The sequence below is a fragment of the Nocardioides perillae genome, from assembly GCF_013409425.1.
Taxonomy (GTDB): domain Bacteria; phylum Actinomycetota; class Actinomycetes; order Propionibacteriales; family Nocardioidaceae; genus Nocardioides; species Nocardioides perillae.
The window spans coordinates 226,447-340,783 of sequence record NZ_JACCAC010000001.1; the positions used below are offsets into that span (position 1 = coordinate 226,447).

Genomic DNA, 114,337 nt, shown 5'->3' on the forward strand with positions numbered 1-114,337 from the left:
TCGACCTCTGCGAGGTCGAGCACTCCCCCCGCTGAGGTCGACCCCTCAGCCCTCGGAGACGCGGCGCAGCAGCTCCTCGAACGGCGTGGGCTCGGCGAGCTCGTCCGAGACGGAGCGGCGGGTCGAGGCCGCGCCGCCGGGCGCGCCTGCTGCGTCGCGCGACGACACCTTGCCGACCAGCGCGGCGAGCTCGCCGGCCGCGCGGTGGATGCGGCCGTCGAGCGCGCCAGCGGCGCCACCGGTGTCGCCGAAGTCGTCGGTGGCGGCGAAGACGCCGGTCGGCACGACGACGGCGCGCAGGTAGGAGAAGAGCGGGCGCAGCGCGTGGTCGAGCACGAGCGAGTGCCGTGCGGTGCCGGCGGTCGCGGCGACGAGCACCGGCACGCCGTCGAGCGTGCCCGGCTCGAGCACGTCGAAGAAGGTCTTGAACAACCCGGAGTAGGACGCGCTGAAGACCGGCGTGACGACGACGAGGCCGTCGGCGCGGCGCACGTCCTCGATCGCCTCCTCGAGCTCGGGCCCCGCGAAGCCGGTGAGCAGCCGGTCGGTCAGCTGGTGGGCGAGCGCCCGCAGCTCGACGTGCGTGACCTCGGCGTCCTCGAGCGCCTCCACCGTGGCCGCGGCGAGGCGGTCGGCGAGCAGCCGCGTCGAGGACGGCACCGACAGGCCCGCGGAGACGACGACCAGGCGCGTCACGCCGACACCCCCACAGCGTCCTCGGCGCGGCGGCCGGTGGCGGTGTCGGCGACCAGGGGTGCGGTCGTGGCTGCCGGCCCGCCGGCCGCGGCGACGCGCGCCGCGTGCGTCGGGGCGTCCGGCACGTGGGCCGGGCGGCCCTCGGCGAAGCCCCGTCGCATCTCCGGCAGGATCTCGCCGAGCAGGTCGAGCTGCTCCAGCACGGTCTTCAGCGGCAGCCCCGCGTGGTCGACGAGGAAGAGCTGTCGCTGGTAGTGCCCGGCGTACTCGATCGAGGCCAGGGTGCGCTCGAGCAGCTGCTGCGGTGAGCCGACGACCAGCGGCGTCTGCGCGGTGAAGTCCTCCAGGGACGGCCCGTGGCCGTAGACCGGCGCCTCGTCGAAGTAGGGGCGGAACTCGCGCACGGCGTCCTGGCTGTTCTTGCGCACGAAGAACTGTCCGCCGAGACCGACGATCGCGGTGTCGGCCGGCCCGTGGCCGTAGTGCTCCCACCGGCGGCGGTAGAGCTCGACCATCTGCTGCGTGTGCGACGGCGGCCAGAAGATGTGGTTGTGGAAGAAGCCGTCGCCGTAGTAGGCCGCCTGCTCGGCGATCTCGGGGCTGCGGATCGAGCCGTGCCACACGAAGGGCGGCACGCCGTCGAGCGGGCGCGGCGTCGCGGTGTAGCCCTGCAGCGGGGTGCGGAAGCGACCCTGCCAGTCGACGACGTCCTCGCGCCACAGGCGGTGGAGCAGCGCGTAGTTCTCGACCGCCAGCTCCAGGCCCCGGCGGATGTCCTTGCCGAACCAGGGGTAGACCGGGCCGGTGTTGCCGCGACCGAGGGTGAGGTCGACCCGGCCGTCGGTGAGGTGCTGGACCTTCGCGTAGTCCTCCGCGATCAGCACCGGGTCGGTCGTGGTGATGAGGGTCGTGGCGGTGGAGAGCAGCAGCCGCTCGGTGCGCGCGCCGACGTAGGCGAGCGTCGCGGTGGGGTTGGAGGAGATGAAGGGCGGGTTGTGGTGCTCACCGGTCGCGAAGACGTCGAGGCCCACCTCCTCGGCCTTCTCGGCGATCGCGACAGTGGCCTTGATCCGCTCGTGCTCGCTCGGCGCACGACCCGTCGTCGGGTCGGGGGTGACGTCGCCGACGGTGAAGATGCCGATCTGCACGGGGTGGGTCTGCACGGGGGTCTGCACGGGGGTCTGCACGGGGGTCTGCACGGTGTCCACGATGACCTCGCTGTCCGGGCGGCCGCTGCCGCGGGAGCCCTGCTGGGGCGCTTCTGCTGTCACCTGGCCCAACCTGGTTGATGCGTCAACTATTCCGCGCGGCGGTGACCACCAGCCGTACGGTGGCCGCGTGCGCCTGCGCCCCCACCTCGTCGCCGCCGAGCGGCTCCTCGACTCGGTGCGGCTGCGGGCCTACCGCACCCGGCCGCCGGCGCACTTCCGCATCGAGTCCTACGGCGGCCACGGCGGCCCGCACGGCGTCGTCGTGCGCGGCCGGGTGCTCGACGACCCGCCCGCCACCGAGGCGGAGGAGGGCGAGGGGGTCGGCGCCGCGGTGCGCCGCACCCTGGCCGGCTTCGTCACCCACGAGCTGCCCGGCGTGCCGCTCCTGGTCGCGGTCGGCGACGCGACCGTCGAGGTCGAGAGCGACGGGGAGGGCTACTTCACCGCCCGGCTGCAGCCGGACGAGGCGTCGCTGGTGGCCCCGGTGACCGTCGGCCGGGTGAGCCTGGCCCGCCCCTGGCGCGGGTTGACCGGCGAGCACGCGACGCCGGTCGACGTGCACGTGACGAGCCCCGCGGGGCGCTTCGGCGTGCTCTCCGACGTCGACGACACCATCCTGGAGACCGGCGTGCAGCGCCTGGGCCTGATGCTGCGCCAGACCTTCACCGGCTCGGCGCTGACCCGCACCCCCTTCGCCGGTGCGCCCGAGCTCTACCGCGACCTCGCCGCGGGGGTGAACCCCTGCTTCTACGTCTCGTCCAGCCCGTGGAACCTCCACGGCTTCCTCGCGGCGTTCCTGCGCCACCGCGCCTTCCCGCTCGGCCCGCTGCTGCTGCGCGACCTGCTCGGCACCGCGGCCGGGCGCGAGCAGAAGCACGGCCGGATCCGCGAGGTGCTCGCGCTGCACCCCCACCTCCCCTTCGTCCTCCTTGGCGACTCCGGCGAGCACGACCCGCAGGTCTACGCCGACGTGGTGCGCGAGCACCCCGGCCGCGTGCTCGCCGTCTACATCCGCGAGGTGCGCCTCGACCCCGGCGACGGCCGTGTCGAGGCCGTCACCGAGGGCTGGGACGCGTGGGCCGCGTCGGTCCCGTTCGTGCTCGCCGCCGACAGCGACGCCGTACGCCGGCACGCGGCCTCGCTGGGCCTGCTCTAGGTCCGCGGGTGGTCGGCGGAGCCCGCCAGCACGGACGGCGGCAGCTCGATGCCCGGCACCAGCTCGACCAGCAGGTCGCGCACGCGGGCGTCGAGGTCGGCGACGACCGCGCGGACGGTCTCGTCGTCCTGGCCGCCGGGGTCGGCGACCGGCCAGTCGACGTAGCGCACGCCGGGCACGTAGGGGCACTCCTCGCCGCAGCCGAGGGTGATCGCCAGGTCGCTGGCCGCGACGGTGTCGCGGGTCAGCAGCGTGGGCTGCTCACGCGAGGTGTCGAGCCCGAGGCCCTCGAGGGCGCGGGCGACCTCGGGGTGGATGTGCTCCCCCGGCTGGGTGCCGGCCGAGAGCGCGCGCACCCGGCCGCCCGCGTAGTGCTCGGTGAGCACCCGGCTGATGACGGAGCGGCCGCCGTTGCGGACGCAGGCGAAGACGACCTGGGGGACGCTGGCGGGCTCGCTCATCGGGTGGCCTCCTCGGTGGTGGGGGTCTGGTCACGGGTCTGGTCGGGGAAGAAGCGGCGGGCCCAGAGGCTGACGTAGACCAGCCCCACGAGCACCGGCACCTCGATGAGGGGGCCGACGACGCCGGCGAGCGCCTGACCCGAGGCCACGCCGAAGACACCGATCGCGACCGCGATGGCCAGCTCGAAGTTGTTGCCGGCCGCGGTGAAGGAGACTGCCGTCGCCAGGCGGTAGTCCAGGCCGATCGCACGGGTGAGGAGCATCGAGCCACCCCACATCAGCACGAAGTAGGCCAGCAGGGGCAGCGCGATCCGGGCCACGTCGAGCGGCTGGTCGGCGATCGCGTCGCCCTGCAGCGCGAAGAGCAGCACGATGGTGAAGAGCAGGCCGTAGAGCGCGAGGGGCCCGATGCGGGGCAGCAGCCGGGTCTCGTACCACTCCCGACCCTTCGCCCGCTCGCCCAGCGTGCGGGTGAGGAAGCCGGCGGCGAGGGGGATGCCGAGGAAGACCAGCACGGAGACCGCGATGTCCCACACGGAGACCTCGAGCCCGCTCTGCTCCAGGCCGAGCCAGCCGGGCAGCAGCTCGAGGTAGAAGAACCCGAGGAAGGCGAAGGCGAGGATCTGGAAGACTGCGTTGATGGCCACCAGCACCGCCGCGGCCTCCCGGTCGCCGCAGGCGAGGTCGTTCCAGATCAGCACCATGGCGATGCAGCGGGCGAGCCCGACGATGATGAGGCCGGTGCGGTACTCCGGCAGGTCCGGCAGCAGCAGCCAGGCCAGCGCGAACATCAGCGCGGGCCCGACGAGCCAGTTCAGGACGATCGAGGAGACCAGCAGCCGACGGTCGGCGGTGACGTGGCCGAGCTCGTCGTAGCGCACCTTGGCCAGCACCGGGTACATCATGACCAGCAGGCCGACCGCGATCGGCAGCGAGACCGACCCGACCTCGACCGCCGCCAGCGCCTCGTCCAGGCCGTCGACGACGCGGCCGAGCACGAGCCCGACCGCCATCGCCAGGCCGATCCACAGCGGGAGGAACCGGTCGAGCGTCGAGAGCCGTTGCAGCACCGCGTCGTCGGCGCCACCGCGCACGGTCTCCTGCACCGTGTCGCTCATCAGCAGCCACCTCCTGCGGAGGCGGTCGCGGGACCGGCGGCCGGCGTGAAGAGGCTGCCGAGCGCGGTCATCGCCGCCGGGCGGGCGATGTAGTAGACCCAGGTGCCGCGCTTCTCCCGGTCGAGCAACCCGGCCTCGTGCAGCACCTTGAGGTGGTGGCTGATCGTCGGCTGCGAGAGGTCGAAGGACGGCAGCAGGTCGCACACGCACGCCTCACCGCCCGGGTGGGACAGCACGAGGGAGAGCAACCGCAGCCGGGCGGGATCGGCGATGGCCTTGAGCATCGGCACGACGCCGGCGGCCTGCTCAGCGCTCAGCGGCTCGCCGGCCAGCGGCGCGCAGCAGGCGAGACCTGCGTCGGCCTCGCGGACGAGGGTGGGGTTCGACATGGGTCGATGTTGACACATGTCGATGTCTTGACGCCACCCGGCACGGTAGTCCGCCACACCTCGGCCCTCCTGACCCGCTTCCAGGGCCGAGGTGTGTCGGACTACCCGGACGAGGGGGCGGCGCCAGGACGCGCCAGAGCCCGGCCGGCCGCGAGGGCCGACCGGGCTCCGGTCACGTGCTGCGTCGGGCGTCGGCCCCTCAGCGGTGCAGGTCGAAGCGGTCGTTGTCCATGACCTTGACCCACGCGGCGACGAAGTCGTGCACCAGCTTCTCGCGCGCGTCGTCGGAGGCGTAGACCTCGGCCAGGGCACGCAGCTGGCTGTTCGACCCGAAGATCAGGTCGACCGGCGTGGCGGTGAACTTCACCTCGTCGGTGGCGACGTCGCGGATCTCGTAGACGTTCTCCTCGGTCTCCGAGGCCTTCCACCGGGTGCCCGGGGAGAGCAGGTTGACGAAGAAGTCGTTGCTGAGCACGCCCGGGCGGTCGGTGAGGACGCCGTGGGCGGTGCCGCCGACGTTGTTCCCGAGGGAGCGGAGGCCGCCGACGAGCACGGTCATCTCCGGGGCGGTGAGGCCGAGCATGTAGGCACGGTCGACCAGCAGCACCTCGGGCTGGGTCTTCTCGCCCGCCCGCAGGTAGTTGCGGAAGCCGTCGGCGCGGGGCTCGAGCACCCGGAAGGAGTCGACGTCGGTGTCCTCCTGCGCCGCGTCGGTGCGACCCGGGTGGAAGGGCACCGTGACCTCGACGCCGGCGTCGCGGGCGGCCTTCTCGACCGCCGCGGTGCCGGCGAGGACGATGAGGTCGGCCAGCGACACCTTGGTCTCGCCCTGCGCGTCGAAGTCGGCCTTGACGCCCTCGAGGACCTCCAGCACCCGGGCGAGCTGCTCGGGCTGGTTGACCTCCCAGCTGCGCTGCGGCTCCAGGCGGATGCGGGCGCCGTTGGCGCCGCCCCGCTTGTCGGTCGAGCGGAAGCTGGCCGCCGAGGCCCACGCGGTCTGCACGAGCTCGGCGGTGCTCAGGCCCGACTCGAGGACCTTCGCCTTGAGCGCCTCGACGTCGGCGTCGCTGACCAGCGGGTGGTCGACGTCCGGCACCGGGTCCTGCCACAGCTGCGGCGGGGCGACGTCGGGGCCGAGGTAGCGCGAGATCGGGCCCATGTCGCGGTGCAGCAGCTTGTACCAGGCCTTCGCGAAGGCCTCGGCGAACTCCTCGGGGTTGTCCCGGAAGCGGCGCGAGATCTTGTCGTACTCGGGGTCGAAGCGCAGCGCGAGGTCACTGGTGAGCATGGTCGGCTTGCGCTTCGGGGAGTCCGGCGTCGGGCCGGGGATGACCGCCTCGGCGTCCTTGGCGACCCACTGCCACGCGCCGGCGGGGCTCTTCTCCAGCTCCCACTCGTACTGGTAGAGGAAGGTGAAGTAGTCGTTGCTCCACTGCACCGGGGTGCGGGTCCAGGTCACCTCGAGGCCGGAGGTGATGGCGTCCTCGCCCTTGCCGGACCCGAAGGACGAGCGCCAGCCGAGGCCCTGCTCCTCCAGCGGGGCACCCTCGGGCTCCGGGCCGACCAGGTCGGCGTCGCCGGCACCGTGGGTCTTGCCGATGGTGTGGCCACCGGCGATGAGGGCGACGGTCTCCTCGTCGTTCATCGCCATGCGCGCGAAGGTCTCGCGGATGTCGCGCGCCGAGGCGACCGGGTCGGGGTTGCCGTTGGGGCCCTCGGGGTTGACGTAGATGAGGCCCATCTGGACCGCGCCGAGCGACTCGTGCAGCTCGCGCTCGCCGGAGTAGCGCTCGTCGCCGAGCCAGGTGTCCTCCGGACCCCAGAAGATCTCCTCGGGCTCCCACACGTCCTCGCGACCGAAGGCGAAGCCGAAGGGCTCCAGGCCCGACTGCTCGTAGGCCACGGTGCCCGCCAGGACCAGCAGGTCGGCCCAGGAGACCTTCTGGCCGTACTTCTGCTTGACCGGCCACAGCAGTCGCCGGGCCTTGTCGAGGTTGGCGTTGTCGGGCCAGGAGTTCAGCGGGGCGAAGCGCTGCCCGCCGTCGCCGGCACCGCCGCGGCCGTCGTAGATGCGGTAGGTGCCGGCGGCGTGCCAGGAGAGCCGGATCATCAGGCCGGCGTAGTTGCCGAAGTCGGCGGGCCACCAGTCCTGCGAGGTGGCGAGGGTCTCGGCGACGTCGCGCTTGAGCGCCTCGACGTCGAGCTTCGCGAACTCCTGCTTGTAGTCGAAGTCCGGCGCGAGCGGGTTGACCTTGGGCGAGTGGACGGCCAGGACCGAGAGGTCCAGCGAGTTCGGCCACCAGTCCTTGAGGGTGTGGGGGCGGCCGCCGGTCACCGGGGTCGGCGAGTCGATCGCCGGGTTCTCGCTCTCGCTGCCGCCGGCGGCTGCGGAGTCGTGCATGACCGGGCAGCCGGCCTCGGCCTTCCGGTCGACGCCCTGCGGGCTGGTGGGGTGGTCCTGGCTCATCTGCGACCTCTCGGTGTGGGTGGGCTGGGCTGTGTCGGGCAGTACGTCGGGGGGTGCGGGCCGCGGACCCGCACCGGGCTCAGCGGGTGTCGGCCGTCGCCGCACAGGCGGGGCACGTGCCCCAGTAGACGACCTCCGCCTCGTCGAGGGTGAAGCCGTGGTCGTCGGCCGGGGTCAGGCACGGGGCGTGCCCGACGGCGCAGTCGACGTCGGTGATCGCGCCGCAGCCGCGGCACACCACGTGGTGGTGGTTGTCGCCGACGCGCGCCTCGTAGCGCGCGGTCGCGCCCGCGGGCTGGATGCGCCGCACCAGGCCGGCGTCGGTGAGCGCGCGCAGCACGTCGTAGACCGCCTGGTGGGAGACGGTCCCGAGCTCGGCGCGCGCCTCGCGCAGCACCGTGTCGGTGTCGGCGTGGGGGTGCGCGTGCACCGCCGCGAGCACGGCCAGCCGCGGACGCGTCACCCGCAGCGACGCGCCGCGCAGCTCCTCGCGGAGCTCCTCGGCGTCGGTGCGGTGGCTGCGGGTCGTCACGGGCGACAGCATGGCGGCTTTTCTGGAACAGTTCAAGTCTGGCCTCCGGCCGGTACGCCGGGCCGTCCGGTCGCGGGTACCTTGCTGGCCATGGCCGAGCACTCCCCCGACCTCGCCGCCGACCCGGCAGCCCACCCCGCAGCCGACGCCGACCCCGCCGCCGCGGCGCCGGCCAAGCGCTCGACGCGGCAGCGGCGCGCCCTGGTGGCGGCGCTGGAGGGCTCGCAGGAGTTCCGCAGCGCGCAGGACCTCCACCGCGAGCTGCGCGACCAGGGCGACGCGGTCGGGCTGGCGACGGTCTACCGCGGCCTGCAGGCGCTGGTCGAGGCGGGCGAGGTCGACGTGGTGAAGCCCGACGGCACGGAGGCGGCCTACCGCCTCTGCGGCCGGGCGCAGCACCACCACCACCTCGTGTGCCGCCGCTGCAACCGCACCGTCGAGGTCTCCGGCCCGGCCGTCGAGCAGTGGGCCGACGAGGTCGCGCGGCAGCACGGCTACGTCGCGGTCGACCACACCCTCGAGCTCTTCGGCACCTGCCCGGTCTGCGCGCGCGAGCTGGCCGAGCGGGCCGACCAGGACCCCGCACCCGCCGGCCGGACCCCCGGCCGCACGGACTAGCCGGTCGGCTCCAGCCGCACGTGGTGGTCGGTGAGCGCGTCGGCCAGCGCCGCGTCGTGCGTCACCAGGAGCAGGGCGCACCCGGTCTCGAGCAGCTCGGTGGCGAGGACCTCGGCCGTCGTCTCCTGGGTCACGTGGTCCAGGCGCGACGTCGCCTCGTCGGCGCAGACCAGCGTCGGTCGCGCCAGCATCGCCCGCACGACCGCGACGCGCTGCAGCTCACCGCCGGAGACCTGGTCGGGCCGGCGCGCGAGGAGGTCGGGTGAGAGGCCGACCTGCTCGAGCAGGCCCGGGAGCCGTGCGGGGTCGACGCCGTGGCGACGGACCACGTCGCGCAGGCCTCGCGCGAGCGGGACGCGGCGGGGGAACGACAGCGACGGGTCCTGGTAGAGCTTCTGCAGCCGGCCGCCGCGCGCGGCCGGCGCGTGCTCGACAACGCCACGGTCGACGCGGGTCAGGCCCAGCAAGGCGTTGCCGAGCGTGGTCTTGCCGACACCGCTCGGTCCGGTGACCGACCACCGCTCGCCCTCCCGCACCTGCAGGTCGAGGTCCACGAAGAGCGGGGACGCGGCGTACGCCTTGGTGAGGCCGCGCGCCGTGACGAGCAGGCCGCCGTCGACGCGTGACGCCGCACCCCCGGCGGTCGTCCACGGGTGGCGCCACCGGCCGGGCTCGGCCGCGACGAGACGTCGGGTGTAGGCGTGCGCCGGCTCGTCGAGCACCCGGTCGACCGGGCCCGCCTCCACCACACCGGCCTCGCGCACCACCAGCACGTCGCCGCCCAGACGGCGGGCCAGGCGGAGGTCGTGGGTGATGGTGAGCAGCAGCCCGCCGCCCGCGAGGTGGGCGGTGAGCAGGTCGGCGAGCCGGTCCAGGGAGGCGGGGTCGAGACCCTTCGACGGCTCGTCCACGACGAGCACGCGCGCACCGCCGACGGTAGCCGCGGCGTAGGCCACGCGCTGGGCCATGCCGCCGGACAGCGTGTGCGGGTAGGCCCCACCCACGCCGGGCAGCCCCACCTGGTCCAGGCGCTCGTCGGCGGCGCGGAGCGGGCCGGGGTCGCGGGGGCGCCACCCGCGCGCCCCCTCGGCCACCTGGGCGCGCACCCGCATCGTGGGGTCGAGGGCCAGGGCGGGCTCCTGCGGCAGCAGGGCGACCTCACGCCCCCACAGCCGGCGACGGCCGCGGCGGTCGGCGAGGTCGAAGCTCGCCTCGCCGAGGCTCATGCTGCCCTCCGCCACGAGCTCGGCGGGCAGCGTGCCGACCAGCGCGTGGGCCAGCACGGACTTGCCGGAGCCGCTCTCGCCGACGACGGTCAGGGCTCGCCCGGGCTCGAGCCGGAGGTCCTCGACGTCGACGAGCACGGTCGCGCCGTGGCGCACCAGGGCGCGGTGCACGACCAGGTCGCCGGTGCTCGTCGCGGGTCGGGCGGCGGAGGGGGACACGGTGCTCATGCGGGGTCCTCGTCGCTGCGCAGGCCCAGGAAGCACAGGGTGAGCAGGAAGAGCACTGCCACCGGCGCCACCGGCATCCAGGGTGCGACGTCGTAGAAGGGGAAGGACTCGGTGACCATGAGGCCGAGCTCGGCGCGCGGTGGCTGCAGGCCGACCTTGACGAAGCCCAGGGTCGACATGGCGAGCACCGAGGTGACCATGCCGAGCGAGGCCAGCGTCGTGAGCAGCGGGCGCAGGTCGGGCCACAGGTGGCGGCGCACCACGTGCACCGGGCCCAGGCGCAGCAGCCCGGCCGCCTCGACCGCGGGTGAGCCGAGCACCAGCCCGGCGCGGGCCCGCACGACGCGGAAGTACTCCACCCACTGCGCCAGCGCGAGCCCGAGGTAGAGCGCCCACAGGCTGCCGCCCGTGGCCAGCGCGGAGACCAGGAGCACGACGAGCAGGGCGGGCAGCGCGACGAAGGCCTCCGAGACCGAGCGCAGCGCGGTGTCGACCCAGCCGCCGCGCCACGCCGCGAGCACGCCGGCGACCGTGCCGAGCAGCAGCGCGGTGGCGACGCAGCCGGCGGCGAGGAGCAGCGAGAGCCGGGTGGCGTGCGCGAGCCGGGAGACGACGCTGCGGCCGTAGTCGTCGCGGCCGAGCGGCTCGGCGAGCGACGGCGGCTCCAGGAAGCGGCCGAGGTCCTGGGCCGCCGGGTCGGGCAGCACGAGCGGCCCGAGCAGGGCGAAGCCGGCGAGGGCGAGCAGGCCGCCGGCGGCGACCCCGCGCACGACGCGGCCGTGCCGACGGGTGGTGCGGACCGGCCGGGCGCGGCCGGCCGGGGGGACGGGCGACGGCGCGACCGCCGCCTCGAGGACGGGGCTGGTCACGTGAGGACCTCCGAGCGACGGGGACGGGGGTCGAGCCACAGGACGGCGAGGTCGACCAGGGTGTTGACGGCGACGACGAGCAGCGCGAGCACGAGCGCGGTCGCCTGGAGCACGGGCACGTCGCGCCAGAAGACGGCGTGCACGAGCGCGTGGCCGAGGCCCTGCCAGGAGAAGAGGCTCTCGACGACGACCACGCCCTCGACCAGGACCACCGCCTGCACACCGAGGTAGGGCACGAGGACGACGGCGGCGTTGCGCACGACGTGGCGCAGCAGCACCCACCGCTCGGGCAGGCCCTTCGTGCGGGCGAACTGCACGTGCTCGGAGCGCTGCACCTCCACGACCGCGTCGCGGGTCACCCGCGCCACGAGACCGGAGAGGCCGAGGCCCAGGGTCAGCGCCGGGAGGACGATGCTGCGGGCGTCGCCGTGGCCCACCGCCGGGAGCAGGCCCAGCTGCGCGGAGAGCACGAGCACCAGCAGCAGCCCGAGCAGGAAGGGCGGCACGGCGCGCACGCTCGCGACGTACGTCGTGGTCACGCGGTCGACGAGCCCCCCGGGCCGCCGCGCCGCGAGCACGCCTGCGGCGGCGCCCAGGACGACGGCGAGGACGAGCGCGACGGCCGCGAGCTGCAGCGTGCCGAGGAGGTAGTAGCCCACCTCCTCGAGCACCGGCCGTGAGGTCACCAGCGAGCGGCCGAGGTCGAGCTGCACGAGGTCGAGGAGCCAGGAGCCGAGCTGCTGCCACGCGGGCCGGTCGAGCCCGAGCTCGGTGCTGACGGCCTCGGCGGCCTCGGCGTCGACGAGGTCGTAGCCGTAGCGACCGGCCGCGATGCGGTACGCCGCGTCGCCGGGCAGGCGGCGCACGACCAGGAAGCAGAGCACCGAGACGAGCACCGCGACGCCGGCCGCCTGCAGGGCCCGGCGCGCGAGGACCGCGCGGACGGCGGCGCCGCTCACGCCCCCCACCGCAGGTCGGTGAGGCGCCAGGTGGTCTCGAGCGGGTCCATGGTGAAGCCCTCGACGCGGTCGTTGACGGCGGCGTTCATGCGGTACCACGCGACGGGGATGAGCGGGAGCTCCTGCTGCGCGGTGCGGGCGACCGTCTCCCGGGCCTGCTGGGCCGCCGCGCCGGTGGCCCCGGCGAGCAGGTCGTCGACGGCGGCGGTGACGGCCGGGTCGCTCCACCCCATGACGCCCCAGTCGGAGCCGGCGGGGTCGAAGACGGTCGCCACGTCGACGAGGGGGTCGGACACGAGCGCGAAGTGCTTCGCGATCAGCGCCATCTCGAGGCTGCCGTCGGCCTGGCCGGCCGGCACCTCGCTGGAGTTGGTCACCTCGACCTCGAGGTCGACGCCGACCTCGGCGAGGGCGGCCTGGATCGCCGTGGCGAGCGCGGGCAGCTCGGCGCGGTCGGGGTAGGTGAGGAGGGTGAGCGAGAGCGGCTCGCCGTCGCGCACGCGGGTGCCGTCGGGCCCCGTGACCCACCCGGCCTCGTCGAGCAGCGCGGCCGCGGCCTGCTGGTCGTGCACCAGGGGCTCGACGTCGGCCTGCCACGCCTCGAGCGAGGGCGGCAGCAGCTGGGTGGCGGCGAGGTCGCCCTCGCGCAGCACGGCCTCGGCCATCGCCTCGCGGTCGAGCGCCAGGCTCAGCGCGCGACGCACGCGCACGTCGCCGAGGACGGGGTGCTCGGCGTCGACCTTGAGCCGGATGGTGCGCGGCTGCAGGCTCGAGGCCAGGTCGGCCACGTCGGAGGACTCGACGCGCTGCTGGCCCGCGGGCTCGAGGCCGAAGACCACGTCGGCCTGGCCGCTGCTGGCCAGCAGCGCGCGCTGCTCGGCCCGACCGACCGCCTGGAAGGTCACGCGCTCCACCTCCGGGGCCTCGCCGCGGTAGCCGGCGAAGCGCTCGGTCTCCACCGAAGCCGGCAGCTCCACGTCGGCGACCCGGTAGGGCCCGGTGCCGATCACCTCGGCGACCTGGCCGGACTCGTCGTAGGACGCCGGCGCCAGCACCGCGGCGCTGTAGTGCGTGAGCAGCGCCGGGAGGACCGGGTGGGGCTCGTCGAGCTCGACCACCACGGTGGAACCCTCCGCTCGCAGCGCACGGATCGGGGCACCCGAGAGGGGGCTCGCCTCGACGGCCGCGACCCGCTCGAGCGCGCCGACCGCCGCCTCCGCGTCGAGCGGTGTGCCGTCGTGGAAGGTGGCGCCCTCGACCAGCTCGAAGCGCCACGTGCGCCCGTCCTCCGATGTCGACCAGGAGGTGGCGAGGCCCGGGACGAGCTCGCCCTGGAGGTCGGCGGTGACGAGCGTCTCGGACACCTGGAGTCGCGTGAAGACCTCGCCGTCGGCGGTCGGGTCGAGGCTGTGGACCTCGAAGGGTCCGGCGATGCGGAGGGTGTCGGCCGGGGCGGAGGAGCCCGCGCCGGAGCCGCCGCAGGCGGCGAGGGTCAGCAGCGCCGCGGCGGCGGACGCGGCGAGGAGGGGTCGGGACGAGCGCAGCACGAGGTGGGCCTTTCGACGAGGTCGGACGGCCGCACGCTACTGACAACGATTCTCATTGTCGAGTCAGATGGACCTCGTCTCCCCCGCCCGGTCGACGTAGGCGCCGCGCACGTCGCCCGCGAGCGCGAGCCCGACGCGCTGGCGCAGGTCGTGCACCGGCGCCGCGTCGTGGTCGGCGACAGCACCGTCGAGGGCGGCGACCACGGCGTCGGCGTGCGCCTCGACGACCGCCCGCTGGTGGTCGTCGCGCGCGGCCGCCGCGGCGTCGCGCAGCAGCCGCAGCAGCGCCGCCAGCACGGTCGGCTCCCGGGAGCCGTAGCGGCGGACCTGGCCGCACGCCAGGTCGAGGAAGTAGGTGAGGTCGCGGTCGGGCATCAGCACCCGCGGCTCGCCGGCGTCGTCGGCGTGCACGACCGGGCCGAGCCGGCGCCCGAGCAGGTGCACCACGAGCTCGGCCATGTGGCCGATCGCGTGCGCGGCGGTGACGGGGTCGTTGATGCCCGGGGAGAGCGCCTTGACGGCGATGTCCTCGAGCTGGCGGAAGCCGAAGGCGACGTCCTGCTCCAAGGTGCGCTCGTAGCCGAGCGACACGGCGGCGCGCACGGCGTCGCCGACGTCGTGGGCGTCTTCGTCCTGCGGCGGCGCGCTGCCGTCGGCCGTCCGCCACACCTGTGCGACGGGCGCGCCGGTGACCACGTGGTCGCCCGGGCGCACGAGCAGCTCGGTGCAGGCTCGCCGCTCGCGCATCGCGCCGACGAGGCGGGCCACGTCCACGGCGCTCACGAAGCCGCCGCCCGCGGCCCGCACCAGGGCGCCCTGCCCCTCGGGTCGCGCGGCCTCGACGGGCGGGGCGTCGCGGGGTGCGTCGTACGCCGGGTAGGAGGCGGCCATCGCCCGGCGGGTCTCGCCGTTGACCGAGAGCATCATCGTGTCGATGCGCAGGATCGTGACGATGTGGGCGATCAGCCCGATGAGGGCGCTGAGGGAGACCAGGGCGAGGACGCCGGCCACGAAGGCGGCCGCGGCCGGGGCCTCGTCGACCGCGCGGAGCTCGCGGAGCACGGTGATGCTGTAGGCGAAGGTGCCCAGCAGCACCGCGAGCACCAGCTTGGTGACGCGGTCGCGGGTGAACTCGCGCAGCAGCCGGGGCGAGAACTGCTGCGAGGCCAGCTGCAGCGCCACCACGGTGATCGAGAAGGTGAGCGTCGTCGCGGTGATGGTGGTCGTGGCCAGCACCTGCAGCAGGGCGGAGAGCGACTCGACGTCACCGGGCCACAGGATGGTCCGCGGCCAGCCGAAGGGCACCGGCACCTCGACCAGCGACCGGGCGGCGGCCACACCGAGCAGCACGGCCACCGCCGGCCAGGTCCACAGGCCTCCTGTCGACCACCGGCCGCGCTCGCGGCCGCGGCGCACGTCACCTGGCATCGGGTGGGTCTCCTCGCTGTCGTGGACGTCGTGCTGGCGGTGGCCGAGCCGACGGGCCGGGGCGCGCGTCGGGGCGGGGATCAGGCGGCGTCGGTCGGGAGGCGCAACGTCGCGACGAAGACGCGGTGCTCGTCGTCGAGGCGGCGCGGGACCACCCGCAGCTCGACGTGCACCTCGGTGCCGTCGGCGCGCACGACGGGCACGGTGAGGGGCACGTCGAGCAGCTGGTCACGGCCGTTGGTCGCGTGGAGCGTCGTGCCGGCGATGTGGGCCTGGTGGTAGCGCTCGGGCACGACCACGATGACGCGTCGGCCCACCAGCTCGTCGGGCGAGCGGTAGCCCAGGAAGGTCGCCGCGGTCGCGCTCACCGCGACGATCACGCTCGCCTCGTCGGTGGCGATGAGCGCCTCGTCGGTCTCGACGAGCCGGCGGTAGGCGTCGCGCCGCAGGCCGTCGGCGGCCGACGCGGCGTCGGCCTCGACCCCGGCCTCGACCCCGGCCTCGACCCCGGCCTCGACCCCGGCCTCGACCCCGGCCTCGACCCCGGCCTCGACCCCGGCCTCGACCCGGGGTGCCCACGGCAGCGGCTCGCCGCCGGTCCCGGCCTGCCGGGCCACCTCGGCGCACAGCCAGGCCCGCATCTCGGCGATCTCGGGCTGGGTGGGCGGGCCGAGGAAGAGCCCGGCCTGGGCTGCCGCACCGGCCGCGCGCAGGACCGCGTCGAGCGTCGCGAAGTGCGGGACGGACGCCGCCGGCACGACGACCTCCACCTCCGGGAGGCTCACGCCCGGCTCGAGCGCGTCGGCGAGCAGCTCGTCGGGGTCGTTCGGCAGGTCCGGCACGGGGAGCTGGTCGCGGAGGACCGTCAGCGCCTCGCCCGCGTCGACGTGGTGGTCGAGCGCACCGGGGTCGGTGTCGAGGGTGTGGAGCAGGTGCTCGCGCAGCAACGCCTGCGCGTGCTCCTGCCAGGCCCAGTGCATGAGCAGCGGCACGTTGCGCAGCCGCACGACGACCTCGCCGGGGCGGGCAGGGTCGTGGGGGCCGCCCGGGTCGTCACCGGGCACCTGGGTCGCGGCGTCCACCCAGCCGTCGCGCACCGCGCCGGGCACCTCCACCGGCTTGCCGAGCTCGAACCACACGACCTTCCCGCCCGCGACGGCGGTGGACCCCCAGCGGTCGACGCTGCTGTCGAGGAGCAGGAGGCCGCGGCCGGTGCCGGCGTCACGGCGTACTGCCGGGGGGCGGGCAGGTGCGGGCTCGCGTCGCCCACCTCGACCCGCACACCGTCGGCGTCGGCCCAGGCGGCGAGGGTGAGGCCGGCGCCCGCGTGCACGACGGCGTTGGTGACGACCTCGGAGACGGCGAGCGCGGTGGCGTCGAGCCACTCGTCGGCGCCGGCGGAGCTGACGAGGGAGCACACGGCTCGGCGCGCGAGCGAGACGCTGCGCGCCTCGGGCGCCAGCTCGTGGCGGGCGAGCTCCACCGCACCTCCCGACCCGCGTCGCTCGGGGGTGCGCCGACGGGCGCCCCATCGTAGGACCGGACCGCGTCCGCCGTCAGCAGGGACGCGCGACCCCCGGCGACCGGGTCGACCGGCCCCGCAGGAGGTCAGTAGGTGTAGAAGCCGCGTCCGGTCTTGCGGCCGAGCAGGCCCGCGTCCACCATGCGCGCGAGCAGCGGCGGCGCGGCGTAGAGCGGCTCCTTGAACTCCTCGTAGAGCGAGACCGCCACGGCCTGCACGGTGTCGAGGCCGATGAGGTCGGCGAGCGCGAGCGGGCCCTGCGGGTGGGCGGCACCCAGCACCAGGCCGCGGTCGATGTCGTCGGCCGTGGCGAAGCCCGACTCCATCATCCGGATCGCCGAGAGCACGAAGGGGATGAGCAGCGCGTTGACCACGAAGCCCGCGCGGTCCTGGCAGTCGATCGCCTGCTTGCCCAACGAGCCCTCGACCCACGTGCGCGCCCGCTCGGTCGTCTCGGGGCCGGTGAGCAGCGACGGCACCAGCTCGACGAGCTGGAGCACCGGGACGGGGTTGAAGAAGTGGACGCCCATGACCTGCTGCGGGCGGGAGGTGACGACGCCGAGCTTCATGATCGGGATCGAGGAGGTGTTGGAGGCGAGGATCGCGTCGGGGGCGCGGACGACCTCGTCGAGCCGGCGGAAGAGGGCGACCTTCGCGTCCTCGTCCTCGACGATCGCCTCGACCACGACCTCGCGGTCGGCCAGCGCCTCGAGGTCGGTCTCGACCGCGATCCGGGCGAGCACGTCGGCGGCGGAGTCGACCTTGCCCTTCGCCTCGGCACGGCCCAGCGACGCCTCGAGCCGGGCCAGGCCCGCCTTCGCCGCCTCCTCGCTGGACTCCACGACCACCACGTGGCCGCCGCTGCGCGCCGCGACCTCCGCGATGCCCGCGCCCATGAGGCCGCACCCGACGACTCCGACCTTGTCCACTGCCCGGCTCCTCGCCCTCGCGTGCGTCTGCGCCCGTGCGCCTTGGGGGTCGGGCGCGCGGCTCGCCGGGTGGCACCCGGTCCGCTGCGGACGGTACGGCGTACCGGTCGGTAGCGGAAGCCGCGCCGCCCCCGGGGTCGACGCGGCGCCCGGGCGTCGAGGGGTCGCGCGCTGCGCATGCGTCGAGGGGTCACGCGCTGGGCTCGCGTCGAGGGGTCGCGCGCTGGGCTCGCGTCGAGGGGTCGCGCGTTGGGCTGCGGCCGAGGGGTCGCGCGCTGGGCTGGCGTCGAGGGGTCACTCGCTGCGCTCGCGCCGAGGGGTCACGCGCTGCGCTGGTGCCGAGGGGTCACGCGCTGGGCTGCGGCCGAGGGGTCACGCGCTGCGCTCGCGTCGAGGGGTCACGCGCTGGGCTGCGGCCGAGGGGTCACGCGCTGGGCTCGCGTCGAAGGGTCACGCGCTGGGTCACTCGGGTCTCGGGGTGGCCCGCCGAGGCCGTCCCGAGCCGGCTGACAGAGCCTGGACTGCGCCACTTCCCGTCCACCGGCGACCGTCGTGGATCCGTTCTCCACAGCGCAATCCGGGCCCCCGCGGAGTCGGGCGGGACTGTCGGTGGCAGGTGGTTGATTAGGCGGTATGGCAGACCACCGCGACCCCGCCCCGCAGCACCCGCTGCTGGTCGCGCTGGCCTGCCTCGACACCGACCTCGACCACGCCGCGGGTACGCCGACCTGGTCACTGTCGCCGGGTGAGGCCGAGGTCGCGTTGGTGGAGCTCGCCAAGTGTCGTGCCCGCCTCGCCGCGCTGGAGCTCACCACGGTCGCCGCCGCGGACCGTGCGGGTGTCGGTGACGCCACGGGTGCGACCTCTACCGGGGCGCACTGGGCCAAGCTGACCCATCAGACCCGCGCCAAGTCAGTGACGTTGGTGCGCCACGCTGCTGCGCTGGAGGCACGGCACGGCACCGTGCTCGCGGCGATGAGCACAGGTGGGGTGTTGCCCGAGCAGGCCGAGGTCATCGCCCGCGCGGTCGACGCGCTGCCGGTGGATCGGGTCGGGGTCGCAGTGGTCGACGCTGCCCGCGCCCACCTCCTCGAGCTGGCCGCCTTGTTCGACGCGGTCGAGCTGAAACGACTCGGTGACCGGATCCTCGACGTCGTCGCCCCCGAGATCGCCGACGACGTTGAACGCGACCGCCTCGAACGCGAAGAAGCAGCAGCCGCCGCGGCAGCCTCGTTCACGATGACCCGCGACGGCCAGGGCAAGGCGCGTGGGCGGTTCACCATCCCCGCCGCGGAAGCCGACATGCTCGCGGCCGCTCTCGATGCGTTGACCGCGCCCCGTCACCACCACGCCGCCCACGGCACCGACCCGGTGCCGGTCGATCAGCATGGCGACCGGGTCCCGCGGCCGCTGCGGCGCGGGCAGGCGTTCTGCGAGTACGTCCGCACCCGCCACCGCTCCGCCGCCGGGGCAACCGCCACCACGACAACCCAGGCGGGTGGGGTCGACGCGACCGTCACCGTCACCCTCGACCTGGCGCAGCTCACCGGCCACGGCCCCGGGGCCGACGCACCGGCCACCCTGTCGACCGGGACCCGGATCACCGCCGCGAAAGCCCGCCTGTGGGCGTGCGGCGCTGCGATCGTGCCGGTCGTGCTCGGTGGGGCATCGCAGCCCCTCGACGTCGGACGCACCCGGCGCTACTTCACCAAGACCCAACGCCTCACCCTCGCACGCCTCCAAGGCGGCTGCACCGCCGACGGCTGCGACTGGCCGCCCTCGATGTGCCACGCCCACCACCGCACCCCCTGGCATGCCGGCGGCAAGACAGACCTGGCCGAGGGCTACCTGCTCTGCCCCAGACACCACGCCCGCGCCCACGACCCCGCCTACGAGACCACCTACCACCGCCACCGGATCACCTTCGCCCGCACCCGACCCATGCGGACCTGAGCCAACCGACGCAACCAGACCCACCCACACCGCCCGGCACGGCGTACACACCTGCCCGACCAACCCCCGCCGCCGACCCCGCCGCCGACCCCCGTCGCCGACCCCTGCGGCCGGCAGCCGCGGCGGCCTCGAGACCAGGCCCGACGGTCTCCGTCGACCACCGGGGACCGCAGGCCAGCGGGCGACCCCTCGACGCGTGCCCAGCGCGCGACCCCTCGACGCATGCCCAACGCGCGACCCCTCGACGCCAGCCCAGCGCGCGACCCCTCGACGCGTGCCCAGCGCGCGACCCCTCGACGCGTGCCCAGCCCGCGACCCCTCGGCGCGTGCCCAGCGCGCGACCCCTCGACACGAGCCCAGCGCGCGACCCCTCGGCGGTCTCGAGGCCGACCCGCGGCCCTCCTCGACACCCAGAGCCGGGGCCAGCGGGGCGCCTCTCTGGGGCTCGCTGCTAGGCCAACAGGACGGCCGAGGTCGGAGTCCGGCGACGCGTGCCTGGCAGGCTGGGCGGGTGAGCCTGCCCCCGCCGCCCGCGCCGTCCTACCGGTGGGCCGTCGTGGCCGACCCGGACCGTCTCGTCGTGCAGTTCACCCCGGTCGCGTCACGCGCCGGGGAGGGCTTCGACGCCGTGCGTCGGCTCTTCGCGGTGCGCGGCTTCCGACCGGTGAGTCCCGAGGTGGTGCTGCGACCGCCCGCGGCTCAGGGGTGCGTGCTCCAACCGCTGGGCGAGGACCGTGCGGAGCTGGTGGTCGAGATCGGTCCGCGCGTCGGAGCCAGTCGCGTGCCGGTGCCGCATGGCGACCCGGCGTGGTCGCGTCGCGTCGGCGAGGCGCAGCAGGTCCTGGTGCTGCTCGCCGAGGCCGCGCTCGACGCCGACGGCGAGCTCGACGAGGAGCGCCTCGCCGCCGACACCGCGGCGGGCGGCGTCACCTGCGCGCTCGTGCCCGTCGGCGGGCTGCGCGACGACGGCTGACGACCGCGTCCCGTCCCCCGCCACCCCGGTCACCGCCACGCCGCCACGCCGCCACCCCGGACCCCCGCCACCCCGGTCACGCCCCGCTCCGGCGGCGCCCGTCAGTCGGTCCAGGTCGGACGGCGCTTCTCCAGGAACGCGGTGACGTTCTCGACCGCGCTCGGCGCCTGGCTCGCGGCTGCCATGGCCTCGACCGCCAGGGCGTACGCCTCTCGCTCGGGCCGGTCGAGTTGGGCGTAGAGCGTGCTCTTGCCCCAGGCCTTGCTGGCCCGCGACCCCCGCGTGGCTCGGCCCAGCAGCTCGGCGACCGCGGCGTCGAGCTCGGTGTCGGGCACGACCCGGTTGACCAAGCCCCACTCCAGCGCGGTCGCCGCGTCGACGACGTCGCCCGTGAGCGCGAGCTCCATCGCCCGCTTGCGCCCGACGTTGCGCGCGATCGCCACCATCGGGGTGTGGCAGAACCACCCGCCCTTGCCGCCCGGCGCGGCGAACCCGGCGGACTCGGCCGCCACCGCCAGGTCGCACGTCGCGACCAGCTGGCAACCTGCGGCGGTCGCCAGTCCGTGGACCCGCGCGAGCACGACCTGCGGCACCGACTGGATCGTCGCCATGAGCTCGGTGCACACCTCGAGCAGCGCCCGCACCTCGCCGACCGACCGGCCCGCCACGTCGGCGAAGTCGTGGCCGGCGCTGAAGACCGGGCCGTCACCGGCGAGCACGATCCCCGCGGCGTCGGTGCGGGCGACGTCGCGGAAGGCCGCGAGCAGCTGCTCGAGGTGCTCGCGCGAGAGTGCGTTGCGCCGTTCTGGCCGCGCCATCGTGATCGTGGTGACGTCACCCTCCCGCGTCACCCGCGGCGCGCCGGGGGTGGGTGCGGGCGAGGCGTCGGGGGTCGGGCGGCAGTCGTCGACGGCGGTCACGGGTCCTCCTGGCGGTCGGCGGGGCCCTCCGCAGTCTGGCCCGGTCAGCCCCCGGGGGCCAGCACCACGTCGAAGCGGGTGCGCGCCCAGGTGCGCTCGCCGAGGTCGCGACCGTCGGGGGTCGGGGTGCCCGCAGGCTGCTCCTCGAAGTCCTTGACCAGTGAGTCCCTCACCCCGAAGACGCTGTCGCTGGCGAGCAGCTCGTCGCCGCGCACGAAGATGTGCGTGACGAGGGTGCGCAGCCCCGGCGCGGTGACCATGAAGTGCAGGTGCGACGCGCGCATCGGCGAGCGGCCGGTGGCCGCGAGCATGCGGCCGACGGGCCCGTCGTGCGGGATGGGGTACGGCGTGGGGGTGACCGCCCAGAACCGGAACCCGCCGTCGTCGTCGCTGAAGAGGTGGGCCCGCCCGGCCGTGCGGTCGTCGTCGTACTGCACGTCGTAGAAGCCGTCCTCGTCGGCCTCCCACACCTCGATCCGGGCGCCGGCGACCGGCGCCCCGGTGGTGTCGCGGACGGCGCCCTCCACCCAGCAGGGCTGTCCGCTCGCCCCGCCGGCGATGTCGCCGCCGAGCTCGACGTGCGGTGCGTCCTCGACGAAGAACGGCCCGAAGACGGTGGCCTCCGTGGCGTCGCCGTGCGCCTCGTTGTTGACGGTGATGGTCTGCATCGAGACGCCGAGGGTGTCGGACAGCAGGATGAACTCCTGGCGCCGCTCGTCGGTCAGGTGGCCGACCGCGGTGAGGAAGTCGATGCCGGCCGCCCACTCCGCCTCGGTCAGCCGCACCTCGCGCACGAAGGCGTGCAGGTGCCGCACCGCCGACTGCAGCAGTATCCGCAGCCGCTCGTCCTCGGCCCCGTCGAAGGAGGCCACGACCCGGGCGACGAGCTCCTCCTCGCGGGCGCGCTGCTCTGCGGAGACGGGGGCGGCGTAGGCCGCAGCGGCCGCAGTGGCCGGCGTGGTCGTGTCGTCGAGCGTCATCGGGTGGCTCCTGTCGTGGTCGGAGGTGCGGTGTGCACGGCCTCGCGCGGGTCCGTGCCCGCCCAGGCGTCGCGCAGCATTCGCTCGAGGTCGTCGACGGTGACGTCGACGGGGTTGCCGGGCGGCACCACGGCAGCGACCGCCTCGGCCGCGCCGCGCAGGTCGTCCTCGGCGAGGCCGAGGTCGCGCAGGGCCCGCGGGGCGCCGAGCCGCTCCCCCAGCGCGAACAACCCGTCGAGGGCCTCCGCGGCCCCGCCCCGCCCGAGGGCGCGCGCGACGCGGGCGGCCGCACCCGGAGCCGCCGGCAGGTTCAGCCCGGCGACGTGCGGCAGCACGACCGCGTGGGTCTCGGCGTGCGGCAGGTCGTGGCGCCCGCCGAGCACGTGGCACACCTTGTGGTGCAGCCCGGAGCCGGCGGAGGCGAAGGCGACCGCGGCCAGGTGCGCGCCGTAGAGCGCCTGCTCACGCCCGGCGAGGCCCTCGGGGTCCGCGACCACCTCCGGCAGCCCGGTCGCCAGCGCCCGGAGCCCCTCCTCGGCCAGCGCGGCGTCGACCGGGTCGGCGCGCGGACCCCACAGCGAGTCGACGCAGTGCGCCACAGCGTTGAGGCCCGAGGCGACGCTCAGGCCGACGGGCAGCGAGGTCGTCAGGGACGCGTCGTACACGACGGCACGCGGCAGCACGCGCGGGTCGGTGCCCGTGGTCTTGCGCCCCGCCTCGGTCAGGCCCCACACGTCGGTCGCCTCCGACCCGGCGTACGTCGTGGGGACGGCCACCACGGGCAGGCCGGAGGTGAGCGCCACCGCCTTCGCCAGGCCGGTCGTCGACCCGCCGCCCACGGCGAGCACCGCGTCGACCTCGTGATCCGCTGCCGCGGCCCGGGCCCGCTCGGCCACCGCGACCGGCACGTGCATGACGACCTCGTCGTGCACGTGGGCCACCGGCACGCCCGAGGCCACCCGCTCGGCGAGCGCGGCCTCGGCCGGCCCGGCGACGAGCATCACCCGACGGGCGCCGAGCCGCTCGACCTCCTCGGCGGTCGCCACCGCTGCCCGGCCGGTCGCGAAGCGCACCCGTTGCGGGAGCGTCTCGTGCACGAAGTCCCAGGTCATGCGGGGGCGCCGCGGCTCAGCACGTGCGTGAGCGCGTCGCGCAGGGCGCCGACCGGGTCCTCCGGCAGGGTGCGCGAGCGCCACGCCACGTGCTTGTCGGGCCGCACGAGCAGCGCGCCGCTCTCCTCGACCTCGCGCAGCTTGGACCAGTCGTAGTAGAGGTCGGTGACCTCGCGACCCGGCCCGATCACCACGCACCGCAGCGGCAGCCCGGTCTCGGCGGCGAGCGTCTCGACCGCGGCCTCCCACGCCTCCCCGGCGATGCCGGCGATGACCGTCAGGTCGGTGTAGGGCGCGAGGTCCATCATCGCCTGCTTGCGGACCTGGTCACCGACCCACGCGTGGGGCAGGTGGGAGCCCGGCACGGTCGAGGCCTCGTAGTACAGGTCGGGGTCGCGCGTCGGCTCCGGGCGGGGCGTCCCGTCGGAGAGCACCGCGGTCGAGTCGTAGAACTGGCCCAGCTCGACGCCGTGGGCGTTGAACTCGTAGTTCTTCAGCTCCATCGCCTTGACCAGCGCCTCGCGCTTGGCCAGGCCCTCGGGGGTGTTGGCCTTGCGCTCCTCGATCGCCGCGAGCATCTCCTCCTCGGTCTCCGCCTCGAGCACGCCGAGCGCGGCGAAGAGGTCGACGAACTCCCGGCTCGAACGGTTCGCCCGCTTCACGATCCGCTCGGCCACCGGGGCGCGCTCGGCCGAGTAGGTCTCGAGCAGCGCGGGGCCGGCGTGGCCCTGCAGGACGTAGGCGATCTTCCACGCCAGGTTGTAGGCGTCCTGCACCGAGGTGTTCGACCCCAGGCCGTTGCTGGGCGGGTGCCGGTGGATCGCGTCGCCGGCGCAGAAGACCCGGCCGCGCTGCAGGTGCGTCGCGTACATCTCGTTGTTGCCCCACAGCGAGGTGCCGGTGATCTCGACCTCGAGGTCGGGCATGCCGAGCAGGTTGCGCACGATGCGCACCGCCTCGGCCTCGTCGACCACCGGCGGCTCGCCCGCGATGTCGTAGCCCCAGACGATGAGCCACTCGTCCCACGGCCGCACCATCCGCACCAGCCCGGCGCCGACGTTCGAGCCCGGCTGGATGACCCAGTAGAGGACGGACGGGCGGTGGTCGCAGAAGGCGGCGATGTCGGCCTTGAAGGTGATGTTCATCGACCCGGCGATGTCCATCGCGCCCTCGAAGGGCAGGTCGAGGTCGGCGGCGACCTTCGAGCGCGCGCCGTCGGCGCCGATGAGGTACTTCGCGCGGATCGTGTACGTCGCACCCGTGATGCGGTCGCGCACCTGCACGTCGACGCCGTCCGCGTCCTGGGTGTGGGAGAGGTACTCGGTGGAGAACCTCACCTGCGCGCCCCGCTCGGCCGCGTGGCGCACGAGGATCGGCTCGAGGTAGTTCTGCGGGATGTCGACGGTCAGGCACGGCGAGGCCAGCTGGTAGTCGGCCTCGCGCTGCGGGCTCGTGCCCCAGGTGTGGATGCGCCCGATCTCCTCACCCGCGATCGAGGTGCAGAAGACGGTGTCGCCGACGAGGTGGTGCGGGGTGGCGTCGGCGAGCACGTCCTGCTCGATGCCGAGGTCGCGGAAGATCTCCATCGCCCGCTGGTTGGTGATGTGGGCCCGGGGGGTGTTCGCGGTCCAGCGGTACTTCGTGATCACCGTCGTCGCGACGCCCAGCGTCGACAGCGCCAGCGCGGCGGCCGACCCCGCGGGGCCGGACCCCACCACCAGCACGTCGGTCTCGACCACGGCGCTCGTGGGCAGCGCGGTCTCGGTCAGTCCGTCGTCGAACGTCGGCATCGCAGGTCACCTTCCTCGCGCCGGGCGTGCGCCGGGCCGCGTGCTCGCCAGTCTCCGGGGGCCGGGGGCGGGCCCCAAGGTGTGACGACCGTCTCGGCGGGAAGGGCGAAGGGTGGCGGATCCACGAAGGTGCCGCACCGTCGGCGCGACCGCCCTCGACGGCGTACGCCGTGCCCGACCGGCAGCGCGTCAGGACCGGGCGGCGGTGCGGGCAGCAGTGCGCGCGGCGGTGGCGCGGCGGCGCAGGTCGGTGGCGCGCTCGCCGTAGCGGGCGGTGAAGGCGCTGGAGAAGTGTGCCGCCGAGGTGAAGCCGCAGTGGTGGGCCACCTCGGCGATCGTCATCGAGGCCGCCGCCGGCGTGACGAGCAGGTCGCGCGCCACCTCGAGGCGCCGCTGCAGCACGTGGCGGGGCACGCTCGTGCCGGCCTCGGCGAAGACGCGCGAGAGGTGGCGGGTGCTGAGGCCGACGCCGGCCGCGATCTGCGTGGCCGAGAGGCCGGGCTCGCGCAGGTGCTGGTCGACGTAGGCCATCGCGGCCGCGCGGTGGGCGGCCGTCAGGTCGGCGCGGTCGCTGCCGGTGAGCGCACCGAGGAGCTGCAGCAGCGTGCCCTCGTCGACGGGGCTCGGGTCGTCGTCGCGCGTGGCCGCCCCGACCTGGCGGGCCAGGGTGTGGGCGAAGGAGTTGGCGCCTTCGGCCGCGAAGCCGACCACGAGCGGCTGGCGCACCTCCTCGATGCCGGTGACCTCGGCGAAGACGTCGCGCGGCACCTTGACGACCAGCTCCTCCAGGCCCCGGGAGAAGCCGCGCATGAACGGCCGGTCGGCGTCGCACATGAGCATCTGCCCCGGCTGGAGCGTGCGCACGCCGTCGTCGTGGTAGAAGAACGCCTCGCCGACCAGGCTGAAGAACAGCGCGACCGACTCGGCGGGCCGGCGCCGCACCAGCTCCTCGTCGCGCTCGACCACGTGGGCCGTGCCGCGCACCCGCGCGAGGTGCACCCGGTCGAGCTGCACGTTGACCTCGGCCGCCTCGAGCACCGCCGCGGTGAGGGTGCGGCAGCGCAGCCCGATGAGCGCCTCGGCGTTGTGGCTCTCCCACAGCTCGACGCGCTCGTGGTCGGGCAGGCCCGCGGTCGAGAACGCCACCGGAGCGCGCCCGACCGGCGCGCGAGGTGTGACCGACGTCATGCCACGAGCCTACGGGCGGGCGTCCACACCCGGTCCGGACCAGGCCGTCGCGGGCAGTCGCGACCCGACCTGGGGCGACGACTCCCCTGAGCGTGCCCGTGCCCTCGAGGCAGCGGCGGTGACCGTCTCGGTCGGGTCAGCGCAGCGGAGCAGGCACCTCGTCCACCGCGTCGGCGACCTCGGCCGTGTCCTCGGCCGGGGCGACCGGGGCCACCGGCGCACCGGCCGGGGCAGCGGGCGCGGTCGGGGCGGCCAGGTCGACCGAGGGCGCCGCCTCGGGTCGCGACGGCAGGCGCCAGGCCGTGACGACGACGACCAGCGAGAGGACCGCGCTGATCGCGAAGGCCGCCCGCATGCCCGCGACCTGCGCGGCGGCCGACCCGAGGGTCTCGACGACCTGCTCGGAGCGCACGGTGACGACGGTGACCGCGAGCGCGGTGCCGAAGGCCGCCGCGACCTGCTGCAGCGTGCCGAGGATCGAGCTGCCGTGGGAGTAGAGGTGGGGCGGCAGCGCACCGAGGCCGAGCGTGAAGACCGGCGTGAAGGTGGCCGCCAGGCTCACCGTCAGCAGCACGTGCAGCGCGAGCAGCGCGACGACCGGGGTGGTCAGCGAGACCTGGGCGAAGCCCACGAGCGCGGCCACGATGCCGACCGAGCCGGGCAGCACGAGCACCCGGCTCCCGAACCGGTCGAAGGTGCGACCGACGGTCGGGCCGAGCAGGCCCATGGCGAGACCGCCCGGCATCACCAGGAGGCCGGTCTCGAGCGGCGAGAGCCCGCGCACGCCCTGGAGGTAGAGGGGCAGCAGGATCAGCGAGCCCATCATCGCCATGAAGGCCACCGAGAGCAGCACCAGCGCGCGGGCGAAGGTGGCGTGGGAGAGGGCGCGCAGGTCGAGCAGCGGGCTGCCCGTGCGCTGCAGGCGCAGCTGGCGCAGCACGAAGCCGGCGACGAGCAGCACCCCGACGGTGGTGATGGTGACGGCGGGGCCGACGCCGCCCTCGGCGAACTGCGTGAGGCCGTAGACCAGGCTGCCGAAGCCGAGCGCCGCGACGACGACGCTGGGCCAGTCGATGCTGCTCACCTCGGGCTCGCCGATGTCGGGCAGGTGGCGCAGCCCGGACCACGTGACGGCGACCGCGATCGGCAGCACCAGCAGGAAGAGCAGCCGCCAGGAGCCGAGTTGCAGCACGACGCCCGAGACCGTGGGGCCGAGCGCGGGCGCGACCGACATCGCCATGGTGACGTTGCCCATGACCCGGCCGCGGTCCTGCACCGGCACGACCGTCATCAGCGTCGTCATGAGCAGCGGCATCATCACCGCGGTGCCGGCCGCCTGCACGACGCGGCCGACCAGCAGCACCTCGAAGACGGGCGCGGCCGCCGAGATCGCCGTGCCGGCGACGAAGACGCCCATGGCCGTGGCGTACGCCGCGCGCGTGGTGACCCGGCGCAGGAACCAGCCGGTGACCGGGATGACCGCGGCCATCGTGAGCATGAAGGCCGTCGAGACCCACTGCGCGGCCTGCTCGGTGACCTGGAAGCTCGCCATCAGCCGCGGGATCGCGTTGAGCATGATCGTCTCGTTGAGGATGACGACGAAGGTCGCGACCACGAGCAGCTTGATGACGGTCGGGGTGCCACCGGGCGCGGCGACGGCGCCGCTGGTCGGGTCGGCGGCGGTGTGGTCTGCCGGGGTGGGCACAGGCATGGGCGGTCCTCTTGGTCCTGGCGTGCGGGTGTCTCGGTGCGCTCGTCCCGACCCGCACGTCGGGAGGCTGCGACGAGGTCGACCCGCGCCGAGGACCGGAGTCATCGGCGAGTCACGCGACCGACGTCCATGGTCCCCCTCAACCGTTGCAGTGCCAAACCGATTCCCGCGACGTCGCCGCGCCGCGCGGTCGCCCCACGACGCCCGGGCGACCTGGGACACTCGACCAGCCCGCCCCCCGTCGTCCGATCGGACCCCACGTGCCCTCCTCGCGCCCCGTCGCCCGGTCCACCGGCCCCCTCCCCTCCGTCGCAGCCCTCGCAGCCCTCACAGCCGTGCTGAGCGGCTGCGGTGACGACGCCGCCGCCACGGCGTACGACCCCGACTCGGACCGGTCCACCTACGACGACGTGCGGGCCAGCGCGTCGTACGACGAGGACTACCCGGACGACTTCCGGGTCGAGTCGGCCCTGCCCGACGGACGCAAGGTCCGCGTCTGGGTCTCCACCAACGGCGACGCCCTGCTGGAGCAGCACTACTCACCCGACGCGGATGCGTGGACCGGACCGGCCACCATCTACACCTCGGACGAGCCCGACCCCTGCCAGGGCATCACGCTGACCGAGGAGAACGGCATCGTCGCCGTCACCGCCGACTTCGGCCTCTACTGCGAGGACGGCGAGCCCCCGCAGGACTCTGTCGCCGCCGTCGCCACGGGCGACCTCACGGAGTGGGAGACCCACTCCACCGAGGGGTTCGACGGGTGGGAGAGGCTGACGATCACCGGGACCCGGGTCGAGTGGAGCCGGGGGAGCAGGAGCCTCACCTGGGAGCCCGGCGACGGTTTCGACGACTGACGCTCCGGTCCGACCCGGCGGGCCTCGACCTGGACCCGCCCGACGCGCGGGCCACTGGTCCGCTCGGCGAGCCGGACCTCACACGGTGAGGCGCCAGCCCGCGACGTCGACGAGGAAGTGCGCGAGCACGAGGGCGCCGAGGTAGAGGGTGGAGACGGCGAGCGCGGCGCCGGCCTGCACCGGCAGCGCGCGGCCGCGCACGAGCGCGAAGGCGGTGGCGGCGGCCCACCCGAGCGCGGCCTCGGCCGGCACCACGTAGACCGCCACGCCGAGCACCCGCGCCGTGTCGCCGACGGGCTCCCACAGGTCGAGCACCGGCGCGAGCAGCTCGGCGCCCGCGAAGACCGCGGCCGCGAGCACCGCGGCACGTCCTGGGCGGCCGCCGCTCAGCGCGAGCGCCACGAAGAGCGGGGCCAGCCACATGCCCGCCATGGCGAGCGGGATCGCGTCGTCGACGCGCAGCCCGCCGGTGTCGGGGAAGCGCAGCGTGCCGACCAGGTCGACCAGCACCCAGTCGGGCAGCACCTGCCAGACCGAGACCAGCAGCAGGAAGACCGCCAGGGCGCCGAGGTCGTCGCGGCCCGTGGCCCGGCAGACCAGCGGCAACCCCACGGCGTACGCCGCGACGCAGGCGAGCACGCCCCACCCCTGGGCCGGCGGGTCCAGCGCGAGCGCCACCGCGCCGCCGGCGAGGAAGAGCGCGTGCAGGGCGACCAGCGGGCCGAGGCCCTGCCGGCTGGTGCCCACGGGGTCGGGGCGGCTCGCGGTCGTGGGCGCGGTGGTCGTCACGGCGGCACCGTAGTGCCGCGCGCGGCCGCGTCTGCCGCTCCCGTCAGCCGCCGGCGTCCGCCGCCGCGTCGGCCGCGGCCCGCACGACGAGGTCGCGCGCCGGGCCGGCGGGCGGCTGGCGGCCGTCGCGCCAGACGGCGTGCAGGTGGCGGGTGAGGTCGACGCCGTCCACCTCGACGCGCACCAGCCGCCCGGTGGCCAGGTCGTCGCGCACGGCGTGCGCCCCGAGGACGGCCGGGCCGGCACCGGCCGCGACCGCGGCCCGCACCGCCGCGGTGCTGGACAGCTCGAGCGCCGGCGGCGCGGTGTCGTGACCCGCCAGCGCGCGCTCGAGGACCGTGCGGGTGCCCGACCCCTGCTCGCGGACCACCAGCGGCGTCGCCGCGAGGCGGGCCGCCGTCACCGGGCGCCGCACGCGCGCCCACGGGTGCCCCGGGGCGACCACGACGACCAGCGCGTCGGTGCCGACGAGGCGCCGGTGCAGGCCGGCCGGGGCCTCCGGGCCCTCGACGAAGCCGAGGTCCACCTCGCCGGCCCCCACCAGCTCAGCCACCCGGGCGCTGTTGGTCGCGGTCATCGTCACCTCGGTCTGGCGCTGACCGCGCTGCTGCTGCGACGCGCGCAGCCCGACGAGCCACCCGGGCAGGAGGTGCTCGGCGATGGTGAGGCTGGCCGCGATCGTGAGGTGGCCACGGCGGTCCGAGCGCAGGGTCGCCAGGCCCGCGTCGAGCTCCGCGGCCGCGGCGAGCACCTTGTCGGCCCAGTGCACGACCAGCTCGCCGGTCTCGGTCAGCGTCGAGCCGCGCGGGGAGCGGGTGAGCAGCGGCGCGCCGACCACGGCCTCCGTGGTGCGCAGCCGCGAGGACGCCGCCTGCTGGGTGGTGCCCAGCTCGGCGGCGGCGGCGCTCAGGCTCCCGAGGCGCGCCGCCGTCACCAGCAGCTCGAGCGAGCGCAGATCCGGCACGTGGGGTCCCAGCACAGGCCCAGCCTGTCACAAGGGCGGATTGTGACGGCACAAGTGCGACATCGTTCTCCTACGCCTGCCGCCACCGGAGACTCGGGGCATGACCCTCCGCATCGCCGTCGTGGGCGCCGGGCCCGCCGGGATCTACGCCGCCGACTCCCTGCTCAAGTCCGACGTCGACGTCGCGGTCGACCTGCTCGACCGCCTGCCCGCGCCCTACGGCCTGGTCCGCTACGGCGTGGCGCCCGACCACCCGCGCATCAAGGAGATCGTCAAGGCCCTCGACCGGGTCCTGGCCTCGCCGGGCGTGCGCTTCCTCGGCGGTGTCGACCTCGGCGTCGACGTCAAGCTCGAGGAGCTGCGCGAGCTCTACGACGCCGTCGTGGTGGCCACCGGTGCCCGCGCCGACCGCGACCTGGGCATCCCCGGCGAGGAGCTGACGCACGGGGCGGCCGACTTCGTGTCGTGGTACGACTCGCACCCCGACGCCCCGGAGTCGTGGCCGCTCGACGCCGCCTCCGTGGCCGTCGTCGGGGTCGGCAACGTCGCCCTCGACGTCGCACGCGTCCTCGCCAAGGACGGCGAGGAGATGCGCGTCACCGACGTGCCCGGCCCCGTGCTCGACGCCCTGCGGGCCAAGACCACCACCGACGTGCACGTCTTCTCGCGCCGCGGGCCGGCGTACGTCAAGTTCTCCCCGCTCGAGCTGCGCGAGCTCAACCACTCCCCCAGCGTCGAGGTGGTCGTGCACCCCGAGGGCTTCGACGTCGACGACCACGGCATGGCGCACGTGGGCGCGAACAAGTCGGCCAAGCTGGTGCTCGACGTCCTGGCGAACTGGGTCGGCCGCGACCTCGAGGGCAAGCCGCACCGCATCCACCTCCACTTCTGCGAGGCCCCCGTCGAGGTCGTCGGCGAGGACGGCCGGGTCACCGCGATCCGCACCGAGCGCACCGCGCCCGTCGGCGACGGCACGTACGCCGGGACCGGCGAGGTCACGACCTGGGAGGTCGGCGCGGTCTACCGCGCGATCGGCTACCGCAGCAGCCCCGTGCTCGGGCTCCCCTTCGACGACCGCGCGGCCGTCGTGCCCAACGTGGGCGGCCGCGTCGTGGACCTCGACGGTGAGCCGGTCCCCGGCGCCTACGTCACCGGGTGGGTCAAGCGCGGGCCGGTCGGCCTGATCGGCCACACCAAGAGCGACGCGGCCGAGACCGTCGGCCACCTGCTCGCCGACCTCGCCGGGCGCGGGTCGGACGGGTCCGACGGGGCGGCGACGCGGTCCGAGGCCGAGGTCGACGCCTACCTCGCCGCCCGCGGGGTCGACGTGCAGACCTACGAGCGCTGGCGGCGGCTCGACGACCACGAGGTCGCGCTCGGCGCCGCCGAGGGCCGCACCCGCGTCAAGGTCGCCGGGCGCGAGGAGATGCTCCGACTGGGGGCAGGGCTGCCGGAGGCCTGAGCCGCGCGCGGTCGGCGCAGCAGCCCCAGCGCGGCCCCGAGGAGGCAGAACCCGGCCGCCACCACGGCGAGCGGCGGCGCGGCGACGTGCTCACGGGCGACACCGAAGCCCGCCGACCCCGCGGCCTGACCGGTGGCGAGGGCGACGAAGAGCCAGGAGGTCCCCGCCGCCGCGCGGGGGCGGCCAGGCGTGGCGCGCCCAGAGGATGAGCACGGCCGACGTCGCCATGTAGCCGGCGCCGAAGACCGCCGTCGTCGCGAGGGCGGCCCACTGCTCCTGCGCCGCGGCCGCGAGCCCCGCACCGGCGCTGGCGACGGCGAGGGCCGCGGCGGACAGCACCCACCCGCCGCGCAGGCCCGCCCGGCCCACCAGCACCCCGGCGAGGGGGCCCAGCAGCCCGCCGAGCCCGAGCGCCACCCAGAGCCCGCCGACGCCGTCGGGCGGCACCGCGCCCGCCTCGGAGAGCAGCACCGGCCCGAAGGTCCACGTCAGCGCAGAGCCGGCACCGACCAGCACGGCGGCGGCGGCGGGCAGCAGCAACGCGCTGCGGCCGACACCCCCGACGACCGGCTCCTGGCGATCTTCGACGCGGTCGAGACCTTCCGGGCCGCCGCGCACCCCACCCAGTGGTGCTGCTTCCTCGCCACCGCCTCGGAGCGGCCCTCACCCGACGGACGCCGTGCGGAGGACGGGGCCGCCCCCGACCCGGTCCTGGCGCTGGTCGCCGAGGACACCCGGCGCGTGACGGAGCGGCTGCGACGACTGGCCGGCGAGACCGCGCACCCCGACCCCGACGCCCTCGCAGCCCTCCTGCTGGTGCTCTACAACGGGGTGCTGGGCAGCCTGCTCCGCGGCGCCCCCGCCGACCCCGTCGCCGCGGCGCGCACCGCGGCCCGGGCGGCCCTGCGCGCCTGACGGCACCGCGCGCCGGCGCCGGTTCGGACCGGTCGCGTAGACAGGCGGCGTGCGACCCGCCGACCTCGACTACGACAACCGCACCGGGCGGGGGCCCGGCCGCGTCGTCCGCACCGCCGCGGCCGTCCTCCCGGGCGTGGCGCGCGTGTGGGACCGCGTCGAGCCCTACGCCGACGCCTGGCACGCCCACAACCGCGCCGTGCTGGGGCGACCCGGCCGACGGTGGTTCGTGCTCGGCGACTCGATGTCGCAGGGCGTCGGCGCGTCGCGCCACGACCGGGGCTGGGTGGGGCAGCTGGCCCGGCGGCTCGCCGCCGACGGCCTCGAGCTGCAGGTGCTCAACCTCTCGGCGACCGGCGCCCGCGCCGACGACGTCGTCGCCCAGCAGCTGCCGCTCGTGGAGCGGATCGGCGTGCGCGAGGGCGACCTGACCACGGTCCTCGTGGGGTCGAACGACCTCTACGGCGGCCGCGCCGCGCGCCGACGGCTCCCCGCGGCGTACGCCGCCCTCGTCGCGGGCGTGCCCCCCGGCACGGTCGTCGCGACCCTGCCGCGCGCGCACGGCGTCGCGAGCCGCGCCAACGCCCACGTCGAGGAGGCCGCCGCGGTCGGTCGGGTGAGGCTGCTCGACCTGCGCACCCTCGGCCCCGACAGCTGGCGAGGACTGCTGGCCAGCGACCTCTTCCACCCCAACGACGCGGGCTACGCCGCGATCGCGGACGCCTTCGAGCCCACCGTGCGCCGCGCGCTCGCCTGACCCCCGGGTTGGCGGCTCAGCCGGCGGGCGGGGTCGGCCACTCCTTCGCGACGAGGGTGAGCACGTCGTAGGTCGCGACGGGCGCGCCGTCGGCGTTGGTGACGACCGCGTCCCAGCGCACCTCGCCGTAGTCGGCGGAGGTGCGCGGGGTGACCTGCTTGACCGTGAGCGTCACCGCGATCGCGTCGCCGGCCTTGACCGGGGTGAGGAAGCGCAGCGCGTCGACGCCGAAGTTGGCCAGCACCGGGCCCGGGTCGGGGTCGACGAAGAGCCCCGCCGCGAGCGAGACCACGAGGTAGCCGTGGGCGACGATCCCGCCGAAGAGCGGGTTGCGCTGCGCGGCCGCCTCGTCGGTGTGGGCGTAGAACGTGTCGCCGGTGAACTCGGCGAAGTGCTCGATGTCCTCGAGGGTGACCGTGCGCGAGGCGGAGCGGATCGTGTCGCCGATCCGCAGCTCGGCCAGGCTCCTGCGGAAGGGGTGCACGTCGGTCTCGCGGCGCCTCGCGCCGGTGGTCCAGCGGCCCGTGATCGCGGTCATCGCGTCGGGCGAGGCCTGGACCGCGGTGCGCTGCATGTGGCGCAGCACGCCGCGCACGCCGCCCAGCTCCTCACCGCCGCCGGCGCGCCCGGGCCCGCCGTGGACGAGCACCGGGAGCGGGGAGCCGTGACCGCCGGCCGCCCTCGCCTCGGCCGCGTCGTCGCGGTCCAGCACCAGGAGGCGACCGTGGTGGGGCGCGAGGCCGAGCACCACCGTGCGCGCGACCTCGGGGTCGCGGGTCACGACCGAGCCGACCAGGCTGCCCTTGCCGCGCGCGGCGAGCTCGACGGCGCCGCCCGGGCCTTCGAGCGCGTCGTAGGCGAGGAGCGTGCTCACCGGTCCGAAGGGCTCCACGTCGTGCGGCTCGACCGCCCCGTCGCGCGCCCGCAGCAGCACCGGGGAGAGGAAGGCGCCGCGCTCGGCGTCGGCGCCGACCACCTCGACCCGGTCCGGGTCGCCGAAGACGACGTCGGCCGACGCACGCAGCGACTGCACGGCCTTGCGCACCTCGTCGCGCTGCTCGAGCGAGACGAGTGCCCCCATCCGCACCTGCTCGTCGCGGGGGTTGCCGACCGTGACCTCCGCCAGCCGGGCGGCGATCGCCTCGGCCACGTCGTCGAGACGCTCCCGGGGCACAATCGCGCGGCGGATCGCGGTGCACTTCTGACCGGCCTTGACCGTCATCTCGGTGACGACGCCGCGCACGAAGAGGTCGAACTCCTCGTCGCCCGGGCGCACGTCGGGCCCGAGCACCGAGCAGTTGAGCGAGTCGGCCTCCACCCCGAGCTCGACCCCGCCGTGCAGCACCTGCGGGTGGGTGCGCAGCAGCCCGGCGGTGTGGGCCGAGCCGGTGAAGGCGACGTGGTCCTGCACGGTCAGCTCGTCGAGCAGCCCCTCGGGGCTGCCGCAGAGCAGCTGCAGGCTGCCCTCGGGCAGCAGGCCCGACTCGACGATGCGCCGCACGACCAGCTCGGTGAGGTACGCCGTCTGGGCGGCCGGCTTCACGATCGTGGGGACGCCCGCGACGAAGGCGGGCGCCAGCTTCTCGAGGAACCCCCACACCGGGAAGTTGAACGCGTTGACCTGCACCGCGACGCCGGGTCGGCTGGTCCACACGTGCTGGCCCAGGAAGGTGCCGCCCTTGCCGAGCGGCTCGGGCGGGCCGTCGAGCACCACGGTGTCGTTGGGCAGCTCGCGGGTGGCCTTGCTCGCGATCGAGAAGACGGTGCCGATGCCGCCGTCGACGTCCACCGCGGTGTCGCGGCGGGTCGCGCCGGTGGAGAAGGACACCTCGTAGAGCTCGTCCTTGACCGAGCCGAGGTGCTTCGCCACCTGCTTGAGCAGCCCCGCGCGCTCGTGGAAGGTGAGCGCGCGCAGCGCCGGCCCGCCGACCTGCTTGGCGTGGGTCACCATCGCGGCGAGGTCGAGCCCCGCGGAGCTGAGGCGCGCCACCTCCTCGCCGGTCACCGCGTCGAGCACCGGCCGCCCCTCGTCGGCCGCGCGGTGCCACGTGCCGACGGCGTAGCTCTCCAGAAGTCGTCCCACGTCTGCTCCTCGCTCGGGTCGGTCGGGCTCGCGGACCCTTGCGCGGCCCCCGGTGGTGTGCCAACCTAATACAGACCGAGCGGTCAGGAAAGACCTCCAGGAGGACACGATGTCGGTGACCGACCAGCCCGAGGCCGAGGCGCCTGAGGGCCTCGAGGCGCTCGAGGCGCTCGAGGCGCAGTTCGAGGCGGTGATCGCTCGCAGCGACCGCGTCGAGCCGCGCGACTGGATGCCCGACGGCTACCGCAGGACGCTCATCCGGCAGGTCGCGCAGCACGCGCACTCCGAGATCATCGGGATGCAGCCCGAGGGCGGCTGGATCACCCGCGCCCCCTCGCTGCGGCGCAAGGCGACGCTCCTGGCCAAGGTGCAGGACGAGGCCGGCCACGGGCTCTACCTCTACTCCGCCTGCGAGACCCTCGGCGTCTCCCGCGGCGAGCTCACCGAGATGCTGATCGAGGGCAAGCAGAAGTACTCCTCGATCTTCAACTACCCCACGCTGTCCTACGCCGACGTCGGCACCATCGGCTGGCTCGTCGACGGCGCGGCCATCTGCAACCAGGTGCCGCTGTGCCGCACCTCCTACGGCCCCTACGGCCGGGCGATGATCCGGATCTGCAAGGAGGAGTCCTTCCACCAGCGGCAGGGCTACGAGCTGCTGATGGCGATGATGCGCGGCACCGACGAGCAGCGCGCGATGGTGCAGGAGTCGGTCGACCGCTTCTGGTGGCCGGCGCTGATGATGTTCGGCCCGCCCGACGACGACTCCCCCAACACCGCGCAGTCGATGGCCTGGGGCATCAAGCGCAACACCAACGACGACCTGCGCCAGCGGTTCGTCGACATGAGCGTGCCGCAGGCCGAGGCCCTCGGCGTCACCTTCCCCGACCCCGAGCTGCGGTGGAACGCCGGGCGCGGCCACTACGACTTCGGCCAGCCCGACTGGGAGGAGTTCGCGCAGGTCGTGAAGGGCGACGGGCCCTGCAACGCCCAGCGCATCGCCCACCGCCGCCGCGCCCACGAGGACGGCGCCTGGGTGCGCGAGGCCGCGAGCGCCTTCGCCGCGAAGCAGGCCGCGTCGTGAGCGGCGAGCGCGACTTCGCCGCGGAGGGCGGCCACGGGGCCGTCCCGCTGGCGGGGGTGCCGGCCAGCGAGCCGGGGCACGGCCGGGAGCGGGGGCTCCCCCTCTACGAGGTCTTCGTGCGCGGCAAGCGCGGCCTCAACCACGTGCACGTCGGGTCGCTGCACGCCGCCGACGACCAGATGGCGGTGCGCCACGCCCGCGACGTCTACACCCGCCGCAACGAGGGCGTGAGCATCTGGGTCGTGCGCGCCGACGCGATCACCGCCTCGAGCCCCGACGAGAAGGACCCGCTCTTCGCGCCCGCCGGCGACAAGGTCTACCGGCACCCGACCTTCTACCCCATCCCCGCCGACGTCCCCCACATGTGAGAGGCGGTCACCGATGAGCCACGCCGCACCCGACCCGAGCAGCGGCCAGGGCAGCGCCTACGACGGCCTGCTCGAGCACCACGACGTGGCCGGCGACGCCTCCCAGTGGGCCTTCGGCACCGACTTCGAGGACCCGCTCGCCGGCGTCGACACGACGCTGCCCGACGGTGTCGACGGCGCGGCCCTGGCGGCGTACTGCCTGATGCTCGGCGACGACGCCCTCGTGATGTCGCACCGGCTCTCGGAGTGGTGCAGCAACGCACCCGACCTCGAGGAGGACATCGCGCTGGCCAACCACGCGCTCGACCTGCTGGGGCAGGCGCGGCTGCTGCTGGCGCGCGCCGCGGCCGCTGACCCGGCGTGCGTGCCGGTGCTGCCGGAGGGCTCGCCGGTGCCCGCCGAGGACGCGCTCGCCTTCTTCCGCGACGCCGGCGACTTCCGCAACGTGCGCCTCGTGGAGGTGCCGCACGGCGACTTCGCGCACGTCGTGGTGCGCCTGCTGCTCTTCTCGACGGTCCGGCTCGCCCTGCTCGGCCGGCTGACGGGGAGCCGCGACCCCGTGCTGGCCGCGATCGCCGCGAAGGGGGTCAAGGAGCTGACCTACCACCGCGACTGGTCGGGACGCTGGTTCCTCACGCTCGCCCAGGGCACCGAGGAGTCGCGCCGACGGCTGCTGGCGGCGCTCGACGCGCTGTGGCCGCTCTACCCCGAGCTCCTCGCCACCCACCCGACCGAGGCCGCGCTGGCCGAGGCCGGCGTCGGGGCAGCCCCCGGCGACGTGCGCGACGAGGTCGAGGTCGTGCTCGAGCAGGTGCTCGCCGTCAGCGGGGTCGAGCGGCCGCAGCGCGGCCCGCTCGCCGGTGTGCGCGGCCGCACCGGTCGCGACGGGCTGCACACCGAGGCGCTCTCGCGGGTGCTCGGCGAGATGCAGGTCGTCGCGCGCGCGCACCCGCGGGGGCAGTGGTGACCGCCGCGCCCGCGACCGAGGAGCACCTCGCCGACGTGTGGGCGGTCGCGGCGTCGGTCACCGACCCGGAGATGCCCATGCTGACCCTCGCCGACCTCGGTGTGCTCCGCGGCGTGCGCGAGGAGGCCGGCACCGTGGTCGTGACCATCACCCCGACCTACTCCGGCTGCCCGGCGATGGCGACCATGCGCGACGACCTGGTGCACCGCCTGGCCGACGCCGGGCGCCGCGCCCGCGTCGAGGTCGCGCTCAGCCCCGCCTGGAGCAGCGACTGGATCACCGAGCGGGGGCGCCGGGCGCTGCGCGAGCACGGCCTGTCCGCGCCCGCCCCCGCCCCGCGCGCCGACGGGCCGGTCGCGCTGAGCCTGCTCCCGACCCGCCGCGCGCTCACCTGCCCGCGCTGCGGTTCGGAGGCGGTCGACCTCACCTCCGAGTTCGGCGCGACCGCCTGCAAGGCCCTCTACCGCTGCACGTCGTGCCTCGAGCCGTTCGAGCACGTCAAGGAGATCTGATGACCGTCCTCGCGACCGGCGGGACCGGGCCGGCCGACGCGCGCCGCGGCCCGCGCTCGGCCCCCTTCCACACCCTGCGCGTCGCCCACGTCGAGCAGCTGTGCGACGACGCGGTCGCGGTCACCTTCGACGTGCCCGCCGACCTCGCCGAGGCGTACGCCTTCGCGCCGGGACAGTCGCTGACCGTGCGGCGCGAGGTCGAGGGGCGCGAGGAGCGGCGCTCCTACTCGATCTGCGCACCCGCGGGCGCGGCGCCGCGCATCGGCGTGCGCGAGATCCCCGACGGCCTCTTCTCCTCGTGGCTGGTCCGCGAGGTGCGGGCCGGCGACGAGGTGGAGGTGCAGGTGCCGACCGGTGGCTTCACCGCCGACCCGGCCGCCGGCGGGCGGCACCTGTGCATCGCGGCGGGCTCGGGGATCACCCCGGTGCTGTCGATCGCCAGCTCGCTGCTGGGCCACGACGGTCCGGGGGGCGCCGAGGTGGCCCTGCTCTACGGCAACCGCACCAGCGCGTCGGTGATGTTCGCCGAGGAGCTCGGCGACCTGAAGAACCGGCACGGCTCGCGCTTCCAGCTGGTGCACGTGCTCTCGCGCGAGCCGCGCGACGCCGAGCTCTTCTCGGGCCGGCTCGACGCCGACCGGCTGCGGCGCATCCTCGACCTGCTGCTCCCGGCGCACACCTTCGACCACGTGTGGCTCTGCGGCCCGCTCGGCCTGGTCGAGGACGCCCGCACCGTCCTGGCGGAGGTCGGCTTCCCCGCCGAGCGCGTCCACTTCGAGCTGTTCTACGTCGACGCCCCGCCGCCGGAGCTGCGCCGACTCGACGCCGCGCCCGACGGCGCCGCGGCCGACGTGACCGTCGTGCTCGACGGGCTGTCCGCCACCGTGCCGGTGCCCTACGACCGCACCGTGCTCGACGCGGCGCAGGCCGTGCGCTCCGACCTGCCCTTCGCCTGCAAGGGCGGCGTGTGCGGCACGTGCCGGGCCAAGGTCACCGAGGGCGAGGTCGACATGCGGCGCAACTACGCCCTCGACCAGGACGAGGTCGACGCGGGCTTCGTGCTGGCCTGCCAGAGCTACCCCACCAGCGACCGGGCCGTCGTGGACTTCGACGTCTGATGCGCGACCTGAGCCCGCGCCCCGGTGACCTGGAGCCGATCGAGACGGCGTCGCTCGACGAGCTGCGCGCACTGCAGACCGAGCGACTGCGGTGGTCGGTGCGCCACGCCTACGACCACGTGCCGCACTACCGCCGGGCCCTCGACGCGGTCGGCGTGCACCCCGACGACGTGCGCGAGCTCGCCGACGTGGCCAGGCTCCCCTTCACCACGAAGGCCGACCTGCGGGAGAACTACCCCTTCGGGATGTTCGCCGTGCCGCGCGAGCAGGTCGCCCGGGTGCACGCCTCGAGCGGCACGACCGGCAAGCCGACCGTGGTGGGCTACACGCACGACGACCTCGAGGTGTGGGCGAGCGTGGTCGCGCGCAGCCTCCGGGCGGCGGGGGCCCGTGGCGGCATGGTGCTCCACAACGCCTACGGCTACGGCCTGTTCACCGGCGGCCTCGGCGTCCACGCCGGCGCCGAGCGGCTCGGGATGACCGTGGTGCCGGTCTCCGGCGGCATGACCGAGCGCCAGGTGCAGCTGATCTGCGACTTCCGGCCCGACGTCGTCACGGTGACGCCGTCCTACCTGCTCGCCGTCGTCGACGAGATGGAGCGCCAGGGCGTCGACCCGCGCTCCACCTCGCTGCAGGTCGGCGTCTTCGGCGCCGAGCCGTGGACCGACGACATGCGCCGCGAGGTCGAGCAGCGGCTCGACATGCACGCCGTGGACATCTACGGCCTCTCCGAGGTCATCGGCCCCGGCGTCGCGAGCGAGTGCGTCGAGACCAAGGACGGCCTGCACGTGTGGGAGGACCACTTCTACCCCGAGGTCGTCGACCCGGTGACCGGCGAGGTGCTCCCTGACGGCGAGCGGGGCGAGCTCGTCCTCACCTCGCTCACCAAGCAGGCGATGCCGGTGCTGCGCTACCGCACCCGCGACCTCACCCGGCTGCTGCCCGGCACCGCGCGCACGATGCGGCGCATCGAGAAGGTCACCGGCCGCACCGACGACATGCTCATCCTGCGCGGGGTCAACCTCTTCCCGACGCAGATCGAGGAGCTGGTGCTCGGCCTGCCGGCGCTCTCGCCGCACTTCCAGTGCCGCCTGACGCGCGAGGGCACGCTCGACGCCCTCACCGTCGTCGTCGAGCACCGCGGCGGCGTCGCCCGCGCCGACGCCGACGCCGCGAGCGCCGAGCTGCGACGCCTGGTCAAGGCGTCGATCGGGGTCAGCGTCGACGTCGAGGTGGTCGCCCCCGGCGCGGTCGAGCGCTCCGTCGGCAAGATGCGCCGCGTCGTCGACGAGCGGCCGGCCCGGTGAGGTCGGAGGGCGGCCGCGACGCCGCAGGCGAGCACGAGGTCGCCCGACGCAGCGCCGCGCACATGTGGGACGCCGACGCCGCCTCGCGCTCACTCGGGATGCGGCTGCTCGAGGTGGGGCCGGGGCACGCCACGGTCGCGATGGTGGTGCGCGACGACATGGTCAACGGCTGGCAGATCTGCCACGGCGGCCTCGTCGCGACCCTGGCCGACAGCTGCTTCGCCGTCGCGTGCAACGCGCGGGGCCAGGTCACGGTCGCCGCGGGCTTCGACGTCACCTTCCTCGAGAGCGCCCGGCTCGGCGACGAGCTGGTCGCGGAGGGCCGGGAGGTCGCGCTGCGCGGCCGCTCGGGGCTGTACGACGTGACCGTCCGCCGCGGCGACGGCACGGTCGTCGCGGAGTTCCGGGGCCGCAGCCGGTCGCTGGGGCGCGCCAACCCCGCGCTGGAGGGCTGACCGAGCGCCTCGGCGTACGCCACTGGTGAGGCAGGACCGTCACCTGTCAGCCGAAGCCTCGGCCCCGGAGTGACGGTTTCCCCGGCTGGCCGGGGAAACCGGCAGCAGGGCCGTCGGCCGTCAGGGGCGGCGCAGGCCCTCGAAGGCCAGCGCCGAGACGGTGGCGGCGAGGGCGTCGGGGGTGAGCGGGCCGCCGGGGCGGTACCACTCGACGAGCGAGTTCACCGTGCCGAAGAGCAGCCGGCTGATCAGGTCGGGCGGCACGTCGTCGCGCAGCGCCCCCTCGGCGACCGCCTCCTGCACCAGCACGGCGAGGGCCTCGTCGATCTGGCGGCGCCGCTCGAGGGCGGCCAGCTCGACGGCGCTGTTGCCGCGCACCCGCAGCAGCAGCGTGACGGCCGGCAGGTGCGCGGCGAGGATGCGCACCGACTCCTCGACGGTCGCGCGGAGCCGCTGCGCCGCGCTGGCCTGGCGGTCCTCGGCCGCCGTCGCCACCGCGCGCGTCAGCCCCTCCAGCGCCTCGTCGAGCGCGGCGCCGAGCAGCTCCTCCTTGCTCGCCACGTGGTGGTAGATCGCCGACTTCGTCAGCCCGAGCTCCTGCGCGATGTCGCCGATGCTCGTCGCGTCGTAGCCCTGGCGGTTGAAGAGCTCGACCGCGCGGCGCAGGACCGTCTCCTGGTCGTAGCCCGGGCGGCCGCGCCGGGGCCGCGGTGCCGGTGCGTCGTCCACGCCGTCATGCTCGCACGGCGCCCGCCCGCCTCAGAGGCGGGCGGCCAGCCGGTGGTAGGCGGCGTTCCACCGCAGCTCGCGCTGCACCTCGCGCACCGTGGAGTCGGCGCCGATCACGACGACCTCGGTGCCGGTCATCTCGCCGAAGGTCTCGAGCACCTCGGTGCCGACAGCCTTCGAGAGCACCGTGTGGTGCGGGGCGCCCGCGAGCAGCCACGACTCCGCCGACGTCGACAACGAGGGCCGCGGCTGCCACACCGCGCAGGCGACCGGCAGCAGCGGCAGCGCCTCGTCGGGCTCGACGAGGTGGACCTCGTTGACGGTGAGGCGGAAGCGGTCGCCCAGGTCGGAGAGGCCCGCGACCACGCCGGGGCCGGGGTCGGCCACGAAGCGCAGCCGGACCGGGTCCTCGCGGCCGCCGATGGACAGCGGGTGCACCTCGAGCGACGGCTGCGCGGAGGTGATGGTCGGGCAGACCTCCAGCATGTGGGCGCCGAGGATCTTCTCCTCGCCGGGGACCAGGGGGTAGGTGTAGTCCGCCATGAAGGAGGTGCCGCCGGGCAGCCCGTCGGCCATCACCTTGGTCGCGCGCAGCAGCACCGACGTCTTCCAGTCGCCCTCGCCGCCGAAGCCGTAGCCGTCGGCCATCAGCCGCTGCACCGCGAGGCCGGGCAGCTGGCGCAGCCCGCCGAGGTCCTCGAAGTTGGTCGTGAACGCACCGAAGCCGCCCTCGGTGAGGAAGGTGCGCAGGCCGACCTCGATCCGCCCACACGAAGTAGGGCGTCGCCTGCTCGGGCGCGATCCAGACCTCCGTGCTGACGGTCGCGTCGGTGAGGCCGGCGAGCACGTGGTCGGGCAGGCGGACGTGGTCGTCGACGCCGTCGATGGCCAGGCCCTCGCTGCCCGCGGTCGGGCCGCCGACGGCGGTCGCGTCGCGGTCGTGGCCCGACGCGTCCTCGACCACCGCGCCGCTGAGCGACGTGAGGGGGTAGTGGACGACGAGCCCGGCCGCGAGGTCGGCGTCGGTGACCGCCGCTGCGGCCAGGTCGACGCCCTGAGCCGGGGTGGCGGCGACGGCGGGTGCGAGCCCCACGGCCAGGAGCAGGGCGGCAGCCAGACCAGCGGCGGGGCGGGGGTGGAGACGGGGGCGGGAGAGCACGGGGAGGGCTCCGTCCTCCGGCCGTTCCGAGGCGGCCGGGTCGAGGTGACAGGCGCTCTGTGATCGGCGTCACGTCAAGTTGTGAGCGCTGACACCGCGGCGCCCGCCCCGTCATCCGGGGTCGGTCGCCAGCCGGTAGCCGCGCTTGACCACCGTCTCGACGCACCGGGTGCCGACGGCCGCGCGCAGCCGGGCGACGGCCATCTCGACGGCGTGCTCCGAGGCCGCGGTGCCCGTCGGCAGCGTCGCGAGCAGGGCGCGCCGCGACACCACGAAGCCGGGGTTGACCGCGAGCGCCTGCAGCACCGCGAGCGGCGCCGGGGTCAGCGGCACGGCGGTCCCGTCGAGCAGGACCGTGTCGCCGTGGAGGAGCAGGGTGTGGCCCGCGACCTCGAGGGCCGTGCCGTCGCGGCGCGACGGCAGCTCCGCCTCCATCGTCTTGACCATGGCGCCCAGCCGGCTGCGCTCCGGGACCAGGGCCGGCACCCCCCAGACCTCCAGGGCCGCCGCGGTGACCGGTCCGACGCAGCACGCGACGACGTCGGCCTGCACCGCAGCGACCACCTCGTCGCGACGACCGGTGACGCCGGCGGCGTCGAGGAAGGCGGCGACGGCCGGCGCGGAGGTGAAGGTGACGGCGTCCAGCCGCCGCTCGGCCACCGCGTCGACCATGCGGAACATCGGGGTCGGGTCATCGGCGCTCTGCACGCGGTAGACCGTCACCACCTCGACGCTCGCGCCCTGCCGGCGCAGCGCGTGCGCCACCATCGACAGCGACTGGCCGTGCTCCTGCACGACGATGCGCACCCCGGCGAGGTCGCGCCCCCGCAGGTGCGCCAGCACGTCCTCGAAGCGCTCGGAGTCCGGCGACCACAGCTCGCGCAGCCCGTGGCGACGCAGGGCCCCGACGCTCTTGGGCCCGCGCGCCAGGATCTCGGCGCTGCCGAGGTGCGCCAGCAGCGCCGGCAGCAGCCCCCACCGCTCCGCCGCCGCGAACCACGCGGCCGTGCCCACGCCGGTGGTCGCGAGCACCATGTCGACGGGCGCCGCCAGCACGGCCTCGGTCGCCGCCCGCAGTGCCGCGTCGTCGACGTGGTGCGGCTCGAGCGAGAGCGCGGGGGCCCACTCGACCTCCGCGCCGCGCCGCTCGAGCAGCTGCACCTGCTCCTCCACCTTGCGGGCCGCGGTCACCCCGATGCGGAAGCCCGACAGCGGCAGCCGGCCCTCCCTCACGGCTCCGCCCTCACGCCGCGGAGCGGGGTTGCCGCGGACCGACCCACACGACGCCGTCCTCGACCCGGACGGCGTACGACGGGACGCTCACCGACGCGTCGTCCAGGCACTCGCCCGTGCGCAGGTCGAAGGGGTGCTTGTGCATCGGCGAGGCGACGAAGGGCACGTCGCCCCGCGTGCCCACGATGCCGCGCGCGAGCACCGACGCCTTGGCGAAGGGGTCGTGGTTGCCCAGCGCCAGCACGGTGCCGTCGTGCAGGCGGAAGATGGCGACCGCCTGCCCGTGCACCAGGGCGGTGACGCCGCGCTCGACCTCGAGGTCGGACAAGCGGCAGACCGGCTCCCAGCCGGGCTCGCGCGCCTCGTCGCTCACGGCGCCCCCACCGGGATGCTCGTGGCGAGCACCACGGGCTCGTCGCTGGGTGCCGGACGGATCTGGCCGCGCTCGGTGGTGAAGGTGATGTGCGGATCGGGCACGCCGGGGGCGTTGACGAAGGAGACGAAGCGGGCGAGCTTCTCGTCGTCCTCCAGGGTCGCGCGCCACTCGTCGGCATAGGTCCCCACGTGGCGGGCCATCGCGGCCTCGAGCTCGGCCCCGAGCCCCAGCGCGTCCTCGACGACGACCTCGCGCACCCGCTGCAGGCCGCCCTCGAGCGAGGCGATCCACGTCGAGGTGCGCTGCAGCCGGTCGGCCGTGCGCACGTAGTACATGAGGAACCGGTCGAGGTAGCGCACCAACGTCTCGTCGTCGAGGTCGCCGGCCAGCAGCTGCGCGTGGGCCGGGGTCGCGCCGCCGTTGCCGCCGACGTAGAGGTTCCAGCCCTTCTCGGTGGCGATGACGCCGAAGTCCTTGCCGCGGGCCTCCGCGCACTCGCGAGCGCACCCCGAGACCCCGCCCTTCAGCTTGTGCGGCGAGCGCAGGCCGCGGTAGCGCAGCTCCAGGTCGATCGCCATCCGGGTGCTGTCCTGCACGCCGTAGCGGCACCAGGTCGACCCGACGCAGGACTTCACCGTGCGCAGCGACTTGCCGTAGGCGTGGCCGGACTCGAAACCCGCGTCGACCAGCCGTCGCCAGATCGCGGGCAGCTCCTCCATCCGGGCGCCGAAGAGGTCGATGCGCTGACCGCCGGTGATCTTGGTGTAGAGCCCGAAGTCGCGGGCCACCTCGCCGATGGTGATGAGGCCCTCGGGCGTGACCTCGCCGCCCGGGATCCGCGGCACGACGGAGTAGGTGCCGTTGCGCTGGATGTTGGCGAGGTAGGCGTCGTTGGTGTCCTGCAGCGCCGCGGTCTCCGGGGCCAGCACGTGCCCGCCCACCTGCGAGGCCAGGATCGAGGCGACGGTGGGCTTGCAGACCTCGCACCCGCGCCCGCGCCCGTGGCCCTCCACCACCTGGTCGAACGAGCGGTAGCCGTGCACCGCGACGACGTCGAAGAGCTCCTGGCGGGTGAGGGCGAAGTGCTCGCACAGGCTCCGGTCCACGACCTTGCCGGTCGCGGCGAAGTGCTCCTCGATGATCGACTTCACCGTCGTCGTGCACGACCCGCAGGTCGAACCGGCGCCGGTGCAGCGCTTCACGCTCGCGGCGTCCTCGCAGAGGTGCTCGCCCGCTGCCCGGGCGTCGCCGTCGGCGTGCGGGTCGCGGACCGCGGCGAGGATCGCGCCCTTGCTCACGTCGTTGCACGAGCAGACCTGCGCCTCGTCGGGCAGCACGACGCCACCCCCGCCGCCACCCCCGCCGGCGCGCGCCGCGGGCAGGATCAGCTCCTCGGGGTTGTCGGGCAGCGCGATGCCGGAGGCGACCAGCGGCCGCAGCATGCCGTACGCCGAGGCGTCGCCGACGAGGATCCCGCCCAGCAGCAGGTGTCCCCCACCGCCCTCGCCGCCCTCGGGCTCGGGTCGCTCCGCGACGACCAGCTTCTTGTAGACGCCGGCGACCGCGTCGGCGTAGACGAGCTCGAGCGCACCGGGCGTGGTGGCGAAGGCGTCGCCGAAGGAGGCGACGTCGACGCCGAGGAGCTTGAGCTTGGTCGAGGTGTCGGCACCCTCGAAGGTGCCGGGCCCGCCGAGCAGCGCGTCGACGACGACCTCGGCCATCGCGTAGCCCGGGGCGACCAGCCCGTACATCCGCCCGCCGGGCGCCGCGCACTCGCCGACGGCCCACACGTGCGGGTCGGAGGTGCGGCACTGCGTGTCGACCAGGACGCCGCCGCGGTCGGCGACCTCCAGCCCGGCGTCGCGGGCGAGGCTGTCCCGCGGTCGGATGCCGGCGGAGAAGACGACGAGGTCGGTCGCGACCTCGCCGGCGTCGCGCAGGCCCAGCGCCCGGACCCGACCGGCGTCGTCGCCGAGGACGGCCTCGGTGGCCGCGCCGGCGTGCACGGTGACGCCGAGGGACTCGATGTGGCGCACGAGCGTCGCGCCGCCCTGCTCGTCGAGCTGCACCGGCATCAGCCGGGGGGCCATCTCGACGACGTGGGTGTCCAGACCCAGCTGCACCAGCGCGTTCGCGGCCTCCAGCCCGAGCAGGCCGCCGCCGATGACGGTGCCGGTGGTCGCGCGCCGCGCGGCCTCGCGGATCGCGTCGAGGTCCTCGATCGTGCGGTAGACGAAGCAGCCGTCGAGGTCGCGGCCCGGCACCGGGGGCACGAACGGCGCGGCCCCCGTCGCCAGCACCAGCTCGTCGTAGGCCAGCTCCTCGCCGCTCCCGTCGGCGTGCGAGACCGTGACGGTGCGCGCCGCGCGGTCCACGGCGGTGACGGTCGAGCCGGTGAGCAGGGTGACCGCGGGGTCGTCGTAGGCCCCCGTCGGCAGCAGGCTGAGCTCGTCGGCGCTCGCGCGGCCGAAGTAGGACGTCAGGGCCACGCGGTCGTAGGCGACCCGCGGCTCCTCCCCGACCACGACGAGGTCGTGGGTGGCGGTGAGTCCGCGCTCGACGGCGGCCTGGACGAGGCGGTGGCCGACCATGCCGTGGCCGGCGACCACGAGCCGGCGGCGGCCGGCCGCGGGCGGCGGGACGGGCTGCGGGGCGGGCGTGCGGGTCATCGGAGGTCCTTCCCCGAGCGGGACGCGGGACGGGTGGTGGCAGTGGTCGCGACGCTAGGAAGCGGACGTGTCAGCGGTGTCCCCGACCTGTTTCGCGCGTGTGAACGTGTGCCGGGGTCCTCACCGAGCAGCCGCTCGACGGTGCCGCGGCAGCCGCCGCAGCCCGTGGTGGCCCGGGTGGTCTCCCGGGCCTCGGCGAGGCTCCGGCAGCCGCGGACCGCGCCGGCCGTCGCCCCGGCGCAGGCGCACACCTCGGCCTCGTCGGGCAGGGCGGGCGGCGGTGCCGTGGTCTCGGCGAGCAGCAGCTCGCCCGGCTCGCGGGGGCCGAGCACCGTCCGCTGGTCGTGGTGCTGGGTGATGAGCCCGACCCGCGACAGGTCGCCGACCAGGGCGGCGGCGACGATCCGGCCGTCGCGCACGACGAGCCGGCGGTGCGAGCGGGTGACCGGGTTGGTCATCTCGACCACCTCGCCCTCGGCCCGCTCGGGGTCGCCCAGCACGGCCACGTCGAGGCCCGTCGCCCGCAGCCGCGCGACCGTGCGCACCCCGGCGTACGCCGCGGGGGCACGGCCCGGCGGGCCGGCGGTGGCGGTGGTGGTGGCGGCGGTGGTGGTGGCGGTGGCGGTGGGGCCGACCTCCTCGACCAGCACCTGGGCCAGCACCTCGGCCTGGTCCCAGGCCGGGCCGACGAAGCCAGAGGTGAGCCCGCCGTGCTCGGCGCAGTCGCCGAGCGCGTGGACGCGGGGGTCCGTGGACGAGGTCAGCCGGTCGTCGACCAGCACCCCGCGCCGGCAGGCCAGGCCGGCGCGGCGCGCGAGCGCGGTGGAGGGGCGACCACCGGCGGCGAGCACGACGAGGTCGGCGTCGAGCACGCGGCCGGTGTCGAGCCGCACGCCGTCGGGGGTGAGCCGGGTGGCGCGCACCCCGGTGCAGACCTCGGTGCCCAGGCGGCGCAGCTCGCGGGCCAGCAGCGCGCCGGCGGCTGCGCCGACCTGGCGGTGCAGGACGTGGTCGGCACCCTCGACCAGGTCGGTGGCCAGGCCGCGGACCGACAGGGCGCGGGCGACCTGCAGGCCGAGCAGGCCGCCGCCGACCACGACCGCGCGGGTGGAGCCGGGCAGGGCGCCCAGCAGACCCAGGCAGTCGGCCACCGACCGGAAGGCGTGCACCCGGGGGTCGAGGCGACCGTCGACCTGCACCAGCCCGCGCACCGGCGGCAGCGTGGGGATCGAGCCGGTCGCGAGGACGAGGCGGTCCCAGGGCAGCCGGTCGCCGTCGACGAGGTGCAGCTCACGGGCCTCGCGGTCGACCTCGAGGACGCGGGTGCCGAGCCGCAGCCGGACCCCGCGCGCGGCGTACCACCCGGGGTCGCGCAGCGTGAGCGCGTCGTGGGGGTGGGTGCCCTCGAGCACGGCGGAGAGCAGGATGCGGTTGTAGGCCGGCACCGGTTCCTCGCCCACGACGGTGACGTCGTAGCCGCGGCCGCCGTCGGTGAGCCCGGCGCCGGCCAGGTGCTCGACCAGCCGGGTGGCGGCCATGCCGCCGCCGACGACGACCAGGCGCTGCCGCGTCACCGTGGGCCCGCCGCCGTCGCGAGGCGGGCCTCGGAGGCCTCCTCGACGACCCGGGTCGCCGCCGCCACCCCGGTCGCCGCGGTCACCGCGGTGATCGACGCCGCGCACACCTTGAACTCCGGCATCCGGCTGGCGGGGTCGAGCGCGTCGACCGTGAGCCGGTTGACCCCGACCCAGTGGAAGGGCACGAAGACGGTGTCGGGCCGGATCGTGGGCACCACCCGCGCCGGTGCCCGCAGCGCCCCCCGGCGGGTGGCGACCTCCACGAGCCCGCCGTCGTCGACGCCGAGCCGGCCGGCGAGCATCGGGTGCAGCTCGACGAAGGGGCCGGTGTCGGGCAGCTCGCGGATGCGGCGGGTCTGGGCGCCGGACTGGTACTGCGCGAGCACCCGTCCCGTCGTCAGGTGGACCGGGTAGGCGTCGTCCACCGGCTCGGCCGGCCCGCGGTGGTCCACGACGTGGAACCGCGCGCGACCGTCGGGGTGGGCGAAGCGCTCGGTGAACATCCGCGGCGTCCCGGGGTGCGGGACGACGCCGTCCGCGTCACCGCCGTCGACCCAGGCGTCGTCGGGCGGGGCGGGGCAGGGCCAGAAGACCCCACCCTCGCGCCGCACCCGCTCCCACGTGATGCCGGAGTAGTCGGCCGGGCCGCCCGCCGAGGCGCGGCGCAGCTCGTCGAAGACCACCGCGGGGTCGGTCGAGAAGGAGCCGGGCGACCCCAGCCGCTCGGCCAGCCCGGCGAGGACGTCGAGGTCGCTGCGCACGCCGGCGGGCGGGGTCAGCGCCTGCTCGCGCAGCAGCACCCGCCCCTCGAGGTTGGTCACCGTGCCGCTCTCCTCGGCCCACTGCGTCACCGGCAGCACCACGTCGGCGAGCGCGGCGGTCTCCGACATCACCAGGTCGCAGACGACCAGCAGGTCCAGCGCCTCGAGCCGCTGCACCACGCGGGAGGCGTGGGGCGCCGAGACGACGGGGTTGGAGCCGTGCACCAGGAGGGCCCGCGGGCCCTCCTGGGTGCCCAGGGCGTCGAGCAGCTCGTACGCCGAGCGGCCGGGGCCCGGCAGCTGCGCCGGGTCGACGCCCCACACGGCGGCGACGTGCGCGCGGGCTGCGGGGTCGGTGATCGAGCGGTAGCCGGGCAGCTGGTCGGCCTTCTGCCCGTGCTCGCGGCCGCCCTGCCCGTTGCCCTGCCCGGTGAGGCAGCCGTAGCCAGACGCGCGCCGGCCCGGCAGCCCGAGGGCGAGCACGAGGTCGATCCAGGCGAGCACGGTGTCGGAGCCCTGGGCGTGCTGCTCGGCGCCGCGGGCGGTGAGCACGACCGCGCGCTCGGCAGCGACCAGGGCCGCGGCCAGCGCGCGGACGTCGTCGGCGGGCACGCCCGTGACGCGCTCGACGCGCTCGGGCCACCACGCCGCCACGGCGTCGCGGACCGCCTCGAAGCCGACGGTGCGGGTGGCGACGTACTCCTCGTCGACGCCGCCGGCGGCCACGACGCAGTGCAGCAGGCCGAGCGCGAGGGCGAGGTCGGTGCCCGGCACCGGCTGCAGGTGGTCGTCGGCGCGCTCCGCCGTGGGGGTGCGACGCGGGTCGACCACCACGACGCGCCCGCCCCGCTCGCGGAGCCGGTCGAGGTGGCGTGCGGCCGGCGGCATGGTCTCGGCGAGGTTGGAGCCGACCAGCACGAGCAGGTCGGTCTGCTCGAGGTCGGCGAGGGGGAAGGGCAGGCCGCGGTCGACCCCGAAGGCGCGGGTGCCGGCGGAGGCGGCCGAGCTCATGCACCAGCGGCCGTTGTAGTCGACCTGGCTGGTGCGCAGCGCGACCCGGGCGAACTTGCCCAGCGCGTAGGCCTTCTCGTTGGTCAGCCCGCCGCCGCCGAAGACCGCCACCCCGTCGGGCCCGTGGGCGGCCTGCACCCGGCGGATGCCGTCGGCGACCACGTCGAGGGCCTCGTCCCACTCGGCGGCGCGCCACTCCCCCGTGCTGCGGTCGCGGAGCAGCGGCGTGGTGAGCCGCTCCCGGCTGCCGACGAGGCCACCGGCCGACCAGCCCTTGCGGCACAGCGCGCCCTCGTTGACCGGGTGCTCCCACGAGGTCACTTCCGCTCGCCCACCTCGCGTCGTGGGACGCGCGACCGTCATCCCGCACTGCAGGGAGCAGTAGGGGCAGTGCGTGCGCGTGGGGCCCGCGGGGCGGCCGGTGGGTCGCGGCATCAGACCCCCGCCTGCCCGAGGACCGACGAGCGCCGGGCGTAGACGGCGTACGTCACCGCGGCGCAGACCAGGTAGTAGGCGGTGAAGACGACGAACGCCGTCTCGACCGCGCTGACCGGGTCGTCGATCCAGGGGGCGCCGAACATCATCGGGATGCCGAAGCCGCCGAGGGCGCCGACCGCGCCGATCACGCCGAGGGCGGCGGAGCACTCCTTCGTGGCCGCGGCCAGCGCAGCGGTGCGCTCGGCGCTGCCTGCAGCGGTGCCCTGCTCGGCGCGGTGGCGCCAGATGACCGGCACCATCCGGAAGACCGCGCCGTTGCCGATGCCCGTGGCGGCGAAGACGAAGAGGAAGGCGCCGAGGAAGAGCGGGAACCACGCCGCGTTGGCCTCGGCGACCGCGACCGACTGCTCCGGGTTGGGCGCGAGCCGGGTGAGGGTCCACAGCACCACCAGCGTGCCGAGCACCAGGCCGCCGAAGGAGGCGAGCGTGACCCGCGCGCCGCCCAGGCGGTCGGCCAGCCAGCCGCCGAAGGGCCGGGTGAAGGAGCCGACGAGCGCGCCGAGGAAGGCGTAGTAGGCGAAGTTGACCCCCGCACCGGCGCCGTCGGGGGTGGGGACGAAGAAGTTCAGCTTGATCAGCAGCGGCATGGCGGCGGAGTAGCCGATGAAGGAGCCGAAGGAGCCGACGTAGAGGAACGAGACCAGCCACGTCTGGGGTCGCACCACCACGCCCAGCTGCTCACGGGGGCGCGAGGAGGCGACGGCCAGGTTGTCCATGGCGGCGTAGGCCGCGACCGCGGCCACCACCGCCAGGGCGGCGTAGAGCCACCCCGCGCGCTCGAGGTGGAGGCCACCGTCCGAGGCCTGGACCAGGCCGAAGAGGCCCGCACCGCCCACGAGGACGGGCAGGAGGAGCTGGATCACCGCCACGCCCAGGTTGCCCCCCGCCGCGTTGAGGCCGAGGGCCGCCCCCTTCTCCGCGGTGGGGTAGAAGAAGTTGATGTTGGCCATCGAGCTGGCGAAGTTGCCGCCGCCGAGGCCGGCCGTCGCCGCGATCAGCAGGAACGCCCAGTAGGGGGTCGTCGGGTCCTGCACGGCCCAGACGAAGAGCAGCGTCGGCACCAGCAGGAGGAGTGCGCTGGTGACGGTCCAGTTGCGACCGCCGAAGCGGGCCACGGCGAAGCTGTAGGGCAACCGGATCAGCGCGCCGACCAGGTTGGGCGCCGCCACGAGCACGAAGAGCTGCTGGGCGCTGAAGTCGAACCCCGAGGCCACCAGCAGGGCCGCGCTCACGCTCCAGATCAGCCAGACCGAGAAGCCCAGGTGCTCGGCGAAGATCGACCACACCAGGTTGCGCCGGGCGACCGGCCGACCGGTGGACGCCCAGAAGTCGGGGTCCTCGGGCCGCCAGTCCTCGATCCACCGGCCGGTGCGGCGCGAGCCGGCGGCGCTCGGTGTTGCGGGGGCTGCGGTGGTGGTCGCGGTGTCGGCGGGGCGGGCCGGGGGCGCCACGGAGTGGTCGAGGGTCACGGTGGCTCCTGCGGGAGGTCGGGGTCGGTGCGACCGACCCTCGCCCTCCCGTGTTGCGCCGGCCCGACGGCCGGCCTCACCGAGGTGTCAACTTCTCCTCACGGCCTCACACGGGCCGGTGACCGTCCTCGCCGACGTCGCCGGGTGACCCGTCGCGCGCGGCTCAGCGCCCCCGCATCGTCGCGACCGCCACGACGTTGGCGAGGACGACGACCGCGGTGCCGACGAGCTCGTGGCCCGCGGGCACCTGGTGGAGCAGGACCACGCCGACGACGACCGCCAGCACCGGGTGCACGCTCGACAGCACGCCGAAGGCGCGCGGCGGCACCGACCCCAGGGCGGTGAGGTCGAGCGCGTACGGCACGACCGAGCTGAGCACCCCGGACGCCACGGCGGCGAGCAGCACCCACGGGCCCGGGCGCTCCACCACCAGCACCGCCACCAGCGCCGGCGCCGTCAGCAGGGCGGCGCACCCCGAGGCAGCGGCCGTCGCCTGCAGACCCGGCAGGCGGGTCCCGACCAGCCGGCCGAGGGCCAGGACGACCTCGGCTCGGGTGCCGCCGTCGGCCCCGGGCTCGACGGCGAAGGAGTCGGTGAAGGCGTGGATGAGGGCGAGCCCCCGGCCACCCGACGTCCGGGTGGCCACCGGGGCGGGCTCGACCCAAGCGCCGCGGTCGACCACGGTGCAGGTCACCTGGCCACGCTCGCCGAGGTGCGCGGCCAGCTCGAGCGCGTTGGGCCGGTCCGCTCGGGCCGCGGTCTCCCGGGTGTCGTAGGCGTGCTCGACGACGTTGGCGAGCAGCTCGCCCACGGCGTGCTCGCCGGCGACCAGGTCCGCGTCGGCGACCCCCAGCTCGGTGAGCCACGCGACGAAGTCGTGGCGGGCCTGCGTCGCGGTGTCGACAGTGGCGGGGCCCTGACGATGCAGCGGCGCGGAGGCTGGCACGCGCTGCGCGGCCAGCAGGGTGATGTCGTCGCTGTGCCCCGTGTGCCGCGTCAGCAGCTCGAGGGTGACCTCGCAGATGCGCTCGGTCACGCTGCCCGCTTCGCGACCGAGCAGCAGCTCGGGCCGCCGGGCGTTGGCCGCGACCCGGGCCAGGTCCGCCGACGCGACGTCCACCGAGGTGCCCGGCCGCTCCAGGATGCCGTCGGTGTAGAGCAGGAGCGTGTCGCCCTGCCCGAGCTCGACCTCGCCCTGCTCAACGCTGGTGGTCCCGACCGCGGCGACACCGAGCGACCGAGCTCACGGCCGAAGCCGGAGCGCTTGACCCCGCCGAAGGGCAGCTCGGCGCCCTCGGCGCCGACGCCGTTGACGAAGACCATGCCGACGTCGAGCTGCTCGGCCACGCGGCGGGCCTGCTCCGGGTCGGTGGTGAACACGTAGGACCCCAGGCCGTACGACATGTCGTTGGCGATCTGCTCGCCGCCGCCGCCCGGCTCGAGGCCGGCGCCGCGGTGCAGGCCCGCGGTCGGGTCGAGCGGGTGACGATCGCGGCGCCGACGGTGACGCTGACCGACGTGGTCGCGCCGTTCGTGGCGACGATGTCGCCCGACGACCCCGTCGTGGACGTGCGGCCCGCCGACGCCTCCGACCCGGCCGAGGTCCTGCGCGCCGGCGCCGACCTCATCGGCACCCAGCGCCCGCCCGCACCTTTCCGGTCCCGCCCGCTCGCGGTCCTGCCGGTGTGGGCCTACGTCCGCGCGGACCACCCCTGGGCGGCTCGCCGCTCGGTCACCCTCAGCGAGCTCGTGGTGCAGCCGCTGGTGCTGCTGCCGCCCCACTTCACCGCCCGGGAGGCGGTCGACGCAGCGGTCGGCGCGGCGGGCGCGTCGTACGCCTCGGTCGTCGAGGCCGCCAACGGCACCGTCGCACAGGCCCTGGCCGCGTCGGGCCGGGGCGTCGCGGTGGTCTCCGACGACCCCCGGCACGACCTGGTGCCCCTCGCGGTCGACCCCGCGGATGCGTGAACCGCTTCATGAGTACCCGGTTGAAGAACCTGACTGCCGCTGAACGTGAGCGCCTCTCGATAAAGGTCGTGCGCGCCAATCGCGAGCTCAGCATGCGCGGAGCGATCAAGGAATACTCGCTCCGCAACGCTCACCACTTCGGCCTGGTGCTGCTGGCGATGTGTGGCGTCAGGATCGACGGACTGGCGTGACCAGCACGGCCCGACCGATCGCCGACTGAGAGCCCAAATCGGTCGGAGCAGCTTGCTGTGGCTAGATTCGCGGAACTCAGGGCACCAACACGACGAGGAGTGTTTGCTGGTGAGCGCAAGCCAGGCACGTTCGCTCATCGAGCAATGGCATGCCTACATCGCAGTCGAGCAGACTCTCTCGGACCGGGAGGCCGACCGGCGCTCCGCGGAGCTGACGGAGAAGACTGCTGAGCTGCTCGCGGCTGGAGGGGCCGATCGGCGGGCTCTCCTCGACGCCTTCGCCGGGGAGGACGGCCTTGCCGGTGCCATCGGAACCGCCCTGCTCCCACCCCCAGCCCGACGCGTTCTCGACCCCGACGGGTTCCGACGCCACCCCGAGGTCGCCTTCGAGGCCACCGAACTGCCTCTCAGCACGGCCCTCTGCCTGCCGGTCGCCGACGAGATGGTCGACCACGACGGGTTCCGCGCCGACCCGCTGGCCTGGACCGGGTCGTGGTTCGCCGGCTCCCCCGCAGTCGCGAGAACAGAACGGACCACCTTCCGGTGGCCGACGCGTCACGACGGCCATCCCCTGACATTCGTAGCCCAGGTCGACTTGGCAGCAGAGTCCGCCAACCAGGGCTTCGAGGAGTACGGCACCACCGGCCTCCCGGACGACGGCGTTCTGCAGTTCTTCCATGATCTGGAGACGTACGGCGACGACGACGACACCGACCCGTCGGCCTGGGCGGTGCGGTGGATGCCCCCCTTCATGCCCGACGAGCTCGTCGTGGCCGATCCCCCCAAAGGCATGGATCCACTACCGGCTGTGCCCATCAACGCGCAGACCAACCTCACCGCACCCGACCTGGACGACACCCGGCGCAGGTCCTGGCCAGCCGCAGACGTCGAGCGCTATGACCGGGCCCGCGACTGGCTAGAGCTCTCCGCAGCCGAAGCGAACATGATGGCCTCCAGCCCCGGAACCGCGCTCACCCCCTGGCACGACGAGTTCGTGCCCCCGACCGAGGTCTCACGGCTGGGCGGACACCCATTCACCGCCACCACCCCACGGCTGCACGAGGTCCTGCACAAGCATCTGCCCCTGTCGTCCGGCGACCGTCACACGTTGCTGCTCGACCTCAACCCACTCCAACTCGACGCTCACGTCCCCGCCTCAGAACAGTGGTTCCACGGCGGGGGACACCTGGAGGTCTGGATAGGGGCCAACGCCCTGGCCACTCGCGACTTCGACAGCTGCTGGAGCTTCATCCGTACGGGCTGAGCAGAGGTGACGCTCGCCGCTCACACTGCAAACCGTGGACCTCACCCGCGTCTCGAACGGGACAGACGCACGGACCGACACGCGCCGGGCGACCGCTTGCCGAGCTTGTCGGAAGCTGCATCGAGGAGTCCCCTCCTGACGCAGAGTGGGGTTGCGGCCCCCGGCGCGTGTCCGAGGGCGGGAAGCCAGTCGTCGAGGTTCGAGGTCGCTGACGTTCATCGACCGGCCCTGTCGAGCAAACGGTCCGCCGCGGTAGTTGAGCTGAACCACATCGTCCTCTCATGCCGATGTGCGGGCGTTCCGGGGGCCCGGTCATGCCTAGGCTTGGTCTGTGCGCGTCCTAGGTCTCAGCGTCCAAGCCGCCGCGGTGGCCGTGGTACTCGGCGCGTTGGCCGGCTTGCTGTACGTCTGGGCTCCGTGGGGAGGCGATGCGAATCCCTGCACCACGTTGAGGAACGGCACTGAGGCGTGTATGCCGATGGTCGTCGTTCCCCCGCCGCTGTGGGCCTGTTTCGCTTTCGGCTGCGGCGGTGCTCTCGTAGCACTGATTGCCGTGGCTGCGGCAGCGAACGTGCACCGACGTGTCAACGCGCTTTGACCGTCCGCCCCTCGCCAGCCCCCCGGCGTGCCCTGCGCCCCTCTGAGTAGCCGCGTTCAGGCGAGTGAATTCAAGCCACACGGCGGTGGTGGCCAGTGGCAAGGCCCAGCTAGTGTCGCCAATTGTGACCTCGAAAGTGAATCGGAGTTTCACCGGAGTTTCACCGGAGCCGAGTCCGCGGGGCCATCAACCACGAAGGCCCCCGACCACGTTTTCCCTGGTCAGAGACCTGTCACGGAGCCGCCTGTCGGAATCGAACCGACGACCTTCTCATTACGAGTGAGACGCTCTACCGACTGAGCTAAGGCGGCGCGCTGCCCGGGTCGACAGCGTCGGTCCGGGCAACCCGAGGAGGATAACGGACCCGGAGGCGGCGGGCGAAACCGGCGCACCCAGCTCGCCGCCGCGCTCGACGGGTCCGGTCTCGAGACGGGCCATCGGCGCGTCCCGGCCCCCTCGGAGGGGTGGTCAGGCGACGAGCTGGTGGCCCTCACGGGTCGCGGTCGCCGGCTGCTCGAGGTGGGTCTGCTCGGCGCCGCACCAGCAGGTGAAGGAGACCGCCAGGCCGCCCTCGGCGCGGGTGGCACCGGTGAACATGCTGGGGAAGACCAGCTGGTCGCGGTCGCAGCTGCTGCAGTGGTGGACGAACATCATGGTGGTGACTCCCCTCGGTCGCGGCACGGTGCCTGATGCCTCCATTCTGGATCCGTCCCAGCCACAGGGGTAGCCTCTTTTGTCGATGTGACCTCGAGGCTCGACCTATGGTTGACGCATGCTGTCGCTGCACCAGCTCCGCTGCTTCCTCGCCGCCTACGAGCGCGGCTCGCTCACCGCCGCCGCCGAGGCGCTCGGCTACGCCCAGCCGTCGGTCAGCGAGCAGATCCGCTCGCTCGAGCGGACCGTCGGCACCGACCTCTTCGTCCGGGTCGGGCGCGGCGTCGTGCCGACGGAGACTGCCGAGACCCTCCGGCCGTACGCCGAGCGCGCGCTCGCCGCGGCGGAGGACGCCCGGCGGGCGGCTCGCGCCGCGACCGCGCTCGAGACCGGCACCATCCGCTTCGGGATGTTCGGCGCGGCGCGGCTCTACGCCGGCGCCGGCCTGGTGGCCGACGTGCTCGCGCGCCACCCCGGCGTACGGGTCGAGCTGGTGGGCCAGAACTCCTCCGAGGTGCAGGAGGACCTGCGGCGCGGGCGGCTCGAGGCCGCGATGATCTCGGTGCCGGCCCTCACCGCCGAGGGCATGCACGTCACACCCGTCGCGCGCGACGAGCTGGTCTACGTCAGCGCCGACCCCGAGCGCACGGCCTCCCCCGTCACCGCGCACCGCTTGGCGCAGGCGCAGCTGGTGATGCCCGAGACCACCTGGCGCGCGACCGACTCCATCCGCACCGTCCTGCGGCAGTGGCTGCTCGAGACCGGCAAGAACCCCGTCACCCGCATCGAGGTGGAGGACGTCGAGACCGCGATCGAGCTGGTCGGGATGGGCCTGGCCGACACCGTCGTGCCCAAGGGCGCCGTCGAGCAGCTGCTCCCCCGGCTCGCCCCGCGGGCCTCGTGGGCCTCGCTGCGACCCCGGCAGTTCGACACCCTCGCGATCGTCAACCGCAGCAACGCGACCCTGTCACCTGCGGCCGACCTGATGATCGAGCTGGCCACGAAGCGGATCCAGGAGATCTGCGAGCCCGTCTAGGTCAGCAGGACAGCCCGTCCTCGGGCACCGTGCCCTCGACGAGGTAGGCCTCCACCGCGGTGTCGACGCACTCGTTGCCGGCGTTGTAGCCGGTGTGGCCGTCGCCGTCGCGGCTGACGAGCACACCCGACTCGAGCTGCTCGGCCATCGCGACGGCCCAGTCGTAGGGGGTGGCGGGGTCGCGGGTCGTGCCGACCACCACGATCGGGGCGGCGCCGGGGGCGTCGATCACGGGCTCCTCGACGGTCTTCTCGACCTCGATGCCGCCGCACCCGGTCAGGCTCCAGGCGAAGACCTCGCCGAAGGTGGGCGAGGCCGCCTCGAAGGCCGGCACCTGGCTCGGCACCTCCGAGGCCGGGATGGCAGAGGGGTCGTCGAGGCAGTTGATCGCGTAGATCGCCTCGGCGGAGTTGTCGGTGTAGCCGTCGCCGCCGCGGGAGGTGTAGAGGTCGGAGAGCTGCAGCAGCACCGACCCGTTGCCCCGCTGGGCGGCCTCGAGCGCCTGGGTGAGCACGAACCAGTAGTCGCGCGCGTAGAGCGGCGCGACGATGCCGTAGAAGGCGTTGCCCACGTCGAGCACGCGGTCGCCCTGCGCCGGCAGCGGCTCGGCGTCGACCGCCTCGACCACGCCCGTGATGCTCGCGACGACCTCCTCGACGCTGCCGCCGAGCGAGCAGTCCTGCGCCACGCAGTCCTCGGCGTAGGCACGCAGCGCCCGCTCGAATCCCTCGGCCTGGCCGAGGTTGAGCTCCCGGGTCGTCAACGTCGGGTCGATCGCGCCGTCGAGCACGAAGCGGCCGACCCGCTCGGGGAAGAGGTCGGCGTAGGTCGCGCCGAGCTTCGTGCCGTAGGAGGCGCCGAAGTAGTCGAGCTCGGCCTCACCCAGCGCCGCGCGGAGGACGTCCATGTCGCGCGCCGCCTCGACGGTCGTCACGTGCGCCGCGAGGTCGCCGGAGCGCTCCGCGCAGCCCTGGCCGATCGTCTCGACCCAGCCGAGGTAGGCGTCGCGCTCGGCCGCGGTGTCGGGCGAGGGGTCCTCGGCGACGTAGTCGTCGAGCTGGGCGTCGGTGAGGCAGTCGACCGGCGCGCTCTCGCCGGTGCCACGAGGGTCGAAACCGACCACGTCGTAGGCGTCGAGCAGCGGCTGGCGGAAGACCGCCCCCGCCTGCGCGGCGTACGACGTGCCGGGCGCGCCGGGCCCGCCCGGGTTGACGACCAGGCTGCCCACGCGCGCCGCGGGGTCGGCGGCGGCCACCCGGAGCAGCGCGAGGTCGATGGTCTCGCCCTCCGGGTCGGCGTAGTCGAGCGGCACGGTGAGGGTCGCGCACTCGTGGTCGCCGCAGGGCTCCCACGTCGGCTCCTGGGAGTAGAACTCCGCGAGCGCCGGGTCGGGCGGCTCGGTCGCCCCCGCCTCGGGCGTCGGGCTCGCCGTGGCCGACGGGGTCGCGGCCGCGGGGTCCGGCTCGGCCGGGTCGGACCCGCCGGTGAAGAGCCCCAGCGCCGTGAGCGCGGCGGCCGCGACGAGCGCCACCACCAGCACGATGGCGACGACCTTGCGCGTCGTGGTCATCGACGTCCCCCCTCGGGCAGCTGCAGCGCCACCATCATCGACTCCAGCGCGAGCATGACAGGCACGTTGAACTCCAGCATCTGCTCGCGGGCCGCGAAGATCGCGCCGATGCGGCGCAGGTGGCCCTCCGGCGTGCTGCGCCGGGCGAGCTCCTCGACGTCGGCCCGGGCGTCCTCGTTGACCAGCGTGCCCGGCGCACCGGAGGCCACCGCGATCGCGTCGCGGTAGACCGAGACGAGGTCCATCAGCCCGCGGTCGACCACGTCGAGGTGGCGGCGCTTGGCCCGGGTCTTCTGCGACTTCTCCAGCTCGCGGAGGGCGGGGGCGTACTCGCGCGGGCGGCGGCCCCGCTCGACCACGCCGTAGGAGGCGTCGAGGTCGACCTTCTCGCGGCTGTCCAGCTCGTCGGTGAGCGCCTCGGCCTCGGCCTTGGCGGTGTCGTTGAGCACGGTGGCGGCCGACATCGCCGCCCCCAGGCTCGTGAGCCGCAGCGGCAGGGCGACGACGTCGCGGCGCCGGTTGCGGGTGGCCTCGTCGCGCGCGAGGGCGCGCGCCCGGCCGATGTGGCCCTGGCTGGCCCGGGCCGCGTGGTCCGCCACGGCGGGGTGGACTCCCTCGGTGCGCACGAGGAAGTCGGCGACGTCGCCGGCCGACGGCGTGGTCAGGGTGACCAGGCGGCAGCGCGAGCGGATGGTCTGCAGGACGTCCTCGGTGGTGGGCGCGCAGAGCATCCAGACCGTGCGCTCGGTCGGCTCCTCGATCGCCTTGAGCAGCGCGTTGCACGCCTGGTCGGTGAGGCGGTCGGCGTCCTCGACGACCAGCACCTGCCACTTGGTGCCGACCGGGGCCAGGGCGGCGCGGCGCACCAGCTCGCGCACCTCGTCGACGCCGATCGAGAGCTTCTGCGTGCGCACGACGGTGACGTCGGGGTGGGAGCCTGCCAGCACCGTGCGGCAGTCCTGGCAGTCGCCGCAGCCGCGCTCGCCGCACTGCAGCGCGGCCGCGAAGGCGACCGCGGCGTTGGAGCGGCCCGAGCCCGGCGGGCCCGTGAAGAGCCAGGCGTGGGTCATGCCGTGGCCCGCGGTCGCCGGCCGCAGCGCGTCGACCACCGTGCGCTGGCCGACCAGCGTCGCCCAGACCGCCGGGACCACCGTCGTGCCGTCGGCGCGCTGCGCGATGCCCGCGGTGGGGGCCGTGCGCGCAGCCGGGCCGGCCGGCGCCACGGCGCTCACGCCCGCTCCCGGAGCACGGCCCGCACCAGCAGCGGCTCGAGCGCGCGGCGCAACTCGTCGGTGATCTCGGCGGGTGGGCGGGTCGCGTCGACGACGAGGTAGTGCTCGGGATCGGCCGCGGCCATGTCGAGGAAGGCCTGCCGCACCCGGTGGTGGAAGTCGAGCGACTCCTGCTCGATGCGGTCGCGCGAGGTGAAGCGGCCGAGCCCGTCGGCCGGGTCGAGGTCGAGCACCACGGTGAGGTGCGGCCGCAGGTCGCCGGTCGCCCAGCGGGCCACCTGCTCGACCTCGGCGACCGCCAGGCTGCGGCCGGCGCCCTGGTAGGCCAGCGTGGAGTCGACGTAGCGGTCGGTGACGACCACCTCGCCCCGCTCCAGCGCGGGTCGCACCAGCGTCTCGACGTGCTCGGCCTTGTCGGCGGCGTAGAGCAGAGCCTCGGTGCGGTCGGCGAGCGCGCCGGTCTCAGGGCTCAGCACGATGCGGCGCAGCTCGACGCCGACCGGGGTGTCGCCGGGCTCGAAGGTGAGCCGGACCGTGTGGCCCGTGGTCTCCAGCCAGTCGCGCAGGGCGCGCGCCTGGGTCGACTTGCCCGAGCCCTCGCCGCCCTCGAAGCAGACGAAGACCCCACGCTCGGCGTACGCGCCGCTCACTTCTTCGCGGCCGCCTTCGTCGTCTTCTTCGCGGTCGTCTTCTTGGCCGCCGCCTTCTTCGCAGGGGCCTTCTTGGCGGCGGCCTTCTTGGCCGGCGTCTTCTTCGCGCCCTTCTTGCCCGTCGCCGGGCCCTTGGCGCGGCGCTCGGCCAGCAGCTCGGCGGCACGCTCCAACGTGATGGCCTGGACGGTGTCGTCGCGACGCAGGGTGGCGTTGTACTCGCCGTCCGTCACGTACTCGCCGAAGCGGCCCGCCTTGACCACGACCGGCTGACCCGAGACCGGGTCGGTGCCGAGCTCCTTGAGCGGCGCGGCCGCGGCGGCCCGACCGCGCTGCTTGGGCTGGGCGTAGATCGCGAGCGCCTCGTCGAGGGTGATCGTGAGCAGCTGCTCCTCGGAGGTCAGCGACCGCGAGTCGGTGCCCTTCTTGAGGTAGGGCCCGTAGCGGCCGTTCTGCGCCGTGATCTCGACACCCTCGGCGTCGGTGCCGACCACGCGCGGCAGCGAGAGCAGCCGGACCGCGTCGTCGAGGGTGACGGTCTCGAGCTGCATCGACTTGAAGAGCGAGCCGGTGCGCGGCTTGGCGGACTTGGGTGCGTCGTCGGGCAGCAGCTCGGTGACGTAGGGGCCGTAGCGGCCGTTCTTCGCGACCACGACGTTGCCGGTCTCCGGGTGGCGCCCGAGCTCGCGCTCCTCGCCTGCGGGGTTGGCCAGCAGCTCCTTGGCCTTCTCGAGCGTCAGCTCGTCGGGCGGCAGGTCGTCGGGCACGTTGGCCCGCACCGCGGCCGGGGTGCCGTCGTCGCCGGGACCCTCGAGGTAGGGGCCGTACTTGCCGACGCGCAGCTGGATGCCGGAGTCCTCGCCACCGACGGGGAAGGTCGCGAGCTCCTTGGCGTCGATGTCGCCGAGCTCGTTGACCAGCGTCTTGAGGCCCTGCACGTCGCCGGAGCCGAAGTAGAACTCGGCGAGCTCGGAGTTGCGCGCCTTGCGGCCGGCCGCGATCTCGTCGAGCACGTCCTCCATCTGCGCGGTGAACTCGTAGCTCACCTGGCGCGGGAAGTGCTCCTCGAGCAGCCGGGTGGCGGAGAAGGCGATCCACGCCGGCACGAGTGCGTTGCCCTTCTTGAAGACGTAGCCGCGGTCGACGATCGTCTTCATGATCGAGGCGTACGTCGAGGGGCGGCCGATCTCGCGCTCCTCCAGCTCCTTGACGAGCGTGGCCTCGGTGTAGCGCGAAGGGGGCTTGGTCTCGTGGCCGGCGGCCGTCACCGAGGCGGCCGTGAGGGCGGCGCCCTGCGCGAGCTGGGGCAGGCGCGACTCGGCGTCGTCGGAGTCGCCCGCGTCGTCGCGGCCCTCGACGTAGGCCTTGAGGAAGCCGTGGAAGGTGAGGGTGCGACCGCTGGCGGAGAAGACGACGTCCTCGCCGCTGGCCGCCCGCCCGCCGAGCCGCACGGTGACGGTGTTGCCGACCGCGTCCTTCATCTGGGAGGCGACCGTGCGCATCCAGATCAGCTCGTAGAGGCGGAACTGCTCGCCGGTCAGGCCGGTCTGCGCGGGGGTGCGGAAGGTGTCGCCTGCCGGCCGGATCGCCTCGTGCGCCTCCTGGGCGTTCTTGACCTTCGAGGCGTAGGTGCGCGGGGCGTCGGGGACGTACTCGGCGCCGTAGAGCTCGCGCACCTGCTCGCGCGCCGCCGCCACCGCGCCCGCCGAGAGCGTGGTGGAGTCGGTGCGCATGTAGGTGATGTGGCCGTTCTCGTAGAGGCGCTGCGCGACCGACATGGTCACGCTGGCGCTCATGCCGAGCTTGCGGCTGGCCTCCTGCTGCAGCGTGGTCGTGCGGAAGGGGGCGTAGGGCGAGCGGCGGTAGGGCTTGGACTCGACCGAGCGCACCTCGAAGGCGGTGTCGCGCAGCGCACCGGCGAGGTCCTCAGCGCGGGCGCGGTCGAGGTGGACGACCTTGCCTTGGGCGCCGGCCTTGAGCAGGCCGTCGCTGCCGAAGTCGGCGCCCCGCGCGACCCGGGCCTCGTCGACGGAGTGCACCTTGGCCGCGAACATCCGCGGCTCGTGGCCGCTGCCGGCGTCGAAGGTGCCCTCGAGGTCCCAGTAGGAAGCGACCTTGAACCGCATGCGCTCACGCTCGCGGTCGACGACCAGGCGGGTCGCGACCGACTGCACCCGCCCGGCGGAGAGCCCGCTCATCACCTTGCGCCACAGGACCGGGGAGACCTCGTAGCCGTAGAGGCGGTCGAGGATGCGGCGCGCCTCCTGGGCCTCGACGAGATCCATGTCGAGCTCGCGGGGGTTCTCCGCGGCGGCGATGATCGCCGGCTTGGTGATCTCGTGGAAGACCATCCGCTTGACCGGGATGCCCTTCGGCTTGAGCTCGTCGAGCAGGTGCCACGCGATGGCCTCGCCCTCGCGGTCCTCGTCGGTGGCGAGGAAGAGCTCGTCGGCGTCCTTCAGCAACGACTTGAGCTTCTTGATGTGGTCCTTCTTGCTGCGCGGCACGACGTAGTAGGGCTCGAAGCCGTTCTCGACGTCGACCGCGAGCCGGCCCCACGCCTTGTCCTTGATCTTGGCCGGGGTGTCGGCGGCGTTCATCGGGAGGTCGCGGATGTGGCCGATCGAGGACTCGACGACGTAGCCCGACCCCAGGAACCCGCCGATCTTCTGGGCCTTGGTGGGGGACTCGACGATCACCAGCTTGTGTGCCACGTGTGCTCTACGACCTCGCCTCTCGCGGATCCGTCGGAGTGACGGCTGTCCGCCGGTCACGGTAGCGCGTCGCGGCGACGCCCCCCGGCTCGTGGTGCCCCGGGCGGCCGGAGCGGGCCAGGAGCGCCGCCCCCGCCTGTGGACGAGGGCGCTGGCGCGGCGACCTGTGGAGGACGCCCGAGGCCGGGCGCTGGGCGGGCCACGGTGGGCACCCCGACCCCGAGGAGGACCTGTGACCCACCCGCTGTGGCCCGACCCGCCCCCGCCGGCGTGGTACGACGAGCCCTGGCCGCCGCCCGAGCCTGCGCCGCCGTGGCACGCCGGGGGCTGGCCGCACCGCAGCGACGCCGACGGCGAGCTCGACGACGCCGTGGTGCGCCACCTGGTCTTCCTGGGCGGCCGCCTGGTCGAGACCTGGTCGGAGCCGGCCGAGGAGACCCGCTGGGCGTCGACCGCCCGACGCCTGGCCGTCGAGCGCGACCGCCGCGCACTGCCGCCGCCCCCGCCGCCGCCCCCGCTGTGGGCGCAGGTGCAGACCTGGCTCGCCGTCCGCGTCGGCGGACGGGCGGCCCTCGACCGCCTCGACGACCGCGCGCTGACGGCAGGACCGGACGGGACCGACGCGCTGGACCACGACGACCTCCTCCTGCCCACCACCGACGGCGAGGCCCGCGAGCGTCTCGAGCTCGTGGCCGACCTGCTGGGTCACGTCGCCGAGATGCACTTCGACGCCGAGGTCGGCGTCGCGATGCGGCGTGCCCTGGTGCGCACCCACGCCGAGGACGCGAGCGTCGTCGGCGACGCCCGCAGCGCGACCCATCTGGCGGGCGGGATCGCGTGGGCGGTGACGCGGGCCAACGGCCTGCTCGGCACGCAGCGCGCCGGGGCCGTCGCGCAGGTGCCCGCGCGCCGGCTGCAGGAGTCGCTCGCGCTGCGCAGCAGCCCGGCCGAGCTCGGGCGGCGCACGCAGCGCGCCCTGCTCGGCTTCCGCTCGCACGGTGACGACCGGCCGCCGCGCGGCTCGGGGGCACCCGACCTCCTCGCACTGGGCGACCCGCTGCTGCTCACCGGCGCGACCCGGGCTCGCCTGCTGCGGCTGCGCGACCGGGCGCGCGAGGCAGAGCTCGCCGAGGCCGGGGAGCCGGGTCGTCCCGGCGCGGCGGCCGGGGGCGGGGTGGACGAGGGAGGCCGTCAGACCCCGAGGTAGCCCTGGGCGACCAGCTCGCGGACCACGGGGAGGTAGGTCGCCCGCGTGGCGCCGGGGTCGCGCTCGAGCAGCTGGGCCAGCGCGTCGAGCACCTGCCCGACGGTCAGGTCGCCGTCGCAGGCACCGACGAGGGCGGCCTCGACGGTGTCGGCGGTGCGCGCCCGCCGGAAGCCCAGCTGCTGGCGCAGCACGACGGTCTCGGGGTCCTCCGCGCCGACGGCGCCCAGGGTCTCCTGGCGCACGTCGGCCCGGGCCACCAGCCGCGTCGCCGCGAGCACGTCGTCGTCGCCGAGCGCCGCGGCGAGCCCGGCCGAGGTGGCCCACGCCGCGATCGCGGGCGCGATCGGCTGCTCCACCTCGAAGGGCCACTCGAGCAGGTCGACCACGCGGCCGCCGGGCTCCGAGCCGGTCCGGCGTCGCAGGTCCACCCACCCGAAGCCGATGGCCTCGACGCCCTGGTCCTCCAGCCACGACAGCCAGGTGTCGTAGCGCTGCGCGTAGTCGGGCCCGCCGTGGTGGCCGGCGTCCTTGAGCCACAGCTCGACGTACGCCGCCGGGTCGAGCACCTCGCGCTGCACGACCAGGGCGTCGCACTCCTCGTCGAGCCAGCCGGCGAGCCGCTCGTCCCACGGCGTGCCGTCGGCGATGACCCAGTTGGCCAGCACCTGGCACCAGCCGCCGGGGGCGAGGTGGCGCGGCGCGGCGCGCACGATGTCCTCGACCACGCGGTCGCCCGGCAGGCCGGAGTCGCGGTAGACCAGGCGCTCACCGGTGGCCGGGCTGATGACGAACGGCGGGTTGGTCGCGATGAGGTCGAACTCCTCGCCCGCCACCGGCTCGAAGTAGGAGCCCTCGCGCACCTCGACCGCGTCGGCCTCGTTGAGCGCGGCGTTGAGGCGGGCGACGCGCAGCGCCCGCCGGTTGACGTCGGTCGCCACCACCCGCCGGGCGTGGGTCGCGAGGTGCAGCGCCTGCACGCCGCAACCGGTGCCGAGGTCGAGCGCGCGCTCGACCGGGTGGCGCAGCGTGAGCTGCGCCAGGGACGTCGAGGCGGAGCTGATGCCGAGCACGTGGTCGGCGCCGACCCGCGTCGGAGCGCCGTCGAGCCCCGGCGTGAGGTCGCTGACGACCCACAGCGCCCGGTCGGCGCCGCCGGCCCCGGCCCCGTCGGCGGCGGAGTAGGGCCGCACGTCGAGGCGGGCGGCCACCTGGCCGACGCTGCGCTCGAGGATGCCCTCCGCGGCGAGGCGGTCGACCAGCCCGGGCAGCGCGGCCTCGGCCTCGGCGGCCGCGACCGGCGCCTGCAGCAGGAACAGCCGCGTCAGCGTCTCCAGCGGCGACCCGCCGCCGGTGCGGCGCAGGCCGGGCGTCGTCTCGTTGCGCCCGAGCGCCGCGTGGGCGGTCGGGCCCAGCAGCGCGGCGACCGCCTCGACGGTGAAGTCGGCCTCCTGCAGCGCCTCGCGCAGGCGGCGGGGCAGGTCGCGGGCGGCGGGGGTCGACGGGTCGGCGGGGCTCACGCGAGGAGCGTACGGCGCACGCGGCGCCCCCCCGCCGCGCACTGGCCCGATCGGGCCAGGGCGAGGTGGCCCACCTGGGCCACTCCGTCACCCGGTCGGCCAGTTGGGTCCCACAACTGCCCGGGACCACCTCCACGGGTGGGACCGTGCCGGTGGAGGGAAACAACTGATCGGCGTGCGCTGGACGGCGGCCTGGCTGCGCCCCTGGGGGAGGGAACCACCACCGCGCCCTGCGCGCGCTCCTGTCCACCGCGACCGCCGGCGTGGTCGTCGGCGGCGCCGTCCTCGGCGTCACCACCGTCCCGGCCGGCGCAGCTCCGGCCGCGGCGGTCGCGTCGGCGGCCGCGCCGACCGTCTCCGGCGCCGACGACCGCCTGCTCGGCCTGCAGCTGCTCGAGGTGGTCCAGCCGCCGACGCTCTCGGGCACGCCCGGGGTCGGCTCGCTGCTGACCCTCACCAGCCCGGCCTGGAGCCTGCTCGGCGTCACCGAGCAGTTCGCCTGGCTGCGCAACGGCGTGCCGATCCCCGGCGCGACCGGCTCGACCTACGTGCCCACGACTGCCGACGCCGGCGCCGTGCTCCAGGGCGTCGTCACCGGCTCGGTCCTCGGGCTGCTGCCCGTCGAGGCGGTCACCGGCGCGCTGCAGCTGCCGGGCCTGCCCGGCGACGGCACCGGCGGCACCGGCGGGGGCACCGACGGGGGCGGCGGCACGGGCGGCACGGACGGGTGCACCACCGACCCGTCCGGCCAGCTCTCGGTCCTGCAGCCGCCCCAGATCGCCGGCCTGCAGGGCGTGGGGTCCCTGCTCGTCGTGCTCGACCCGCTGTGGTCGCTGCCGGGCATCTCGATGGCCTATCAGTGGTTCTCCGGCGGCGTGCCGGTCCCCGGCGCCACGGACGAGTTCTTCGTGCCCGGTGTCGCCGAGGCCGGTCTGCCGCTCCTCGTCCGCGTCACGGGCACCCTGGCCGGGGTGCCGGTGGTCAGCACGGTCTCCGACACCGTCCTCGTGCCCCTGCTGCCCGACCAGGAGCTGAGCGCGAGCGACGCGCCGACGCTCACCCAGCCCGCGAAGGTCGGCAAGCCGGTCGTGGCCACCGACCCGACCTGGAGCACCGACGGCGTGACCGCGACCTACCAGTGGTTCGCCAACGGCTCACCGATCTCCGGCGCCACCGCGAAGTCCTTCACCCCGACCGCCGCCGAGCTCGCCAAGACCGTGCTCGTCAAGGTGACCGGCACCAAGGAGGGCTGGACCGCCAAGACCGTCGACAGCACCGGCATCGTCGTCGGCAAGGGCGACGCCCCGACCTTCACCGCGCAGCCCGGCGTCACCGGCACCCACGGCCTGGGATCGACGCTGTCCGCGACGCTCGGCACCTGGCCCGGCACCACCTCCGTCGGCGCCCAGTGGCTACGCGACGGCGTGCCGGTGGCCGGCGCCTCGGGACTGAACTACGTCGTGCAGGCGGCCGACGTCGGTCGACGGCTCTCCGTGCTCGTGACGGCCGTGAAGCCCGGCCACGAGACCGCCACCTTCACCACCACGCCGGTCGCGGTGGCCAAGACCCGCGCGAGCGCGGGCCTGCGGCTGGTCAAGGCGAAGGTGAAGAAGGGCACCCGCGCCGTCGCCGTGCTGACGCTGCGCGCCGCCGGGGTGCGTCCGGTCGGGTCTGTCACGGTCCTGGACGGCCGCCGCCGGCTCGGCACCTACCGCGTCGACGGCACCCGCTCGGTGAAGCTGCCCGTGCTGAAGCCCGGCCGCCACGCCCTCCGGGCGGTGTACGCCGGCTCCGCCACCACCGAGGGAGCGCGCTCGCGGGTCCTGGTGCTGCGCGTCACGAAGCGCTGAGCGGAGCCGCGCTGCGGCACCGGCAGGCATCACCGGGCACCGCCCGACGAGACGGCACGGCCCGACCGGGGATCCCCGGTCGGGCCGTCCGCGCGTCAGGCGTCGCCGCCCCTAGGCGTGGGGGTAGGGCGCCGTGGGGGTGTCGTGCGGCGGCACGGCCGGCTGCTGCGGGGCGACCGGCGGGGCGGCCGGCGCCGCCGGCGGGGGCGGGGGGGTGGCCCCGCTGTCGCTGTCGTCGCCGATGCTCACCGGGCGACGGCCGGAGACGACGATCGCCGCCGCGATGATCGCCACCGCCACCAGTGCGATGACGACCCCCAGGGGTCGGTTGGCGTCCTCGCCGAGGTTGACGCTGACGACCGCGCCGACGATGAGCAGGGCGACGAGGTTCATCACCTTGATCAGCGGGTTGATCGCCGGGCCGGCGGTGTCCTTGAAGGGGTCGCCCACCGTGTCGCCGATGATCGTCGCCTCGTGGGCGAGGGAGCCCTTGCCGCCGTGCACGCCGTCCTCGACGAGCTTCTTCGCGTTGTCCCACGCGCCGCCCGAGTTGGCGAGGAAGACGGCCATGAGCGTGCCCGCGCCGATCGCGCCGGCGAGGAAGCCCGCGAGCGGACCGACACCGAGGCCGAAGCCGACCGCGACCGGCGACAGGATCGCCAGGATGCCCGGCGTGGCCAGCTCGCGCAGCGAGTCGCGGGTGACGATGTCCACCACGCGGCCGTACTCCGGGCGGGAGGTGCCGGCCATGATGCCGGGGTCGTCGCGGAACTGGCGGCGCACCTCGAAGACGACCGCGCCCGCCGCCCGGCCCACCGCGTTGATGGCGAGGCCCGAGAAGAGGAACACGACCGCGACGCCGATCAGCAGGCCGACCAGGATGTCGGGGCTGAAGACGAGGAAGGTCAGGGCCTGGGCGTCCTCGGCGCGCAGGTCGGTCTCGCGCACCGCCTCGACGACCTCGCCGATGTAGGAGCCGAAGAGCGCGCTCGCGGCCAGCACCGCGGTCGCGATCGCGATGCCCTTGGTGATCGCCTTGGTGGTGTTGCCGACCGCGTCGAGCTCGGTGAGGATCTGCGCGCCCGCGGGGCTGACCTCGCCCGACATCTCGGCGATGCCCTGGGCGTTGTCGGAGACCGGTCCGAAGGTGTCCATCGCGACGATGACGCCCACCGTGGTGAGCAGGCCGCAGCCGGCGAGCGCGACGGCGAAGAGCGAGATCGACAGCGAGCCCGACCCCAGCAGGAAGGCGCCGAAGACCGCCGAGCCGATGACGAGCGTCGTGTAGACCGCCGACTCGAAGCCGACCGAGAGGCCGGAGAGGATGACGGTCGCGGGGCCCGTGAGGGAGGTCTTGGCGACGTCCTTCACCGGGCGGTGGTCGGTGCCGGTGTAGTAGCCCGTGAGCGCCAGGATCACCGCGGCGAGCACGATGCCGAGCAGCACCGCCAGCGCCGCGATCAGGGCGGGGTTGCCGTCGGGCGCGCCGCCGCCGGCGAGCAGGTCGATCGGGCTCTCCTCGCGGCCGCTCAGCTCGGAGAACGAGCTCGGCAGGTAGAGGAAGGCCAGCAGCGTGCACGCCAGCGCCCCGATGCCCGCCGAGAGGTAGAAGGCGCGGTTGATGGTGGTCAGGCCGTTCTCGCCGGCACGCGGCTTGCACAGGTAGACACCCGCGATGGCGGTCAGCGCGCCGATGGCCGGCACGAGCAGCGGGAAGACGAGCCCCTTGTCGCCGAAGGCCTGCGAGCCGAGGATCAGCGCGGCGACCAGCGTGACGGCGTAGGACTCGAAGAGGTCGGCGGCCATGCCGGCGCAGTCGCCCACGTTGTCGCCCACGTTGTCGGCGATCGTGGCGGCGTTGCGCGGGTCGTCCTCGGGGATGCCCTGCTCGACCTTGCCCACGAGGTCGGCGCCGACGTCGGCGGCCTTCGTGAAGATGCCGCCGCCCACGCGCATGAACATCGCCAGCAGCGCGGCACCGAAGCCGAAGCCCTCGAGCACGTCGGGGGCGGAGTCCTGGAAGGCGATGACGACGACGCTGGCGCCCAGCAGGCCGAGGCCGACGGTGGCCATGCCGACGACCGCGCCGGTGCGGAAGGCGACGTTCATCGCCGGGTCGCGGCCGGTCGTGTTGGCAGCCGCGGCGACGCGGAGGTTGGCGCGCACCGCCAGCGACATCCCGAGGTAGCCGATCGCGGCGGAGAAGCCGGCGCCGAGGACGAAGAAGACGGAGCGGAAGATCCGGACGGCGGTGTCGTCGGCCGGCAGCGCGAGCAGCACGAAGAACGCGAGGGCCGCGAAGACCGCGAGGGTGCGGAACTGCCGCGTCAGGTAGGCGTTGGCGCCCTCCTGCACGGCGTGGGCGATGTTCCTCATGTTCTCGGTGCCCTCGGCTGCCGCGAGCACCTCGCGCCGGAACAGCGCCGCCATCGCCAGCGCGCCGAGCGCGATGACGAGGACGAGCACGGCCAGCACCAGGTTGCCCCCGGAGACGTCGACGACAGCGGGGTGGATCCCGGTCATGCGAACCTCCTGTAGCACGTCGTTGTGACTCAGGTCACGTCTGGTGCCGGAGTCTGGCGCACAACAGCAGGGCGCGCCAGAGGCGCGGGAGCAGGGCGCGGCCTCACACCACGGCGTACGCCGGGGGCCGGGCGCGGCGGGTGGGTGCCGGCGTGCGCGCGGGGCGCGGCAGGGGGCCGCGCGGACGGTGCGGGAGGAGCGGGTGGGGGCGGCGCGTCAGCGCTGCTGCGCGAGCGCGGCCTCGGCGGTCTCGTGGATCACGAACACCTTCGCCAGGCCGGTGATGCGGAAGATCTTGAGCAGGCGGTCCTGGTTGCAGACGAGCTCGAGCGAGCCGTCGTGGGCGCGGACCTTCTTGAGGCCGCCGACCAGCACGCCGAGGCCGGTGGAGTCGAGGAACTCGACGGCCTCCATGTCGACCAGGATGTCGTAGACGCCGGCGCCGACCAGCTCGGTGATCTGGTCGCGCAGCTTGGGGGCGGTGTAGACGTCGATCTCGCCTCCGACGGCGACGACGGTGCGGCCGTCGACCTCGTGCGTCGTCAGGGTCAGGTCCACGACATCTCCTCGGCGGGGCGCACCCGGGCGCCCGGTCTGGAACGGCAACCCCCACGGCTGCCCGGGCCATCAAACCACGTCGTCCCCCACACCGCAGGAAGTCGGTCGGACCGGTGGCACCGGACCGCGGACGCGGGCACTGTCGGCGGGCGGTGCGACACTCCTGCGGTGACCACGACCAGCTCTCCCGAGACGGGTTCCGGCGCCCGCCCGCGGCGCGGGGCGCCGGGCTCGGCGCGTGCCCTGGTCGAGCGGCTCGCGGCCGTCCCGGGCCGCGAGGAGCGGCTGACCCACGTCGAGGTGCTGCCCGCCCGCGAGGCCCGCGAGGCGGCGTGGCCCGCGTGGGTGCCCGACGACGTGCGCTCGGCCTTCGAGGCCCGCGGCGTGCTCCGTCCCTGGGCCCACCAGGTGGCCGCCGCAGAGGCCGCCCACGCCGGCCGCCACGTCGTGCTGTCGACCGGCACCGCGTCGGGCAAGTCGCTGGGCTACCTGCTGCCCGCGCTCGCCGACGTGCGCGCGGCCCGCGGGCCGAAGGGCCAGCGCGGCGCCGGCGTGCTCTACCTCTCCCCCACCAAGGCGCTCGCGCAGGACCAGCTCGCCTCCCTGCGCGGCCTCGGGCTCGACGTGCGCGCCACGACCCACGACGGCGACTCCTCGCGCGAGCAGCGCGAGTGGGCCCGCGACCACGCGGAGTACGTCCTCACCAACCCCGACATGCTCCACCGCTCGCTGCTGCCCGGCCACCAGCGGTGGGCCTCCTTCCTGCGCTCGCTGCGCTACGTCGTGGTCGACGAGTGCCATCACTACCGCGGCGTCTTCGGCGCCCACGTGGCGCACGTGCTGCGCCGTCTGCGACGCGTCTGCGCGGCGTACGGCGCGTCCCCGACGTTCGTGCTCGCCTCGGCGACGGTCTCGGACCCGGAGGTCGCCGGCGCCCGGCTGACAGGGCTGCCGGTCGAGGCGGTCACCGCCGACGGCTCGCCGCACGGCGAGGTCGTGCTCGGGCTGTGGGAGCCGCCGTTCACCTCGTGGGGCGGCGAGAACGGCGCCCCCGTGCGGCGCGCCGCCTCCTCCGAGGCCGCCGACCTGCTCGCCGACCTCGTCGCCGAGGACGTGCGCACCCTCGCCTTCGTCCGCTCGCGGCGCGGGGCGGAGCAGGTGGCGCTCGCGGCGGCCGAGCTGCTCGCCGACGTCGACCCCTCCCTGCCGCGTCGCGTCGCGTCCTACCGCAGCGGCTACCTGCCCGAGGAGCGGCGCATGCTCGAGCAGGCGGTGCGCGCCGGCGAGCTCACCGGGCTCGCCGCGACCAACGCGCTCGAGCTGGGCATCGACATCAGCGGGCTCGACGCCGTGCTGGTCGCGGGCTTCCCGGGCACCCGGGCCGCGCTGTGGCAGCAGGTCGGGCGCGCCGGGCGCTCCGGCGGCGAGGCCGTCGGCGTGATGGTGGCGCGCGACGACCCGCTCGACACCTACCTCGTCACCCACCCCGACGCACTCTTCGGGCGGCCGGTCGAGGCGACCGTGTTCGACCCCGACAACCCCTACGTGCTCGCGCCCCACCTGTGCGCGGCGGCCCAGGAGGCGCCGCTGACCGAGGCCGACCTGCCGCTCTTCGGGCCGGCGGCCCGCGGCACGGTCGACGGGCTGGTCGAGGCAGGGCTGCTGCGAGCGCGGCCGCACGGGTGGTTCTGGACCGACCGGCGGCGCGCGGCCGACCTCGCCGACATCCGCTCGGCGGGCGGCTCCCCGGTGCAGCTCGTCGAGGTCGGCACCGGCCGGGTGGTCGGCACGGTCGACGGCGCGAGCGCCCACGGCACCGCCCACCCCGGCGCGGTCTACGTGCACCGCGGCGAGACCTACCTCGTGCGCTCGCTCGACCTCGAGCACCACGTCGCCGAGATCGAGCCGGCCAGCCCGCCCTTCACCACCAGCGCCCGCGAGGTCACCGACATCAGCATCGTCGCCGAGCGCGAGCACCGCTGGTGGGGTGACTGCCGGCTCGCCCTGGGCGAGGTCGACGTGTCGCACCAGGTCGTCTCCTTCCTCCGGCGACGCGTGCCGGGTGGGGAGGTCGTGGGCGAGGAGCCGCTCGACCTGCCCGAGCGCACCCTGCGCACCACCGCGGTCTGGTGGACCGTGCCGGCCGACGCGCTCGCGGAGTCCGGCATCCAGGCCGCCGACCTGCCGGGCGCCGCCCACGCCGCCGAGCACTGCTCCATCGGGCTGCTGCCGCTCTTCGCGACCTGCGACCGCTGGGACATCGGCGGCGTCTCGACCGCCCTGCACGCCGACACCGGCCGGCTGACGGTCTTCGTGCACGACGGCCACCCGGGCGGCGCCGGCTTCGCGGAGCGCGGCTACCGCGCCGCCCGCCGGTGGCTCACGGCCACCCGCGAGGCCATCGCGGCCTGCCGCTGCGTCGAGGGCTGCCCCTCCTGCATCCAGTCGCCGAAGTGCGGCAACCAGAACAACCCGCTCGACAAGTCGGGCGCCATCGCGCTGCTCGACGTGCTGCTGCGCCACGCCGAGGTGTAGCCGGGCCGACGTCGGCGCGCCCGCCCGGTCAGGGTGCCGGACCGGCCCGGGCGGTGGCGTGGAGCTCGACGTCGGGCCCGGCCCACTCCGGGCCCGGGACGGTCGCGGTCACGAGGACGTCGTCGCCCAGCACCGCGCAGTCGCGCAGGGCCGCACCGTTGGCCGCCACCACGCGGCCAGCGGCGGCGCAGCCGTCCGCCCCGTCACGGTGGGCGACCGCCCCCGCGAGGGCGGCGAGGTCGGCGGCCGACGCGGCCACCCGGCGGGCGTGCAGCAACCCGCCCACCGCCGCGGCACCGCAGGCCACCAGCAGCAGCACCGAGGCGAGCGACACCACGAGCACCGTCGCCGCGCCGCACTCGCGCGCGCCGCCACGGGATCGAAGTGGGTCGAGGGGTCGTCGCGTGCGGGGTCGGCGTGCGCGGAGCGGGCCGGGGCAGTGCCCGCGGCGAGGTCGGGCCGCGGTCACCACCCTCCTCCGTCGTCCTCGACGACCGCCACCGCGGTGGCCTCGACCTGGACGGTCGGGAGCACGGCGAAGACGCCGCCCGGGCCCGCGACGGGGGCGGTGGCCACCACCCGGACCCGGCCACCGCCGACGTCGACGCGGATCAGCGCGCCGCTGGTCGCGACCCGCTGCCCCAGGGCGACGGCCGCCGCCCGGTCGTCACCCCGAGCGAGGGCCCGCGCCGTCTCGCGGGCGGCGTCCACGGCCCGGACCTGCGCCACCCCGGCGGCCAGCAGCCACACCAGGCCGACGGTCACCGACAGCAGCAGCGGCAGCCCCAGCGCGAGCTCGGCCGTGACCGCACCGCGCTGCGGCCGGGCCGCACGGCCCCGCCGGGAGGGGCGGGCCCGCCCGGCCGCCGAGGTGATCGGGGCCGGGCCCCGAGACCACCCCGGCGAACCGGCGAGGACCGGGCCGTGGCGCCGGGTCACCCGATGCCCAGCAGCCCGAGCACGTGGTCGAAGAGCGTCTTCAGCAGTCGGTCGCCGAAGCCGCCGCTCAGCAGCGCGAACAGCACGCCGGCGAGGCCGGCGCCGGCGGCCGTGCCCACGGCGTACTCCGCGGTCGTGATGCCCCGCTCGTCCTCGGGGCGGGAGGCGGGCGTGGGTCGGGTGGTCGGGACAGGTCGCACAGGGGTCTCCCCTCGTCGGGCGCCCCGGACGGGCGCCGCGTGACCCCAGGCTCGACCGCCGCGGCGGCGTCGGGGCGCCGCAGCCACCCGCCTGTGGAGCGACACGCCCCCGCGGGACCCTGTGCACGCGCACCGGCCCACCCGGCCGGTGGTCTGCACCGACCCGTGCCGGAGGTCCGGGCGGGCTCAGGACGGAGGTCCCGAGGCCGAACGTGGAGGACGGCTCTCCCCCCGCAGGCAGGAGCACCCCCGTGGCCGACATCCGCACCAAGGTCGTGGCCCTCGGCCTCGGCAGCGTCCTCGTGACCGGCGCCGCGCTCGCCGGCGTCGGTGCCTGGCGCACCGGCGACTTCGCCCAGCAGGCCGAGCGCGACGCCACGACCATGACGGCCCAGCGACTGGACGCGCTGACGCAGGGCGTCTACGACGTCGTCAGCACGCAGGGCGCCTCGACCGCGCAGATGGTCGACACGGCGCTGCGCACCGCCACCCACGTGACCGATCAGGCCGGCGGGCTCGCCGTCGGCGGCGGCTCCGTCACGTGGCAGGCGAAGAACCAGGTCCCGGGGACGTCTCGCCCGTCACGCTCCCGCGGATGGAGGTCGGCGGCACCTGGCTGGGCCAGGTCGTCGACCCGGAGCAGACCACCCCGCTCGTCGACGAGCTCAAGGAGCTCACCGGGGCGACCGTCACCGTCTTCCAGCGCATGAACGCCCGCGGCGACATGCTGCGCGTCGGCACCAACGTCATCACCGCCGACGGGGTGCGCGCGCTCGGCACCTACATCCCGACCGTGGGCGCCGAGGGCGTGCCGAGCCCGGTGCTGGCCTCCGTCCTCGAGGGCGAGACCTTCCGCGGCAACGCGTTCGTGGTGGACAGCTGGTACGTCTCGGCCTACCAGCCGGTCGAGGACGCCGCCGGTCGCGTCGTCGGCATGCTCTACGTCGGGCTGAAGCAGGAGAACCTGCCCGCCCTGCGCGAGTCGCTCACCGCGAAGACCGCCGGCGAGAACGGGTCCGTCTCGGTGCTCGGGGGCACCGGTGACAAGCGCGGCCAGCTGCTGATGTCGCGCGACGGCGACGGCGAGGGTGAGGTCGTGGACGCGGCCTGGGTCGAGGAGGCCGTCGACGCCGCGCTCGCGCTCGGGCCGGGCGAGACCGACCGCGTGCGCTACACCGACGACGCGGGTGCCCACACCGTGACGCTCGCCTACTACGAGCCGTGGGACTGGGTCATCGCGGTCACGAGCCTGGACAGCGACTTCTCGGCCTTCGCCGACGGGGTGCGCGCGGGTGCGGCCGACACCACCCGCGACCTGCTGCTCGCGGCCCTGCTCGTCGCCCTCGTCGGCGGGCTCGCCGCCCTCGCGGTGGCCCGCGGCATCGCCCGCCCGCTGGTCGCGCTGCGCGACCGGATGGACGAGATCGCGCAGGGCGACGGCGACCTGACCGCCCGGGTGCACGAGGACGGCGACGACGAGGTCGCTCAGCTGGGACGGGCCTTCAACAGCTTCGTCGCCAAGGTGGCGGGCACCGTCGGCGCGATCGGGCGGTCGGTGCAGACGCTCACCACGACCAGCCAGCAGGTGGACAGCGTCGCCCGCGGCCTGGCCGAGCGGGCCGCGCAGTCGGCCGAGGAGGCCAGCGTGGTGCACGCCTCGACGCAGCAGATCGCCACGAGCGTCTCGAGCGCCGCGTCGGGGGCGGAGGAGATGACCGCCTCGATCGCCGAGATCGCGCAGAACGCGGCGGCCGCCGCCCGCGTCGCGGGTCAGGCGGTCGACCTGGCCGCCGAGACCACCGGCACGGTGACCGCCCTCGGGGCGAGCTCGGTCGAGATCGAGAAGGTGGTGCAGCTCATCACCTCGGTCGCCGAGCAGACCAACCTGCTCGCGCTCAACGCCACCATCGAGGCGGCCCGCGCCGGCGAGGCGGGCAAGGGCTTCGCCGTCGTCGCCGGCGAGGTGAAGGAGCTGGCCCAGGAGACGGCCCGCGCGACGCAGGAGATCGGGCAGCGGGTCACGGCGATCCAGAGCGACAGCGCCGCGGCCACGGCGGCGATCGAGCGGATCAGCGCGGTCATCGCGGAGATCAGCGACTACCAGAGCACGATCGCGAGCGCCGTGGAGGAGCAGACCGCGACCACCTCGATGCTGAGCGGGTCGGTGCAGGAGGCCGCCGAGGGCACCTCGGGCATCACCCAGAGCATCAGCGTGGTCGCCGAGAGCGCCCGGCGCACGGAGGGTGACGTCACCGAGGCCGCCGCGGCCGCGGCCCGCCTGTCGTCGCTGTCCGACGAGCTGTCGGGGCTGGTCTCGCAGTTCCGCTGCTGACGGTCGTCGGGTGAGCGGTCTCCGCTCACCCGACGATCCCGGCCAGCAACCCGGCCGCGAGGGGCACGATCCCGACCAGCACGAAGGCGGGGAGCAGGCAGAGCCCGAGTGGGAGGGCCGCCCGCACGCCGACGGCCCGGGCGCGGTCCTCCACCGTGGCGCGGGCCTCCTCGGCGAGGTCGTCGGCCAGTGCCGCGACCGCTGCGGCCACCGGTGCGCCGGAGGCGGCCGCCCGGGCCAGCGCGCGACCCAGCGGCGCGAGCGCGGGGTCGCGGGTGACGCCCTCCCACACCGCGACCGGGTCGACACCGAGGGACAGCCGCGCGCGGGCACCGGCGAGCCGGTCGGCCGCTGCGCCGGGCCAGGCGTCGCAGACCGCCGCGACCGCCCGGTCGACCGGGGCCCCCGCCGCCAGCGCCGCGGCGAGCAGGTCGACCAGCACCGGCAGTGCTGCCGACGCGCGCTCGCGCTCGCGCCGGAGCGCTGCGGGCTCGCGCCGGCGCACCACCCGGCCCACCGCCGCGCCCGCCAGCGCTCCCGCGGCCCAGCCGACGACCCCGCCCACCAGGACCGCGGTGACCAGGCAGGTCGCCGCCGCTGCCGCGACGGCCGCCGGGAGACCCGTGAGGGGCGCCCCGTCGCTCCCCGCGCCAGCGCGGAGGGGCGCGCCCGCCGACGAGCGCGGGTCGGCGCTGCTGTCCGCGCAGACGACCTCCCCACAGCTGAGGCGGTCCGCTGCAGGACCCGCCGCGAGCGGGGTGGGCGGACGCAGCCCGTCGAGGTCGGCGCGGGGGCGCACGGCCAGGGCCACGGACGTGCCCGCGGCGACGGCGGCGGTGATGGCGGCCACCGCCGTCGCCGCGCAGCTCACGGGGCGACCTCGACGCCGTCGGCGATGCGCTCGATCCAGGCGGTGCCGAGCAGCGCCGCCGCCAGGCCGAGGCCGAGGCAGACCAGGCCCGGGGTGGTGGCCAGCAGGAAGCGCCACGGCTCCCCACCTGCTCCGCCGCCCAGCAGCAGCGCGAGCACGGGGAGCGTCGCCAGGAGCCGGGCGGTGGCGCGCGCCGAGGCGAGCTCGGAGTCGACGACGCGGGCGGTGGCGCGGGCGCGGCGCACGGCGGTGGCCGTGCGGGCCACCGGGCCGGCCAGGCCCTGGCCGGTGCGCAGCGACACCTCCCAGGCGGCCGCGAGTCGCGCCAGTCCCGCGGCCCCGGGCCGCTCCGCCACGCGGCGCAGCGCCTGGGGGACGTCGCCGCCCAGCTCGGCCGCGCGGGCCACCGGCGCGAGCACCGACCAGTCCGCCGCCGCCCGGGTGAGCGCCGAGCCCGGCGGCAGACCGGCCGCCAGGTCACTGCTGAGCAGGTCGCAGACCTCCTGCACGCGCGCCGCGACCGCGCGAGCGCCCCGACGTCGTCGCGCCCGGCCGAGCAGGAGACCGGCCGCGGCCGCCGCGACGGCCAGCAGGACCACGGCCGCGCCACCTGGGCCGGGCACCGACACGAGGACGGCGGCGGCTCCGCCACCGACCAGCCCCACCGCGACCGGCGCGTGCCGTGCCCGCCCCGCCAGGGCGGCCCACCGACCCTCACCACCGCTGCCGTCCCCACGCGGCCGGACCCCGGGCCCACCTCGCGCCGGCGCCGCGGTGGGCCGAGGGCGCACGAGCAGCGCGACCGATGCCGCCGCGGCCACCACGGCCACCGCGACCCACCCGCCCTCGGCCCCGGCGCCGACCGGGAGCGGGTCCGCCGACAGCAGGCCAGCCAGCAGCAGGTCGGCCGGGGTCACGAGGCGCCCCGCAGCAGCCCGGCCAGCCGGTCGGCGCCCGGGCCCTCGGCGGCACCGGCGGCGGTGAAGGTGAGTGCCGGCTCGGCGACGACCAGCCCGTCACCGCCGCGCTGCAGGACCGCGACCTGCTCCAGCCGGCGGACCCCGTCGCGGCCTCGCGCGAGGTGGAGCACGACGTCGAGGGCCGCCGCCAGCTGGCTGTGGGCCGCCTCGCGCGGCAGGCCCGCCGCCAGCGCGAGCGCCTCGACGCGCGCGGGGACCGCGGCGGCCGAGTTGGCGTGCAGGGTGCCGCACCCTCCCTCGTGGCCGGTGTTGAGCGCCGCCAGCAGGTCGACCACCTCGCCCGAGCGGACCTCGCCGACGACGAGCCGGTCGGGTCGCATGCGCAGCGCCTGCCGGACCAGTGTGCGCAGGGTGACCTCGCCGGCGCCCTCCACGTTGGGCGGGCGCGCCTCGAGCGCCACCACGAGGCCGCCGGAGGGACGCAGCTCACCGGAGTCCTCGACCAGGACCACCCGCTCCCGCGGGTCCACCAGCGAGAGCAGCGCCGCCAGCAGCGTGGTCTTGCCGGTGCCCGTGCCGCCGGTCACCAGGAAGGCCAACCGGGCCGCCACCACCTGCTGCAGGAGCCGGGCGCCGGCGGGCGTCACCGCACCCGCCGCGACGAGCTCGTCGAGCCGGAAGGCGCGCCGCCGCGGCACCCGCAGGGACAGCGCGGTGCCCGTGCGGGCCAGGGGCGCCAGCACGGCGTGCAGGCGCGTGCCGTCGGCCAGGCGCACGTCGACGCACGGCGTCGCGTCGTCGAGGCGGCGCCCGGCCGAGGCGGCCAGCCGCTGGGCGAGCCGCCGGACCTCGTCGTCGCTGCCGAAGCGCACGCCCGCGTCCTCGAGCCCGTCGCCCCGGTCGAGCAGCACCCGGTCGGGCCCGTCGACCAGCACGTCGGTGACACCCGGCAGTCGCAACAGCGCCTCGAGCGGCCCGGCCCCGACCGCGTCGCGGCGCAGCGCGGCGTGGACCGCGAGCACCGTCGCGTCCCCGACCGGTCGGCCCGTGGCCCGCAGTGCCTCCGCCACCCGGTGCGGGGTGAGGCCGCCGCCGTCGCCGGCGAGCCGGTCGCGCACGAGCGCGACCAGCCCCGGGTCGCAGGCCTGCCCGGACGCCGGACCGAGCCACTGGTCGCGCCTCGGCACACCTACCGGACCGCGCACCGGATCAGGTGCCGGGTCGCGCGGAGCGTGGGTCCCCGCGGCCAGGTCCGCACCGACCGGCACCGCGCTCACGCCGCCACCTCCTCGCCGGTGCGCACGGCGTGCAGCAGCTCGGCGACGGCGCGGGCGAGCGGCCCGCGACCCCGGTGCACGGGCCCTAGCCCCAGGTCGACGGCCTCGTCGAGCCCCCGCGCGTGCGGCAGCACGCCGAGCACGGGGCGACGCACCACCCGGCCCACCGCCGCGGGGTCACCGCGTCCGCGGACGACCAGGCCGACGGGCGCGTCGGCCGGGAGCCGTGCGCACGTGCGAGCCGTCCCCGCGACACCGGCGACCGTCGGGGCGCAGACGACCAGGAGCCGGTCGCAGCGCGCGACCACCTCGTCCAGCAGCGCGCCGGGCGCACGCGGCAGGTCGACCACCACCCACCGGTGACTGCGGCCCGCGGCCGCGAGCGCCTCGCGGGCCGCTGCCGGCGTCACCACCGTGGCGACGCCCGGCAGCCACGTCAGCACGCCCACCCCGCGCACCCGCGGCAGGGCGGTGGCGAAGGCCCGACCGGACAACCGCCCCGAGGCCGCCCCCAGGGCGTCCCACCGCACCCCCTCGGTGTCCTCGAGCCCGACCACCCGGTCGACGCCGGGACCGAGCGGGTCGAGGTCGACCAGCGCCGCCGTGCCGGTGCGGGCCCCCACCTCGGCGAGGGCGCACGCGGTCGTGGTCGCCCCCGCTCCGCCCGAACCGCCCAGCACCCCGACCACCGTCCCGCGCCCCGGCGACGGGTCCGCGGCGTCGGCGAGGAGGTCGACGAGCCACGCCTCGGCGTCCGGCAGCCCCAGCACCTGCTGCGCCCCGACCGCCACTGCGTCGCGGAACCACCCGTCCGCCACCGGCGCCCACCCCACGACCAGCACGTCGTCGCGACGCGCCGGCGCCCGCGCCGCGACGACCGCGGCGAGGTCGTGGCCGACCAGCACGAGCGGTGCCCGCGCCCACGCCAGCAGCGCGGCGCCGGCCTCGGCGACGACCTCCGGCACCGCACCCGCCGCGGCGGCGAGCCTCGACAGCTCCTCGCGCAGCGCGGGGTCGGCCGTCACCACGAGCGGCCGGCCGGGCGCGCCCGCAGCAGCAGGCGACGGGCGGGCACCAGGGCGGGCACCAGGGCGGACAGCGGTGCGGACGTCGGTGCGGACGTCGGTGGACTCGGTCATGACGGCGAGACTGCCCCTGCCCCACGGCGTACGACGGGGCGCGCGACGCGCCTGTGGACGGCCGCTCCGCCCGGACCGCCTGTGGACGCCCGGTGGCCCACCCGCGCGACCGGCGGCCCGGCCACCCTGCGCCTCCCTATGCTGGGGACGTGCCCGTGCAGCCGACCGCGGCGTTCTTCGACCTCGACAAGACGATCATCGCCAAGTCGAGCACGCTCGCCTTCAGCCGGCCCTTCCAGGCAGGCGGGCTGATCTCGCGGCGCGCGGTGCTGCGCTCGGCCTACGCGCAGTTCGTCTACCTCGTGGGCGGCGCCGACCACGACCAGATGGAGAAGATGCGGCTGTTCATGTCGCAGCTGTGCGCCGGCTGGGACGTCGCGACGGTCCGCGAGATCGTCGCGGAGACCTTGCACCACGTCGTGGAGCCGCTGGTCTACGAGGAGGCGGTGGGCCTCGTCGACGAGCACCAGCTGCACGGCCGCGACGTCGTCATCGTCTCGACCTCGGGCACCGAGGTCGTCGAGCCGATCGGGGCCATGCTGGGCGCCGACCACGTGGTGGCGACCCGCCTGGAGATCGTCGACGGCCGCTACACCGGCGAGATCGAGTACTACGCCTACGCCGAGGAGAAGGCCAACGCCGTGCGCGCGCTGGCCGAGGAGCGGGGCTACGACCTGGCCGAGTGCTACGCCTACAGCGACTCGATCACCGACCTGCCGATGCTCGAGGCGGTCGGCCACCCTCACGCGGTCAACCCCGACCGCGAGCTGCGCCGGGCGGCGCTCGAGCGCGGCTGGCCGGTGCTCGTCTTCACCCGGCCGGTGGCGCTGCGCCCACGGGTGCCGCTCCCTCCGGCACGCCCGACCCTCGCCGCGCTCGCCGTCGGCGGGGCGGTCGCCGCGGGCGGCTGGTGGTGGAGCGCGCGGCGTCGCGACACGCCCGGGAGCGGGTAGCACGCCGACGTCAAGGGGTTGCGCGGGGGGCCGGGCAGGCGTACACAGGAAGCACAACTCCAGACCCGCACACGAGCCGAGTACCCACGCGGCGATCCACCCTTCGAGAGGGCGCTGGCCCACCGGGACACTCCCGGGGCAGCAACTGCGAGTGCACGCTTGGTAGCCCAGGTCTCGTGTGTCAGCGGCGGCACCCGATGCGCTCGGGTGCCGCTCGCTTGTGCGAGGGTCCCGGGGTCAGTCGGTGGCCGTGCGCCGCAGCGGGCTCGCCTCCGCGGCAGCCGCGTAGGCCTCCGCGGCGTAGAGCAGCCAGGAGTGCACGCCCGCGTCGCCGCCGTCGCGGAAGCCGCGCAGGTTGGACTCGTAGGCCGCGCGCAGCGCGAGGTGCCCGGCCTCGGGCACGACCAGCGACTTCTCGTCGACGCCGCGCGCGACCAGCACCAGCCGCTCGGCCGCGCGTGCCACCAGCCCGTTGTGGGAGGCGAAGGGGGCCGCGGTCGCGACCTCGGCGTGCACGACGGCGGCGACCAGCATCGCCGGCGCCTGGGTGGTGGCGGTCACCAGCTGCGCCACCTGCCGCAGGACCCCGGCCGCGTCGGCGTCGCGCGGGCGACCGAGCCGGTCGGCGGGCAGGGAGCGGGCGCCCACGACCGTGTGCAGCTGGGCGAGCGCCTGCAGCGGCGAGCGCAGCAGCGTGGGGGCCTGGCCGAGCAGCACCGAGGAGAGCCGCACCGCGTCCGCGGCCACCTCGTCACCCTCACCCGCGCGGACCTGCGCCAGCGACGAGCCCGACCCCTCGAGCACCGCGCTCGCGTGCGCGCCGCGCAGCAGCGACTCGGCCGTGGTCTCGGGGGAGGTGCGCCGCAGCCCGCGGTCGCGCAGCACGACGTCGACGCCGTCGCGCGCCGCGGCGTACGCCGAGGGCACGCCCTCGAGCCGGGCGAGCGCGTCGAGCACGGCGGCGGGGTCGCTCATGGGCAGCAGGCTAGGCGAGCCCCGCGCCGGTAGGGTCGGGCGGGATGGAGCCCCGCGCGCCCGAGTCCTCGCCCTACCCCGCCGACGCCGTCGTCTGGCTGGCCGGCGACCCCGCGGTCGACGGCGCCCGCACCGTGCTCGTGCTGGGCGACCCGGCGCCCGACGCCGACCTGGTCGCCGCCCTCGCCGACCTCGGCCACGACGTGCGCACGAGCGACGGCGCCACGACGCTGCCCGACGACGCCGTCGACGTGGTGGTCGCCGCGCACGCGCTGCCCGCCGACCTCGAGGAGGCCGCGCGCGTGCTGCGGCCCGGCGGCCACGTCGCCTTCGCCGTGCCCGGGCGCGACCCGCGCATCCCGTGGGCACGCAAGCTCGACCGCGCGCTCGGCGTCGAGACGCCCACCGGCACCGCGGCCTTCGAGCAGCACGCCGGCGCGCTGGTGGCGCACGCCGGCTTCGGGGTGGTCGAGGAGCACACCGCGCGCAGCTGGCAGCAGGTCGACCGCGCACGCCTGCTCGCGCTGGGCGCGCGCATCCCCGAGGTGGCCGCGCTCGACGACGACGAGCGCGAGCGGCGCCTGGCCGCCGCGGCCGAGCTCTACGACGGCTACGGCCGGGGCCACGACGGCATGCAGCTGCCGTGGCTGACCCGGTGCTACCGCGCACCGGTGCGCGCCGAGCGCCGCGACGACGGCGTCGCGTCCGGCGCCGGCCACGCCGACGGGGCCACGGGACGCGAGAGCGGCGACGCCGCGCGCCACGAGGTGGTCACCGGCGACGGCGACGTCGACGGCCTGCTCATCGACTTCCGCTGAGCCGCGCCGCCCGGCCCGCGCCGGCCCGCGCCGGTCAGCGCCGGTCAGCGCCGCTTGCCGAGCACCCGCCGCACGCGGTCGTGGGCGAGCGCGGCGCGGGCGGCGTTGGCGCCGCAGGCCCCGTGCACCCCGCCGCCGGGGTGGGCGGAGGAGGAGCCGAGGTAGAGACCGCGCACGCTCGTCTCGGCGCGGCCGAGGCCGGGGACGGGCCGCAGGAAGAGCTCCTGGTGCAGCTGACTGGTGCCGCCGTTGAGCGCCCCGCGCACGAGGTTGGCGTCGCGCTCCTCCATCTCGTGCGGGCCCAGAACGCGACGCGCCAGGATGCGGGAGCCGAAGCCGGGGGCGCGCTCCTCGATCCGCGCCTGCATCCGGTCGGCGAAGCGCTCGCAGTCGTCGGCGTCCCACACCCCCCGCACCTCGCCGCCGGGACCGCCCGCACCGGCGTCGTGGGTCGCGTGCTGCGGCACGTGGGCGTAGCTCCACACCGACTCGGTGCCCTCCGGCGAGCGCGTCGGGTCGGAGGTGGTCATCTGACCGGCGAGCATGAACGGCCGGTCGGGGATCGCGCGGGCCGCGACCTGGCCCAGCGTGGTGGTGAGGTCCTCGAGCCCGTCGGCGACGTGGAAGGTGCCGGGTGCGTGGGCCGGCGCCTGCGCCCACGGGATCGGCCCGCTGAGCGCCCAGTCGACCTTGACCGTGCCGGGGTCGAGGTCGAAGCCGCGCATCCGGCGCGCGGTGCGGGCCGGCACGTGCTCGGGGGGCACGAGCCCACCCCAGAGCTTGGAGGCGAGCACGTCCGCGACGACCGCGCGGCGAGCGACGTACGCCTCCCCGTCGGCCGTGCGCACGCCCACCGCCCGGCCGGCCACCACCTCGACCCGCGTCACCTCGGCCTCGCAGCGCACCTCACCGCCGCGGGAGGCGAAGCGCCGCGCCATCGCCTGCGTCAGCATCCCCGCCCCGCCGCGCGGCACCGGGAAGCCGTGCTGCTGCCCGCCGAGGGTGAGCAGCAGCGCGAAGACGCCGGAGCCCGGCGCGGTCGGCGGCAGGTCGGAGTGCCCGGCGTTGCCGGCGAGCAGCATCGTGGGACCCTCCCCGCCGAAGCGGTGGTCGCCGAAGGACAGCACCGGCGTGAGCAGCTCCTTGACCAGGTCGACGCCGCCGCTGCGGGCGACGTCGGCCAGGAAGCGTGCGCCGTGCCGCACGGGCGGGAAGGGACTGAGCAGGGCGTCGACGAAGGAGTCGCCGATGCGGTCCCACAGGTCGCTGAGCGCGAGCCACGCCTCTCCGTCCCCCGCGTGCCGCTCGTCGGCGAGCGCCGCGGTGACCTCGCGGTCGCGGTGCAGCAGCGCCCACGACCCGTCGGGGAAGGGGTGGCCGAGCACGGCCGGGGCGTGGCACCACTCGAGGCCGTGCTCCTCCAGGTGCAGGGCGCGGATCGTGCGCGACGCGGCCGAGAGGGGGTAGAAGGAGGAGAACGTGTCGTGCACGAAGCCCGGGTGCACGTCGTCGTCGCTGCGCACGGCGCCGCCGACCTCGGGCTGCTGCTCGAGCACCAGCACCGACCACCCGGCGTCCGCGAGCAGGTTGGCGGCGACCAGGCCGTTGGGCCCGGCCCCGACCACGACGGCGTCGTAGGTGCGGGTCACGTCGTCCATCCTGCACGGGTACCCGAGGGCAGGGTGTCCACGCCCGACCCCGCTCGACCCGCCTGACCGACCCCGCCCTGCCACCCGCCCTGCCACCCCGTACGCCGCGTCGCGAGGCCGTAGGCTCCTGCGGGTGGCGCTCCCCTGGCTCCGGTCGCGTCGGCGCACGCGCCTGGCGAGCGAGGCCGACCGTGCCACCTTCCGCACGCTGCACACCGCGTCGCTCGCCTCGCCGGCGCTGCGCGAGGGCCTCACCGTCGACAGCGCGGAGCGCAGCATCCGCCACCTGCGGGTGCTGCTCGGCACGCCGGCGCTGGCGCTGACCGACGACCACGGCGTGCTCGCATGGGACGGCCTGGGCGCCCACCACGCCGGGCAGGCGGCCGCGCTCGCCGCCGACGCGCTGGAGCAGGGCACCCGCGTCGCGGGGCGCGACCGCCTGGTCTGCGACGACGTCGGCTGCCCGGTGCGGCACGCGATCATCGCGCCGCTGGTGGTCGAGGACCGCACGGTCGGCACGGTGCAGGCCTTCGCCGAGCGCAGCTCGGCCGGGCTGGTGCGGGCCGCCGACGAGGTGGCGCAGTGGGTCTCCGGCCAGCTCGAGCTCGCCGAGCTGAGCACCTCCCGCGCCCGGCTCGCCGAGGCCGAGGTGCGGGCGCTGCGCGCGCAGATCAGCCCCCACTTCGTCTACAACTCCCTCGGCGCCATCGCCTCCTTCGTGCGCACCGACCCCGACCGGGCCCGCGAGCTGCTGCTGGAGTTCGCCGACTTCACCCGCTACTCCTTCCGCCGCCACGGCGAGTTCACGACGCTGGCCGAGGAGCTGCGCTCCATCGAGCGCTACCTGCTGCTCGAGCAGGCCCGCTTCGGTGAGCGGCTGAAGGTCACCCTGCGCATCGCCCCCGAGGTGCTGCCCGTCGTCGTGCCGTTCCTGTGCCTGCAGCCCCTGGTCGAGAACGCCGTGCGCCACGGCCTCTCCGGCGCCGAGGCCGGGCACATCACGATCGTCGCGCGCGACGCCGGCCAGGAGGCCGTCATCGAGGTCGAGGACGACGGCAGCGGCGAGGACCCCGAGCGCGTGCGCCGCGCCCTCGCCGGCGACGCCGACCTCGACTCGGTGGGGCTCGGCAACGTGGACGGTCGCCTGCGCAGCACCTTCGGCGACGACTACGGTCTGGTCGTCGAGACGGCCCCGGGCGCCGGCACGCGGGTGGTCGTGCGGGTGCCCAAGTTCGCCCCTGGAGTGCGCCCGTGAGCCCCACCCCGCCTCAGCCCCCGCCCCAGCCCCCGGGCCCGCCCTCGGGTCAGCCCTCCGCTCAGCCCTCCGGTCAGCCCTCGGGTCAGCACTCGGCTCCCTCGAACCACCCCGGTCCCGCGGCCGAGGCGCCGCCGACCGGGCTGCGGGTGCTCGTGATCGACGACGAGCGGCCGGCCCTCGACGAGCTGTCGTGGCTGCTGCGCCAGGACCCCCGCGTGTCCGAGGTCGCGACGTGCGACGCGGCCACCGAGGCGCTGCGGCTGCTGCAGGAGCGGGAGGTCGACGCGGTCTTCCTCGACGTGCAGATGCCCGGGCTCACGGGTCTCGAGCTCGCGCAGGTGCTGGCCCGCTTCCGCACCCCGCCCCCGGTCGTCTTCGTCACCGCCCACGAGGAGCACGCCGTCGAGGCCTTCGAGCTGCAGGCGGTCGACTACGTGCTCAAGCCCGTGCGCGGCGAGCGTCTCGCCGAGGCCGTGCGGCGGGTGGTCGAGGGCACCACCCGCGCCCCGGAGCCCGCCGACGAGATGGTGCCCGTCGAGCGCGGCGGCGTCACCCGCTTCGTCGCGCGCAGCACCATCACCCACGTCGAGGCCCAGGGCGACTACGCCCGGCTCCACACCCCGACCGGGTCCCACCTGCTGCGCACCCCGCTGTCCTCGCTGGAGGAGGAGTGGGGCCCGGCCGGCTTCGTGCGCATCCACCGCAGCACGCTGGTCGCCCTCGCGCACGTCGCCGAGGTCCGCACCGAGCAGGGACGCTGCACGGTCGTGGTCGGCGGCAGCGGCCCCGGCGGCACCGGCGGCACCGGCTCGGGCGGGGCCGAGCTCGCCGTCGCGCGCCGCCACACCCGCGAGCTGCGGGAGCTGCTGACCCGCCGCGGCCGGTGACGCGGTGACCAGCGGCCCGCCCGAGCGCCCCGCCCGGGTCCGGGTGACGGGCCCCGCCCGCCGCCCCCCGACCCGTCCCGCCACCCGCACCCGCGAGATCGACGAGGGCACCGAGGTCGGCGTGATCTACGTGCAGTCGCTGGTGCGCGAGCAGCTGCGCCTGGCCGGACGGGTCCTGCTCGCGCTCGGCGCGACCGTCGGCTCCCTGCCGCTGCTCTTCCACCTCGCGCCCGGCCTCGCCGACACCCGCTGGGCCGGCGTGCCCGTCGGCTGGCTGGCCCTCGGCGTCGCGGTCTACCCCGTGCTCGTGGTGCTGGGCTGGGCCTACGTGCGCCGCGCCGAGCGCAACGAGGCCGCCTTCGCCGACCTGCTCGCCGAGACCTCGGGCTCCCCCGGCTCCCCCGCACCCCCCGGACCCCGGGGCGACCGCCCGTGAGCCCGGTGCCCGGCATCGTCGCCGTCACCCTCGTCACCCTCGCGACCCTGGCGATCGGCACGGTCGGGCTGCGCCTGTCGCGCACGACCAGCGACTTCTTCGTCGCCTCGCGCAGCGTGCGTCCGGGGCTCAACGCCTCGGCGATCGGCGGGGAGTACCTCTCGGCCGCGTCCTTCCTCGGCGTCGCCGGCCTGCTGCTCGTCTTCGGCGCCGAGATGCTGTGGTACCCTGTCGGCTGGACCGCCGGCTACCTCGTGCTGCTGGTGCTCGTCGCCGCCCCGCTGCGCCGCTCCGGGGCGTACACCCTGCCCGACTTCGCCGAGGCCCGGCTCGGCTCGCGACGGGTGCGCCGCGCCTGCACCCTGCTCGTGGTCGCGATCGGCTGGCTCTACCTGCTGCCGCAGTTCCAGGGCGCCGGCGTGACGCTGGTGACCGCGGTCGGCGCCCCGCCGTGGCTGGGTGCGGTCATGGTCGCGACCGTGGTGCTCCTCAACGTCACCTCCGGCGGCATGCGCTCGATCACCTTCGTCCAGGCCTTCCAGTACTGGTTGAAGCTCACCGCCCTCCTCGTGCCCGCCGCGGTGCTGCTCGCCGTGTGGGTCGGTGACGGCCGCCCGGGCCCCGCGCGGTCGCTCGTCGACCCCGAGGAGACGGCGGTCGACCCCCAGGCCGGCGCCGGCAGCGGCCCGGCCGACCTCTGGTCGCTCCCGCTCGGCGGCGCGGGCGCGGAGAGCCTCTACGTCACCTACTCGCTGATCCTCGCGACCTTCCTCGGCACCATGGGGCTGCCGCACGTCGTCGTGCGCTTCTACACCAACCCCGACGGTCGCGCGGCGCGCCGCACGACCCTGGTCGTGCTCGGCCTGCTCGGCCTCTTCTACGTCATCCCACCCGTGTACGGCGCACTCGGCCGGGTCTACGCCGCCGAGCTCGCTGCAGGTGGTCGCGCCGACACCTTGGTGCTGGAGTTGCCGCGCCTCGTGGTCGGCGGGCCGGCCGGCGACGTGCTCACCGGCCTCGTCACCGCCGGCGCCTTCGCCGCCTTCTTGTCGACCTCGTCGGGCCTCGCGATCGCCGTGGCCGGCGTGCTGGGCCAGGACGTCGTGGGCCGGCTGGGGCGTCGCGGCGGGCGGCGGCTCGGCGGCGTCGCCGCGTTCCGCGTGGCAGCGGTCATCGCCGTGCTCGTGCCGTGCGTGGCGGCGCTGTCCACCCCGGGCGTCGGAGTAGCCCGGGCGGTGGGCCTGGCGTTCGCGGTCGCGGCGTCGACCTTCTGCCCGTTGCTGGTGCTCGGCATCTGGTGGCGCGGCCTGACCGCGGCCGGCGCGTTGGCGGGCCTCGCGGTCGGCGGCGGCGGGTCGGGCGCCGCGGTGCTCTGGACGCTGCTCCCGACCTCGGCCGGGCAGGAGGGGTGGGTGGCCACCCTGCTGGGCCAGCCCGCCGCCTGGTCCGTGCCGACCGCGTTCCTCGCGATGTGGCTGGTCAGCCTCGCCACCCGCGCTCACGTGCCCGCGGGGGCGAACCGCTTCATGGTGCGCCTGCACACCCCCGAGGACGTCGAGCTCGACCGCGGGTGAGGCACGGGTGAGGCCCCCGGTGAGGCCCCTCGGTGGAGCCCCCGGTGGGCCCCCGGTGGGCCCCCGGTGGGACCGGGGCGGAGGCCGGCCGCGGCCGGACCGCTCGTCGCGCGCCGGGCACCGCTCGCCGACCCGGGCGACCTCCCACCCTCCTGCCCGTCGCCATGCTGGGGTGCGCGGTCCTAGTGTGGCGACGGCCACAGCACCCGGTGTGACGACGAGGAGACGACGTGAGCGACGAGACCCTGTCCAACCTGCTGCACGAGGAGCGCCGCTTCGAGCCCCCCGCCGAGCTCGCGGCGCACGCCAACCTGCAGGCCGAGGCGTACGACCGCGCGGCCGCGGACCCCGAGGCCTTCTGGGCCGAGCAGGCCCGGCGCCTCGACTGGGCGGAGGAGTGGACGCAGGTGCTCGACTGGAGCAACCCGCCCTTCGCGAAGTGGTTCGTCGGCGGCAGGTTGAACGCCGCCCACAACTGCGTCGACCGCCACGTCGAGGCCGGGCGCGGCGACAAGGTCGCCCTCCACTTCGTCGGCGAGCCCCTCGACCCGGAGACCTCCGGCACCCGCGACATCACCTACGCCGAGCTGAAGGACCTGGTCTGCCAGGCCGCGAACGCGCTCACCGACCTCGGTGTGCAGGCCGGCGACCGGGTCGCGATCTACATGCCGATGATCCCGGAGGCGGTCGTCGCGATGCTGGCCTGCGCCCGCATCGGTGCCCCCCACACGGTGGTCTTCGGCGGCTTCTCCTCCGACGCGCTGGCCTCCCGCCTCACCGACTGCCAGGCCAAGGTCGTCGTCACCGCCGACGGCGGCTACCGCCGCGGCACCGCCTCGGCGCTCAAGCCCGCCGTCGACGAGGCGCGCACCAAGACCGGCCCCGAGCACACGGTCGAGAAGGTGCTCGTCGTGCGCCGCACCGGTCAGGAGGTCGACTGGGACGACGCCGTCGACGTGTGGTGGCACGACACCGTCGAGCAGGCCTCGACCGAGCACGAGGCGCAGGCCTTCGACGCCGAGCACCCGCTCTACGTCATGTACACCTCGGGCACGACCGGCAAGCCCAAGGGCATCCTGCACACGACGGGCGGCTACCTCACAGGCGCGGCGTACACCCACTGGGCCGTCTTCGACCTCAAGCCCGACGACGTCTACTGGTGCACCGCCGACATCGGCTGGGTGACCGGCCACTCCTACATCGTCTACGGCCCGCTGGCCAACGGCGTGACGCAGGTGCTCTACGAGGGCACCCCCGACTCGCCCGAGCGGGGCCGCTGGTGGCAGATCATCGAGGAGAAGCAGGTCTCGATCTTCTACACCGCTCCGACCGCGATCCGCTCCTTCATGAAGCAGGGGCGGGAGATCCCGGACCGCCACGACATGTCGTCGCTGCGGATCCTCGGGTCGGTGGGCGAGCCGATCAACCCCGAGGCCTACGTGTGGTACCGCCACGTCGTCGGCGGCGACCGCACCCCGGTCGTCGACACCTGGTGGCAGACCGAGACCGGCGCGATCATGATCTCCCCCCTGCCCGGCGTCACCGCGGGCAAGCCCGGATCGGCGATGACGGCCATCCCCGGCATCAGCGCCGAGGTGGTCGACGACCAGGGCCGCCCGGTCCCCGACGGCTCCGGCGGGCTGCTCGTCGTCACCGCGCCGTGGCCCTCGATGCTGCGCACCATCTGGGGCGACGACGAGCGCTACGTCGACACCTACTGGTCGCGCTTCCCCGCCACCGACGAGCGGGGCGCCTACTACTTCGCCGGCGACGGCGCGAAGAAGGACTCCGACGGCGACCTGTGGGTGCTCGGCCGCGTCGACGACGTCATGAACGTCTCCGGCCACCGGCTGTCCACCACCGAGATCGAGTCGGCCCTCGTCTCGCACCCGAAGGTCGCCGAGGCCGCGGTCGTGGGCGCCAAGGACGAGGACACCGGCCAGGCGGTCTGCGCCTTCGTGATCCTGCGCGAGGAGGCCGGCGACGGCGGCGCCGACATCGTGGAGGAGCTGCGCAACCACGTGCGCAAGGAGATCGGCCCGATCGCCAAGCCGCGCCAGGTGATGATCGTGCCCGAGCTGCCGAAGACCCGCTCGGGCAAGATCATGCGCCGCCTGCTGCGCGACGTCGCGGAGGACCGCGAGGTCGGCGACGTCACCACCCTCGCCGACTCCTCCGTGATGGACCTGATCTCCTCCGGTCTCTCGAAGGGGGCGGGCGACGAGGGGTGAGGGCGACCCTGGCTAGGGTGGACGGCGTCGCGCGCCCGTCACCGGGAGCCGGCGCGAGGTGAGCCGGGAAGTCTGGTCGGCACCCCGTCCGGCGACCCCAGAGGAGTCAGTGTGAGCCACCACGACGACCCGACCGACCGGCCCGACGAGCGGCGTACGCCGGAGGGCCGGGGCCCGCTGCAGGGCTCCGAGCCGCCCGCCGACCCCGAGCCGGTCGAGCCCAAAGCCTCGGACGAGCCGGTCTCGACGCGCGACACCACCCGTGAGGGGGCGACCCCCGCGTCGCGGCAGCCCCGGCTCTTCTCGCCGGGCTCGTTCCTCGAGAGCAGCCGCATCGCGGAGGTGCTGCGCGCCGAGACCGCCGGCGGCCTGCTGCTGATCGTCGGCGCCCTGGTCGCGATCGTGTGGGCGAACACGCCCTTCGCCTCCTCCTACGAGGCGCTCCGCGACTTCCGGATCGGGCCGGAGTCGCTGCACCTCGACCTCACCCTCGGCACCTGGGCCGCCGACGGTCTGCTGGCGATCTTCTTCTTCGTCGTCGGCCTCGAGCTCAAGCGCGAGTTCGTGGCCGGCGACCTGCGCGACCCGCGCCGCGCGGCCCTGCCGATGGCCGCGGCGGTCGGCGGCATGGTCGTGCCGGCGCTCATCTACGTCGCGGTCAACCTGCTGGCCGACGACGGCGCACTGGAGGGCTGGGCGATCCCCACCGCCACCGACATCGCCTTCGCGGTGGCGATCCTGGCGGTCATCAGCACGCACCTGCCGACCGGCCTGCGCACCTTCCTGCTGACGCTCGCGGTCGTCGACGACCTGCTCGCCATCACCATCATCGCGCTCTTCTACACGAGCGGCCTCGAGCCGCTCTTCCTGCTGCTCGCCCTCGTGCCGATCGCGGTCTTCGGCGTGCTGGTGCAGAAGCGGGTGCGCAGCGGGTGGCTGCTCGTGCCGCTCGCCGTGCTGGCCTGGGTGCTCGTGCACGAGTCGGGCGTGCACGCCACCGTCGCCGGGGTCCTGCTCGGCTTCACCGTCCCGGTGCTGCGGCGCGACGGCCAGGAGGGCCCGGGCCTCGCCGAGCACCTCGAGCACCTGGTGCGCCCGATCTCCGCGGGCGTCGCGGTGCCGGTCTTCGCCTTCTTCGCCGCCGGGGTGACCGTCGGCGGTCTGTCGGGCCTGACCTCCTCGCTGGGCGACCCGGTCGCCATCGGCATCGTGCTCGGCCTCGTGGTCGGCAAGACGGTCGGCATCACCGGCTCGACGTGGCTGCTCTCGCGCTTCACCCGCGCCGAGCTCGACGACGACCTCGCATGGATCGACGTGGTCGGCATGGCGATGCTGGCCGGCATCGGCTTCACCGTCTCGCTGCTCATCGGCGAGCTCGCCTTCGGCGACAGCACCGAGCGCGACGAGCACGTGAAGGTCGGCGTGCTGGTCGGCTCGCTGACCGCGACGCTGCTGGCCGCCACCGTCCTGCGCGCCCGCAACCGGGTCTACCGCCGCATCCAGGAGCGCGAGACCCGCGACGACGACCTCGACGGCGTCCCCGACATCTACCAGCGCGGCCAGGCCGAGGGCTGACCCGCCGCCCGCGGCTGGGCGAGCCCGTCCCGCCGCAGGGCCGGTAGGGTCGGCCCGACCGCCCACACCAGGAGGACGCACCCGCATGGCACACGTTCCGGTCTCCGACGACGACCCGACCCTCGGCCGCCTCGTCACCGACGTCAGCCGCGACCTCTCCTCGCTCGTGCGCCAGGAGATCGCCCTGGCCAAGACCGAGCTCAAGGTGTCGGTGAAGGCCGGCGGCTTCGGCCTCGGCTTCTTCGGCGCGGCCGCCTTCCTCGCGCTGCTGGCCGTCATCATGTTCTCGGTCTCGATCGCCTACTTCATCCACTGGGGCGGCGACGGCCTCGGCCTGCACTGGGCCTTCCTCATCGTCTTCGCGCTCTACCTCGCACTCGCCGGCCTGCTCGCCTTCCTCGGCCTGAAGAAGGTCAAGCAGGTCCGCGCCCCCGAGCGCGCCATCCACCAGGCGCAGGAGACCAAGGCCGCCCTCGGGCGTCACTGACCCGCCGCGGCACCACCTGCCGCACCACCGGCCGTACGTCGGGGGGTGCGGTCGGGGCCGGCCGGTTCGAGGACTTGTGGCCCAGGTCCTGCACTTGTGCCCCGAGTTCTCGGGCCACCAGTGCAGGAGTCACCGGTCGACCGGTGACTCCGACACCGCGCGAGCGGCGAGCCGTCAGCGCGCGCAGGAGCCGGTGTCGACCGCGCCGTCGCCGGTGACGCCGAGGGCCATGGCCTCGCGCACCTGGTCGAGCGTGAGGGCGTAGCCGGTGTCGGCGTCGGTGACGGAGGCGGCGAAGACCACGCCGACGACGTCGCCGGCGGAGCTGACGACCGGGCCGCCGGAGTTGCCGGGGCGCACGAGGGCGCGGATGGAGTAGACCTCGCGCACGACGCTGCCCTGGCCGTAGATGTCGGGCGAACGCAGCCGCTGCTCGCTGCGCACGCGCCCGGGCTGCACGTCGTAGGGGCCGTCCTGGGGGTAGCCGAGGATCGCCACCCCGTCGCGCGGCGCGGTGGTGTCCTCGCCCGGCTCGGGGACGGTGAGGGCCTGGCGCCCGCCGTCGTCGAGGCGGAGCACCGCGACGTCGAGGTCGGGGTCGTAGTGCACGACCACCGCGCCGACGGTGGTGTCGCCGAGGGTGACCTCGGGGTCGTCGACCCCGGCCACGACGTGGGCGTTGGTCATGAGCCGGTCGTCGGCGTAGAGGAAGCCCGTGCCCTCGATGCCGCGCCCGCAGTCGTTGCGCCCGCGGATCTTCAGCACCGACTGCTCGGCGGCGACCACGTCGGGGTCGCGCAGCAGGCGGCGGGGGCCGGGCCCGACCTCGACGATCCGCTCGGGCGCGAACGGCTCGAGGTAGCGCGGGAAGAAGGTGGTGCCGACGACGTTGTTGAAGGCCTGCAGCGCCCGGCCGGCCTGGTCGGGCAGCGCCCCGTCGACCCGGGAGAGCACCTCGGAGCTGCGCACCAGCGGCGTGACCCCGCTGATGCGCGAGCCGGAGACCGCGACGCCCAGCGCCCACGCCACGACGAGCACGGCCGCGGCCGAGAGCGCCGCGCCGCCGACCGCGTCGACCGCCCGCACCGGCTGCCAGGTGATGCGGCTGCGCAGCCGGGCGCCGGCGAACTGCAGCAGGGCCTGGCCCAGCGAGGCCGCCAGGATGACGATGAAGAGCGCCCCCAGCGAGACCCACAGCGACGGCTCGGCGTCGCCGAGCGCGACGGGGGCGAGCCACACGCCGAGCAGGCCCCCGAGCAGCAGGCCGGCCGTGGCGAAGGCGCCGGTGATGAAGCCCTGCCAGTAGCCCGACAGCGCGTAGGCCACCACGAGCACCACCAGCGCCCAGTCGAGGACGTTCACGCCTGCGCCTCCCGGTCCGTCCTGCCGTCTTCGTCGCCGTCCCTGTCGCCGTCCCTGTCGCCGTCCTCGTCGTCGTCCTCGTCGGAGATGTCGAGGAAGCCCTCCCGCCCGGGGGGTACGCCGACCCGCCGGGCCGCCTCGACGACCGCGGCGGTGCGCGGGCCCGTGTCGCCGCCGAGCATGTGCGCGGGCAGGTCGCGCACCGGGCCGTCGCCCTCGTCGGGGTCGAGCCAGCCGAGGTGGGCGAAGAAGCGGGAGAGGATGCCGCCGGTGAAGCCCCAGAGGACGACGTCCTTGTCGGGGCCGATGAGGAAGCCGGGGCCGACCCAGCCCGAGGGGTGGCGCACCGAGATGCGGTGGGTAGGGTCGAGGAGGTCGCGCAGCAGCACGCGGTGCACGGCGTGCACCTCGTCGGGGCTCACGACCCGGGCGGCGCCCGGGTCGCGCCACCACCCGACGACGGTCGTGACCGCGAAGTTCGACGGCGGCAGCCACAGCTCGGGCAGCTCGGCGAAGACCTCGACGCTGGCCGGGTCGACCCCGATCTCCTCCTGCGCCTCGCGCAGCGCGGCCGAGACCGCGGTCTCGCCGGGATCGACGGAGCCGCCGGGGAAGGACACCTGCCCGGGGTGGGAGCGCATGTGGTGGGCGCGCTCGGTCAGCAGCACCTCTCGACCCTCGGGGCCGTCGGCGAGCAGCATCAGCACGGCGCCGCGGCGCGGTGCGGCGTCCTCGGGCGGCAGGAAGCGCGACAGCTGCTCGCCCGCGATCGAGGCCGCCCCGTCGCGCACCTGCACGAGCCACGCCGGCAGGTCGGGCACGTCGCGGAAGGCGCTCACAGGCGCACCCCGAGCTCGTCGGTGACGAGCTGCTCGAGCTCCTCGACGCTCGTGACCTCGCGCAGCTCGCGGTAGGCGACCCGCCCCTCGGCGTCGACCAGCACGATGCCGGGCAGCCCGCGGATCGGCATGTCGTCGACCGCGGTCAGGTCGGCACCGGGGTCGGCGACGTGCGGGAAGGTCGCACCGGTCTCGTCGAGCAGCTCGAGGGCGGTGCTGAGCATCTGGTCCTGGGTGTTGACGCCCAGCACCTGCACCCGCTCGCCGTGGCGCTCGTGGAAGGTCTGGAAGAGCGGCAGCTCGCGGCGGCACGGCCCGCACCACGACGCCCACAGCTGCACGACCGCAGGCCCGCGGAGCGCGGAGAGCTCGACGGTCTCCCCGCCGCCGAGGCAGCCCAGCGCGAGCTCGGGCAGCCCGCCCTCGACGGGGTCGGCGGGCGCGGGCGCCCGGCACGGCTCGATCCCGGCCTCCTCGCGCAGCCGGCGCAGCTCGGGGGTGTCGACCTCGACGCGGCTGGGCGGGGCCGCGAGCAGCCCCCCGTCCGTGTCACCGGCGCACGCCGCGAGCAGCGGGGCGACCACGGCGAGCGCGCCGGCCAGCGCGGCGCGGGCGGCCGTGCGCCTCACGCCGGCCCCTGCGTCTTGACCAGCGACGCTGCGACCTCCGGGTCGGTCGGCCCCGCGCCGTACGCCGGGCACCAGCGCGCGACCGGACAGGCACCGCACGCCGGCTTCTTGGCGTGGCAGATGCGGCGCCCGTGCCAGATGACGCGGTGGCTGAGCATCGTCCAGTCCCGCTTGTCGAAGAGGGAGCCGACCGCGTGCTCGGCCTTGACCGGGTCGGTCTCGTCGGTCCAGCCGAAGCGGCGCGAGAGCCGGCCGAAGTGGGTGTCGACGGTGATGCCGGGGATGCCGAAGGCGTTGCCGAGCACGACGTTGGCGGTCTTGCGGCCCACGCCGGGCAGGGCGACGAGGTCGTCGAGGCGGGGCGGCACCTGGCCGCCGTGGTGCTCGACCAGGGCGGCGCTGAGCTTGAGCAGCGACTCGGTCTTGGCGCGGAAGAAGCCGAGCGGGCCGACGATGCGCTCGAGGTCGGCGCGGTCGGCGGCCGCCATCGCGGCGGCGTCGGGGTAGGCGGCGAAGAGCGTCGGGCGCACGGCGTTGACGCGGCGGTCGGTCGTCTGCGCGGAGAGCACGGTGACCACCAGCAGCTCGAAGGCGTCGTCGAAGTCGAGCTCGCAGCGCGCCTCGGGCCAGGTCTCGGTCAGCACGCGGTGCACCTTGCGCGCCCGGCGCACCAGCGCCGTCCTCGACTCGCTCTCCAGCACGGGGCCACCCTACGCAGGCACCGGGAGCCGCCCGGCGGCGCGCCGCGCACCGAGCAGGCGCGATCGGCCGAGTCCCCGATAGGATCGGGCGGGGTCGCCGCACCGTGCGCGGCCCTGCCCTCGAGGAGGATGCTGTGGACAACGACGTGCTGCGCCAGGCCCCGCTGTTCAGCGCGCTCGACGACGAGGCCGCCACCGCCCTCCGGGCCTCGATGTCGGAGACCCGGCTGCGCCGCGGCGAGGTCCTCTTCCACGAGGGCGACACCGGCGACAAGCTCTACGTCATCCTCGACGGCAAGGTGAAGCTGGGCCGCACCTCCTCCGACGGCCGCGAGAACCTCCTCGCCATCCTCGGCCCCGGCCAGATGTTCGGCGAGCTCTCGCTCTTCGACCCCGGCCCCCGCTCCGGCACCGTCACCGCCGTGACCGAGGCGGTGTTCGCCTCGCTCTCCCACGAGGACCTGCTGCGCTGGCTCGACGGGCGCCCCACGGTCGCCCGCGGCCTGCTCGCCCAGCTCGCCGCGCGCCTGCGCAAGGCCAACGACGTCGTCGCCGACCTGGTCTTCTCCGACGTCCCGGGCCGCGTGGCCAAGGCGCTGCTCGACCTCGCCGACCGCTTCGGTCGCACCGCCGACGACGGCGTGCACGTGCACCACGACCTCACCCAGGAGGAGCTGGCCCAGCTGGTGGGCGCCTCCCGCGAGACCGTCAACAAGGCCCTCGCCGACTTCGCGTCGCGCGGCTGGCTGCGCCTCGAGCCCCGCTCGGTCGTGATCATGGACATCGAGCGCCTCTCCCGGCGGGCCCGCTGACCCAGCCGCGCGCATGGCGGCGCCTGGCCGTCGTCGCCGCCACGGTCGTCGCGCTGGCGGCGGGCACCACCACGGCGGTCGTCGTCCTGCGCGACGACGGCGAGCTCGCGGCCGAGCCGGTGCCCGGCTCGCAGGCCGCGCAGGAGGAGGCGGCCGCCCGCCCCGTGCCCGACGAGTGGCGCACCGCGCTGAGCGAGCCGCGTGAGGACTCCGTCTACCCCGCGGTGGGCGACCCGGGCGTCGACGCCCTGCACTACGACCTCGCGCTCGACTGGGCGCCGGACGACCGGCTGCTCGAGGCCACCGCCACCGTCACCTTCCGCGCGACGACCGACGCCGACCAGGTCACGCTCGACCTCGCCCCCGCCCTCGAGGTCACCAGCGCCCGCCTCGACGGCGCCGAGGTCGAGGTGGAGCACGACGGCAAGGACCTGCGGGTGCTCGCCCCCTTCCGCGCCGACGCGGTCCACGAGCTCGAGGTCGACTACGCCGGCTCGCCCGAGCCGGTCGACGCCCCCACCACGCGCAGCGACTTCTCCACCACCGGCTGGACGACCACCGGCCGCGGCGCGGTCTGGACGATGCAGGAGCCCTTCGGGGCCTACTCCTGGTACCCCGTCAACGACCACCCCTCCGACAAGGCCTTCTACGACGTCGCGGTCACCGCCCCCGACCCGTTCGTAGGGGTCAGCGGCGGCGCGCTGGTGGAGCGCAGCCGGGGCGACGGGGAGACCACCACCCGGTGGCGGCTCGACGCCCCCGCCGCGGCGTACCTCGTCACCGTCGCGATCGACGACTACGTCGTGCGCGAGAGCACCAGCGCCAGCGGGGTGCCGCTCTCGGTCTGGACCCGGCGCGGCGACCGCGTCGGTGCCCGCCGGATGCGCGCGCTGCCCGACGTGCTCGCCTGGGCGGAGCGACGTCTGGGTCCCTACCCCTTCGAGACCCTCGGGGTCGTGCTGACCGACTCGGAGTCGGGCATGGAGACCCAGACGATGATCACGCTGGGCCGCACCGACTACGTGCAGTCGCCCGCGGTCGTGCTGCACGAGGTCGTCCACCAGTGGTGGGGCGACGTCGTGGGCCCGACCGACTGGCGCGACCTGTGGCTCAACGAGGGCATGACCACCTACCTGCAGTGGGTGTGGGAGGCGGAGGCCGGCGACGTGCCGCTCGAGGTGTTCGTCGAGGCCGCCCGGTCGCGCGAGCCGTCGCTGCGCCGCGAGTCCGGCCCGCCGGCCGCCTACGACCCGCTGGCCTTCGGCGAGAGCAACGTCTACGTCGCGCCGGCGCTCATGTGGCACGCCGTGCGCGAGCGCGTGGGCGAGCGCCGCTTCTGGCGCTTCGTGCGCGCTTGGCCCGCGGCCCGCGCCGTCGACGGCCTCGCGGTCGGGCAGGGCCCCCCGATCGGCGACGGCCACGGCACCCGACGGCAGGTGGAGCGCTTCGCCGAGCGGGTCACCGGGGCCGAACTGGGCGACCTCTTCGACGCCTGGCTCGACTCGCCGCGCTCGCCGCTGCGCCGCTGACCCCGCTTCGCGGGGCCCGCGGCGGGTTACCGGTCCCCCATGACCGACGCGCACCCGACCCCCGACCAGGACACCGCCGACGTGCCCACGACCTGCGAGACCTGCGGCACCATGCTCGAGACGGGCATGGTCGGGGTCTGCGACGCCGACATCGGTGACACCCCCGACCTGCCGGCGACCACCGTCCACGAGGTCTTCTGCCCCAACCCCGAGTGCCCCGCGCACAAGCCGGAGGCGCGCGGCGCGGCGGCCGCCGAGCCCGGTGACGCCGACGCCCACGACGCCCCCGGCTCGATGGGCGGGGCCAACGGCGGCGCCTGAGCGTTCGCCCTGCGCGATCGCGGGCCGGTCACCCTTGCCCGTCCCCGCGCCGGGCGGCGAGGGTGCGGGCATGCGCATCCTGGTGCTCGGCGGCACGGTCTTCCTCTCCCGCGCGGTGGCGGCGGCCGCGGTCGCCCGCGGCCACGACGTCACCGCCGCCTGCCGCGGGGCCTCGGGCCCGCTGCCCGACGGGGTCCGCCACGTGCCCCTGGACCGCGCCGCCGCCCGCCCCGCCGAGGTCGACGCGGCGATCGGCCCACGGTCGGGCACGGCGTACGACGTGGTGGTCGACGTCGCGCGGCGACCCTCGTGGGTGCGCGCCGCCGTCTCGGCAGTGCCCGCGGCGCACTGGGTCCTCGTCTCGACGATCAACGTCTACCCCGACACCGCGACGCCCGGCGGCACGCCCGCGACGCTCGCGCTGCGCGACCCGCTGACGTCCGACGAGGACCCCGCGGACGGCCCCGAGGCCTACGGCGCGATGAAGGTCGCCTGCGAGCAAACGGTGCAGGCGCTCACCGCGTCCGCGAGCGTGGTGCGCCCGGGGTTGATCGTGGGGCCGGGCGACCCGAGCGGTCGCTTCACCTACTGGCCGGCTCGGATGGCGCGGGTCGCCGAGGGTGAGCCGGAGGTGCTGGCGCCGGGCGACCCCGACGACCGGGTGCAGGTCGTCGACGTGCGCGACCTCGCCGACTGGCTGGTGACCCTGGCGGAGGGGCGCACGGTCGGCACCTTCGACGGCACGGGGCCGGCGCTGACCCGCGAGGCGCTGCTGCTGGAGGTCGCTGCCGGCGTCGGGGTCGAGCCGCGGCTGACCTGGGTCGGCCAGGAGGTGCTGGAGGCCGAGGAGGTGCAGCCGTGGTCGGGCCCCCGGTCGCTGCCGCTGTGGCTGCCGCTGCCGGAGCACGCCGGCATGCTCGACCACGACGTGTCCGCCTCGCTCGAGGCCGGCCTCGCGGTGCGCCCCCTCGCCGAGACCGCCCGCGACACGCTCACCTGGCTGCGCACCACGCCCGACGCGGCCGTCACCGGGTTGACCGCGACCGAGGAGCGGTCGGTCCTCGACGCGTGGCACGCCCGCACCCGCTAGCGTCCCGCGCGTGAGCCCCTCCCCCCACCGCCTGTCGGCCCGCGAGCTGGTCGACCTCGTGCTCGACGCCGGCTCGTGGACGTCGTGGGACGTCCCGCCCGAGCGCGGTGGGCTCGCCCCGGCGTACGCCGAGGAGCTGGCGCGCGCCGCCGAGCGCTCGGGGGTGGACGAGTCGGTGCTCAGCGGCGAGGGCCTGCTGCGCGGGCGGCGGGTCGCGGTGGTGGTCGGGGAGTTCGGTTTCCTGGCCGGCTCGATCGGGCGGGCGTCGGCCGACCGCCTCGTCGCGGCCGTGGAGCGCGCGACCCGCGAGGGCCTGCCGCTGCTCGCGGCGCCGGTGAGCGGCGGCACGCGGATGCAGGAGGGCACTCCCGCCTTCGTGCAGATGGTGCGGATCTCGGCCGCCGTCGCGGCGCACAAGGGCGCCGGACTGCCCTACCTCGTCTACCTGCGCCACCCGACGACCGGCGGCGTCATGGCGTCGTGGGGGTCGCTCGGCCACGTCACCGTCGCCGAGCCGGGCGCCCTGGTCGGCTTCCTGGGGCCGCGGGTCTACGAGGCGCTCTACGGTCGGCCCTTCCCCGAGGGCGTGCAGACCTCGGAGAACCTCGCGGCCCGCGGCATCATCGACGCGGTCGTGGCCCCCGAGGAGATCGGCGCGGTGCTCGACCGGGCGCTCGGGGTGCTGCTGGCACGGCGCGAGGGCGTGGCCGAGGTGCCCGCGCCCCCCGACGTGCCCGTGCCCGACGTCGAGACGTGGGACGCCGTCACCCGTTCACGGCGCCCCGAGCGACCGGGCGTGCGGCGCCTGCTCAAGTACGCCGCGCGCGACGTCGTGCCCCTCAACGGCACCGGGGAGGGCGAGTCGGACCCCGGCCTGCTGATCGCGCTGGCGCGCTTCGGCGCGGCCCCGTGCGTCTTCCTCGGCCAGGACCGCCGCGGGCAGACCGCCGACCACCCGATGGGTCCGGGTGCGCTGCGCGAGGCGCGGCGCGGCATCCGCCTGGCCTCCGAGCTGGGGCTGCCGCTCGTCACGGTCATCGACACCCAGGGCGCGGCGCTCTCGGTCGAGGCCGAGAACGGCGGCCTGGCCGGCGAGATCGCGCGCTGCCTCTCCGACCTGGTGACCCTCGACGCCCCCACGCTGTGCCTGATGCTCGGCGAGGGCAACGGCGGCGGGGCGCTCGCGCTGCTGCCGGCCGACCGCGTGGTCGCCGCCCAGCACGCCTGGCTCTCGCCGCTGCCGCCCGAGGGTGCGAGCGCGATCGTCCACCGCGACACCGACCACGCCCCCGAGATGGCCCGGGCGCAGCAGGTCCGCGCGCTCGACCTGCACGCCCGCGGCATCGTCGACCGGGTCGTCGCCGAGCTGCCCGACGCCGCCGACGAGCCCGAGGACTTCTGCCGCCGCGTCGGCGCCGTGCTCGAGCACGAGCTCGCCGGGCTGCTGCGCGCCGACGTCGCCGAGCTCCGGGGCCGGCGCGCGGAGCGCTACACGCGCTGAGCGGGGGCGGTCGCCGGACCCTCGGCGGGCCAGACCACTGCCGGTCCACTTCCGCAAGATCACCTGAACTGCGGGCGATCCGCGGCCGCTTCCACCTACGGTCCGCTCGTGCACCACACCCCTGACTCCCCGCTGGCCGCCGCCACCCCGGCCGGCCTCACCGACGACGAGCGTCGCACCCTCGACGCACTCGACGTGCCCGGCATCGTCGCCGACCTCTGCGAGCTCGTCGCGCTGCCGACCGTCGGCGGCACCGACGCCGAGAGCGAGGTCCAGCACCTGCTCGCCGACCGGGCGCGCGCGCTCGACCTCGACGTCGACCTGTGGCGCATGGACCTCGACTCCCTCACGACGCACCCCGACTTCCCGGGCCAGGAGGTCGAGCGGCGTGAGGCGTGGGGCCTGGTCGCCTCCACCGGATCGGTCCACCCCGACCACGGCGAGCTGCCGGCGCTCGCGCTGCAGGGCCACGTCGACGTCGTGCCCTCCGGCGACCCGGCCCGCTGGGTCGGCGACGCCTTCACCCCCCGGGTCGTGGGGGGCCGCGTGCACGGTCGCGGCACCTGCGACATGAAGGCCGGCGTCGTCGCCAACCTCGCTGCCCTGCGCGCGGTGCGCGCCGCGGGCCTGACGCTCGCGCGCCCGGCCGCCCTGCACTTCGTCGTCGGCGAGGAGGACGGCGGCCTCGGCGCCTTCGGCACCCTGCGCCGCGGGCACCGCGCCGAGGCGTGCGTCATCACCGAACCCACCAGCGGCACGATCACGACCGCCAACGCCGGTGCGCTGACCTTCGAGCTCTCCGTGCCGGGCATGGCCACGCACGGGAGCACGGCCTACGCCGGGGTGAGCGCCCTCGACGCCTACCTCCCCGTCCACGCCGCGCTCGCACGGCTCCAGGCGCGTCGCAACGCCCGCGTCGACCCGCTCATGGGCGAGTACCCCGTCGCCTACCCGCTCTCCGTCGGCACCGTCCGCTGCGGCGACTGGGCCAGCTCGGTGCCCGACCTGCTGGTGGCGGAGGGCCGCCTCGGGGTGGCGCTCGACGAGGACCCGATCGACGCGCGCGCGGAGCTCGAGGCCGCGGTGGCGGAGGCCGCCGCCCGCGACCCGTGGCTGCGCGAGCACCCGCCCACCGTGCGGTGGACCGGCGGGCAGTTCGCCAGCGGCCGCTACGACGCCTCGTCACCGCTCTTCGCCACGGTCGGCGCCGCCCACGCCGAGGTGACCGGGAGCGGTGCCCCGCGCGAGCGCGGCGCGCCGTACGGCTCGGACCTGCGTCTCTACGCCGAGGCCGGCGTGCCGACCCTGCACTACGGCCCCGGCGACGTGCGGCTCGCGCACGGCCCCGACGAGTCGGTCACCGTCCGCGAGGTCGTCACCGTCACCGAGGTGCTGGTCCTCGCGCTCCTGCGCACCTGCGGCGTCGCCTGAGGCTCGCCCCGCCGGTCAACGCGCCCCCGGCCGGTCAACCCGCTGGGTCGTCGCCCGGTCACCGGTCGGTGAGTGGCGACAGGTCAGCACGTGCACCGCAGGCGGGCCGTGTGTCGTGGTCCGCGCAATTGTGCTGGACAAGACGGTTACCGACCGGTTGCACAGTGCTGGCCGGCACAATTGCGCCCAACTCGACGGTCCCGCTCGCGGCCCGGACGCGCGTGCCGCGCTCGCGCCGCCCCGGAACGACCCTGGGGCGACGCGGGGCGGACGTCAGAAGAGCAGCGCCTGGGCGGGGTCCTCGAGGATGCCGGCGACGTCGGCGAGGAAGCGCGAGCCCTTCTCGCCGTCGACGTGGCGGTGGTCGAAGGAGAGCGCCAGCGTCGTGACGTGGCGGACCGCGATCTCGTCGCCGTCCGGCCCCTCGACCACCCACGGCTGCTTGCGCACGGCGCCGAAGCAGAGGATCGCCGACTCGCCGGGGTTGATGATCGGGGTGCCGGCGTCGACGCCGAAGACGCCGACGTTGGTGATGGTGAACGAGCCGCCGGCCATGTCGGCCGGCTGGGTGCGGCCGCCCCGGGCGGTCTCGACCAGCTCGCCGAGGGCCTCGGCCAGCTCGCGCAGGGTGAGGGACTCCGCGCCCTTGACGTTTGGCACGACCAGCCCGCGCGGGGTGGCGGCGGCGATGCCGAGGTTGACGTAGTCCTTGAACACCACCTCCTGCGCGGCCTCGTCCCAGGTCGAGTTGACCTCGGGCGTGCGGCGTACGGCGAGCAGCACGGCCTTGGCGAGCACCAGCAGGGGGCTCACCTTGAGGTCGCGGAAGTCGCGGTGGGTGCGCAGCCGCTCGACCAGCTCGACGGTGCGGGTCACGTCGACGGTGATCCACTCGGTGACGTGGGGCGCGGTGAAGGCCGAGTCGACCATCGCCTGCGCCATCATCTTGCGCACGCCCTTCACGGGCTCGCGGCGCTCACCGCCGGTCGTCGCACCGGCCACGGCCGGGCGCGAGGAACTGGACCCGCCGGCCCCACCGGCGGCCCCCGAGCCGCCCGCCCCGTTCGCACCGGCCGCACCGTTCGCACCGTTCGCACCGTTCGCACCGCCACCACCGTGCGCGGCTGCGCGCTGCACGTCCTCGCGGGTGACCACGCCACCGGGGCCGGTGGCCTCCAGCAGGGCGAGGTCGAGGCCGAGGTCCTTGGCGAGCTTGCGCACGGGGGGCTTGGCCAGGGCGCGGTGCTCGGAGGGCACGGTCGCGCGCGAGGGCACGAACTCCGCCGGCGGCACGCTGCGCGGCGCCGGCGCGGCCGAGGTGGCCGGCACCGCGGGCTCGTCGGACTCCACGACGGGGTCCGACATCGCTCCGCCGGGGGCGAAGGCGCCCTGCACCTGCATCTGCGTGGCGGCCGCCGACTCCGAGGAGGGCGACGCCGAGCCCTTCCGCGGACGCCGCTGCGGCCCACGGTCGGCCTTCATCCGCCCCACCAGGCTCTCGCCCTCGCCGCCCCCGCTGGCCGCGGGGTTGGACAGGTCGATCTCCAGCTCGGGCTGCGGCGTGGCGTAGGAGGCGCCGGGCTGCGCACCCGCCGCCGCCTCGGCGGCCGCGGGCTCGCCGGCCGGGGCTGCCGGGGCGGCGCCGGCCTCGGCCGCCTCGCCGATGGCGATGATCGGGGTGCCGACCGGCACGGTCTCGCCCTCGGGCACCAGCAGCGCGGTGACCGTGCCGGCGTAGGGCGAGGGCAGCTCGACCAGCGACTTGGCGGTCTCGATCTCGACCACGACGTCGTTGACCTCGATGCTGTCGCCGACCTGGACCTTCCAGGTGACGATCTCGGCCTCGGTCAGGCCCTCGCCGACGTCGGGCAGCTTGTACTCGGGCACGTCAGGTGTCCTCTCGGGTGACGCGGTCGCGAGGCGGTCGCCGCGCGACCGCCACGACGAGCGGAGGTGGGGGTCAGAAGGCCAGCGAGCGGTCGACGGCGTCGAGCAGCCGGTCGAGGTCGGGGAGGAAGTCCTCCTCGATGCGCGAGGCGGGGTAGGGGGCGTCGAAGCCGCCGACGCGCAGCACCGGCGCCTCGAGGCTGTAGAAGCACTCCTCGGTGACCCGCGCGGCGAGCTCGGAGCCCATGCCGAGGTTGACGTGGGCCTCGTGGACGACGACGGCGCGACCGGTGCGGCGTACGGACTCGTGCACCGGGCCCATGTCGAGCGGCGAGAGGGTGCGCAGGTCGATGACCTCGAGCGAGGTGCCGTCGCTGGCCGCCGCCTCGGCGGCCTTGAGCGCGGTCTTCACGGTCGGGCCGTAGGCCAGCACCGTGCAGTCGGTGCCGCGCCGCACGACCCGGCTCGTGAAGAGCGGGTCGGGGGTGGCGGAGGTGTCGAGGTCGGCCTTGTCGGCGTGGTACTGCCGCTTGGGCTCGAGGAAGATCACCGGGTCGTCGCTGGCGATGGCCTGCTGGATCATCCAGTAGCCGTCGACGGGGTTCGAGCACGCCACGACCTTGAGGCCCGGCGTGTGCGCGAACTGCGCCTCGGGGCTCTCGGAGTGGTGCTCGACGGCGCCGATGCCGCCGCCGAAGGGGATGCGGATGACCATCGGCATCTTCACGCGGCCGCGGCTGCGGTAGTGGATCTTCGCGACCTGGCACACGATCTGGTCGTAGGCGGGGTAGACGAAGCCGTCGAACTGGATCTCGACGACGGGGCGGAAGCCGCGCATCGCCATGCCGACCGCGGTGCCGACGATGCCCGACTCCGCGAGCGGGGAGTCGATGACGCGGTCCTCGCCGAAGTCCTTCTGCAGACCGTCGGTGATGCGGAAGACGCCGCCGAGCTTGCCGACGTCCTCGCCCATGAGGAGGACCTTCGAGTCGTCCTCCATCGCGCGGCGCAGGCCGGCGTTGAGCGCCTTCGCGAGGGTCACCCGCTGCGTGCCCTGCCCCTGCTGCGTGCCCATCACCGGCTCCCCTCGAAGGTCTCGAGGTAGGCCGCGAAGCCCTCGCGCTGGGCGCGCAGCTCCTCGGGCTCCTCGGCGTACACGTGGTCGAACATGCTGAGCGGCGCGGGGTCGGGCAGCGCGCCGCAGCCCTCGCGCAGGTGCTTGCCGAGCTCGTCGGCCTCCGCCTTGACGGCGTCGAAGAACGCCTCGTCGGCGTGGCCGCCGCGGGTGAGGTAGACCCGCACGCGCTCGATCGGGTCCTTGAGCTTCCAGTGCTCGACGTCGTCGGAGAGCCGGTAGCGCGTGGGGTCGTCGGTCGTGGTGTGCGCGCCCATGCGGTAGGTGTAGGCCTCCACGAGCGTGGGGCCCTGGCCGTCGCGGGCCCGCTGCAGCGCCGCCTGGGTCACGGCGTAGGTCGCCAGGACGTCGTTGCCGTCGACGCGGATGCCGGGGAAGCCGAAGCCGAGCGCGCGCTGGTAGAGCGGGATGCGGGTCTGGCGCTCGATGGGCTCGGAGATCGCCCACTGGTTGTTCTGGCAGAAGAAGACCACCGGCGCGTTGTAGGACGCGGCGAAGATGAAGGCCTCGTTGACGTCGCCCTGGCTGGAGGCGCCGTCGCCGAAGTGCGCGACGACGGCGGCGTCGCGCTCGGGGTCGCCCGTGCCGACCGCGCCCTCGCGCTGCAGGCCCATGGCGTAGCCGGTCGCGTGCAGCGCCTGCGCGCCGATGACGATCGTGTAGAGCCCAAAGCCGTGGTCGGCGGGGTCCCAGGCCCCGTGGTCGACGCCGCGGAAGAGCCCGAGCAGGTCGAGCGGGTCGACCCCGCGGCACCAGGCGACGCCGTGCTCGCGGTAGGTCGGGAAGACGAAGTCCTGCGGTCGCAGCGCGCGGCCGGCGCCGATCTGCGCGGCCTCCTGGCCGAGCAGCTGCGCCCAGATGCCGAGCTCGCCGTGGCGCTGGAGCGCGGTGGCCTCGGTGTCGATGCGGCGGGTCAGGACCATGTCGCGGTAGAGGCCGCGGATGACCTCGGCCTCGTCGGCGTCGCCGACGTCGAAGCGGAAGTCGGGGTGCTCGACGCGCTCGCCCTCGGGGGTGAGCAGCTGGACGAGCTCAGGCCCGCCGTCGGCCTGGGAGGGCCCGAACACCTCGACGAGGTCGGGCCCGAACTCTGCTGCGTGGGTCACCAGCGGTCTCCTTCGGGTGTCGACGCGGGGTCACCGCACCGATCGTGGACGGCGCTCCCGCGCTTGTGACGCGGGACACACCTTGCTGCACGGACCAAGGTAGCGGCCACCCGGCCGCCGGGGCCAACCGGGTGGGCTTCGCTCTGCTCGCTAGGTTCTGGCCATGAGCACTCGCGTCGTCAGCGCGTCGAGGGTCGTCGACGCCGCCCCCTCGGCCGTCTTCGACCTCCTCGCCGACCCCCGCCAGCACCCCGTCATCGACGGCTCCGGCTCGGTGCGCGGCGTGGTGCAGGGCCCCAACCGTCTGCGGGCGAAGGGCGACACCTTCGGCGCGGACATGAAGATGTTCGGCCTGCCCTACAAGATCCGCAACACGGTCGTCGAGCACGAGGAGGATCGCCGGATCGCGTGGCGCCACTTCGGCGGACACCGCTGGCGCTACGAGCTCGAGCCGGTCGAGGGCGGGCGCACGCGGGTCACCGAGACCTTCGACTACTCGATGTACTCCCCGCTCAAGGCGCGGCTGATCGAGGTGGCCGGCTTCCCCGAGCGCAACCGCCGCGGCATCGAGGCCACCCTCGACCGCCTCGAGCAGGTCGTGCGCGGCGACGCCTGAGCACGGCTCCCGACGCTCGCGCGGCGCCGCACGCACGACACCGGGAGTCCCCGCGCACCTGGTGCACGGGAACTCCCGGTGTCTCGACCTCAGCGGGGCGCAGCCTCAGACGGTGTCGGCGGCCGGGGTCGTGCGGTTGTCCCAACGCAGGACGGCGCTGACGGGCTCGCCGTCGGTCTGCGCGGCCGGCACGGTGACGACGTCGGCCTGGGTGGCGGCGGCGAGCGCGACCAGCACCCGGTCGGCCGGCACCTCGCCGAGGTCGTCGGGCAGCGGCAGGCCGGGGTGGGCCGCGGGGTCGACGGTGAGCTCGCGCGCGGCCTGCAGGTCGACCAGCAGCCGGTCGACCTGACCGCGCACGAAGGCGTCGAGCACGTCGTCGAGGCCGCGGCAGCCGGTGCCGGCCTGGCCCTCGCCGGTGCCGAGCTGCTCGAGCACCTCGGCCTCCTCCTGCGCCTGCAGCGAGGCCAGCGCTGCCTCGATGCCGGTCCAGAGCGCCTCCTCGGACGAGCCCTGGGCGCGACCGCCGTCCTCGACGTGCACCACCTCGACCTGCAGGCCGTCGAGGCCGGCCTCGACGAGGCGGCGGGCGTCGCCGCCGCCGGCGAGCACGACGACGCGGCAGCCGTGCTCGCCCACGCCGCGGCGCAGTGCCTCGGCGACGTCCTCGGCGTTGTGCCGGTAGGTCTGCTCGGAGTGGCGCTGGTACTGCCGCTCGGCCATGTGGCTGGGCACCTGGTGCTCGTGGAGCGTGCGGCCGCCGACCTCGTCGGCGTCGACCCCGCGATCGTGCACGCTGGTGTGGAAGGAGACGTCGGCACCCTCGTGGTCGCAGACGGCGAGCGCGAAGGGCACGTGGCTGCCGGCGTGGGCGACCCACGGCGCGAGGTCGGGCAGCGGCCCCACCTCGACGGCCTCCGGGAAGTGCCCGGCCCCGTGCTGGGTGTCGGCGAAGAGCACCTCGCCGCCCGCGGCGACGATCGTGCGGCGCGCCTCACCGCCCGCGCCTGGCAGCTCCTGCAGCAGCTCGCCGATCCGCTCGACCACCGCGGGCTCCACCTGCTCGGCCTCCAGCGCGTGGCGGATCGTGGTCCACCGCGACTCGAGCTGCTGGCGGGCGTCCTCGGTCGTGCGACCGACCTCCGCGTGCACGGTCACGAACGGACCGGGGCGGGTGACGACGTCCTGGACGGCGGTGAGCCTCATCGGGGGTGCTCCTTCGCTGGTGCGGGTACGACGGACGCTCGCGGTACCCGCTCCGGCTGCGGGCACGCCCCCGCGCAGGCAGCCCGCCGGCTAGAGCCCCGCGCGGTCGTGCGGGGTCTGCCAGACCGCGGGGTCGGGCCCCTGCGGGACGATCCCCGAGGGGTTGATGTCGGTGTGCACGACGTAGTAGTGCGCCTTGATCTGCTCGAAGTCGACCGTCTCGCCGAAGCCGGGGGTCTGGAAGAGGTCGCGGGCGTAGCCCCACAGCGCCGGCATCTCGGTCAGCTTGTTGCGGTTGCACTTGAAGTGGCCGTGGTAGACCGCGTCGAAGCGGGCCAGGGTGGTGAACAGCCGCACGTCGGCCTCGGTGATCGCGTCACCCATGAGGTAGCGGCGGTCGGTCAGCCGCTCCTCGAGCCAGTCCATCGCGGTCCACAGCCGCTCGTAGGCGTCGTCGTAGGCCTCCTGCGAGCCGGCGAATCCGCTGCGGTAGACGCCGTTGTTGACCTCGGTGAAGATGCGCTCCATCACCTCCTCCATCTCCTCGCGGCACTCGTCGGGCCACAGGTCGGGGGCGTCGGGGCGGTGGTGGTCGCGCCACTCGTGGAAGAGGTCGTGGGTGATCCACGGGAAGTCGTTGGTGACCAGCTCGCCGGAGGCGACCTCGACGACGGCGGGCACCGTGATGCCCTTCTCGTAGTCCGGGAAGCGGGCGAAGTAGGCCTCCTGCAGCCGCTCGATGCCGAGCACGGGGTCCTTGCCGCCCGGGTCGCGGTCGAAGGTCCACGACCGGGCGTCGTGGGTGGGTCCGGGGGTGCCGAGCGAGATCGCGTCCTCGAGGCCGAGCAGGTGGCGCACGATGAGCGAGCGGTTGGCCCACGGGCACGCCGGCGCGGCGACGAGCCGGTAGCGGCCCGGCTCGACCGGCCACAGGCGTACGTCGGTGGGCCCGTGCTCCGGGGTGCGCGCGTCCTTCGTGATGCGGTCGGGCACGTAGTCCATGTCGCGCTCGAAGGACCCCTCCTCGCGGTAGGTCGGGGTGAGGTCGTCGCTCGCGGTGCCGCCGTCTGTCGCCATGGCGCCAGCGTAGGCAGCGGTCGGCTACTGGACGATGACCCAGCCGCCGCCCTCGCGCACCAGGTCGAAGGCGAAGCTCTGCTCGGCACCGCCGTCGGTGAAGGTGCCCGCGACCCGGGCGACCGCTGCGTCCCCGGTGCCCTCGACCTCGGTGGCGGTCACCGTGAGCCCCCCGAGCCGCTCGGCGCCGAAGAGCGCCGACTGCCGGCACGGGGCCTGGCCCATCTCGGCGCGGTCGGCGGCGCTGAAGGTGGCGAGGTACGCCGGGCAGTCGCCCTCGCGGAGCGCCTCGAAGTTGGCGCGCACCACCGCGGCCGGGTCGTCGCCGCCGCGGTCGTCGGCCCGCAGCGCCCCGAGCAGCAGGACGGTCGCGCCCGCCACCACCACGAAGACCGCGAGCAGCACCGCGCCGCCCACCACGAGGCGCACCCGGCCACCGGGCGCGAGCGGGTCGGCGTGGGGGTCCGGGTCGGGCACCGGGCCAGGATGCCAGCACGGACCGGCCGGGACGGATCGACGCTGCGGGGCGGGCAGCGGCGGCCCCGGGGCGGTCGGGCCCGCTGTGCGACCATCGACCCGACGCCGGACCACGACGAGCACCGCACGAGGGGAGCGCGCCCGGATGATGCGCCTGCTGGCCGCGGCCCTGCTGGCCGTGCTCGGGCTCGCGCTCACGGCGCAGGTGCAGACGCGCCAGGACGACGACTCGCTCGCCGGCTACCGCGAGCAGGACCTGCTCTCGCTCGTGACCGGCCTCGGCGGCAGCACCGGGCGCACCCAGCGCGACCTCGCCGACCTGCGGACCACCCAGGAGGAGCTGCGCGAGGAGCTCGCGGAGGCCCGGCTCGCGCTCGCCGCCGCCGAGGAGCGCAGCGGACCGCTCTCGGTGCTGGCCGGCACCGCCCCCGCGGCAGGCGCGGGGGTGGTCGTGCGGGTGCTCGACCCGGAGGCCCAGGTGCCCTCCGAGCTGCTCCTCGACCTGGTGCAGGACCTGCGCGCCGCCGGCGCCGAGGCGATCGAGGTCAACGGCCAGGTGCGGCTGGGGGCGGACAGCTGGTTCGCCGGCGAGGCCGGCGGCCTGGTCGTCGACGGCGTCGAGCTGGCACGGCCCTACGTGCTCGAGGTCGTCGGTCGCACCGGGCCGCTGGAGGGCGCGCTGGTCTTCCCGCAGGGCGGGGCCGACCGGATGCGCGAGCGTGGCGCGGTGGTGACGGGCCGGGCGCTCGAGCGCGTCGAGGTCGAGTCGACCCGCGGCCTGGGCCAGCTGCGCCGCGCCGAGCCCGTCGGCCCGACCCTGCCGGGCCTCGCCTCGCAGTCGTCGGGCCCGCAGCCGGAGGGCTCGCCGTGACCCCGTTGCGCGACCGCGTCCCCCGGTTGAGCCCCGAGCTGCGCGAGCGGCTCGAG

Annotated in this window: 104 protein-coding genes, 1 tRNA gene and 2 pseudogenes (2 of these 107 running past the window's edge); 44 read left to right on the forward strand and 63 right to left on the reverse strand. The window is 75.3% G+C overall.

Going from position 1 to position 114,337, the window contains the following annotated elements:
* On the forward strand, positions 1-35 hold the end of the coding sequence (locus BJ989_RS01105; protein ID WP_179516648.1) for an STAS domain-containing protein. It extends 274 nt beyond the left edge of the window; the window shows 35 of its 309 coding nt (coding positions 275-309); its start codon lies beyond the left edge, outside the window; the stop codon is at positions 33-35.
* A gap of 10 nt (positions 36-45) precedes the next feature.
* On the opposite strand, the gene BJ989_RS01110 is transcribed toward BJ989_RS01105, so the two are convergent.
* Positions 46-696, reverse strand: a complete 651-nt coding sequence (locus BJ989_RS01110; protein ID WP_179516649.1) for a CE1759 family FMN reductase — start codon at positions 694-696, stop codon at positions 46-48.
* On the reverse strand, positions 693-1,844 hold the full coding sequence (locus tag BJ989_RS01115) for a CE1758 family FMN-dependent luciferase-like monooxygenase (RefSeq protein ID WP_179519256.1): 1,152 nt from the start codon (positions 1,842-1,844) through the stop codon (positions 693-695). The genes BJ989_RS01110 and BJ989_RS01115 overlap by 4 nt, the downstream gene beginning before the upstream one ends.
* Positions 1,845-2,034: 190 nt before the next feature.
* On the opposite strand from BJ989_RS01115, the gene BJ989_RS01120 reads away from it, so the two are divergent.
* On the forward strand, positions 2,035-3,063 hold the full coding sequence (locus tag BJ989_RS01120) for a phosphatase domain-containing protein (protein WP_179516650.1): 1,029 nt from the start codon (positions 2,035-2,037) through the stop codon (positions 3,061-3,063).
* Here the strand turns inward: BJ989_RS01120 and BJ989_RS01125 are convergent.
* The 5 genes from BJ989_RS01125 to BJ989_RS01145 form a co-directional block, all read right to left on the reverse strand.
* Positions 3,060-3,524 carry an arsenate-mycothiol transferase ArsC gene (locus tag BJ989_RS01125; RefSeq protein WP_179516651.1) on the reverse strand — a complete coding sequence of 155 codons (465 nt, stop codon included), beginning with the start codon at positions 3,522-3,524 and terminating at the stop codon, positions 3,060-3,062. The genes BJ989_RS01120 and BJ989_RS01125 overlap by 4 nt on opposite strands.
* Positions 3,521-4,642 (reverse strand): ACR3 family arsenite efflux transporter, encoded by a 1,122-nt coding sequence (gene arsB, locus BJ989_RS01130; protein ID WP_246283378.1) that lies wholly within the window; start codon positions 4,640-4,642, stop codon positions 3,521-3,523. Before arsB ends, BJ989_RS01125 begins: the two co-directional genes overlap by 4 nt.
* Positions 4,642-5,031 carry an ArsR/SmtB family transcription factor gene (locus BJ989_RS01135; protein WP_218848655.1) on the reverse strand — a complete coding sequence of 130 codons (390 nt, stop codon included), beginning with the start codon at positions 5,029-5,031 and terminating at the stop codon, positions 4,642-4,644. Before BJ989_RS01135 ends, arsB begins: the two co-directional genes overlap by 1 nt.
* 199 nt (positions 5,032-5,230) lie before the next feature.
* A complete protein-coding gene (katG, locus tag BJ989_RS01140; RefSeq protein WP_179516653.1) occupies positions 5,231-7,498 on the reverse strand; it encodes a catalase/peroxidase HPI in 2,268 nt (755 codons plus the stop codon).
* A 79-nt stretch (positions 7,499-7,577) separates the two neighbouring features.
* A complete protein-coding gene (locus BJ989_RS01145; RefSeq protein WP_343048979.1) occupies positions 7,578-8,030 on the reverse strand; it encodes a Fur family transcriptional regulator in 453 nt (150 codons plus the stop codon).
* Between the two features lie 90 nt (positions 8,031-8,120).
* Between BJ989_RS01145 and BJ989_RS01150 the strand changes: the two genes are divergently transcribed.
* Positions 8,121-8,648, forward strand: coding sequence for a transcriptional repressor (locus tag BJ989_RS01150; protein ID WP_179516655.1), 528 nt, complete (start codon positions 8,121-8,123; stop codon positions 8,646-8,648).
* On the opposite strand, the gene BJ989_RS01155 is transcribed toward BJ989_RS01150, so the two are convergent.
* The 7 genes from BJ989_RS01155 to BJ989_RS01185 form a co-directional block, all read right to left on the reverse strand.
* Positions 8,645-10,102 (reverse strand): ABC transporter ATP-binding protein, encoded by a 1,458-nt coding sequence (locus tag BJ989_RS01155; RefSeq protein WP_179516656.1) that lies wholly within the window; start codon positions 10,100-10,102, stop codon positions 8,645-8,647. The two genes, BJ989_RS01150 and BJ989_RS01155, sit on opposite strands and share 4 nt — an antisense overlap.
* Positions 10,099-10,971, reverse strand: coding sequence for an ABC transporter permease subunit (locus tag BJ989_RS18505; RefSeq protein WP_218848657.1), 873 nt, complete (start codon positions 10,969-10,971; stop codon positions 10,099-10,101). Before BJ989_RS18505 ends, BJ989_RS01155 begins: the two co-directional genes overlap by 4 nt.
* Positions 10,968-11,930 (reverse strand): ABC transporter permease subunit, encoded by a 963-nt coding sequence (locus BJ989_RS01165; protein ID WP_218848658.1) that lies wholly within the window; start codon positions 11,928-11,930, stop codon positions 10,968-10,970. Before BJ989_RS01165 ends, BJ989_RS18505 begins: the two co-directional genes overlap by 4 nt.
* Entirely contained in the window at positions 11,927-13,477 is a 1,551-nt protein-coding gene (locus BJ989_RS01170; RefSeq protein WP_179516658.1) for an ABC transporter substrate-binding protein, read from the reverse strand. Before BJ989_RS01170 ends, BJ989_RS01165 begins: the two co-directional genes overlap by 4 nt.
* Before the next feature lie 63 nt (positions 13,478-13,540).
* Positions 13,541-14,905 (reverse strand): DUF2254 domain-containing protein, encoded by a 1,365-nt coding sequence (locus tag BJ989_RS01175; protein ID WP_179516659.1) that lies wholly within the window; start codon positions 14,903-14,905, stop codon positions 13,541-13,543.
* A gap of 80 nt (positions 14,906-14,985) precedes the next feature.
* Positions 14,986-16,044 (reverse strand): PAS domain S-box protein, encoded by a 1,059-nt coding sequence (locus tag BJ989_RS18510; RefSeq protein WP_179516660.1) that lies wholly within the window; start codon positions 16,042-16,044, stop codon positions 14,986-14,988.
* 469 nt (positions 16,045-16,513) lie between these two features.
* Positions 16,514-17,356, reverse strand: coding sequence for a 3-hydroxybutyryl-CoA dehydrogenase (locus BJ989_RS01185; protein ID WP_179516661.1), 843 nt, complete (start codon positions 17,354-17,356; stop codon positions 16,514-16,516).
* A 633-nt stretch (positions 17,357-17,989) separates the two neighbouring features.
* On the opposite strand from BJ989_RS01185, the gene BJ989_RS01190 reads away from it, so the two are divergent.
* Complete coding sequence (locus BJ989_RS01190; protein WP_179516662.1) at positions 17,990-19,309, forward strand: HNH endonuclease signature motif containing protein; 1,320 nt, start codon at positions 17,990-17,992, stop codon at positions 19,307-19,309.
* Positions 19,310-19,820: 511 nt separating this feature from the next.
* Positions 19,821-20,282, forward strand: a complete 462-nt coding sequence (locus BJ989_RS01195; protein ID WP_179516663.1) for a hypothetical protein — start codon at positions 19,821-19,823, stop codon at positions 20,280-20,282.
* Positions 20,283-20,383: 101 nt separating this feature from the next.
* On the opposite strand, the gene BJ989_RS01200 is transcribed toward BJ989_RS01195, so the two are convergent.
* From BJ989_RS01200 to BJ989_RS01225, 6 genes are all read right to left on the reverse strand, one after another.
* Positions 20,384-21,202 (reverse strand): enoyl-CoA hydratase-related protein, encoded by an 819-nt coding sequence (locus BJ989_RS01200; RefSeq protein WP_218848660.1) that lies wholly within the window; start codon positions 21,200-21,202, stop codon positions 20,384-20,386.
* Positions 21,203-21,246: 44 nt separating this feature from the next.
* Positions 21,247-22,182: a dioxygenase family protein gene (locus tag BJ989_RS01205; RefSeq protein WP_179516664.1), complete on the reverse strand. Its 936-nt coding sequence runs from the start codon at positions 22,180-22,182 to the stop codon at positions 21,247-21,249.
* Complete coding sequence (locus BJ989_RS01210) at positions 22,179-23,294, reverse strand: maleylacetate reductase (RefSeq protein ID WP_179516665.1); 1,116 nt, start codon at positions 23,292-23,294, stop codon at positions 22,179-22,181. The genes BJ989_RS01205 and BJ989_RS01210 overlap by 4 nt, the downstream gene beginning before the upstream one ends.
* Positions 23,291-25,084, reverse strand: a complete 1,794-nt coding sequence (locus BJ989_RS01215; RefSeq protein ID WP_179516666.1) for an FAD-dependent oxidoreductase — start codon at positions 25,082-25,084, stop codon at positions 23,291-23,293. The genes BJ989_RS01210 and BJ989_RS01215 overlap by 4 nt, the downstream gene beginning before the upstream one ends.
* A 189-nt stretch (positions 25,085-25,273) precedes the next feature.
* Positions 25,274-26,272 carry a helix-turn-helix domain-containing protein gene (locus BJ989_RS01220; RefSeq protein WP_179516667.1) on the reverse strand — a complete coding sequence of 333 codons (999 nt, stop codon included), beginning with the start codon at positions 26,270-26,272 and terminating at the stop codon, positions 25,274-25,276.
* A gap of 136 nt (positions 26,273-26,408) precedes the next feature.
* On the reverse strand, positions 26,409-27,983 hold the full coding sequence (locus BJ989_RS01225) for an MDR family MFS transporter (RefSeq protein WP_179516668.1): 1,575 nt from the start codon (positions 27,981-27,983) through the stop codon (positions 26,409-26,411).
* 335 nt (positions 27,984-28,318) lie between these two features.
* Between BJ989_RS01225 and BJ989_RS01230 the strand changes: the two genes are divergently transcribed.
* On the forward strand, positions 28,319-28,840 hold the full coding sequence (locus BJ989_RS01230) for a hypothetical protein (protein ID WP_179516669.1): 522 nt from the start codon (positions 28,319-28,321) through the stop codon (positions 28,838-28,840).
* 78 nt (positions 28,841-28,918) lie between these two features.
* On the opposite strand, the gene BJ989_RS01235 is transcribed toward BJ989_RS01230, so the two are convergent.
* Both BJ989_RS01235 and BJ989_RS01240 read right to left on the reverse strand, forming a co-directional pair.
* Positions 28,919-29,629 carry a DUF6989 domain-containing protein gene (locus BJ989_RS01235; RefSeq protein WP_179516670.1) on the reverse strand — a complete coding sequence of 237 codons (711 nt, stop codon included), beginning with the start codon at positions 29,627-29,629 and terminating at the stop codon, positions 28,919-28,921.
* 43 nt (positions 29,630-29,672) lie between these two features.
* Positions 29,673-30,608 carry a LysR substrate-binding domain-containing protein gene (locus BJ989_RS01240; RefSeq protein WP_218848662.1) on the reverse strand — a complete coding sequence of 312 codons (936 nt, stop codon included), beginning with the start codon at positions 30,606-30,608 and terminating at the stop codon, positions 29,673-29,675.
* An 85-nt stretch (positions 30,609-30,693) separates the two neighbouring features.
* Between BJ989_RS01240 and BJ989_RS01245 the strand changes: the two genes are divergently transcribed.
* A complete protein-coding gene (locus BJ989_RS01245; protein WP_179516671.1) occupies positions 30,694-32,055 on the forward strand; it encodes an FAD-dependent oxidoreductase in 1,362 nt (453 codons plus the stop codon).
* A gap of 90 nt (positions 32,056-32,145) precedes the next feature.
* Here the strand turns inward: BJ989_RS01245 and BJ989_RS01250 are convergent, their stop codons facing one another.
* On the reverse strand, positions 32,146-32,673 hold the full coding sequence (locus tag BJ989_RS01250) for a hypothetical protein (protein ID WP_179516672.1): 528 nt from the start codon (positions 32,671-32,673) through the stop codon (positions 32,146-32,148).
* A 123-nt stretch (positions 32,674-32,796) separates the two neighbouring features.
* Here BJ989_RS01250 and BJ989_RS01255 point away from each other — a divergent pair, with 123 nt between their 5' ends.
* On the forward strand, positions 32,797-32,970 hold the full coding sequence (locus BJ989_RS01255; RefSeq protein WP_179516673.1) for a hypothetical protein: 174 nt from the start codon (positions 32,797-32,799) through the stop codon (positions 32,968-32,970).
* 49 nt (positions 32,971-33,019) lie between these two features.
* On the forward strand, positions 33,020-33,727 hold the full coding sequence (locus BJ989_RS01260; RefSeq protein WP_179516674.1) for a GDSL-type esterase/lipase family protein: 708 nt from the start codon (positions 33,020-33,022) through the stop codon (positions 33,725-33,727).
* Between the two features lie 16 nt (positions 33,728-33,743).
* On the opposite strand, the gene paaZ is transcribed toward BJ989_RS01260, so the two are convergent.
* Positions 33,744-35,810, reverse strand: a complete 2,067-nt coding sequence (gene paaZ / locus BJ989_RS01265) for a phenylacetic acid degradation bifunctional protein PaaZ (protein ID WP_179516675.1) — start codon at positions 35,808-35,810, stop codon at positions 33,744-33,746.
* Positions 35,811-35,919: 109 nt separating this feature from the next.
* On the opposite strand from paaZ, the gene paaA reads away from it, so the two are divergent.
* From paaA to paaI, 7 genes are read left to right on the forward strand one after another with little or no spacing between them, the layout of a single operon-like run.
* Positions 35,920-36,894 (forward strand): 1,2-phenylacetyl-CoA epoxidase subunit PaaA, encoded by a 975-nt coding sequence (paaA, locus tag BJ989_RS01270; protein ID WP_179516676.1) that lies wholly within the window; start codon positions 35,920-35,922, stop codon positions 36,892-36,894.
* Positions 36,891-37,262 carry a 1,2-phenylacetyl-CoA epoxidase subunit PaaB gene (gene paaB / locus BJ989_RS01275; RefSeq protein WP_425489977.1) on the forward strand — a complete coding sequence of 124 codons (372 nt, stop codon included), beginning with the start codon at positions 36,891-36,893 and terminating at the stop codon, positions 37,260-37,262. Before paaA ends, paaB begins: the two co-directional genes overlap by 4 nt.
* 13 nt (positions 37,263-37,275) lie before the next feature.
* A complete protein-coding gene (gene paaC / locus BJ989_RS01280) occupies positions 37,276-38,229 on the forward strand; it encodes a 1,2-phenylacetyl-CoA epoxidase subunit PaaC (RefSeq protein ID WP_179516677.1) in 954 nt (317 codons plus the stop codon).
* Positions 38,226-38,741 carry a 1,2-phenylacetyl-CoA epoxidase subunit PaaD gene (gene paaD / locus BJ989_RS01285; protein WP_343048982.1) on the forward strand — a complete coding sequence of 172 codons (516 nt, stop codon included), beginning with the start codon at positions 38,226-38,228 and terminating at the stop codon, positions 38,739-38,741. Before paaC ends, paaD begins: the two co-directional genes overlap by 4 nt.
* Complete coding sequence (paaE, locus tag BJ989_RS01290) at positions 38,741-39,859, forward strand: 1,2-phenylacetyl-CoA epoxidase subunit PaaE (protein ID WP_179516678.1); 1,119 nt, start codon at positions 38,741-38,743, stop codon at positions 39,857-39,859. Before paaD ends, paaE begins: the two co-directional genes overlap by 1 nt.
* A complete protein-coding gene (paaK, locus tag BJ989_RS01295) occupies positions 39,859-41,166 on the forward strand; it encodes a phenylacetate--CoA ligase PaaK (RefSeq protein WP_179516679.1) in 1,308 nt (435 codons plus the stop codon). Before paaE ends, paaK begins: the two co-directional genes overlap by 1 nt.
* On the forward strand, positions 41,163-41,621 hold the full coding sequence (paaI, locus tag BJ989_RS01300) for a hydroxyphenylacetyl-CoA thioesterase PaaI (RefSeq protein WP_343048983.1): 459 nt from the start codon (positions 41,163-41,165) through the stop codon (positions 41,619-41,621). Before paaK ends, paaI begins: the two co-directional genes overlap by 4 nt.
* Before the next feature lie 120 nt (positions 41,622-41,741).
* Here paaI and BJ989_RS01305 read toward each other — a convergent pair whose 3' ends face one another.
* Entirely contained in the window at positions 41,742-42,350 is a 609-nt protein-coding gene (locus BJ989_RS01305) for a TetR/AcrR family transcriptional regulator (protein ID WP_179516680.1), read from the reverse strand.
* 30 nt (positions 42,351-42,380) lie between these two features.
* A complete protein-coding gene (locus BJ989_RS01310) occupies positions 42,381-43,112 on the reverse strand; it encodes an L-arabinose isomerase family protein (protein ID WP_179519264.1) in 732 nt (243 codons plus the stop codon).
* 85 nt (positions 43,113-43,197) lie between these two features.
* Here BJ989_RS01310 and BJ989_RS01315 point away from each other — a divergent pair, with 85 nt between their 5' ends.
* Positions 43,198-43,572, forward strand: coding sequence for a hypothetical protein (locus BJ989_RS01315; protein WP_179516681.1), 375 nt, complete (start codon positions 43,198-43,200; stop codon positions 43,570-43,572).
* Between the two features lie 48 nt (positions 43,573-43,620).
* Here the strand turns inward: BJ989_RS01315 and BJ989_RS01320 are convergent, their stop codons facing one another.
* The 9 genes and pseudogenes from BJ989_RS01320 to BJ989_RS18515 all read right to left on the reverse strand — a co-directional run.
* Positions 43,621-44,742 (reverse strand): uroporphyrinogen-III synthase, encoded by a 1,122-nt coding sequence (locus BJ989_RS01320; RefSeq protein ID WP_179516682.1) that lies wholly within the window; start codon positions 44,740-44,742, stop codon positions 43,621-43,623.
* A 10-nt stretch (positions 44,743-44,752) separates the two neighbouring features.
* On the reverse strand, positions 44,753-45,115 hold the full coding sequence (nirD, locus tag BJ989_RS01325; RefSeq protein ID WP_179516683.1) for a nitrite reductase small subunit NirD: 363 nt from the start codon (positions 45,113-45,115) through the stop codon (positions 44,753-44,755).
* Positions 45,112-47,787 (reverse strand): nitrite reductase large subunit NirB, encoded by a 2,676-nt coding sequence (gene nirB, locus BJ989_RS01330; protein ID WP_179516684.1) that lies wholly within the window; start codon positions 47,785-47,787, stop codon positions 45,112-45,114. The genes nirD and nirB overlap by 4 nt, the downstream gene beginning before the upstream one ends.
* Positions 47,784-49,361, reverse strand: a complete 1,578-nt coding sequence (locus tag BJ989_RS01335; protein ID WP_343048984.1) for an FAD-dependent oxidoreductase — start codon at positions 49,359-49,361, stop codon at positions 47,784-47,786. Before BJ989_RS01335 ends, nirB begins: the two co-directional genes overlap by 4 nt.
* On the reverse strand, positions 49,358-51,571 hold the full coding sequence (locus tag BJ989_RS01340) for a molybdopterin oxidoreductase family protein (RefSeq protein ID WP_179516685.1): 2,214 nt from the start codon (positions 51,569-51,571) through the stop codon (positions 49,358-49,360). The genes BJ989_RS01335 and BJ989_RS01340 overlap by 4 nt, the downstream gene beginning before the upstream one ends.
* Positions 51,571-53,103, reverse strand: a complete 1,533-nt coding sequence (locus BJ989_RS01345) for an MFS transporter (RefSeq protein WP_343048985.1) — start codon at positions 53,101-53,103, stop codon at positions 51,571-51,573. Before BJ989_RS01345 ends, BJ989_RS01340 begins: the two co-directional genes overlap by 1 nt.
* A gap of 163 nt (positions 53,104-53,266) precedes the next feature.
* Positions 53,267-54,049 carry an ATP-binding protein gene (locus tag BJ989_RS01350; RefSeq protein WP_343049478.1) on the reverse strand — a complete coding sequence of 261 codons (783 nt, stop codon included), beginning with the start codon at positions 54,047-54,049 and terminating at the stop codon, positions 53,267-53,269.
* Positions 54,050-54,061: 12 nt separating this feature from the next.
* A pseudogene (locus tag BJ989_RS18050) lies at positions 54,062-54,307 on the reverse strand (SpoIIE family protein phosphatase); the annotation flags it as partial.
* Between the two features lie 86 nt (positions 54,308-54,393).
* Positions 54,394-54,507 (reverse strand): annotated as a pseudogene (locus BJ989_RS18515) (aldehyde dehydrogenase family protein); the annotation flags it as partial.
* Between the two features lie 51 nt (positions 54,508-54,558).
* Between BJ989_RS18515 and BJ989_RS01360 the strand changes: the two are divergent.
* From BJ989_RS01360 to BJ989_RS01370, 3 genes are all read left to right on the forward strand, one after another.
* The gene (locus BJ989_RS01360) at positions 54,559-55,071 is read left to right on the forward strand and encodes a LysR family transcriptional regulator substrate-binding protein (protein WP_343048986.1); all 513 of its coding nucleotides are present in this window, start codon (positions 54,559-54,561) and stop codon (positions 55,069-55,071) included.
* Positions 55,068-55,262, forward strand: coding sequence for a hypothetical protein (locus BJ989_RS01365; RefSeq protein WP_179516687.1), 195 nt, complete (start codon positions 55,068-55,070; stop codon positions 55,260-55,262). The genes BJ989_RS01360 and BJ989_RS01365 overlap by 4 nt, the downstream gene beginning before the upstream one ends.
* Before the next feature lie 109 nt (positions 55,263-55,371).
* The gene (locus BJ989_RS01370; protein ID WP_179516688.1) at positions 55,372-56,526 is read left to right on the forward strand and encodes a DUF1963 domain-containing protein; all 1,155 of its coding nucleotides are present in this window, start codon (positions 55,372-55,374) and stop codon (positions 56,524-56,526) included.
* Between the two features lie 836 nt (positions 56,527-57,362).
* Here BJ989_RS01370 and BJ989_RS01375 read toward each other — a convergent pair.
* Positions 57,363-57,435, reverse strand: a tRNA-Thr gene (locus BJ989_RS01375).
* Between the two features lie 157 nt (positions 57,436-57,592).
* Complete coding sequence (locus BJ989_RS01380) at positions 57,593-57,778, reverse strand: hypothetical protein (protein WP_179516689.1); 186 nt, start codon at positions 57,776-57,778, stop codon at positions 57,593-57,595.
* A gap of 118 nt (positions 57,779-57,896) precedes the next feature.
* Here BJ989_RS01380 and BJ989_RS01385 point away from each other — a divergent pair, with 118 nt between their 5' ends.
* The gene (locus BJ989_RS01385) at positions 57,897-58,814 is read left to right on the forward strand and encodes a LysR family transcriptional regulator (protein ID WP_179516690.1); all 918 of its coding nucleotides are present in this window, start codon (positions 57,897-57,899) and stop codon (positions 58,812-58,814) included.
* Position 58,815: 1 nt separating this feature from the next.
* Here BJ989_RS01385 and BJ989_RS01390 read toward each other — a convergent pair whose 3' ends face one another.
* From BJ989_RS01390 to topA, 4 genes are read right to left on the reverse strand one after another with little or no spacing between them, the layout of a single operon-like run.
* Positions 58,816-60,384 carry an alpha/beta hydrolase gene (locus tag BJ989_RS01390; RefSeq protein WP_179516691.1) on the reverse strand — a complete coding sequence of 523 codons (1,569 nt, stop codon included), beginning with the start codon at positions 60,382-60,384 and terminating at the stop codon, positions 58,816-58,818.
* A complete protein-coding gene (locus tag BJ989_RS01395) occupies positions 60,381-61,562 on the reverse strand; it encodes a DNA polymerase III subunit delta' (protein WP_343049479.1) in 1,182 nt (393 codons plus the stop codon). The genes BJ989_RS01390 and BJ989_RS01395 overlap by 4 nt, the downstream gene beginning before the upstream one ends.
* 50 nt (positions 61,563-61,612) lie before the next feature.
* Positions 61,613-62,266 (reverse strand): dTMP kinase, encoded by a 654-nt coding sequence (tmk, locus tag BJ989_RS01400; protein WP_179516692.1) that lies wholly within the window; start codon positions 62,264-62,266, stop codon positions 61,613-61,615.
* Positions 62,263-64,980 (reverse strand): type I DNA topoisomerase, encoded by a 2,718-nt coding sequence (topA, locus tag BJ989_RS01405; protein ID WP_179516693.1) that lies wholly within the window; start codon positions 64,978-64,980, stop codon positions 62,263-62,265. Before topA ends, tmk begins: the two co-directional genes overlap by 4 nt.
* A 232-nt stretch (positions 64,981-65,212) precedes the next feature.
* Here topA and BJ989_RS01410 point away from each other — a divergent pair, with 232 nt between their 5' ends.
* On the forward strand, positions 65,213-66,187 hold the full coding sequence (locus BJ989_RS01410; protein WP_179516694.1) for a hypothetical protein: 975 nt from the start codon (positions 65,213-65,215) through the stop codon (positions 66,185-66,187).
* Here BJ989_RS01410 and BJ989_RS01415 read toward each other — a convergent pair.
* Positions 66,172-67,704, reverse strand: a complete 1,533-nt coding sequence (locus tag BJ989_RS01415) for a DUF7059 domain-containing protein (protein ID WP_179516695.1) — start codon at positions 67,702-67,704, stop codon at positions 66,172-66,174. The two genes, BJ989_RS01410 and BJ989_RS01415, sit on opposite strands and share 16 nt — an antisense overlap.
* Before the next feature lie 263 nt (positions 67,705-67,967).
* Between BJ989_RS01415 and BJ989_RS01420 the strand changes: the two genes are divergently transcribed.
* Positions 67,968-69,554 (forward strand): Ig-like domain repeat protein, encoded by a 1,587-nt coding sequence (locus tag BJ989_RS01420; RefSeq protein WP_179516696.1) that lies wholly within the window; start codon positions 67,968-67,970, stop codon positions 69,552-69,554.
* Positions 69,555-69,665: 111 nt separating this feature from the next.
* Here BJ989_RS01420 and BJ989_RS01425 read toward each other — a convergent pair whose 3' ends face one another.
* Both BJ989_RS01425 and BJ989_RS01430 read right to left on the reverse strand, forming a co-directional pair.
* Positions 69,666-72,077: a sodium-translocating pyrophosphatase gene (locus tag BJ989_RS01425; protein ID WP_179516697.1), complete on the reverse strand. Its 2,412-nt coding sequence runs from the start codon at positions 72,075-72,077 to the stop codon at positions 69,666-69,668.
* Between the two features lie 216 nt (positions 72,078-72,293).
* A complete protein-coding gene (locus BJ989_RS01430) occupies positions 72,294-72,635 on the reverse strand; it encodes an anti-sigma factor antagonist (RefSeq protein ID WP_179516698.1) in 342 nt (113 codons plus the stop codon).
* Between the two features lie 243 nt (positions 72,636-72,878).
* Between BJ989_RS01430 and BJ989_RS01435 the strand changes: the two genes are divergently transcribed.
* A complete protein-coding gene (locus BJ989_RS01435; protein WP_218848929.1) occupies positions 72,879-75,170 on the forward strand; it encodes a DEAD/DEAH box helicase in 2,292 nt (763 codons plus the stop codon).
* Between the two features lie 28 nt (positions 75,171-75,198).
* Here BJ989_RS01435 and BJ989_RS01440 read toward each other — a convergent pair whose 3' ends face one another.
* The 3 genes from BJ989_RS01440 to BJ989_RS01450 are packed head-to-tail and all read right to left on the reverse strand — an operon-like array spanning position 75,199 to position 76,309.
* Complete coding sequence (locus BJ989_RS01440; protein ID WP_179516700.1) at positions 75,199-75,642, reverse strand: Rv3654c family TadE-like protein; 444 nt, start codon at positions 75,640-75,642, stop codon at positions 75,199-75,201.
* Complete coding sequence (locus BJ989_RS01445; RefSeq protein WP_343048987.1) at positions 75,636-76,109, reverse strand: TadE family type IV pilus minor pilin; 474 nt, start codon at positions 76,107-76,109, stop codon at positions 75,636-75,638. Before BJ989_RS01445 ends, BJ989_RS01440 begins: the two co-directional genes overlap by 7 nt.
* A complete protein-coding gene (locus tag BJ989_RS01450) occupies positions 76,106-76,309 on the reverse strand; it encodes a DUF4244 domain-containing protein (RefSeq protein WP_179516701.1) in 204 nt (67 codons plus the stop codon). Before BJ989_RS01450 ends, BJ989_RS01445 begins: the two co-directional genes overlap by 4 nt.
* A 251-nt stretch (positions 76,310-76,560) precedes the next feature.
* Here BJ989_RS01450 and BJ989_RS17055 point away from each other — a divergent pair, with 251 nt between their 5' ends.
* The gene (locus tag BJ989_RS17055; RefSeq protein ID WP_218848665.1) at positions 76,561-77,019 is read left to right on the forward strand and encodes a hypothetical protein; all 459 of its coding nucleotides are present in this window, start codon (positions 76,561-76,563) and stop codon (positions 77,017-77,019) included.
* Positions 76,905-78,641, forward strand: coding sequence for a methyl-accepting chemotaxis protein (locus BJ989_RS01455; RefSeq protein WP_218848666.1), 1,737 nt, complete (start codon positions 76,905-76,907; stop codon positions 78,639-78,641). The genes BJ989_RS17055 and BJ989_RS01455 overlap by 115 nt, the downstream gene beginning before the upstream one ends.
* A gap of 25 nt (positions 78,642-78,666) precedes the next feature.
* Here BJ989_RS01455 and BJ989_RS01460 read toward each other — a convergent pair whose 3' ends face one another.
* The 4 genes from BJ989_RS01460 to ssd form a co-directional block, all read right to left on the reverse strand.
* On the reverse strand, positions 78,667-79,512 hold the full coding sequence (locus BJ989_RS01460) for a type II secretion system F family protein (protein WP_343048988.1): 846 nt from the start codon (positions 79,510-79,512) through the stop codon (positions 78,667-78,669).
* Positions 79,509-80,429 (reverse strand): type II secretion system F family protein, encoded by a 921-nt coding sequence (locus BJ989_RS01465; RefSeq protein ID WP_179516702.1) that lies wholly within the window; start codon positions 80,427-80,429, stop codon positions 79,509-79,511. The genes BJ989_RS01460 and BJ989_RS01465 overlap by 4 nt, the downstream gene beginning before the upstream one ends.
* On the reverse strand, positions 80,426-81,562 hold the full coding sequence (locus BJ989_RS01470; protein ID WP_218848931.1) for a TadA family conjugal transfer-associated ATPase: 1,137 nt from the start codon (positions 81,560-81,562) through the stop codon (positions 80,426-80,428). The genes BJ989_RS01465 and BJ989_RS01470 overlap by 4 nt, the downstream gene beginning before the upstream one ends.
* A 143-nt stretch (positions 81,563-81,705) precedes the next feature.
* Positions 81,706-82,848: a septum site-determining protein Ssd gene (gene ssd / locus BJ989_RS01475; RefSeq protein WP_179516703.1), complete on the reverse strand. Its 1,143-nt coding sequence runs from the start codon at positions 82,846-82,848 to the stop codon at positions 81,706-81,708.
* 155 nt (positions 82,849-83,003) lie between these two features.
* Between ssd and BJ989_RS01480 the strand changes: the two genes are divergently transcribed.
* Positions 83,004-83,801: an HAD-IB family hydrolase gene (locus BJ989_RS01480; protein WP_179519272.1), complete on the forward strand. Its 798-nt coding sequence runs from the start codon at positions 83,004-83,006 to the stop codon at positions 83,799-83,801.
* Between the two features lie 237 nt (positions 83,802-84,038).
* On the opposite strand, the gene BJ989_RS01485 is transcribed toward BJ989_RS01480, so the two are convergent.
* Complete coding sequence (locus tag BJ989_RS01485; protein ID WP_179516704.1) at positions 84,039-84,776, reverse strand: oxidoreductase; 738 nt, start codon at positions 84,774-84,776, stop codon at positions 84,039-84,041.
* A gap of 44 nt (positions 84,777-84,820) precedes the next feature.
* Between BJ989_RS01485 and BJ989_RS01490 the strand changes: the two genes are divergently transcribed.
* Positions 84,821-85,594 carry a hypothetical protein gene (locus tag BJ989_RS01490; RefSeq protein WP_179516705.1) on the forward strand — a complete coding sequence of 258 codons (774 nt, stop codon included), beginning with the start codon at positions 84,821-84,823 and terminating at the stop codon, positions 85,592-85,594.
* Positions 85,595-85,638: 44 nt separating this feature from the next.
* Here the strand turns inward: BJ989_RS01490 and BJ989_RS01495 are convergent, their stop codons facing one another.
* On the reverse strand, positions 85,639-87,243 hold the full coding sequence (locus BJ989_RS01495; RefSeq protein WP_343048989.1) for a phytoene desaturase family protein: 1,605 nt from the start codon (positions 87,241-87,243) through the stop codon (positions 85,639-85,641).
* A 133-nt stretch (positions 87,244-87,376) separates the two neighbouring features.
* On the opposite strand from BJ989_RS01495, the gene BJ989_RS01500 reads away from it, so the two are divergent.
* The 7 genes from BJ989_RS01500 to BJ989_RS01530 all read left to right on the forward strand — a co-directional run bounded on the left by BJ989_RS01500 (position 87,377) and on the right by BJ989_RS01530 (position 95,691).
* The gene (locus BJ989_RS01500; RefSeq protein ID WP_343048990.1) at positions 87,377-88,498 is read left to right on the forward strand and encodes a sensor histidine kinase; all 1,122 of its coding nucleotides are present in this window, start codon (positions 87,377-87,379) and stop codon (positions 88,496-88,498) included.
* 149 nt (positions 88,499-88,647) lie between these two features.
* Positions 88,648-89,388: a LytR/AlgR family response regulator transcription factor gene (locus BJ989_RS01505; RefSeq protein WP_343048991.1), complete on the forward strand. Its 741-nt coding sequence runs from the start codon at positions 88,648-88,650 to the stop codon at positions 89,386-89,388.
* A gap of 4 nt (positions 89,389-89,392) precedes the next feature.
* Positions 89,393-89,824 (forward strand): DUF485 domain-containing protein, encoded by a 432-nt coding sequence (locus BJ989_RS01510; RefSeq protein WP_179516707.1) that lies wholly within the window; start codon positions 89,393-89,395, stop codon positions 89,822-89,824.
* Entirely contained in the window at positions 89,821-91,398 is a 1,578-nt protein-coding gene (locus BJ989_RS01515; protein ID WP_179516708.1) for a sodium:solute symporter family transporter, read from the forward strand. The genes BJ989_RS01510 and BJ989_RS01515 overlap by 4 nt, the downstream gene beginning before the upstream one ends.
* Positions 91,399-91,628: 230 nt before the next feature.
* Positions 91,629-93,629, forward strand: a complete 2,001-nt coding sequence (gene acs, locus BJ989_RS01520; RefSeq protein ID WP_179516709.1) for an acetate--CoA ligase — start codon at positions 91,629-91,631, stop codon at positions 93,627-93,629.
* Between the two features lie 111 nt (positions 93,630-93,740).
* Positions 93,741-95,204: a Na+/H+ antiporter NhaA gene (gene nhaA, locus BJ989_RS01525; RefSeq protein WP_425489978.1), complete on the forward strand. Its 1,464-nt coding sequence runs from the start codon at positions 93,741-93,743 to the stop codon at positions 95,202-95,204.
* An 85-nt stretch (positions 95,205-95,289) separates the two neighbouring features.
* Positions 95,290-95,691, forward strand: coding sequence for a phage holin family protein (locus BJ989_RS01530; RefSeq protein ID WP_179516710.1), 402 nt, complete (start codon positions 95,290-95,292; stop codon positions 95,689-95,691).
* Between the two features lie 174 nt (positions 95,692-95,865).
* On the opposite strand, the gene BJ989_RS01535 is transcribed toward BJ989_RS01530, so the two are convergent.
* Genes BJ989_RS01535 through nth form a run of 4 tightly spaced genes read right to left on the reverse strand, consistent with a single transcriptional unit; the run spans position 95,866 to position 99,222 of the window.
* Positions 95,866-97,053, reverse strand: a complete 1,188-nt coding sequence (locus tag BJ989_RS01535) for a MarP family serine protease (RefSeq protein WP_179516711.1) — start codon at positions 97,051-97,053, stop codon at positions 95,866-95,868.
* On the reverse strand, positions 97,050-97,892 hold the full coding sequence (locus tag BJ989_RS01540) for an NUDIX hydrolase (RefSeq protein WP_343048993.1): 843 nt from the start codon (positions 97,890-97,892) through the stop codon (positions 97,050-97,052). Before BJ989_RS01540 ends, BJ989_RS01535 begins: the two co-directional genes overlap by 4 nt.
* Positions 97,889-98,521, reverse strand: coding sequence for a redoxin family protein (locus BJ989_RS01545; RefSeq protein WP_179516712.1), 633 nt, complete (start codon positions 98,519-98,521; stop codon positions 97,889-97,891). The genes BJ989_RS01540 and BJ989_RS01545 overlap by 4 nt, the downstream gene beginning before the upstream one ends.
* Positions 98,518-99,222, reverse strand: a complete 705-nt coding sequence (gene nth / locus BJ989_RS01550) for an endonuclease III (RefSeq protein WP_179516713.1) — start codon at positions 99,220-99,222, stop codon at positions 98,518-98,520. Before nth ends, BJ989_RS01545 begins: the two co-directional genes overlap by 4 nt.
* Positions 99,223-99,356: 134 nt before the next feature.
* On the opposite strand from nth, the gene BJ989_RS01555 reads away from it, so the two are divergent.
* The 6 genes from BJ989_RS01555 to BJ989_RS01580 all read left to right on the forward strand — a co-directional run bounded on the left by BJ989_RS01555 (position 99,357) and on the right by BJ989_RS01580 (position 105,906).
* A complete protein-coding gene (locus tag BJ989_RS01555) occupies positions 99,357-100,034 on the forward strand; it encodes a cyclic nucleotide-binding domain-containing protein (protein ID WP_179516714.1) in 678 nt (225 codons plus the stop codon).
* Between the two features lie 119 nt (positions 100,035-100,153).
* Positions 100,154-101,563: a M1 family aminopeptidase gene (locus tag BJ989_RS01560; protein WP_179516715.1), complete on the forward strand. Its 1,410-nt coding sequence runs from the start codon at positions 100,154-100,156 to the stop codon at positions 101,561-101,563.
* Between the two features lie 39 nt (positions 101,564-101,602).
* Positions 101,603-101,884, forward strand: a complete 282-nt coding sequence (locus tag BJ989_RS01565; protein WP_179516716.1) for a hypothetical protein — start codon at positions 101,603-101,605, stop codon at positions 101,882-101,884.
* A gap of 70 nt (positions 101,885-101,954) precedes the next feature.
* Positions 101,955-102,974, forward strand: a complete 1,020-nt coding sequence (locus BJ989_RS01570; RefSeq protein ID WP_179516717.1) for an NAD-dependent epimerase/dehydratase family protein — start codon at positions 101,955-101,957, stop codon at positions 102,972-102,974.
* 10 nt (positions 102,975-102,984) lie between these two features.
* The gene (locus tag BJ989_RS01575; RefSeq protein ID WP_179516718.1) at positions 102,985-104,475 is read left to right on the forward strand and encodes a carboxyl transferase domain-containing protein; all 1,491 of its coding nucleotides are present in this window, start codon (positions 102,985-102,987) and stop codon (positions 104,473-104,475) included.
* Between the two features lie 108 nt (positions 104,476-104,583).
* Positions 104,584-105,906, forward strand: a complete 1,323-nt coding sequence (locus BJ989_RS01580) for an ArgE/DapE family deacylase (protein ID WP_343048995.1) — start codon at positions 104,584-104,586, stop codon at positions 105,904-105,906.
* A 273-nt stretch (positions 105,907-106,179) separates the two neighbouring features.
* Here BJ989_RS01580 and BJ989_RS01585 read toward each other — a convergent pair whose 3' ends face one another.
* The 3 genes from BJ989_RS01585 to pdhA all read right to left on the reverse strand — a co-directional run bounded on the left by BJ989_RS01585 (position 106,180) and on the right by pdhA (position 109,995).
* Complete coding sequence (locus tag BJ989_RS01585; RefSeq protein WP_179516719.1) at positions 106,180-107,793, reverse strand: 2-oxo acid dehydrogenase subunit E2; 1,614 nt, start codon at positions 107,791-107,793, stop codon at positions 106,180-106,182.
* A gap of 73 nt (positions 107,794-107,866) precedes the next feature.
* On the reverse strand, positions 107,867-108,868 hold the full coding sequence (locus BJ989_RS01590; protein WP_179516720.1) for an alpha-ketoacid dehydrogenase subunit beta: 1,002 nt from the start codon (positions 108,866-108,868) through the stop codon (positions 107,867-107,869).
* Entirely contained in the window at positions 108,868-109,995 is a 1,128-nt protein-coding gene (gene pdhA / locus BJ989_RS01595) for a pyruvate dehydrogenase (acetyl-transferring) E1 component subunit alpha (protein ID WP_343049482.1), read from the reverse strand. Before pdhA ends, BJ989_RS01590 begins: the two co-directional genes overlap by 1 nt.
* Before the next feature lie 202 nt (positions 109,996-110,197).
* On the opposite strand from pdhA, the gene BJ989_RS01600 reads away from it, so the two are divergent.
* Positions 110,198-110,650 carry an SRPBCC family protein gene (locus BJ989_RS01600; protein WP_179516721.1) on the forward strand — a complete coding sequence of 151 codons (453 nt, stop codon included), beginning with the start codon at positions 110,198-110,200 and terminating at the stop codon, positions 110,648-110,650.
* Positions 110,651-110,755: 105 nt separating this feature from the next.
* On the opposite strand, the gene BJ989_RS01605 is transcribed toward BJ989_RS01600, so the two are convergent.
* From BJ989_RS01605 to BJ989_RS01615, 3 genes are all read right to left on the reverse strand, one after another.
* A complete protein-coding gene (locus tag BJ989_RS01605; RefSeq protein ID WP_179516722.1) occupies positions 110,756-111,856 on the reverse strand; it encodes a baeRF2 domain-containing protein in 1,101 nt (366 codons plus the stop codon).
* Between the two features lie 90 nt (positions 111,857-111,946).
* A complete protein-coding gene (locus BJ989_RS01610; RefSeq protein ID WP_179516723.1) occupies positions 111,947-112,933 on the reverse strand; it encodes a glutathione S-transferase C-terminal domain-containing protein in 987 nt (328 codons plus the stop codon).
* A gap of 24 nt (positions 112,934-112,957) precedes the next feature.
* Positions 112,958-113,410: an Rv0361 family membrane protein gene (locus BJ989_RS01615; RefSeq protein ID WP_179516724.1), complete on the reverse strand. Its 453-nt coding sequence runs from the start codon at positions 113,408-113,410 to the stop codon at positions 112,958-112,960.
* Between the two features lie 145 nt (positions 113,411-113,555).
* Between BJ989_RS01615 and BJ989_RS01620 the strand changes: the two genes are divergently transcribed.
* Positions 113,556-114,281, forward strand: a complete 726-nt coding sequence (locus BJ989_RS01620) for a DUF881 domain-containing protein (RefSeq protein WP_179516725.1) — start codon at positions 113,556-113,558, stop codon at positions 114,279-114,281.
* Positions 114,278-114,337, forward strand: the 5' portion of a protein-coding gene (locus BJ989_RS01625; RefSeq protein ID WP_179516726.1) for a DUF881 domain-containing protein. It continues 951 nt past the right edge of the window; 60 of the gene's 1,011 nt are visible here — the first part of the coding sequence; it begins with the start codon at positions 114,278-114,280; its stop codon lies beyond the right edge, outside the window. Before BJ989_RS01620 ends, BJ989_RS01625 begins: the two co-directional genes overlap by 4 nt.

Coding starts and splice junctions, on each gene's coding strand:
- BJ989_RS01125 (WP_179516651.1), bottom strand. CDS start 3,524: ATGAGCGAGCCCGCCAGCGTCCCCCAGGTCGTCTTCGCCTGCGTCCGC.
- arsB (WP_246283378.1), bottom strand. CDS start 4,642: ATGAGCGACACGGTGCAGGAGACCGTGCGCGGTGGCGCCGACGACGCG.
- BJ989_RS01135 (WP_218848655.1), bottom strand. CDS start 5,031: ATGTCGAACCCCACCCTCGTCCGCGAGGCCGACGCAGGTCTCGCCTGC.
- katG (WP_179516653.1), bottom strand. CDS start 7,498: ATGAGCCAGGACCACCCCACCAGCCCGCAGGGCGTCGACCGGAAGGCC.
- BJ989_RS01150 (WP_179516655.1), top strand. CDS start 8,121: ATGGCCGAGCACTCCCCCGACCTCGCCGCCGACCCGGCAGCCCACCCC.
- BJ989_RS01155 (WP_179516656.1), bottom strand. CDS start 10,102: ATGAGCACCGTGTCCCCCTCCGCCGCCCGACCCGCGACGAGCACCGGC.
- BJ989_RS01175 (WP_179516659.1), bottom strand. CDS start 14,905: ATGCCAGGTGACGTGCGCCGCGGCCGCGAGCGCGGCCGGTGGTCGACA.
- BJ989_RS01190 (WP_179516662.1), top strand. CDS start 17,990: ATGGCAGACCACCGCGACCCCGCCCCGCAGCACCCGCTGCTGGTCGCG.
- BJ989_RS01205 (WP_179516664.1), bottom strand. CDS start 22,182: ATGACGCTCGACGACACGACCACGCCGGCCACTGCGGCCGCTGCGGCC.
- BJ989_RS01210 (WP_179516665.1), bottom strand. CDS start 23,294: ATGACCTGGGACTTCGTGCACGAGACGCTCCCGCAACGGGTGCGCTTC.
- BJ989_RS01215 (WP_179516666.1), bottom strand. CDS start 25,084: ATGCCGACGTTCGACGACGGACTGACCGAGACCGCGCTGCCCACGAGC.
- BJ989_RS01220 (WP_179516667.1), bottom strand. CDS start 26,272: ATGACGTCGGTCACACCTCGCGCGCCGGTCGGGCGCGCTCCGGTGGCG.
- BJ989_RS01225 (WP_179516668.1), bottom strand. CDS start 27,983: ATGCCTGTGCCCACCCCGGCAGACCACACCGCCGCCGACCCGACCAGC.
- BJ989_RS01245 (WP_179516671.1), top strand. CDS start 30,694: ATGACCCTCCGCATCGCCGTCGTGGGCGCCGGGCCCGCCGGGATCTAC.
- paaA (WP_179516676.1), top strand. CDS start 35,920: ATGTCGGTGACCGACCAGCCCGAGGCCGAGGCGCCTGAGGGCCTCGAG.
- paaC (WP_179516677.1), top strand. CDS start 37,276: ATGAGCCACGCCGCACCCGACCCGAGCAGCGGCCAGGGCAGCGCCTAC.
- paaE (WP_179516678.1), top strand. CDS start 38,741: ATGACCGTCCTCGCGACCGGCGGGACCGGGCCGGCCGACGCGCGCCGC.
- paaK (WP_179516679.1), top strand. CDS start 39,859: ATGCGCGACCTGAGCCCGCGCCCCGGTGACCTGGAGCCGATCGAGACG.
- nirB (WP_179516684.1), bottom strand. CDS start 47,787: ATGACCCGCACGCCCGCCCCGCAGCCCGTCCCGCCGCCCGCGGCCGGC.
- BJ989_RS01340 (WP_179516685.1), bottom strand. CDS start 51,571: ATGCCGCGACCCACCGGCCGCCCCGCGGGCCCCACGCGCACGCACTGC.
- BJ989_RS01380 (WP_179516689.1), bottom strand. CDS start 57,778: ATGATGTTCGTCCACCACTGCAGCAGCTGCGACCGCGACCAGCTGGTC.
- BJ989_RS01385 (WP_179516690.1), top strand. CDS start 57,897: ATGCTGTCGCTGCACCAGCTCCGCTGCTTCCTCGCCGCCTACGAGCGC.
- BJ989_RS01390 (WP_179516691.1), bottom strand. CDS start 60,384: ATGACCACGACGCGCAAGGTCGTCGCCATCGTGCTGGTGGTGGCGCTC.
- BJ989_RS01425 (WP_179516697.1), bottom strand. CDS start 72,077: ATGACCGGGATCCACCCCGCTGTCGTCGACGTCTCCGGGGGCAACCTG.
- BJ989_RS01455 (WP_218848666.1), top strand. CDS start 76,905: ATGGAGGTCGGCGGCACCTGGCTGGGCCAGGTCGTCGACCCGGAGCAG.
- ssd (WP_179516703.1), bottom strand. CDS start 82,848: ATGACCGAGTCCACCGACGTCCGCACCGACGTCCGCACCGCTGTCCGC.
- BJ989_RS01485 (WP_179516704.1), bottom strand. CDS start 84,776: ATGAGCGACCCCGCCGCCGTGCTCGACGCGCTCGCCCGGCTCGAGGGC.
- BJ989_RS01490 (WP_179516705.1), top strand. CDS start 84,821: ATGGAGCCCCGCGCGCCCGAGTCCTCGCCCTACCCCGCCGACGCCGTC.
- BJ989_RS01530 (WP_179516710.1), top strand. CDS start 95,290: ATGGCACACGTTCCGGTCTCCGACGACGACCCGACCCTCGGCCGCCTC.
- BJ989_RS01565 (WP_179516716.1), top strand. CDS start 101,603: ATGACCGACGCGCACCCGACCCCCGACCAGGACACCGCCGACGTGCCC.
- BJ989_RS01570 (WP_179516717.1), top strand. CDS start 101,955: ATGCGCATCCTGGTGCTCGGCGGCACGGTCTTCCTCTCCCGCGCGGTG.
- BJ989_RS01590 (WP_179516720.1), bottom strand. CDS start 108,868: ATGGGCACGCAGCAGGGGCAGGGCACGCAGCGGGTGACCCTCGCGAAG.
- BJ989_RS01600 (WP_179516721.1), top strand. CDS start 110,198: ATGAGCACTCGCGTCGTCAGCGCGTCGAGGGTCGTCGACGCCGCCCCC.
- BJ989_RS01605 (WP_179516722.1), bottom strand. CDS start 111,856: ATGAGGCTCACCGCCGTCCAGGACGTCGTCACCCGCCCCGGTCCGTTC.
- BJ989_RS01610 (WP_179516723.1), bottom strand. CDS start 112,933: ATGGCGACAGACGGCGGCACCGCGAGCGACGACCTCACCCCGACCTAC.
- BJ989_RS01620 (WP_179516725.1), top strand. CDS start 113,556: ATGATGCGCCTGCTGGCCGCGGCCCTGCTGGCCGTGCTCGGGCTCGCG.